The sequence below is a fragment of the Streptomyces sp. NRRL F-5630 genome (genome assembly GCF_000719475.1).
Taxonomy (GTDB): Bacteria; Actinomycetota; Actinomycetes; order Streptomycetales; family Streptomycetaceae; genus Streptomyces.
This window is the reverse complement of sequence record NZ_JOGO01000006.1, coordinates 56898-162223: the sequence shown is the minus strand read 5'-3', so window position 1 is coordinate 162223 and position 105326 is coordinate 56898. Positions and strand designations below refer to the sequence as shown.

The following is a 105326-nucleotide window of genomic DNA, read 5'->3' as shown; positions in this document are numbered from 1 at the left end:
CCCGGCGCCCCCGGCCCCGCCCGGCTACCCCGCGCCCCCGCCGCCCTCGGCCGACGGCTACCACGCACCCCCCTTCGGTGCCGCCCCGGGCGCCCCCGCGGGCCCCGGGTTCCCGGCCGGGCCCGGCGCCCCGCAGCCCATCCCCGAGGGCAACACCCCCAAGGGCGTCGCCGTCAACCTGGAGAAGTACCGCGAGGTCCCCACCGGGCGCCGCTGGACGCAGCAGAACCACAAGCTCGTCCGCGTCGACCTCGGCGAGGACGGCAGTCCGGTCCTCGCGCGCCAGGGCAGCATGGTGCTCTACCAGGGCAAGGTCGACTTCAGCTACAAGGGCGCCGGCTTCAAGGGCCGCATCGTCGGCAACGCGACGGGCCAGGAACTCCAGCTCATGCGCTGCACGGGCAAGGGCCAGGTCTTCCTCGCCGAGGACGAGGCGCACCTGCACCCGATCGAACTCCAGGGTGACGCGATCTGCGTCTCCGCCGAGTCCGTCCTCGCCTTCGACGAATCCCTCCAGCGCGAGGTGCGCCGCATCGACGGCCACGGGCTGCCCGGCGGCTCGCTCTTCACGATGCAGTTCCAGGGCACCGGCACCGTGATCGTCAAGACGCACGGCACCCCCGTCGTCCTCCCGGTCACCCCGACCACCTTCGCCGACGCCAACGCCGTCGTCGCCTGGTCGGCCGCCGCGCAGGTCGTCCTCTCCAGCCAGGTGCGCCTGCGCCGCAACGCCTACCCGGGGCACAGCGGCGAGTCGGTCAACCTCCAGTTCCGGGGCGCGCCCGGCAACTTCATCGTCGTCCAGCCGTACGAGATCTGAAGCCTTCGAGAGGCAAGGGAAGCGCATGATGCAGCAGCACCTCGCGGGCTTCGCCGCGACCCCCGTGCAGGCCAGGATGGACACGCACGGCCACCACATCGCCAAGATCGCGATGAGCAGCGGCCGCGACCTCTTCGCCCGCTCCGGCTCGATGATCGCCTACGAGGGCTTCATCCAGTACGAGGCCAATCCGCCCACCGTCCGCCAGCTCGCCGGCGGCTGGCTCACCGGCGAGGGCGCGCCGCTCATGAAGTGCAGCGGCGACGGACTGCTCTACCTTGCCGACTACGGGGCCGACGTCGTCGTCCTCGACCTCGGCGGCGAGAGCATCTCCGTCAACGGCACCAACATCCTCGCCTTCGACGCTCATCTTCAGTGGGGCGTCGAGCGCGTCAAGGGGCTCGCCAAGTTCGCCGGTCAGGGCATGTTCAACGTCACCGTCGGCGGCGACGGCTGGATCGCGCTGACCTCGCGCGGCACCCCGATCGTCGTCGACTGCGGGCGCGGCGACGACGAGACGTACGTCGACCCCGACGCGCTCGTCGCCTGGTCCCCGAACCTCAAGGTCAAGGGCAAGCGCAGCTTCAAGGCGGGCGCGATGATCGGTCGCGGCAGCGGCGAGGCGTACCAGATGGCCTTCTCGGGGCAGGGGATCGTCGTCGTCCAGCCCAGCGAGGACAGCACCGACCGGCTCCGTATCCGGGGCTGAGGGGGGACACCGACATGCAGAGCCCGCTCTTCGCACACACCGAGCAGCAGACCCAGGAGCAGTGGACGCTCCAGAACTCGCAACTGCTGCGCATCGCCCTCACCGGGCACGACGACGTTCTCGCCCGCAAGGGCGCGATGGTCGCCTACCAGGGACTCGTGGAGTTCGACGGCGAGTACCAGAGCGCGGGGCAGCGCCGCTCCCGCCGCATGACGGGCGAGGGCCTCGACCTCATGCGCTGCACGGGCCAGGGCACCGTGTTCCTCGCGAACCTCGGTCAGCACCTGCACATCCTCGACGTCGACCACGAGGGACTCACCGTCGACAGCGCCTACGTCCTCGCTCTCGACTCCGCGCTGCACGCCGAGGTGATCGCCGTCGACAGCCAGTACGGCATCTCGGGCTCGGGCAAGTACCAGCTCAACCTCACCGGCAACGGCAAGGTCGCCCTCATGACTTCCGGCACGCCGCTGCTCCTGCAGGTCACCGGGCAGAACTACGTCAACGTCGACTCCGACGCCGTCGTCGCCTGGAGTACGTCCCTGCGGGTCCAGATGCAGTCCCAGACCCAGTCCGGCGGCGTCTTCCGCCGCCGCGGCAACACGGGCGAGGGCTGGGAGCTGAGCTTCCTGGGCCAGGGTCACGTCCTCGTCCAGCCGAGCGAGATGCTCCCCCCGCAGAACGCCGGCCTCTCGGGCATCCACGGCCAGTACGGCGTCGGCCAGAACCAGGGCAACGCCTGGGAGTGACGCCCCCGGGACCGCCCTCGCAGGCAGGAGGGGGACGGAGCCCTCGCGCAGCAGGGGGACGGAGCGGACGCACGACGGTACGGGGGCAGGAACGAGCGCGGAGGTACGGGGCCGAGGGCCGGGGGGGACCGTCTGCACCGGGCCCCGGCCCCGTACCGCCGCGGCCCCGTACGGCACACGTCCCGTACCGCCCGAGCCCGTGGCACCCGAAAGCCCCGCACGCCCGAAAGCCCCGCGCGCCCGAACGCCCCCGCTCAGACCCCCAGCGCCTCGCGCGCCGCTTCCACGAGCCGTCCCACCGAGGAATCGCCGATCTCGGCCGCCTCCGCGTAGCCGAACCAGCGCAGGTCGAGGGACTCGTCGCTGATCCGCGCCGCGGCGGCGGCCGGGGCGAGGGCCACGTACTGCACGTCGAAGTGCTGCGTGCACGGGCCGGGGATGCGGTGCCGGTCGAGGCGCACCGGGCCGCCCGGGTGCAGCGCGAGCGCCCCGATGCCCGATTCCTCGCGGGCCTCGCGCAGCGCCGCCTCCGCGAGCGAGACATCGCCCGGCTCGCAGTGGCCGCCCATCTGGAGCCACATCCGCAGCTTCCGGTGGAGCGTCAGCAGCACCTCGCCGCGCTCCGGGCACACCACGAGCGCGCTCGCCGTCACGTGACCCGCCCCGCAGGGCTTGTACATGCCGTCCGGGTGCGCGTCGAGGTGCGCCAGGTACGCGTCGCGCAGCTCCGGCTGCCCCGCGTACCGCTTCAGGACGCCGTACGCGTCCCCGTGCAGCGTCACGCCCCCGGACCCCGCTCCTCGTCGTCCCCCCGGTCGCCGGGACCGTCCGTGTCCTCGGGGCCGTCCTTCTTCTCCCGCTCCGGTCCCTTGCCCGAGGCCGCCTCGCCGAGCATTTCGTCCAGCTCGGAGAAGTCCAGCTGCTCGCGGTGGACGAAACCGTCCGGGTCGTCCAGGTCCTGCGCCGTCGGGAGCATGTCCGGGTGCGCCCACAGGCCGTCCCTGCCGTCCACGCCGCGCGCGTCGGCGAGCGAGGCCCACAGCCGCGAGGCGTCCCGCAGTCTGCGCGGACGCAGCTCCAGACCGATCAGCGTCGCGAAGGTCTGCTCCGCGGGACCACCCGAGGCACGCCGCCTGCGCAGCGTCTCGCGCAGCGCGTCCGCCGAGCCCAGGCGCGGCTTCGCCGCCGCGTGCACGACGGCGTCGACCCAGCCCTCGACGAGCGCGAGCGCCGTCTCCAGCCGGGCCAGCGCCGCCTTCTGCTCGGGCGTGTCCTGCGGCTCGAACATGCCGGACTGGAGCGCCTCCTGAAGCTGCTCCGGGTTCGACGGGTCGAGATTGCCGACCGCGTCCTCCAGCTTCGACGTGTCCACCTTGATGCCGCGCGCGTAGCCCTCGACCGCGCCGAACAGGTGCGAACGCAGCCACGGTACGTGCGCGAAGAGCCGCTGATGGGCGGCCTCGCGCAGCGCCAGGTAGAGCCGCACCTCCTCCTTCGGCACCCCGAGGTCCTTGCCGAAGACCTCGATGTTGAGCGGCAGCAGCGCCGCCTTGCCCGCCGGGCCGAGCGGCAGCCCGACATCCGTCGAACCCACTACCTCGCCCGCGAGCTGCCCCACGGCCTGCCCGATCTGCGTGCCGAACATGGCCCCGCCCATCGAACGCATCACGCCGAGCAGCGGGCCCGCCATGGCCTGCATCTCCTCGGGCAGCACCTGGCCCATCGCCGTGCCGACCCGCTCGGCCACCGGGTCCACGAGGTCCTTCCACACCGGCAGCGTCGCCTCGACCCACTCGGCGCGGCTCCACGCCACCGCCGTGCTCGCGCCGCTCGGCAGCGAGGTCGCGTCGTCGAGCCACAGGTCGGCCAGCCGCACGGCCTCCTCGACCGCCGCGCGCTCGGCCGGGCCCACGCTCTGGTCCTTCGTGCCGTCGGACGTGCCCTGCGAGACCGTCTGGCGGGCGATCTGCTTGGCCATGTCCCAGTTCACCGGGCCGCCGTCGAAGCTCAGCATCTGCCCGAGCTGCTGGAAGGCGGCACCCAGGTCGTTCGGCCCCATGGAGCCGAAGAGCGCCGCGAACGGGTTGTCCCCGCCCCCGCCGCCCGGCAGCCCGAAGCCGAACGGGTTGCCCGGGGTCTGCCCGGAGCCGGAACCCGAGCCCTCGGACCCGCCGGTGCTGTCCTTCTTCTTGCCTTCGTCGCCGTCGTCCGGCTCCTCCGGCGGAAGGCCGAATCCGAATGGGTTGTCACTCACGGGTTTCCTCGGCTGTTAGGGCCGCCGGTACGAGTCCGGCGGCGGCTGCCCTGGGCGGTGCGCGCACGACGCCCACGTACCACCCAGCGTAGACACCGGGACCGGCTCGGGGCTCGGTGCTCCGCCGACGCGCTGCCTGCGGCAGGATGGACGCCACCTGGTACGTACGCGTCATGCCCGTACGTACGACAGACAACCGCTGGAGACGCCTGGTGAGTTCCCCAGATCCGCAGGTTCGCGCAGCGCGAAACCCGTCCGGGTCCGCCGCGCGCGGTCCCGTCGTCGCCGTGACCGGTGCCGCGACCGGCATCGGAGCCCTTCTCGTCGAGCGCCTCACCGCCTCCGACGACATCGGCCGGGTCCTCGCGATCGACGAGAAGCGCGGCGACAACGCCGAGGCCACCTGGCACATCCTCGACGTCCGCGACCCCGCACTCGCCGAGAAGCTGCGCGGCGCCGATGTCGTCGTGCACCTCGCCGTCGATCTCGACCTGGAGACCGAGCCCGCCGCGCGCACCGCCTACAACGTGCGCGGCACCCAGACCGTCCTGACCTCGGCGGCGGCGGCCGGGGTGCACCGCGTCGTGCTGTGCACCTCCGCGATGGTCTACGGGGCGCTCCCCGAGAACCCGCTGCCGCTCGCCGAGGACGCCGAGCTCAAGGCGACGGCCGAGGCCACCGGTGTCGGCGACCTCCTGGAGATCGAGCGCCTCGCCCGCCGCGCCCCGCGCGCCCACCCCGGCCTCAACGTCACGGTGCTGCGCCCCGCCGTCCTCGTCGGCGGCACCGACACGGCCCTGACCCGCTACTTCGAGTCGCCGCGCCTCCTCGTCGTCGCGGGGTCCCGCCCGGCCTGGCAGTTCTGCCACGTCGAGGACCTGGTCAGCGCCCTGGAGTACGCGGTCCTGGAGAAGGCCGAGGGAGAGCTGGCGGTCGGCTGCGACGGCTGGCTGGAGCAGGAGGAGGTCGAGGAGCTGAGCGGCATCCGCCGCATGGAGCTCCCCTCCGCCGTCGCCCTCGGCGCCGCCGCCCGCCTCCACCGCATCGGCCTCACCCCGTCCCCGGCCGGCGACCTCGCCTACACGATGAACCCCTGGGTCGTCAGCGGCAGTCGCCTCCACGACGCGGGCTGGCGTCCCGCGTGGAGCAACGAGGAGGTCCTCGCGGAGCTGCTGGAGGAGGTCGCCGGGCGCCGTACGGTCGCCGGGCGGCGCCTGGGCCGCAAGGACGCGACGGCCGCCGGGGCGGCGGGCGCGACGGTCGCGCTGCTCGGCACGGCGGCGCTCGTGCGCAGGGCGCGGAAGGCCCGCAGACGCCTGTGACCTCCCGGGCGCCGCCCTGCCTCCGGAATCCCGTCCCGGTGCGACACCATGAGGACATGACCGACACCGATCCGATCAGACTCCTCGCCATCCGCGACACCCCGCTGTCCGTCGATGAGGTCTTCGCCGCCGTCGGCGACGACGCCGCCGGTGGCACCGCTCTCTTCGTCGGGACGGTGCGCGACCACGACGGGGGCGAGGACGTCGCCTCGCTCAGCTACTCCAGCCACCCGAGCGCGGAGGCCGAGCTGCGGCGCGTCGCGGAGAAGGTCGCGGCCGGCTTCCCGGTACGGGCCCTCGCCGCGATCCACCGCGTCGGGGATCTCGCCATCGGCGACCTCGCGGTCGTCGTCGCCGTCTCCTGCCCGCATCGCGCCGAAGCCTTCGCCGCCTGCCGCCGCCTCATCGACGACCTCAAGCACGAGGTGCCCATCTGGAAGCACCAGCGCTTCACGGACGGCCGCGAGGAGTGGGTGGGGGCCTGCTGAGGCCGCCGGGCCCTCCGGTTGCGTAACCGCACCCCGCCAGCGAGCGTTGCACTGGCTGCTGGTTAATCTGCTCATCAGCCAGTAGATGACGCAATCGGGGAGTCGGAGGTCGGCATGGCTGCACTCGCGTGGTTGCTGATTCCGCTTGTGGCCGCCGTGGGCGCGGGGCTGTGGGCCATGTGGGCGGCGCGCACCCGCAGGACGGGGGACGGACCCGAACTGGCCGGGTACGAGAAGTTCCGCGCCGCCATGGAGAAGCAGGCCGCCGGGCGCGTGCCCAGGGAAGAGCCCGTCGAGAGCGCCTGAGCCCCGCCGCCTTCACCCGTTCGCCGGGTCCGCAGGGCCCGGGCGTGCGGACACAGGGCCGTCCCGTACTGTCGTGCCATGCCGCGCCGCACCGTGACCCTCCTCACCTCGACACTCGTCCTCGTCGCCCTCCTGTGCGCGGGCGTGCTGATCCCGGTCCCGTACGCGGAGATGTCGCCGGGCCCCACCGTGAACACGCTCGGCGACCACGACGGCGAACCGGTCCTCCAGGTCTCGGGGCGCAAGACGTACGAGGCGAGCGGTCACCTGAACATGACCACGGTGCGCGTCACGAGCCCCGACTACCGGATGAACCTCCCCGAGGCGGTCTGGGGCTGGCTCTCGGGCGACTCGCTCATCGTCCCGCACGACAACCTCTACCCCCGGGGCACGACCGAGGAGCAGTCGACGCAGGAGAACGCCGAGGAGTTCTCGCAGTCGCAGGAGAACGCCAAGGTCGCGGCGCTCAGGCAACTCGGCATCCCCGTCTCCTCGCGCATCGTCGTCGCCGCGGTCACCAAGGACAGCCCCGCCGAGGGCCGGCTGCACGCCGGGGACGTCATCGAGAGCGTCGACGGCACGAAGATCGAAGAGGCCGACGACGTCGCCGAGGCCGTCACGAAGCACGAGGTGGGCGAGAAGGTCCACTTCTCCGTGATCCCCGCGGCGAAGGCCGCGGCGGCCGAGAAGCGCCACGAGCGGCCCACCGGCGCACGCGACGTCACCGTCACGACCGTCCGCTCCGGCAAGGACCAGGGCCCGAGCCGCCCCATCGTCGGCATCCAGGCCGGGGTGGACCACACCTTCCCGTTCTCCATCGACATCAAGCTCGCCGACGTCGGAGGCCCCAGCGCCGGGCTCATGTTCGCCCTCGGCCTCGTCGACAAGCTCACCCCCGGCGACCTCACGGGCGGCAAGTTCGTCGCGGGCACGGGCACGATCGACGACGACGGGAAGGTCGGCGCGATCGGCGGCATCGGCATGAAGACGGTCGGCGCGCGCCGCGCGGGAGCCCAGTACTTCCTCACCCCCGCCGACAACTGCGCCGCCGCGAGCCAGGACACCCCCGACGGGCTCACTCTCGTCAAGGTCCGCACGATCGACGACGCCGTGAAGGCCCTCGACAAGATTCGCGACGGCAGGACGAAGGGGCTGCCCTCCTGCGCCAAGAGCTGACCAGCCCAAGAGCCGGCCCGCGCCGGGCGTACGCGTCCACGGAGAAGGGGCGGGCTCGTCGTGGGCCCGCCCCTCCGCCGTAGGCGGCCCGGGCGCCGTACGCACGTCGCCGCGCCCCGCACCCGTACCGCTCGCGTTCCGGGCTACGCCGCGAACGTGGCCTCCAGCGCCTGCGCGAGACCCGGCACCAGGTCCGCGCCCGTCAGGACGTCCAGCTCGGAGTCCTTCTCGCGCAGCCGCAGCGCCGACTCGCGGTCCCCGTCGCGCAGCACGGCGACGGTCATCCGCACCTCCTGCCGCTCCGGGTGCTTCGCGACCCACGCCGCGAGCGCGGCCTCGTCGAGGTCCTCGGGGACGCTCGCCTCGGCGGACGGCGGCAGCATGAGGCGCTCGATGGTGAGCGCGCAGCCGGCGACCGCGTCCGGCCAGCCGATCGTGGCGAGGAACTCGTCGAGCGGGACGTCCGCGGGGACCTCCTCCTGCTCGACCGGGGTCAGCGTGCCGGCCGCCGCCTCCTCGCCGAGACCGAGGCGCTCGGCGAGTTCGGGCTCCTCGGCGCGCAGCCGGCCCGTGTCGACGAGGGCGAAGAGCCGGGCCGGCTGGTCCCAGCCGAGACCGGCCGCATAGGTGTCGATCTCCAGTACGGCGCGGGTGAGGGGGGTCGCTGCGGGTGGGGGGCTGGCGGGGGAATCGTTGGACATGGGCAATATCCTGCCCTCTTCAGGGGCCAGGACGGGAACTGAGTAAAGCTTCGTTAAGTTGCATGGGTGTGGGACTTGCCGCGCGGGCCCCACAAGCGGGGCTAAATCGGGCTCAACCGGGCAAACTGCCGGGGCCATGGCGCCCCGGCGCGTCCGCGCGGCAGCAACACGCATACCGACCGACCACCACCACAGCGAACTTCGAGGTGCGCACCTTGGCTTTCCAGATGCCGGACCGCGGCGGAGGCCCGACGGGGCCACGGATCAGAGTGGGCCGCCCCTCCCGGCGGGTCCGCACCCTGCTCATGACGCTCGGCGTCCTGGCCGTCCTGGCCATGGCCTTCGTCATGTTCGCGGGCTTCTGGACGGACTGGCTCTGGTACCGGTCGCTCCACTTCTCCTCGGTCTTCACCACGACCCTCAAGACGAAGGTCGGCCTCTTCGTCGTCTTCGGGCTGCTCATGGCCGCCGCCGTCGGCGTCAACATCTGGCTGGCGCACCGGCTGCGGCCCCCGCTCAGCGCGATGTCGATGGAGCAGCAGAACCTCGACCGCTACCGCATGGGCATCGCCCCGTACAAGAAGTGGCTGCTCCTCGGCATCACCGCTCTCGTCGGCCTGATCTCCGGGGCCTCGGCGGCGGGTCAGTGGCGCACCTGGCTCATGTGGGTCAACGGGCAGTCGTTCGGCCAGAAGGACCCCCAGTTCCACCTGGACGTCTCCTTCTACGCCTTCGACCTGCCCTGGTACCGCTTCCTGCTCGGCTTCGGCTTCGCCGCCGTCGTCCTCTCGGTCATCGCGGCGCTCCTGACGCACTACCTCTACGGCGGGGTACGGGTCACGAGCCCCGGCCAGCGCGTCACCAAGGCGTTCACCGGGCACCTCTCCGTCCTCCTCGGCATCTTCGTCTCGCTCAAGGCGATCGCCTACTGGCTCGACCGCTACGGACTCGCCGTGAAGTCCAGCGACTTCAAGGCCACCGACAACTGGACGGGCCTGCGATACGTCGACGCCAACGCCTACCTCCCGGCGAAGACGATCCTCTTCTGCATCGCGATCATCTGCGCGCTGCTGTTCTTCGCGACGCTGTGGCGCCGCACCTGGCAGCTCCCGGTGATCGGCTTCGGCCTCATGGTGCTCTCCGCGATCCTCATCGGCGGGCTCTACCCGGCGGTCGTGCAGAAGTTCACGGTCCAGCCGAACGAGCAGGCCAAGGAGGCCCCGTACGTCCAGAAGAACCTGACCGCCACGAAGAAGGCGTACGGGATCGACGACGCCAAGGTCAGCGAGTACCCGGGCAAGAGCGAGACCGACGACAAGTCCAAGCTGCGCGCCGACGCCGACCAGGCGGCGAGCTACCGCCTCATGGACCCCAACATCGTCTCGCCCACCTTCCAGCAGCGCCAGCAGATGAGGAACTACTACGCGTTCCCCTCGAACCTGGACGTGGACCGGTACAAGGACAAGGACGGCAAGGACCAGGACACCGTCATCGGGCTCCGTGAGCTGAACCTCAACGGCGTCCCGAAGCGGAACTGGATCAACGACCACTTCCGCTACACCCACGGCTTCGGCGTCGTCGCCGCCGAGGGCGACAACGCCGACTCCGGCGGCGGCCCCGTCTTCACCGAGTCCGACCTTCCCTCGAAGGGCGACCTCGGCGACTACGAGCAGCGCGTCTACTACGGCGAGAAGACCACGCAGTACTCGATCGTCGGCGGTCCCCAGAAGGAGATCGACTACTCCGACGACAACGGCGAGAAGACCACCCGCTACCAGGGCAAGAGCGGCGTCAGCCTCTCCAACCCCCTCAACCGGGCCGCGTACGCGGTGGCCTTCGGCGAGCCGCAGATCCTCTACTCGGGCGCCATCGGGGACGGCTCGCGCGTCCTCTACAACCGCACCCCGAAGGACCGCGTCGAGGCCGTCGCGCCCTGGCTCACGATCGACGGCGACGCCTACCCGGCCGTCGTCAAGGGCCGTATCCAGTGGATCGTCGACGCCTACACGACGACGAACGGCTACCCGTACGCCTCGCGCACCACGCTCGGGGACACGACGGCCGACTCGCTCACCGCCGCGAACAACCAGCGCGCGGTGGTCGCCCAGCAGAACCAGGTCAACTACATCCGCAACTCGGTGAAGGCGACCGTCGACGCGTACAGCGGCGAGGTCAAGCTCTACCAGTGGGACACCGAGGACCCCGTCCTCAAGACCTGGATGAAGGCGTTCCCGCACACCGTCGAGCCCCGCTCGGAGATCTCCCCGCAGCTCATGGACCACCTGCGCTACCCGCAGGACCTCTTCAAGGTGCAGCGCGAACTGCTCACCCGCTACCACGTGGACAGCGCGCAGACCTTCCTGAGCGGCTCCGAGGTCTGGCAGGTCCCGGACGACCCGACCAACAAGACGGGCAACTCCATCCCGGCCTACTACCTCAGCATGAAGATGCCGGGGGAGAGGGAACAGGCCTTCTCGCTCACCACGACCTTCACCCCCAACGGGCGCGACAACCTCAGCGCCTTCATGGCGGTGAACGCCGAGGCCGGCACTAAGGACTACGGCAGACTCACGCTCCTGAAGATGCCCACGGCCGACACGACCGACGGTCCCAAGCAGGTGCAGAGCAAGTTCAACTCGAACGAGGCCATCGCCGAGAAGATCAGGCTTCTGCGGGGTGGTGACTCGGAAGTCGAGTACGGCAACCTGCTCACCGTGCCGCTCGACGGCGAGTTCCTCTACGTCGAACCGGTCTACGTACGCGGCAGCGGCCTGAAGTACCCGCTGCTCAAGCGCGTCCTCGTCACCTACGCCGGGAAGACGGCCTTCGAGGGGACCCTCGACAAGGCGCTCAACGTCGTCTTCGGCGCCGAGAGCGAGACGCCGCCCGGCGACCAGGACGAGGAGCAGCAGCAGGAACCGCCGTCCACCGGCGACAAGACCCTGCAGGGCGCCCTCGACGACGCCGAGAAGTCCTTCGAGGACGGGCAGAAGGCCCTCAAGGACGGCGACTGGAAGGCGTACGGAGAGGCGCAGGAGCGCCTCCAGGACGCCCTCGACCGCGCGGCGAAGGCGCAGGACGCGGCCACCAAGCCGTCCTCCGACTCCAAGTCGCCGCCGAAGAAGGAAGGTTCGGGCTCCAGCGCGTGACGCCCGCGCCCGCCCCCGGTCCTCGGGGGCGGGCGCGCCCCGTTTCGCGTGATAGCGTGGTGATCACAACGACGCGGGGTGGAGCAGCTCGGTAGCTCGCTGGGCTCATAACCCAGAGGTCGCAGGTTCAAATCCTGTCCCCGCTACGAAGGAGGAGGCCCGGGTCCCGAAAGGGGTCCGGGCCTTCTTTGCTGTGCGGGCACACCGCCACGACCGCCCCCGGGGGGCACGTCACGGAGCCTGTCGGTCCCCTCTGCTTGAGTACGACTACTCATCCGCACGCCGGTCCGTCGCGCGAGGCTGGGACCGCCTGGGCCCCGCCCCGTGTGTCGGCTGTACGGACGGACCGGGATCAGAGAGCCTCCGCATGTGAAGAGTGTGGGTTACGGGGGTAGTTGGGTGTTCCGAGTTTGACGTGGGCTCATGTGGGCATGTCGATAAAACGTTGTAGAGACCTCAATTAGCTGTAGAGACCTCAAGGGGACCCGGATATACCAGGTGTACGGGCTCGCGGGTGGTGCGACGATGGACGTTGTGGGGGACAGGGCGACGTGGTGGGACTCGGGACGGTTCACGCCCTCCGGTGCGCCATGGGCCGAAGAGGCCGAGAGCGGTACGGCGCTGATCCCGCCCCCCGGCATCGCGCAGCCGGGACCGGGCACGGCTCCGGCCGTGCCCCGGCCGGCGACGTCGGGCACCGACACGCTCTTCGCCGCGACCGCCCCCGCTGAGCCCGCCGCCGGCCTCACCGGCGCCGCCGACCTGGCGGGCGACCCCACCCCCGGCCCCGTGTCGCCGCCCGAGCCCCTCGCGCCCGACCTGACGGACGCCGAGGCCGAGGCGCGCCGCAGGGCCGCCGCCGCGGCGGGGGACACCGCGGCGATGAGCGAGCTGGGCGCCCAGCTCCTGCGCGCCGGCGCCCTCGACGAGGCCGAGCCCTACCTGCGCTCGGCCACCTCCGCGGGCGACCGCGCCGCCGCCAACAACCTCGGCGTCCTCCTCCACCAGCGCGGCTACAAGGAAGAGGCCGCGGGCTGGTGGCGCGTCGCCGCCGTCGCCGGCTCCGCCGCCGCGGCCCACTCCCTCGGCCGCCACCACCGCGAGCGCGGCGACGAACCCGCCGCCGAGTACTGGCTGCGCCAGTCCGCCGAACAGGGTCACGTCCACGGCGCCTTCGCCCTCGCCGACCTCCTGGAGCACCGCGGTGAGGCGGGCGCGGAGACCTGGCTGCGCCGCGCCGCCGAACACGGGCACCGCGAAGCCTCGTACCGCCTCGCCAGGACCCTGGAGCGCCGCGCCCGCGAGACCGCGCGCCGCGCGAGAGGCCCCGTCCTGCCCGGCCCCCGCCGCCCCCAGCCCAGCCGCCCCAAGGGCGCTGCCCCCGTCCCCGGACCCCGCACCCCGGCGGCAGGCGAGAACCAGGGCAAGGAGCAGGGCAAGACGCGCGCCGAGGAACTGACCCGCGAGGCCGAGCAGTGGTACCGCCAGGCCGCCGCGCGCGGCCACCGCGGCGCGGCGCTCCAGCTCGGTGCCCTCCTGGAGCGGCGCGGCAAGCTCAAGGAGGCGGGCCGCTGGTACCTCAGCTCCGCCAAGGAGGGCGAGACGCGCGCCGCCTGCGCCCTCGGCTTCCTGCTGCGCGACGCGGGCGACGAGGAGAACGCCGCCGTGTGGTGGCTCAAGGCCGCCCGGAACGGCGACGGCAACGCCGCGAACGCCCTCGGCGCCCTCCACGCCGAGCGCGGCGAGCAGCAGACCGCCGAGCGCTGGTACCGCGCCGCGATGGACGCGGGCGACCACAACGGCGCCTACAACCTCGCCCTGCTCTGCGCGGCGCAGGGCCGCACCGCGCAGGCCGAGCAGTGGTATCGCCGCGCCGCCTACGCGGGTCACCGCGAGGCGTCCAACGCGCTCGCCGTCCTGCTCCTCCAGGCCGGGGACGCCGCGGGCGCCGAGCCCTGGTTCTCCAAGGCCGCCGAGACCGGCAGCGTCGACGCCGCCTTCAACCTCGGCATCCTGCACGCCGGGCGCGGCGACGAGGAGGGCGCCCTGCGCTGGTACGAGCGTGCCGCCTCCGCCGGGCACGCCGAGGCGGCGCTGCAGGTCGGCATGGCCCTCCTGCGCGAGGGCGACGAGCGCTCCGCCGAGCGGCACCTGCGCTGCGCGGCGGGCGGCGGCAGCGCCGAGGGCGCCTACCGCCTCGCGGCGCTCCTCGACGCGCGCCGCCCGCCGCAGGGCCCGCCCCGGCTCGGCGAGAGCAGCGTCGCCGCGCGCGACGAGTCCGCGGCCTGGTACGAGCGCGCCGCCGAGCAGGGCCACCGGCGCGCCCAGGTACGCGCCGGGATGCTCGCCGCCGAGCGGGGCGAGGTCGAGACGGCGGCCCGCTGGTACCGCACGGCGGCCGAGGCGGGCAGCCGCAACGGGGCCTTCAACCTCGGCCTGCTGCTCGCCCGTGAGGGCGGGGAGCCGGAGGCCGCGCTGTGGTGGCGCCGGGCCGCCGAGGCCGGGCACGGGCGCGCGGCGCTGCGGCTCGGGCTGTTCTTCGCGCGGCGGGGTGAGCTGGAGGAGAGCCAGCACTGGTGCGATGCCGCGGTGGCGGCGGGGCCGGAGGAAGTGACCGAGCGGGCACGGCGGTTGCGTGAGGCGCTGCGGGAGGAGCTGAGCGCCTGACGGCTTTCGGGGGGTGCCGCCTTGGGGTCTCCCGGCGGGCGGGGGCGTCCTCTGGGGGTCTCCGGAGGGCGGAGGCGTCCCTTCGGGGCGTGTGCCCCTCCGGCGCCGGGCGGGCGTGGCCGGTGGTGCGGACGCGATGTCGGGGCGGCGCGCTGTCGTGGGGCCGGCGGGGAACTGGCGCGGTGCGGGCGGGGTTCTGTCAGTGGTGCGGGTGGTTCCTGGCGCGGTGCGTGGGGGCTTTGGGCGGGGGGTGGATCTTTCGGGTTCCCGTAACGGATTTGCCTCTTGGGGGGCTGGGTGCGTAGAGTCTGGTTCACCGACGCGGGGTGGAGCAGCTCGGTAGCTCGCTGGGCTCATAACCCAGAGGTCGCAGGTTCAAATCCTGTCCCCGCTACCACAGCCGAAGGGGCCGGAGATCATCGATCTCCGGCCCCTTCGGCGTTCTCGTCCGCGCGTGCGGGCATCGTTGGTCCACCGCTGTTCTCGGGCGCCCGCGCGGCCCGCTGCTGTTCTCGGCGCGTGTTCGACCCGGCGGCGTTCTCAGGCGCTCGCGCAGTCGGGGCACAGGCCGCGGTAGGTGATCTCCACGTCCGAGACCGTGTACCCGAAGCGCTCGTCGGCCGGGAGATCCTTGAGCGGGTCGCCCGCCGGGCGGACATCGCGGACGGCGCCGCAGTTCGCGCAGACCAGGTGCTGGTGCGGGTGGTGCGCGTTGGGGTCGTAGCGCTTGGCGCGGTGGTCGGTCGCGACCTCGATGACCTCGCCGAGCGAGACCATCTCACCCAGCGTGTTGTAGACCGTGGCACGCGAGATCTCGGGGAGGCGCTGCGCGGCGCGCGCGTGCACCTCGTCGGCGGTCAGGTGGACGTGGTCGCCGTCGAGTACCTCGGCGACCACGCGACGCTGCGCCGTCATGCGCCAACCGCGGCCACGAAGCCGTTCCAGAAGGTCACTCATAGGGCAAAGGGTAACAGGCGACGGGCCTGATTCCGAACGAGTGTCGCTTTGGAGGTTGGCTTGAGTTAGATGAAGTCCAATGTAGGATCGTTTTACGGTTCGTCCGAACCGGAACGATGCGGGAGGCAGCAGTGACGCAGGGGCAGGGACCACTCACGACCGAGGCCGGGGCTCCGGTCGCCGACAACCAGAACAGCGAGAGCGCGGGCGTCGGCGGGCCTGTCCTCGTCCAGGACCAGTCGCTCCTGGAGAAGCTCGCCCACTTCAACCGCGAGCGCATCCCCGAGCGCGTCGTGCACGCCCGGGGCGCGGGTGCCTACGGCACCTTCACCGTCACCGCCGACGTGAGCCGCTGGACCCGGGCCCGGTTCCTCTCCGAGGTCGGCAAGCGGACCGAGACCTTCCTGCGCTTCTCGACCGTCGCGGGCAACCTCGGCGCCCCGGACGCCGTGCGCGACCCACGCGGCTTCGCACTGAAGTTCTACACCGAGGACGGCAATTACGACCTCGTCGGGAACAACACGCCGGTCTTCTTCGTCAGGGACGCCATCAAGTTCCCCGACTTCATCCACACCCAGAAGCGCGACCCGTACACGGGCTCGCAGGAGCCCGACAACGTGTGGGACTTCTGGGGTCTGTCGCCCGAGTCCACCCACCAGGTGACGTGGCTCTTCGGCGATCGCGGCATCCCGGCCTCGTACCGCCACATGAACGGCTACGGCTCGCACACCTACCAGTGGAACAACGCGGCCGGGGAGGTCTTCTGGGTCAAGTACCACTTCAAGACGGACCAGGGCATCAGGACGCTGACCGTCGAGGAGGCGGCACGGCTCGCGGGCGCGGACCCCGACTCGCACCAGCGCGACCTGCGCGAGGCGATCGAGCGGGGCGAGTACCCGAGCTGGACGGTGCAGGTGCAGATCATGCCCGCCGCCGATGCCGACACCTACCGCTTCAATCCCTTCGACCTCACCAAGGTGTGGCCGCACGAGGACTACCCGCCGATCGAGATCGGGAAGCTGGAACTCCACCGCAACCCCGAGAACATCTTCGCCGAGGTCGAGCAGTCCATCTTCAGCCCGGCGCACTTCGTGCCCGGCATCGGCCCCTCCCCGGACAAGATGCTCCAGGGCCGGCTCTTCGCCTACGGGGACGCGCACCGCTACCGCGTCGGAATCAACGCCGACCACCTCCCGGTCAACCGCCCGCACGCCGCCGAGGCGCGCACGTACAGCCGCGACGGTCTCCTCTACGACGGCCGCCACGGCGGTACGAAGAACTACGAGCCGAACAGCTTCGGCGGCCCCGCCCAGACCGGGCAGCCGCTGTGGCAGCCCACCGGCGTCTCCGGCGCGACGGGTCACCACGAGGCACCCCTGCACGCCGAGGACGACGACTTCACACAGGCGGGGAACCTGTACCGGCTCATGCCCGAGGACGCCAAGGAGCGCCTGATCGCCAACCTCGCCGACTCGATCGCGGGCGTCTCGCGGGACGACATCGCCCAGCGGGCGATCGGGAACTTCCGGCAGGCGGACGGGGACTTCGGCAAGCGGCTGGAGGAGGCGGTGGCGACGAGGCGAGCGAAGCGGGGGGTCTGAGGGCCCGCGCCGGGAGGGGGCGGGCCCGTCCAGCGCCTGTGGGCAGCGAGGGCGGTTCGTCGGCGCCTGTGAGTAGCGGGGGCGGGCCGTCGGTGCCTGTGGACAACCGAGGGGAATCCGCGCAACGACTCACCGGTTCGAGTGAGTCGTTGCGCGGATTCGCTCCGGTTATCCACAGATGTGGCGGGAGGGCGGGGGCGAGGGGAGCGGGTTTGGGAGACTTGTATAGGGGACGCCCCCCAGGGCGGGAGGGGGCTGTTCGGGCTTTCGCCACCCGCGTGGCATTTGGGGGACGTTCGGGCTTCGGCCTTCGCCTGGGCACGAGGGGGCCCTGCGGCCGTCGTCCCTCGTGTGAGCGGGAGCGGCCGTTCGGGCCTCGCCCCGCGCGTGGGCGGGGGTATCCCTGCTTCGCCCCCCGCCTGGGCGTGAGAACCCTCTTCGGGCTTCGCCCTTCGCGTGGCGTGAGGTGGCTGTCCCCGCCTCGCCCTTCGCGTGGCCGCGAGGGGGCTGTTCTGGCTAGGCCCCTCGCACCCTCGCCCGCCAGCAGCCCCGCCGCCTCCCGGCCTCAGCCGGTCACCCCAGCCCCAGCCACCGCCGCCCCCCGCCGTCTACCACTGCCCCCGTCAGTACCGCTGGTTCAGGTAACTCAGCAACTCGTCGTGCAGCATCCCGTTCGACGCCGCCGCGTTGCCGCCGTGCGGGCCCGGCCGGCCGTCGAGGCCGGTGAAGGTGCCGCCCGCCTCCGTGACCACGATCGCGTTCGCCGCCATGTCCCACAGCGACAGCTCCGGTTCCGCGCAGATGTCCACCGAGCCCTCGGCGACCATCATGTACGGCCAGAAGTCCCCGTAGCCGCGTGTGCGCCACACCGCCCGGCTCAGGTCGAGCAGCCCGTTCAGGCGGCCCTGCTCCTCCCAGCCGGTGAGCGAGGAGTATGCGAACGAGGCGTCCGCCATGCGCCGTACACCCGAGACCCGCAGCCTGCTCGCCGAGGTGAGGCTGCGTCCGGTGAAGGCGCCGTGCCCGTACGCCGCCCACCAGCGGCGGTTCAGGGCCGGTGCCGAGACGACACCGACCACGGGGTGCCACGTGCCCTCCTCGCCCTCGCGCCCGGGGAACAGCTCCATGAGTGAGATGAGGGTCGCCCAGACCGGCACTCCACGCACGTAGTTCTTCGTGCCGTCGATCGGGTCGATCACCCAGCGGCGCGGGCCCGTGCCGCGCAGCCCGTACTCCTCGCCGAGGATCGCGTCGCGCGGCCTGGCCCGCTGGAGCTGGGAGCGGATCAGCTCCTCGGCCGCCTTGTCCGCCTCGGTCACCGGCGTCAGGTCGGGCTTCGTCTCGACCTTGAGATCCAGCGCCTTGAAGCGGTCCATCGTGGTGGCGTCGGCCGCGTCGGCCAGGACGTGAGCGAGGCGCAGATCATCGTGGTAGTCGGCCATGGCCGAACAGTATCCACGGGCGCACCACGTGATCCAGTCGCGCCCGCGCGGGTCTCAGTGCGCCGAGCCCGAGAGCTGGAGCCCGATGACGCCCGCGATGACGAGGGCGATCGAGACGATCTTGAGCACCGAGACGAGGTCGTCCATGAAGACCATGCCGTAGATCGCCGTCCCCGCCGCCCCGATGCCCGTCCACACGGCGTAGGCGGGGCCCACGTCGAGCTTCTTCAGCGAGAGCGTCAGCAGACCGAAGCTGCCGAGCGCGAAGCTGGCGAAGGCGATGGTCGGCCACAGCCGGGTGAAGCCGTGGGAGAGCTTCAGGCAGATCGCGAAGCCCGTCTCCAGCAGCCCGGCCACGACGACCAGCAGCCACGCCATGTGGTGTCTCCTTCATGCTCGTACGGGCCCGCCCGCGCACACCGCCGCCGACAGCGGCGCGACACTCCCGGGCCGGCCCCGGTCCGCCCGTGCGGACCCGCCCGAGCTTATGCCTTTGCCTTCCCTTGGGAGACGCAAACCCCCTTCCCCCGGGCAGGCCGCACCACACCTGCCGCCCGCTCAGTCCCCCTCGTGGCGCTCCCGGGTGGACAGCAGCCGCCGCAGCGAGGCGAGGCGCTCGGGGTCCGCGTGCCCCTCGGCGACCCAGGCGTCGAGCGCGCACTCCGGCTCGTCGTGCGAGCAGCCGCGTGGGCACTCCTCCGTCCCCGGCACGAGGTCCGGGAAGGCGAGCACGACGCGTGAGGGATCGACGTGCGCGAGCCCGAAGGAGCGCACGCCCGGCGTGTCGACGACCCAGCCGCCGACCCCGTCGAGCGGCAGCGCGAGCGCCGAGGTCGTCGTGTGCCGACCGCGCCCGGTGACCGCGTTGACGTGCCCTGTGGTGCGCCGCTGGTCCTCCGGGACCAGCGCGTTGACCAGCGTCGTCTTGCCCACGCCCGAGTGCCCGACGAACGCCGTGACCTTCCCGTCGAGCAGCTCCCGCACCCGCCCGGCCGCCTCGCCGTCGTACAGCTCCTCACGGCTCGTCACGACGTACGGGACGCCGAGCGGCGTGTACGTCTCCAGCAGCCGGTCGGGCGAGGCGAGATCGGACTTGGTGAGGACGAGCAGCGGGCTCAGGCCGCCGTCGTACGCCGCGACGAGGCAGCGGTCGATCATGCGGGGGCGCGGCTCGGGATCGGCGAGCGCGGTGACGATCGCGAGCTGGTCGGCGTTGGCGACGACGACGCGCTCGTACGGGTCGTCGTCGTCGGCCGTTCGGCGCAGCACCGAGCGGCGCTCCTCGATGCGGACGATGCGGGCGAGGGTGTCCTTCTCGCCGGACAGGTCGCCGACGAGCGCGACGCGGTCCCCGACCACGGCGGCCTTGCGGCCCAGCTCGCGGGCCTTCATCGCGACGACCCTGCGTCCCTCGACGAGGCAGGTCAGCCGCCCCCGGTCGACGGTGAGGACCATGCCGGACGCGGCGTCCTCGTGCTTGGGCCTGATGTGGGTGCGGGGGCGGCTGCCCCGGCGTCCGGGGCGGACGCGGACGTCGTCCTCGTCGGGGTTCTTTCCGTAGCGGCGCATCGCGAGTCCCCGGCCGTCAGTTCCCGAGCATTCCGGTCCACAGCTCCGGGAAGTCGGGCAGCGTCTTCGCCGTCGTCGCGACGTTCTCGATCTCCACCCCGGGCACCGCGAGCCCCAGGATGGCCCCGGCCGTGGCCATGCGGTGGTCCTCGTACGTGTGGAAGACGCCGCCGCGCAGGGGGCGCGGGCGGATGTGGAGGCCGTCGGCGGTCTCGGTGACGTCGCCGCCGAGTTCGTTGATCTCCTTGGTGAGCGCGGCGAGACGGTCCGTCTCATGGAGGCGCAGGTGCGCGACGCCGCGCAGCGTCGAGGGGGAGTCGGCGAGCGCCGCGACGGCCGCGATGCCCGGGGTCAGCTCGCCGACCTCGCCGAGGTCGACGTCGATGCCGCGCACGCGGCCCGTACCGGTGAGCGCGAGGCCCGCCTCGGTCAGCTCGCAGGTGCCGCCCATCTCGGTGAAGATCTCGCGGAGCCGGTCGCCGGGCTGCGTGGTGCGCGCCGGCCAGTCCGGGATCGTGACCGTGCCGCCCGTGACGAGCGCGGCGGCGAGGAAGGGCTGCGCGTTGGAGAGGTCGGGCTCGACCGTGAGGTCGCGGCCGAGGAGCGCGCCGGGCGTCACCCGCCACACGTTCGGCTCGCCGCCGGTCTCCGGCTCGTCGACCTGCGCGCCGACCGCGCGGAGCATGTCCACGGTCATCCGGATGTGGGGGAGCGAGGGCAGCGTCGCGCCCGTGTGCCGGACTTCGACGCCCTGGTTGAAGCGCGGCGCCGAGAGCAGCAGCGCGCTGATGAACTGCGAGGAACTGGACGCGTCCACCTCGACCTTGCCACCGTCGAGGGCGCCGCTGCCGAAGACCGTGAGCGGCAGCGCGCCCCGGTCGCCGTCGTCGATACGGGCGCCGAGCGCGCGCAGCGCGTCGATCACGCCGTGCAGCGGGCGCTCGTAGGAACGCGGGTCGCCGTCGAAGCGGATCGCGCCCTCGGCGAGCGTCGCGACGGGCGGCAGGAAGCGCATGACCGTACCCGCGTTGCCGACGTCCACGGTCGCGGGGCCGCGTACCCCGGAGGGGATGACGCGCCACGCCTCGCCCGCGCCGGTGATCCCGCAGGATTCCGACGAGACGGTCTCCTCGATGCCGACGCCCATCGTGCGCAGCGCACCGGCCATGAGAAGCGTGTCGCGCGAGCGCAGCGGGCGGCGCAGCCAGCCCGGCTCGGCGGCGAGCGCGGCCAGCACGAGCGCGCGGTTGGTGATCGATTTGGAACCCGGCACCCGCACGGTCGCGCGAACGGGCCCCTCCGCGTGCGGCGCGGGCCAGAGGTCGGTCAGTGCAGGCGTCTCGGTCATGACCCTCACTCTAGTCGCTCAGGGTGATCCACGATCCTGTCCAAATGCGCCGAAACCAGTCCGAAACAGGGGCGTGGTAGGGGGGACGGGCGGGACCCGAGGGGACGGTTTCACCCGCACGAGGGGACCGCGCACGCCGGTGGACACGCACCGGCGCGTACGACCCGGGCGCCTCCCGCGAGGGCCTCACAGCCCGAGCAGCCACCGTCCGCCCGCGACGAGCGAGCCGAGCGAGACCGCGAAGAAGAGGAGCAGCCACAGCCCGGCGGGCACGTGGGTCAGCCGCGCCAACTGGTCGGGGTCGGAGTCGTAGGCGCCCCCGCGGCGCCGTTTGCCCTGGAGCTCGAAGACCGGGCGCACCCCGCCGAGCAGCAGGAACCACACCGCGGTGTAGGCGAAGAAGGACTGCGCCTGCGGCCCGGTGAGCCAGGAGACGAGGACGAAGGCGGCCCCTGTGACGAGCACCGTGAAGATCCCGTAGGCGTTGCGGACCATGATCAGCAGGAGCAGGAGGAGCGCCGTCGCCGCCCACAGCAGGAGCGTGATGTGGTGCGCGGCGAGCAGCCAGGCGCCGCCGAGGCCGAGGAGCGAGGGGGCGACGTACCCGGCCGCCGCGGTGAGGATCATGCCGGGCCCGCTCGGCTTCCCGCGGCTCACGGTGAGCCCGGAGGTGTCCGAATGCAGCCGGATGCCCTCCAGGCGCCGCCCGGTCAGGAGCGCGACGAGCCCGTGCCCGCCCTCGTGCGCGATCGTCACGGCGTTCCGGGTCAGGTGCCACAGCGGGCGCGGACCGACGCACACGAGCGCGAGCAGCAGCGCGACGAGGACGACCCAGCGCTCGGGGGAGGGCTGGCTGCCGAAGACGCGGTGCCAGAGTCCGGGGAGATCGGTGGGGTGCATGAGGCGAAGGCTCCTCGGGTCGGGGGTGGACGTGGCAGGCTGAAGGTCATGTGTGGACGGTATGCGGCCTCTCGTGCCCCCGAGGATCTCGTCTCGCTCTTCGGCGTCGAGAAGTGGGAGCCGAGCGAGACCCTGGCTCCCGACTGGAACGTGGCCCCGACGAAGCTCGTCCCCGCGATCCTCGACCGGCCGCTCAAGGGACAGGACGCGGGGGACGGGCGGCCGGTTCGCCAGCTCCGCCCCCTCAAGTGGGGCCTCGTGCCCTCCTGGGCCAAGAGCCCCGAGGGCGCCGCCCGCATGATCAACGCGCGCGCCGAGACCGTCCACGAGAAGCCCTCCTACCGCCGCGCCTTCGCCGCCCGCCGCTGCCTGCTCCCCGCCGACGGCTACTACGAGTGGGTCACGGGCAAGGACGAGCGGCGCCTGGAGGAGGAGGGCCGCCGCAAACGGCCCCGCAAGCAGCCCTACTTCGTCACCCCGGCCGACGGCTCCGTCTTCGCGATGGCCGGGCTGTACGAGTTCTGGCGCGACCGCACGCTCCCCGACGACCACCCGCAGGCCTGGTGGGCCACCTGCACCGTCCTCACGACGGAGGCGGAGACGGCGCCGCTCGCGGTACCCCCGGCGGAGGGCCCCCGCTCCCTCGCCGACATCCATCCCCGGATGCCCCTCATGCTCACTCCCGACCGCTGGGACGCCTGGCTCGACCCGGCGAACACGGATCCCGAGTCCCTCCTCGCCCCGCCCCCGGAGGGCCTGATGCGCGCCTACCCGGTCAGCACCTCGGTGAGCAACGTCCGCAACAACGGGCCCGAACTGGAGAAGGAACTCCCGGCCCCGGAGGAGGAGACGCTGTTCTAGCGGGACGCACCTCTGCGGCACGCACCTCCGGGGACGGACCTCCCGGGGCCGACGCTCCAGGCCCGAGGAATCCAGCCCCTCCGCTGCCCGCCGCGGGAGGGGCTGGGGCGTGTGAGGAGCGGGGCGGCGCCGGAGCCCTACGAGAATGCGCACTGTGACAACTGACCTGGTGGCCACCCCGCAGGGGCCGGCCCGCATCCACTGGCACCCCGCGGCGAAGCCGCACACCGTGCTCGCCCTCGGCCACGGCGCGGGTGGCGGCATCGAGGCCCGCGACCTCGCCGCCCTGGCGGCCTCGCTCCCGCCCCACGGCGTGACGGTCGCCCTCGTCGAGCAGCCCTGGCGCGTGGCGGGCAAGAAGCTCGCCCCCGCCCCCCGCACCCTCGACGCCGCCTGGACGGCCCTGTGGCCCGCGCTCGCCGCGCCCCGCCTCCCCGTCGTCGCGGGGGGCCGCTCCGCGGGGGCGCGCGTCGCGTGCCGGACCGCCCGGGACCTCGGCGCCGCCGCCGTGCTCGCCCTCTCCTTCCCCCTGCACCCCCCGGGGAGGCCGGAGAAGAGCCGGGCCGGGGAACTCCTCGGCAGCGGGCTGCCCACGCTCGTCGTGCAGGGCGGCAACGACCCCTTCGGCAGGCCCGCCGAGTTCCCCCCTGGCCCGTACGGCCTCACCGAGGTCCCGTACGGGGACCACGCCTTCCACGTGCCGAAGAAGGCGCCCCTCGGGCAGGACGAGGTGGTGAGTCTGCTCACAGCGGCGGTAGCGGACTGGCTGCGCGCGCGGGGCTGAGCGGGGCGCGGGAATGCGCCGGGCGGGCCCGGTGTTGTGACAGCCGTACCGGAACCTCCGGCGTACGAAAGGAAGAGGCCCCGCATGGGAGCGACGATCTGCCCGAGCCGCAGCGGCAACGGACTGGACTGGTCCGTGCTGCACGCGGCCCGCACCACCGGGAACGGCGGCGTGGCCGGAGTCGACCGGAAGGCCCCGGAGGCGCCCGGTCGTCTATTCTCCGAGGCGGGCGCCCGCACCTTCGCGGACGCCGTCACGGTGTCGGAGGAGGTGGGTCGGGTCACTGGGACCGACGCGGGAGAGGACGAGGCGGGGACGCGTTCCGAGGAGAGCGCGGCCGAACGCAGCGCCCGCTTCGAGCGGGACGCCCTCACGTACCTCGACCAGATGTACTCGGCCGCGCTGCGCATGACGCGCAACCCGGCCGACGCCGAGGACCTGGTGCAGGAGACCTACGCGAAGGCGTACGGCTCCTTCCACCAGTTCCGTGAAGGCACCAACCTCAAGGCGTGGCTGTACCGGATCCTCACGAACACGTTCATCAACTCGTACCGCAAGAAGCAGCGCGAACCCCAGCGCAGCGCGGCCGAGGAGATCGAGGACTGGCAGCTCGCGCGTGCCGAGTCGCACATGTCCACCGGTCTGCGCTCCGCGGAGTCGCAGGCCCTGGACCACCTGCCGGACTCGGACGTCAAGTCCGCGCTCCAGGCGATCCCCGAGGAGTTCCGCATCGCGGTCTATCTCGCGGACGTCGAGGGCTTTGCCTACAAGGAGATCGCGGACATCATGGGGACACCCATCGGTACGGTGATGTCCCGGCTGCACCGCGGCCGCCGCCAGCTGCGCGGCATGCTGGAGGACTACGCCCGCGAGCGCGGGCTCGTCCCCGCGGGCGCGGGCGGGCCGGACGAGGCGAAAGGCTCGGGCTCATGAGCTGCGGAGAGCCGCACGAGACGGATTGCAGCGAGGTCCTCGACCACCTGTACGAGGTCCTGGACCATGAGCTGCCGGACGCCGAGTGCGTCAAGTACGAGGACCACTTCCAGGAGTGCAGTCCCTGCCTGGAGAAGTACGGCCTGGAACAGGCGGTCAAGAAGCTCGTCAAGCGCTGCTGCGGACAGGACGACGTTCCGTCCGACCTGCGCGCCAAGGTGCTCGGACGGATCGAGCTGATCCGCTCGGGCCAGGCGGTGCCCGACGACGACATCTCGCTGCCCGGCGCGGTCGAGAGCGGCGTCCGCGAGAGCTGAGCGCTCCCGGGGGCCGGAGGCCGTGGGGGAGGGCCCGCGCGCCCGCCCGGAGCTGTACGGAGGCCGTGTCCCGCGAGGGGCACGGCCTCCTGCGTGCCCGGCTCATCACCGTACGTACCTTCTCTCACCCGTACGAGGGACACGGGCCTCCGCGCCCCGGCCCCGGGGCCAGGTCTGGATGCGTCCGGACGGGGTAACCCATGGGTAATGAGCGGGCGCCCGGAGGTCCGTGGTTGGATGCGAGAGCGGAAGCCGGGAGCCGCGACGCGCCCGGCTCGCCCGGCGCCGGCGGGGCCCTCGGGTCCGCGCGGCGGGAGAGCGGGTCGCGGCCCCTCCATCGACGGCAGCGGGGATGCAGGCGGGAATCGTGAGGATCTTCGGCAAGGGACGGCACCGGCCCTCCGCCTCCTGGCGGCAGGCCACCGATCGCGCGTTCACCCTGATCGGCGACGGCAGGTACGAGGACGCGGGGGCGCTGCTGACGCGCGCCGCGGACCTGGAGCCGTGGCTCTCCGAGTCCTGGTTCAATCTCGCCCTCCTCCACAAGTTCCGGCACGACTGGGAGGCCGCGCGGAGCACGGGCCTGCGCGCCGTGGCCCTGCTCGACCGCTCGACGGGGGCTCCCGACTGGTGGAACGTGGGGATCGCGGCCACCGCCCTCCAGGACTGGCCGCTCGCCCGGCGCGCCTGGCAGGCGTACGGGCTGCGGCTCCCCGACGACACGGCGCCCGCCGAGCCGCCCGCCGGGATGGGCCTCGGCAGCGCCGCCCTGCGCCTCTCGCCCGAGGGCGAGGCCGAGGTCGTCTGGGGCAGGCGCATCGATCCCGCGCGGATCAAGGTCCTGTCGGTGCCGCTGCCGTCCTCGGGACGGCGCTGGGGCGAGGTCGTCCTCCACGACGGGGTGCCGCACGGGGAGCGGGTCACGCCCGAGGGGCAGACCTTCCCCGTCTTCGACGAGATCGAGCTGTGGGCGCCCTCGCCGGTGCCGACGTGGGTCGTGCTGCTCGACGCGGCCACCGAGGACGACCGCGACGCCCTGGAGAAGCTCGCCTCGGACGCCGGGTACGCGGCCGAGGACTGGACCTCCTCGGTACGGCTGCTCTGCCGCAGCTGCTCCGAGAGCCGCATGGAGAGCGACGCGGGCGACGGGGAACGGGCCGACCCGCACGACCACAGCGAGCCGGGGGCACCGGGACCGCTCGGGCACGCGACCGCCGGGGGGCAGTGGGTGACGGAGCGGGAGTGCGGCATCGCCGCTCCCGCGGATCTGGTGCGGGGGATTCTGGAGACGTGGGTGGCCGACCGGCCGGAGGCGAGGGGCTGGCGGGACCTGGAGGAGGTCTGCTGAGCCCCGTGGGCGGGACGTCCGGGCCCCGGCGCCGGACCCCGCTCCCCGAACTCCCCGCGTCCATCGGCGGGGAGGAGTCCCGGCGGGACTGATTCCGGGGCCGGGGCGGGTTTCGGGGCTGCGGCTTCCAGGTTTTCGGCCGCTGTAGGGTGGATCGGCAGATCCCGCTGGTCGGTTGGCCGGCTCCCTGAAAGGACACTCCGGAGAAGATGGCGCAGCAGACGACCGGCCTCCCCGTCGACGACGAGGGCTACGTGATCGACACGGCCGACACCGAGGAGCGGGAGAGCGCCTACCGGGAGCGCGGTGAGGTACTGCCGATCACCGTCGTCGGGAACCCCGTGCTGCACAAGGAGTGCGCGGACGTCACCGAGTTCGGGCCCGAGCTGGCGAAGCTCGTGGACGACATGTTCGCGAGCCAGCGCGCCGCCGAGGGCGTGGGGCTCGCCGCCAACCAGGTCGGCGTGGGTCTCAAGGTCTTCGTCTACGACTGCCAGGACGACCAGGGCGTACGGCACGTCGGCGTCGTGTGCAACCCGAAGCTGCGCGACCTGCCCGCCGAACTGCGGACCCTCGACGACTCCAACGAGGGCTGCCTCTCCGTCCCCGGCGCCTACGCCGCGACCCCCAGGACCGAGTACGCCGAGGTCACCGGGCAGGACGAGCACGGCAACGCGATCAAGGTGCGCGGCACCGGGTACTTCGCGCGCTGCCTCCAGCACGAGACCGACCACCTCTACGGCTACCTCTACCTGGACCGCCTCTCCAAGCGCGACCGCAAGGACGCGCTGAAGCAGATGGCCGAGGGCACCCCGCGCTACGCGACCGTCCCCAACGACTGAGCGCCGCACCTTTCCCCACGTCTGCGCTCCCCCCGCACTCGTGCGCCCGCGTGTGCGCCCGGCGGTTTCCCAAGGCGCGCGGCACGACCTCAGGCGTCTCCTGCCGCTCGTCCGCCCCAGGACGGGCGGCAGGGCATATTCATTCGCTATATGACCGCCTTAGATGATCGGATTCCGGACAAAAACAAGCCGGTTGTCGGCACACCTGAGCGATTCCTCGACGGTATCCATTCCCTTCCCGCCACTCCATAGGGCTGAATGGAATGCGCTGTCGATTTGTGACGCGGCCTTGCCGGGGGACGGGGACCCGGCACGTGCCCGTCCGGCTCCCGAAAGGGGTTCGCTCGTGCCTGCTTTCTCATCCCGGGCCACCGCCGTCAGGCCGGTGCTCGTGCCGCCCGCGCTGCAACTCCCGGTAGTCGAAAGGGATTTCACCCGCCGACTCCACAATTATTGGCCAAAGCTTCAGGTGAAGTCGAAGCTGTGGCTCCAGGAGAAACGGCTCATGTCCCCCGCCGCCGCCGAGGCCCTCGCCGACGAGCTGCGCTACACCGACCTCGTCGCCGGCTACTACCTCGGCGCCTCGGAGGCGATGCTCGGCGCCATCGCCGACTTCAGCAGCTGGTTCTTCGCCTGGGACGACCGCCACGACCGGGACGTCGCCCACGCGCGCACCGCCTCCTGGCGCGGCCTGTGCGCGGACCTGCACGCCACGCTGCGCGACCCCGGCGCCCATCTGCACCACGAGGAGCCACTGGTGGCGGCCTTCGCGGACTGCCTGCTGCGGATGGGCGAGCCGATGCCCACCACGTGGCGCGACCGCTTCGCCCGCCACATGAGCCCCGTCATCGACGCCTACGACCACGAGTTCGGCAACCGTCTGAGCCGCACCGTCCCGACCGTCGCCGCGTACCTGGAGCTGCGGCGCCTCACCTTCGGCCACGAACTCTGGCTCGACCTCCTCGAAGCCGTCGCCGGCACCGAACTCCCCGCCGCCGTGCGGGAAAGCCCCGCGTATCGCACGGCAGGGCTCGCCTGCCAGGATTTCTCCGCCTGGTACAACGACCTCTGCTCACTGCCGAAGGAAATAGCGGGGGACGAGCTGCACAATCTCGGGATAAGCCTCATCCGGCACGAGGGAATGGAACTCGCGGAAGCCGTTTCCGTCGTGCGCGAGAAAGTCGCGGGACGTGTCACCGCATTCCTCGCGGCGGAAAAGGAGTTGCGCGCACTCGCGGATTCCCTCGCCGAAGACGACGATGACGGCGAGGGCGCCGGGAAGGAAAGCACGCGGGCCGCCCTGATTTCCTGCACGGACAACATGCGGAACTGGTTCCCGTCCGTCTACTGGTTCCACCACGAATCCGGTCGCTATCGCGTCAAGCAATGGGACGACCCCGCCTGCCCCCCTTATCTCCAGGACGGCGCACCGGCGCGCACCACCCCCGCCGCGCGCCCCGCCGAGGCCCCCAGGGTCGGCCGCCAGCGTGGCCCGCACGAGGGCGAGGGCACCGTATGAGCCCGCGTACGCCCCCCACCGCGCCCCCCGAGAGCGGCACACGCCCGGCACCGCTCGCCGCCGGAGCCCTCCCGCTCCTCGGCCACGCCCCCGCCCTCGCCCGGGGCCCGCTGCCCTTCCTCGAAGGGCTCCGCGCGCACGGCGAGATCGTCCGGATCGCACTCGGGCCCAAGCAGGTCCTCGCGGTCTGCGCCCCCGACCTCGTCGGAACCCTCCTGACCCGCCCCGAGTTCACCGTCGGCGGGCCGCTGTGGGACACCCTGGAGATCCTCCTCGGCAAGGGGGTGGCGACGAGCAACGGCCCCCGCCACCGCCGCCAGCGCCGCACCATCCAGCCCGCCTTCCGCCCCGACCGGATCGCCTCCTACGCGCGCGTCATGACCGAGGAGGCGGTACGGACCGCCGGGTCCTGGCGGGACGGGGAGATCACCGACGTCGGCGCGGAGATGTTCCGCACCGGCGTCCGGATCGTCTCCCGCTCCCTCCTGGAGGTCGACGCGACGGGCTCCGCGCTCGCCGACCGGATCGCGCACGCCCTGCACACCGTCTTCGGCGGCCTCTACCAGCGGATGATCCTCTCCTTCGGGCCGCTGCACCGCCTGCCGACCCCCGCCAACCGCCGCTTCAACGCGGCGCTCGCGGAACTGCACACTCTTGTGCGGCAGTTGGTGAGGGAGGCGCGCGCGAAGAATATCGGCGAGGCAGCGCCCGACGCCGACCTGCTCTCCGTACTGCTTCACGCCACCGACGAGAACGGCGCTCCGCTGCCCGACGAGGAGATTCACGACAACGTCGTATCCCTTGTCGTCGCGGCGGCCGAGAATGTCGCGGCGACACTCGCCTGGACCTTTCACCTCCTCGCCCAGCATCCCGAGTGGGAACGCAGGTTGCGCGCGGAGGTGGAATCGGTCGCGCCGGACCGCCCCGTCGATTTCGAGGATCTTCCGAAACTCGCCCTCACCCGGAATCTCGTGAGCGAATCCATCCGGATACGCCCGGCGGCCTGGATATTCACCCGCAGGGCCGCGAACGACACCGAACTCGGCGGCTATCGCGTCCCGGCGGGCACCGACGTGCTCTACAGCCCCTGGGCCCTCCAGCACGACGCCAGGTCCTTCCCCGAGCCGCACCGCTTCGACCCCGACCGCTGGCTCCCCGAACGCGCCGCCGAGATCCCCCGGCACGCCTTCATCCCCTTCGGCATCGGCAACCGCAAATGCCCCGGCGACATCTACAGCCTCACCGAACTCGCCCTCGTCCTCGCCAACACGGTGAGGGAGTGGCGCGTCGAGGCCGTCCCCGGGCGCACCGACCCGCGCCCCCGCATCGGCATCACGCTCCAGCCGCGCGCGACTCTCCTCCGCGTCCGGCGCGCCTGACTCCGCGACCACGCGAGGGGGGCCGGGTCCCGTACGGGACCCGGCCCCCCTCCGGAGCGGGAACGGCCCGCGGCGGGCGCGAGCGGTGCGCTCGGCCGCGGCAGGCGCGAGCCGCTTAGAAGTCGTCGTCGAAGGAGACCGAACCCTCGACCGCGACCTGGTAGGCGGACGGCCGCCGCTCGAAGAAGTTCGTCAGCTCCTGCACCCCCTGGAGCTCCATGAAGGAGAAGGGGTTGCTGGAGCCGTACACCGGCGAGAAGCCGAGGCGCACGAGGCGCTGGTCGGCGACGCACTGGAGGTACTCGCGCATCGACTCGGTGTTCATGCCGGGCAGGCCGTCACCGCACAGGTCGCGCGCGAACTGCAGCTCCGCGTCGACCGCCCCGGCGAGCATCTCCTTGACCTCGGCCTCCAGCTTGTCGTCGAACAGCTCCGGCTCCTCCTTGCGGACCGTGTCGACGACGTCGAAGGCGAAGCTCATGTGCATCGTCTCGTCGCGGAAGACCCAGTTGGTGCCGGTCGCGAGTCCGTGCAGCAGGCCGCGCGAGCGGAACCAGTACACGTACGCGAAGGCGCCGTAGAAGAAGAGGCCCTCGATGCACGCCGCGAAGCAGATCAGGTTGAGCAGGAACCGCCGCCGGTCGGCCTGCGTCTCCAGCCGGTCGATCTTCTCGACCTCGTCGATCCACTTGAAGCAGAACTCCGCCTTCGCGCGGATGGACGGGATGTTCTCCACGGCGGCGAAGGCGGCCGCGCGGTCGTCCGGGTCGGGCAGGTACGTGTCGAGCAGCGTCAGGTAGAACTGCACGTGCACGGCCTCCTCGAAGAGCTGCCGGCTCAGGTAGAGCCGCGCCTCCGGGGAGTTGATGTGCTTGTACAGCGTCAGCACCAGGTTGTTCGCCACGATCGAGTCGCCCGTCGCGAAGAACGCCACGAGGCGGCCGATGAGGTGCTGCTCACCGGGCGTGAGCTTCGCGAGGTCGGCGACGTCCGAGTGGAGGTCGACCTCCTCGACGGTCCACGTGTTCTTGATCGCGTCCCGGTAGCGCTCGTAGAAGTCCGGGTAGCGCATGGGGCGCAGCGTCAGCTCGAAGCCGGGGTCCAGGAGGTTCTGGTTGCGCTTCTTCTGCTCGGGAAGGGTGGATTCGGACATTACTGGCAGGCCTCGCAGGACTCGGGGTTCTCCAGGGAGCAGGCGATGGCCTCGGCGTCGGGCACGCTCTGCTGGACCGGGATGGGTGCGGCTTCGGCGGCCGAGGAACCGGCCGCGCGGGCGATGCGCGTCGCGGGACGCGAACGCAGGTAGTACGTCGTCTTCAGGCCCTTGTTCCAGGCGTGCGCGTACATCGAGGAGAGCTTGCCGATCGTCGGCGTCTCCATGAAGAGGTTGAGCGACTGGCTCTGGTCGAGGAAGGCGGTCCGCTCGGCGGCCATGTCGATGAGGCCGCGCTGCGGAAGCTCCCACGCCGTGCGGTACAGCGCGCGGACCTCCTCGGGAATCCAGTTGAAGCCCTGGACCGAGCCGTTCGCCTCGCGCAGCGCCTCACGGGTGCGCGCGTCCCACACGCCGAGCTTCTTCAGGTCCTCGACGAGGTAGCCGTTGACCTGGAGGAACTCGCCGCTGAGCGTCTCGCGCTTGAACAGGTTGGAGACCTGCGGCTCGACGCACTCGTAGACGCCGGCGATCGAGGCGATCGTCGCGGTCGGCGCGATCGCGAGGAGCAGCGAGTTGCGCATCCCGGTCTTCGCGATGCGGGCGCGCAGCGCCTCCCAGCGCTCCGGCCAGGTCCGCTCCACGTCGTAGTGGTCGGGGTGCAGGACACCGCGCGCCGTCCGGGTCTTCTCCCAGGCGGGGACCGGGCCGTGCTTCTCGGCGAGGTCGGCGGACGCCTCGTAGGCGGCGAGCATGATGCGCTCGGCGATACGGGTGGACACGGCCTTCGCCTCGGCCGAGTCGAAGGGCAGCCGCAGCTTGAAGAAGACGTCCTGGAGACCCATCGCGCCCAGGCCCACGGGGCGCCAGCGGGCGTTGGAGGCGGCGGCCTGGCCGGTCGGGTAGAAGTTGATGTCCACGACGCGGTCGAGGAAGGTGACGGCCGTGCGGACGGTCTCGTCCAGGCGCTCCCAGTCGATCGCGCCGTTGTCGACGAAGGCGCCGAGGTTGACGGAGCCGAGGTTGCACACGGCGGTCTCGCCGTCGTCGGTGACCTCGATGATCTCGGTGCACAGGTTCGAGGAGTGCACGACGCTGCCGGGCTCGGCGGTCTGGTTCGCGGTCCGGTTGGAGTGGTCCTTGAAGGTCATCCAGCCCTGGCCGGTCTGCGCGAGGGTGCGCATCATGCGGCCGTACAGCTCGCGCGCCGGGATCGTCTTGCGGGCCAGGCCCTTCGCCTCGGCGGCGCGGTACGCGGCCTCGAACTCCTCGCCCCACAGGTCGGTCAGCTCGGGCACGTCGGCCGGCGAGAAGAGCGACCACTCGGCGTCGGCGGCGACGCGGCGCATGAACTCGTCGGGAATCCAGTGGGCGAGGTTGAGGTGGTGGGTGCGGCGCTGGTCCTCGCCCGTGTTGTCGCGCAGTTCCAGGAACTCCTCGATGTCCGAGTGCCACGTCTCCAGGTAGACGGCGGCGGCGCCCTTGCGGCGCCCGCCCTGGTTGACGGCGGCGACGGAGGAGTCGAGCGTCTTGAGGAACGGGACGATGCCGTTGGAGTGCCCGTTGGTGCCCCGGATCAGCGAACCGCGCGAGCGGATGCGGGAGTACGCGATGCCGATGCCGCCCGCGTGCTTGGAGAGCCGCGCGACCTGGAGGTAGCGCTCGTAGATCGAGTCCAGCTCGTCCTTCGGCGAGTCCAGGAGGTAGCAGGAGGACATCTGCGGGTGCCGCGTACCGGAGTTGAAGAGCGTCGGCGAGGACGGCAGGTAGTCCAGGCGGCTCATGAGCCGGTAGAGGCTCGCGACCTCGTCGACGGCCGGGAGGCTGTCGTCGGCGGCGAGCCCGGCGGCGACGCGCAGCAGGAAGTGCTGGGGGGTCTCGATGACCTTGCGGGTGATCGGGTGCCGCAGGAGGTAGCGGCTGTAGAGGGTGCGCAGGCCGAAGTAGCCGAAGCGGTCGTCGCCCGCGCTGTCGATGAGCGCGTCCAGGCGGGCGGCGTGCGTGGCGACGAACTCCGCGGTGCGGTCGCCGATCAGGCCCTCGCGGTGGCCCACGGCGACGGAGGCCGCGAAGCCGCTCGCGCCCTGCCCCGCGGCCTCCTCGACGATCGCGAGGGCCAGCAGACGGGCGGCGAGCCGGGAGTAGGCGGGGTCCTCGGAGATGAGGCCCGCGGCGGCCTCGGTGGCCAGCTCGCGCAGCTCCGCCTCGTCGGCGTGGGCGCTGCGGCCGCGCAGGGCGGCGGCGGCGACCCGGCCGGGGTCGGTGTCGGGGAGGTCGGCGGTGAGTTCCGTGAGGGTCCGCAACAGGGCGGTCCCGGGAAGGTCCTGCTCGGCCGCGACCGATGAGGCGGGATCTGCTGGCGCGATGGTCACTGGGGTGGCTCTCCCTCGCTCGGCGGGGGCCTCGGGGCGGGGCGGCGACGGGACGACGGCAGCGCTTTCGGGCACACCGCGTCACGTCCCCTGCCCTTTCCGCGGGGCCCGGACGTCTGGCGCCGCGCCCGGGCGGGGCGGCGGCGCGCTTTCGGCAGGTCATCGGACTCGCGACACGCCGCGGGGCGCGTCGCACACCGTTGCGGGACAGTCCCGGACTCGCACCGGATTCCCCTGCCGACAGCGAGGAAGAGCATACATCTGGGGGGCGGGCGGGAAAGGAGGCCCCAGATGTTGTGTCGGGGGCGGGGAGTGTTACGTGGAGGTCAACGGTTGTGGGGTGCCGACAAGGCGTCTTGTGCCCGGTGGGGTGACGGGGGGCCGTGGGGGCGGCGGCGTCGATCGTATGGCTTGAGGGGACCCCACAAGCGGGGTCCGGCGGAGTTTTTACCGGGCGGACCGAGTGGCGCGCGTGTTCGGATTTCGGTCGCTGTAAGTGAGGGTGCGTCACGGCATATGCGGACGCCGGAGAGGCCGCGCGACGCGGCCTCTCCGGCGTTCGGGGAGCGGGGCCCGGGGGAGTCCCGCGGGTCACGCTCCGGGGTCAGTGCCCCGCCGTTTCCGGTACGGCCGGCGGCAGGTCCTTCACCCCGGGATCGCCCGCGTCCGCGACGTAGTCGGACGGCTGCGTCTCGTCCACGCCGTCCGGCGCCTTGACGGCCCGCAGCACGAGCGTCAGCACGACGGTGACCACGGCGTTCAGGACGATCGCCGTCATCCCGATGTACCCGATCTCGCCGAGCCCCGGGATCTCCTTCGAGGAGCCCCCGAAGTGGTCCTGGGTGGGCGAGGACGTCGACCAGGCCGCCCAGGTGCCGTACGCCATCCCGGCCGCCCAGCCGGCGAGCAGCGCCCAGCGGTGGAACCAGCGCGTGAAGAGGCCGCCGACGAGCGCGGGGAGCGTCTGGAGGATCCAGATGCCGCCGAGAAGCTGGAAGTTGATCGCGACGGTCTTGTCCATGCCGAGCACGAAGATCAGCGCGCCGACCTTCACGAGCAGCGAGACCAGCTTGGAGATCCTCGCTTCCTGCGCGGGGGTCGCGTCCGGCTTCAGGAAGTCCTTGTAGATGTTGCGCGTGAAGAGGTTCGCCGCGGCGATCGACATGATCGCCGCCGGGACGAGCGCGCCGATGCCGATCGCGGCGAAGGCGACCCCGGCGAACCAGTCCGGGAACATGTCCTCGAAGAGCTGCGGGATCGCGAGCTGGCCGTTGCTCACCTTGATCCCGCTCGCGATCGCCATGAAGCCGAGGAGTGCGAGCAGCCCCAGCATGAGCGAGTAGAGCGGCAGGATCGTGGTGTTGCGCCGGATCACGTTCCGCTTGCTCGACGAGAGCGTCGCCGTCACCGAGTGCGGGTACATGAAGAGCGCGAGCGCCGAGCCGAGCGCGAGCGTCGCGTACCCCCACTGGCCTGCCTCGCCGGGCGCGAGCGCGCCCTTCGGCTGTCCTGTCGCGGGGTTCTTCTGCGAGAGCGCGTCACCGGCCTTCGCGAAGATGTCGTCGAAACCGCCGAGCTTGATCGGGATGTAGATGATCGCGACCGCGATGACGAGGTAGATGAGCCCGTCCTTGACGAAGGCGATCAGCGCCGGGGCCCGCAGTCCCGAGGAGTACGTGTACGCGGCGAGTACGGCGAAAGCGATCAGCAGTGGCAGGTCCTTGACAAACCAGTTCGTGTCCTCGCCGCCGCCCACGCCCATGACGTCCAGGACGGCCTGGATGCCGACGAGTTGCAGCGCGATGTACGGCATCGTGGCGAGGATGCCGGTGAGCGCGACGGCGAGCGAGAGCCCCTTGGAGCCGAAGCGGCCCCGCACGAAGTCCGAGGTCGTCACGTACCCGTGCCGGTGCGAGACCGACCACAGGCGGGGCAGGAAGGTGAAGATGAGCGGGTAGACGAGGATCGTGTACGGCACGGCGTAGAAGCCGGCCGCGCCGCCCGCGTAGATCGCCGCGGGGACCGCCACGAAGGTGTAGGCGGTGTAGAGGTCGCCGCCGAGCAGGAACCAGGTCACCCAGGTGCCGAACGAACGCCCGCCGAGGCCCCATTCGTCGAGGCTCTCCTCGCTGGAGCGCCGCCAGCGGGCCGCGAGGAAGCCCATGACGGTGACGACGAGGAAGAAGAAGATGAAGACCGCGAGCGCGATCCCGTTGACGCCGTCCTTCATGTGACCTCACCGCCCCGCGCGGCGCGCCGCACCCGCTGGTCGTGCTGCCACAACTTGTAGGCGAGGAAGGTCAGTCCGCTGGAGATGAAGACCCACAGCATCTGGTACCAGTAGAAGAACGGAATCCCGATGAACGTCGGGTCGATCTTCGCGTACGAACCCACCCACAGCATCGCCACGAAGGGTGCGACGAGACAGAGCCCGACCACGATCCGCAAAGGGGTCACGACCGGCAGCGTCCCGCCACCTCCCCCCGGCTCCGCCGTCGTTCCCGCGTCCCGTGCCATGTTCCGGCTCCCCTCGTTCCCCCGCGCACCTCGGTGTGCGCGGGCGCGCGTCGCCGCACGCGACGCGACGGCGGAAATGTAGGGCAGTTACCGGCCAGGCAACACCCCTGTACCGCATAGCGGACACGTTCGGGCGCCGGCCCGCGTCCGGGGTGTCCCGGGGTGTGCGCGGGCGGGGGATTTTGTCCTTCGGGAGGATACGGACTTACGGACGGCGCAGGTTGGCCACGAACTTGTAACGGTCGCCGCGGTAGACGGAGCGCACCCACTCCACCGGCTCCCCGCGCCCGTCCACCGAGTGCCGTGAGAGCAGCAGCATCGGCAGGCCCACGTCGGTGCCGAGCAGGGAGGCCTCGCGCGGGGTCGCGAGCGAGGTCTCGATCGTCTCCTCGGCCTCGGCGAGCCGCACGTCGTACACCTCGGCGAGCGCGGTGTACAGGGACGTGTACTTGACGAGCGAACGGCGCAGCGCGGGAAAGCGCTTGGCCGCCAGATGCGTCGTCTCGATCGCCATCGGCTCGCCGCTCGCCAGGCGCAGCCGCTCGATGCGCAGCACCCTGCCGCCCGTGTCGATGCCGAGCAGCCGGGCGAGGCGCTCCTCCGCCGTGACATAGCCGATGTCCAGGAGCTGGGACGTCGGTTCCAGCCCCTGGGCGCGCATGTCCTCGGTGTACGAGGTCAGTTGCAGCGCCTGCGAGACCTTCGGCTTCGCGACGAAGGTGCCCTTGCCCTGGATGCGTTCGAGCCGGCCCTCCACGACGAGTTCCTGGAGCGCCTGGCGCACCGTCGTGCGGGACGTGTCGAACTCGGCGGCGAGCGCGCGTTCGGGGGGCACCGGGCTGCCGGGGGGCAGCGTGCGCGTCATGTCCTGGAGGTGGCGTTTGAGGTGGTAGTACTTCGGCACCCGGGCGGTGCGCGCGGGCGCCGGAGGGCGCGCGCCGGTCTTGGTCGCGCCGGCCTTGGTGTCCGGGCCGGATCGCGTCCTGCCCCCGTCGGTGCCCATTGTTTCGCGCTCGCCTCTCCGGCTCGGCGGCCCTCGTCGGGACCGGCCGCTCCTGGGTGCTTGTGGTGCCGTACCGCTTGTGGTGCGGTGGTGCCTGTGCTGTCGTCCTGCCGTCGTGCGGTGGTGCGCACGGCGCCGCCCATCGTGGCACGGCGGCCCGGACACAGGGGGCCGGGTGCGTCTGCCCCCGGCCGTACGCGTTTCACACCTGGTTCAGGTACCGGTCCGGTAACGGAGCGGACAGCCCCTCTTATACACCCTTGACACCCCTAAAGGTCTAGGCCAAGCTCCCGGTACTGGTCTACACCATTAACGACCAGGTCCCAGTCCCGCGAGTGCTGCCGTTCGTGTGCCGTCGCTGTGGGTGGGGGGTTGCTGGAATCCCTGAGGAGGGTGGCGTGAAGCGCAAGCTCATAGCGGCGATCGGTGCGGTCGTGATGGTCGGTTCGGTCGCGGCGTGCGGCTCGGACGACGACTCGTCGAAGGGCGCGTCGGGCAAGGACGGCTACGAGGGCCAGACCCTGACGGTCTGGGTCATGGACGGCTCGGCGCCCGACACGTGGCAGAAGGACCTCACCGCGGCCTTCGAGAAGAAGACCAAGGCCAAGGTCAAGTTCGAGATCCAGCAGTGGAACGGCATCCAGCAGAAGCTGACCACCTCGCTCTCGGAGTCCAACCCGCCGGACGTCTTCGAGGTCGGCAACACCCAGACCGCCTCGTACGCCCAGAGCGGCGGCCTGGCGGAGCTCGGTGACCTGAAGTCCTCGGTCGGCTCCGACTGGACCGAGTCGATCAACAAGGCGGCGATCGTGGACGGCAAGCAGTACGCCGCCCCGTGGTACGTCGCCAACCGCGTCGTCCTCTACAACAAGAAGATCTGGAAGGACGCGGGGATCACCGACACCCCGAAGACGCGGGACGAGTTCTACAAGGACCTCCAGCAGATCGGCGAGAAGACCAAGGCCGAGCCGATCTACCTGCCGGGCCAGAACTGGTACCACTTCGTCGGCCTCACCATCGGCGAGGGCGCCGAACTGGTCAAGAAGGACGGCGACAAGTACGTCTCCAACCTGGCCGACCCGAAGGTCACCGCCGCCATGGAGACCTACAAGAAGTTCCAGGCGCTCTCCAAGGCCCCCAAGGACAAGGACGAGGCCACCCCGCAGCAGGGCGAGGTCTTCGCCAAGGGCAAGACCGGCGCGTTCATCGGCATGGGCTGGGAGGCCGGCATCGCCATCAAGGCGAACCCGGCGATCGAGAAGGAGATCGGCTACTTCACGATCCCCGGCGCCACGGCCGGCAAGCCCGAGGGCGTCTTCCTCGGCGGCTCGAACCTCGCCGTCGCCGAGGGCAGCAAGAAGCAGGACCTCGCCAAGGAGTTCCTGAAGCTCGCGCTCTCCGACAAGTTCGAGGGCCAGCTCGCCAAGGAAGGCGGGGTCATCCCGAACAAGACCTCCCTGGAGAGCGAGCTCAAGGGCAACCCGGCCGCGCAGGCCGCCGCGCCCGCCGCCGCCGGCGGTGGCACCACGCCGCTCATCCCGGAGTGGGCCCCGGTCGAGAACGCCCCGAACCCGATCAAGACCTACATGACGGCCGTCCTCAAGGGGAAGTCCCCGGCGGACGCGGCCAAGCAGGTCGAGGGCGAGTTCAACAAGCGCCTCGCGCAGCAGCAGTAAGCAGCACCCCGGCCGGGGGCCGGGCGAGGCGCACCGCGCGGACGGTGCTCCCCGCCCCGGCCCCCGGCCCCGCCGCGTACGGGTCCAGGCCGTGCCCGGCGCCGCGTACGTACGAGCCCGGGCCCCCGGACCCCGAGCGGTCCGCGCCGGTCCGCCCCCCCCACCGCCGTACCCGAAGAGCGGAACACGCCCGTACGAGCAGGACGGCCCCCCGGAGCGGGCGCGCGGGCGGCAGGCCCAGAAAGCGAAGGCGAGCATGACAGTGGAGACCCCACTCCCGGGCACGGACCCGGGGCTGGTCAAGGTGAAGCCCGGGGGCGGACCCGGAACCCCCTCGGCCAGAGCGGCGAAGGCCGCGCGGCGCAAGGCCCTGACCCCGTACCTCCTGCTGCTGCCCGCCGTGGTGGCGACGCTGGTGCTGCTCGGCTGGCCCCTGGTCAAGAACCTGGTGCTGTCCTTCCAGAACCTCAACATGCGCCAGTTCATCCAGCGCGTGACCGAGTGGACGGGCTTCCACAACTACCAGGACGTGCTCGGCGGCTCGGAGTTCTGGCGCGTCACCCTGCGCTCGGTGCTCTTCACCGGCGTCAACGTCGTCCTGATCATGGCGCTCGGCTCGCTCATCGGGCTGCTCCTCGCCCGCCTCGGCCGCCGGATGCGCGTCTTCCTCCTCATCGGCCTCGTCCTCGCCTGGGCGATGCCGGTCATCGCGGCGACCACCGTCTACCAGTGGCTCTTCGCCGAGCGCTTCGGCGTCGTCAACTACGTGCTCGACAAGCTCGGCTGGCACTCGATGGCCGACTTCTCCTGGACGAGCAGCCAGTTCTCGACGTTCTTCGTGATCACCTGGCTCATCGTCTGGCAGTCGATCCCCTTCGTGGCGATCAACCTGTACGCCGCGACGACGACGATCCCGAAGGAGCTCTACGAGGCCGCCTCGCTCGACGGCGCCGGGGTCTGGAAATCCTTCAGGAACGTGACCTTCCCGTTCCTGCGGCCCTTCCTCTTCGCCACGACCTTCCTCGAAGTCATCTGGGTCTTCAAGGCGTTCGCCCAGGTCTTCGCCTTCAACGAGGGCGGCCCCGACCGGCTCACCGAGATCCTGCCCGTCTACGCCTACATCGAGGGCATGGGCAACCAGCACTTCGGCATGGGCGCCGCGATCTCCTTCCTGACGCTGCTCATCCTGCTCGGCCTCACCTCGTACTACCTCCGGATCGTTCTGAAGCAAGGGGAGGACGAACTGTGAAGCGCTCACTCTTCGGCCGCGTATGGCCCAACATCGTCGCCGTCCTGCTGTTCCTCGGCTTCGTCTTCCCCGTCTACTGGATGTTCTCGACGGCCTTCAAGCCGACCGGTGACATCATCAGCGAGACCCCCGTCTGGTTCCCCACCGACTTCACCTTCGAGCACTTCAGGACGGCGGTGAACGCGGAGAACTTCTGGCGCCTCGTCGGCAACTCGCTCACCGTCACGATCCTCGCCGTCCTCGGCTCCCTGATCCTCGCGCTCGCCGGGGCCTTCGCCCTGAGCCGGATGCGCTTCAAGGGCCGCAGGGGCTTCGTCGTCGGCTTCATGATCGCCCAGATGGCCCCCTGGGAGGTCATGGTCATCGCGATCTACATGATCGTGCGCGACGCGGACATGCTCAACAGCCTCGTCCCGCTCACGCTCTTCTACCTCGTAATGATCCTGCCGTTCACCCTCCTGACCCTGCGCGGCTTCGTCGGAGCGATCCCGAAGGAGCTGGAGGAGTCCGCGATGGTCGACGGCTGCACCCGGCCGCAGGCGTTCCGCCGCGTGATCCTGCCGCTCCTCGCGCCCGGGCTCATGTCCACCTCCCTGTTCGGCTTCATCACCGCGTGGAACGAGTTCCCGCTCGTCCTGGTCCTCAACAAGGAGAAGGAGGCCCAGACCCTGCCGCTGTGGCTCTCCTCCTTCCAGACCAACTTCGGTGACGACTGGGGCGCCACGATGGCCGCCTCCTCGCTCTTCGCGGTGCCGATCCTCATCCTCTTCGTCTTCCTCCAGCGCAAGGCCGTGTCCGGGCTCACCGACGGCGCCGTGAAGGGATAGCCCGCCATGACCACGCTCACCAGCGCCTCCGACACCCTCACCCGCGACGCCCTCGCCGTCCTCCAGCCCGGCTTCGCCGGCACCACGGCCCCCGACTGGCTGCTGCGCCGCGTCGGCGAAGGACTCGGCTCCGTCGGCCTCTTCGGCCGCAACGTCGTCGGCGACGAACAGCTCGCCGCGCTCACCGCCCAGCTCCGCGCCGAACGCGAGGACATCCTCGTCGCGATCGACGAGGAGGGCGGCGACGTCACCCGCCTCGACGTCGGCACGGGCTCCTTCATCCCCGGCAACCTCGCGCTCGGCACCGTCGACGACCCCGAGCTGACGCGCTCCGTCGCCGCCGAACTCGGCCGCCGCCTCGCCGCCTGTGGGGTCCACTTCAACTGGGCGCCCTCCGCCGACGTCAACTCCGACCCGGACAACCCCGTCATCGGCGTCCGCTCCTTCGGCGCCGACCCCGCCCTCGTCGCCCGGCACACCGCCGCCTACGTCGAGGGACTCCAGTCCGCCGGGGTCATCGCCTGCGTCAAGCACTTCCCGGGCCACGGCGACACCAACGTCGACTCGCACCTCGCGCTGCCCCGCATCGGCGCGGACACCGCCACCCTCCGCGCCCGCGAACTCGCCCCCTTCCACGCCGCGATCGCGGGCGGGGCACAGGCCGTCATGAGCGCCCACATCGTCGTGCCCGCACTCGACGCCGAACTCCCCGCGACGCTCAGCCGCCGCATCCTCACCGGGCTCCTGCGCGAGGAGCTGGGCTACGAGGGGCTCATCGTCACCGACGGCATGGAGATGCGCGCGATCGCCGGGACGTACGGCATCGAGCGCGGCACGGTCCTCGCGATCGCCGCCGGGGCCGACGCGATCTGCGTCGGCGGCGGGCTCCACGACGAGGGCACCGTCCTCGCCCTGCGCGACGCGCTCGTCGCGGCCGTACAGGACGGCTCGCTGCCCGAGGAACGCCTCGCCGACGCCGCCGAGCGCGTCCGCGCGCTGGCCCGCTGGACCCGCGCCACTCCCGCCGCGCCCCTCGCGCCCCGCCCCGGCGTCGGCCTGGAGGCCGCCCGCCGCGCGGTGCGCGTCCACGGCGACTTCGCGCCGCTGACCGCCGCGCCGTACGTCGCGCTCCTGAGCGACGAGGCGAACATCGCCGTCGGCAACGAGACCCCCTGGGGCCCCGCGGAGGCGCTGGCCCACCGGCTGCCCGGCACGACGGGGGACGCCTACGGGCCGCAGGCGGACGGGACGCTCGTCGCCGACGTGCTCGCCGCCGCGGGGGAGCGCCGCCTCGTCCTCGCCGTGCGCGACGCGCATCGCCACCCGTGGATGGCCGCGGCGCGCGACGCCCTGCTCGCCGCGCGTCCGGACACGGCCGTGGTCGAGATGGGCGTCCCGCGGGAGGCCCCCGCGGGCAGCCCCTGCGTCCTCACGTACGGTGCCGCGCGCGTGTGCGGCGAGGCGGCGGCCGAGGTGCTCGTGGGCGCGTAGCTACCCCGCGGCACGTACACACGCCGAAGGGCCCGGATTCCACCCCCGTGAGGAATCCGGGCCCTTCTGTCCGCTCCGCGCCGGTGCGGGCTCAGATGCCCTGCCAGTCCGGCTTCGCCGCCCACGTCGCGCGGAAGTACCCCGCGAGCTTGAGCTTCGAGGCCGCCGCCTCGTCCACGACGACCGTCGCGTGCGGGTGGAGCTGGAGCGCGGAGGCGGGCACGAGCGAGGCGACCGGGCCCTCGACGGACTGCGCGACCGCCTCGGCCTTGTTCTCGCCCGTCGCGAGGAGCACGAGGTGCCGCGCCTCCAGGATCGTGCCGATGCCCTGCGTGATGACGTGGTGCGGGACCTGCGCGATGTCGTCCCCGAAGAACCGCGCGTTGTCGACCCGGGTCTGCTCGGTGAGCGTCTTGATGCGGGTACGGGAGGCGAGCGAGGAGCACGGCTCGTTGAAGCCGATGTGCCCGTCCGTGCCGATGCCGAGGAGCTGGAGGTCCACGCCGCCCGCCTCCTTCAGCGCCCGGTCGTACTCCTCGCAGGCGGCCTGCACGTCGGCGGCCGAGCCGTCGGGGCCGAGGAAGGCGGAGGGGTCGAGCCCGAGCGGCTCGACGACCTCGCGCAGGACGACCGCGCGGTACGACTCGGGGTGCCCGGCGGGCAGCCCCACGTACTCGTCGAGCTGCGCGATCCGCGCCCGCGAGACATCCGCCTCGCCGGAGCGCACCAGCCCGGTGAGCGCCTGGTAGACGGGCAGCGGCGTCGACCCGGTGGCCACCCCGAGCAGGGCATCGGGCTTGCGCCGCAGCAGCCGCGCGATCGCGTCGGCGACGAGCCTGCCGCCGGCTTGCGCGTCCGGGACGATGACAACTTCCACGCTGGGGCCTGCCGATCTGAAAGAGACACGTGTGGTATAGACCAATTTATCAGACGGGTCCCCGCGCAGAAAGGGGTGTCCGGATGCCGAACGAGACCCCCTCCGTCTCGTCGCGGTACGGGCTCGTCGTGGCGGGGGCGGTGCGGTCCGCCGCCAAGTAATTCCCCCCAAGGCATGGACAGCGGGCGGCAACGGCCGTGAAAATGGTCTAGTCCGCGCCTCGCGCGGAAACGGCTTCCGCTCTCCCCGCACAGGAGGGCGGACCGGGGGTTCCGCGCTCTCTGCCCTGACCGCGCGGACTCCCGCAGGGCCACCGGGCACCGCACACCCGGGGGCTCGCGGTCCGGCGTCCTCCGGGGCGTGCGGGCACGCCTTCGGGCTGCGGTGCCGGAGGGGTCGAGGGTCCCCTCGCGGCGCCGCGGCCCCTGGGGGCCGACGGGGGCACGCGGGCGCGCGGCGCCCGGGTACGCTCGCCGGGTGCCCTCCATGAACGACCTCGTACGCCGGCACACGGCGCTCAGCGACTCCGATCTCGAATGGCTCCACCTGCTGGTCTCGGAGTGGCAGCTGTTGTCCGACCTCTCCTTCGCCGACCTCGTCCTGTGGGTCCCGACCCGGGACGGCACGCGATACGTCTCGGTCGCGCAGATGCGCCCGAACACCGGCCCGACCTCCTACCAGGACGACATGGTCGGCCACCTCGTGCCGCGTGGCCGCCGCCCCATGCTGGACGCCGCGCTCGACGAGGGCCGCATCGTGCGCGAGGGCGACCCGGAGTGGCGCGAGGAGGTGCCCGTCCGCGTCGAGTCGATCCCCGTACGCCGTGAGGGCCGCGTCCTCGGCGTCATCGGCCGCAACACCAACCTGCTCACCGTGCGCACCCCGAGCCGCCTGGAGCTGAGCTATCTCCAGAGCGCCTCCGACCTCGCCCAGATGATCGCGGCCGGCGCCTTCCCCTTCCCCGACCAGCAGGTCGACATGGACGCCTCGCCGCGCGTCGGCGACGGACTCATCAGGCTCGACGCCGAGGGCATGGTCCAGTACGCCTCGCCCAACGCCCTCTCCGCCTACCACCGGCTCGGCCTCGCCACCGACTTCGTCGGCGTGCACCTCGGCCAGGCGACCGCCGAACTCGCCCCCTCCAAGGGGCCCGTGGACGAGGCCCTCGTGAAACTCGCGAGCGGCTGGGCGCCGCGCGAGACCGAGGTGGAGGGAAACGACGCGGTGATTCAGATGCGTGCCATTCCGCTCAAACCGAAAGGCACGCACATCGGTTCCCTCGTCCTGCTCCGTGATGTGACGGAATTGCGCCGTCGCGAACAGGAGTTGATGACGAAGAACGCCACCATCCGGGAAATCCACCACCGGGTGAAGAACAATCTCCAGACGGTGGCCGCGCTGTTGCGCCTCCAGGCCCGCCGCATCGACTCCGAGAGCGGCCGGGCCGCGCTCGAAGAGGCCGTGCGCCGCGTCGGCTCCATCGCGATCGTGCACGAGACCCTGTCCCAGAACCTGGACGAGCAGGTGGAGTTCGACGAGATCGCCGACCGCGTCCTCACGATGGTCGCGGAGATCTCCCCCGGCACGGTCACGGGGCGCCGGACCGGCCGCTTCGGGATACTGGCCGCCGAGGTCGCGACGCCGCTCTCGATGGTCCTCACGGAGGTCATCCAGAACGCCCTGGAGCACGGCTTCGGGCCCGGCGACACCGGCACGGTCGAGGTCGGCGCCGTGCGCGGCGGCGGTGCGGGCAGGGACGGCCACCGGTTGCTCATCACCGTGCAGGACGACGGCGTGGGCCTCCCGGAGGGCTTCGACCCGCACCGCTCGGGCAACCTCGGCCTCCAGATCGTCCGCACCCTCGTGGAGGGCGAACTCGGCGGCACGTTCGACATGGTCCCGGCCCCGGAGCGCGGGACGCGGGTCGTCCTGGACATCCCCGTGGAGGACGAGAAGGCGTGAACGCCGCCACCTCACCGCCGGGTTCACCCGTGTGTGGGGACCCGGCGGGGGAGTGGTGTTGACGTGGCGCACGGGGAGCGGGGTTGACGCACGGACTTGCGTACGGGCGTACGCGGCACGGGGGTTGACGTACGGGCTTGCGTACGGGCCTGCGCGGCATGGAGGTTGACGCGCGGCCTCCGCCGGGCGACGGGGGTACGGCGCGTAGGTGGCACGGGGTTCGACGTGCGAGGTCGCGCAGGGGCGACGTGCGGGGCCGCGCAGGGGCCGGGAGCCGGGCCTTGCCGGGCAAGACGAAGGGCCCGGCCGGTCGTCGCTGACCGGGCCGGGCCCTTCGTCGTTCACACTATGGGGGGCTTGCTGTGGGGTACCGCTTGCGGTGATCGCCTCAGGGACGTCGACCGCGTACTGCGCGCTGCGGCTCGGGGGCGGGTGATGCGTACACGCTGTACGCGCCGCCAAGCACCAGGCACGTGGGGGGCTTTGCTCAGGCGGTCGCGTTGCGCGCCCGGTTGCGAGCGGCGCGGCGCTTCATCGCGCGGCGCTCGTCCTCGCTGAGGCCACCCCAGACGCCGGAGTCCTGGCCGGACTCAAGCGCCCACTGCAGACACTGCTCGATAACCGGGCAGCGACGGCAGACGGCCTTGGCTTCCTCGATCTGCAGCAGCGCAGGACCGGTGTTGCCGATGGGGAAGAAGAGCTCGGGGTCTTCCTCGCGGCAAACGGCGTTGTGACGCCAGTCCATGGCTGCTACCTCTCCTTGGTATTACATGCACGTTGCTTGTGAATGTGAACGCTTTCACGAATCCCACCCAAGGGAAGACCGACCAGCCAGCTCTAACCCTGGCGGGGTCCTGGGGAGGGAGGGATTCTGGCTCTCTGCGGGCCGCTTGTGGGGCCCGTCCCGATCGCCACGTAGAGATTCCCAAACCTCCGGGCGGGATACAACCCCTTCTGGAAAGTTTTTTTTGATTCTTTGGTGTCGACTAGGTCACAGCCGTACTTCTATGGGGTGGATCGTGCTCTAAACGTTCGAGTGCAAGGTCTTTGCCTGCTTCTACTCACACAATCACACGCAGTGCACGGCGAACGCCTGTGAACGTCACGCTCGTGCGGAGCCCCAGGTGGTCACCGTCCATCTGAAAGGGCAAAGGGACCTTGGAATGCAAGGTGAACTCACTGAGGTCGTGGAGCGACACCGCGTGCCTGCCCTGCGGGCCGCGTTCGGGCGAGGATCTGAGCAACTGCGTGCCGTATTTGGTGACGGCGGCGGTGGAGAGCCGGCTCAGGCCGAGCACATCGAGCCCGGTGTCGAAGGAGGCTCCGGGTGAGGCGTAGAGCGGCTTGTTGCCCAGGTAGGTCCACGGGTTGGTGTTGCTGACTATCGACAGGACCAGGTCCTCGATCGGCTCCTCGCCCACCCGCTCCAGCGCGATCCGGCCCAGCCGGCGCGAGGGCTCGTCGACGAACTGGCGGAGCAACTGCCGTACGTACAGGGCGTGCGTGGAGCGTTTGCCGCGTTCCCGCTTCTGTTCGACCCGGCCCACGACGCCCGCGTCGAAACCGAGGCCCGCGTTGAAGGTGAACCAGCGCGAGGGGACCGACTCGTCCTCGCTCCCGCTCGTCCCCGAGGCGAGGCCGAGGCCGACCGTGCGTTCGGAGCGCTCGTGCAGCGCGTGCAGGATCGCGCCCGTCGCCTCCACGGGGTGGTTCGGCAGCCCGAGCGCGCGCGCGAAGACGTTCGTCGAACCGCCGGGCACGACCGCGAGCCCCGGCAGCGACTCCGGGGCGGGGCCCCGGTGCAGCAGCCCGTTGACCACTTCGTTGACGGTGCCGTCGCCACCGAGCGCCACGACGAGGTCGATGTCCTCCGCCTCGGCCGCCTCGCGGGCCAGATCCCGCGCGTGCCCCCGGTACTCGGTGGTCACGGCCTCCAGCTTCATCTCACTGGCCAGCGCGTGGATCAGCACGTCGCGCGTGCGCGCACTGGTGGTGGTAGCCGCCGGATTGACCACGAGAAGAGCACGCATGAAAGGCAGAGTACCCATCGGTAGCGCCCCCCGCCCCCACGCACCCACCTGCGCACGGGGTGGGGGCGGTGCTGAGGTGGCTGGGGGCGAGCGGAGCGGGGGGCATCGGTTGCGGGGCGCGGGGTACCGGGTGCGGGGCGCGGGGTGTCGGGTGCGGGGCGCGGGGTGTCGGGTGCGGGGCGCGGGGCCGGGCTCGTCGGCGGGAACTCCGGCCCGGCTCCCCGGCGGGAACTCAAGCCGCCACCTCGCGCGTTGTGGGCCCCAGGGGGAGAAACCAGCATGTAAGGGACACCCCTAGGGGTCATCCCCCACCCCCGCCCCGCTACCCTGGCTCCGTGAGCAGCGAGCAGACTTCCACCGCACCCCCGCACCGCCCCCGGCGTCTCTTCCTCGCCACCCTCGTCTGCGCCCTGGAATCCCTCGCCCTCGTCGTCGGTGGTCTCTACGTCCTCATCCGTGGCCTGGCGGGCTCCGGCGACCAGGGGGACACGGCCACGGTCGGCCTCATGCTCATCGTCCTCGGCGCCATCCCCGGGATCGCCGCGCGCGGCCTGTGGCGCCTGCGCCGCTGGAGTCGGGGCCCGGCCGTCATCACCCAGCTCATGGGCCTCCCGGTCGCGTGGACGCTGCTCAAGACGGACAGCATGTTCATCCCCGGCGGCATCGCACTCGCCGCCGCCTCCGTCGCGGGCCTCGTGTGCCTCCTCAACAAGGAGACCACCGAGACCCTCGGCATCCGCGCCCCGAGCGACGCCGCGTCCTGAGCGAACGCCGCGTCCTGAGCGACGCCCCGTCCTCAACGACGTCCTACCGGAGCGCCGCCTGCACGGTGCCTGTGGGCTTTCCTGCGAGGCCCTGGCAACAGCCGTACGGGACGACCTGAGCGTCGCCCCCACCCGTCGGCTCCGCACGGCACCCTGCGGGGCACCCCGGCCGCCACCGTGCGGACCTGACCGGCCTCCCGCCCACCCCGTGGCGCACGACGACCGGCTCAGGACTTGTCCACGGAGAACGTGCTGGGCACGGGCACGCGCGAGCGCCGGGCCGTCCCAGCCAAGCGCTCCCCGCGGCGACGGCACCCCACAGTTGCCCTTCCCTCGCTCGCGCCCCCGCGCGCCGGGCGCGGAGCCTTCGGCGGTACCGTCGCGCGGCGCTCCTCTCACTCCTCCACGAGGAGCCTGTCGCGGAGCTGGGCCAGTGTGCGGGCGAGGAGGCGCGAGACGTGCATCTGGGAGATGCCGACCTCCTGCGCGATCTGCGACTGCGTCATGTTCCCGAAGAACCGCAGCAGCAGAATCCGCTTCTCGCGCGGCGGCAGGTCCTCCAGGAGCGGCTTGAGCGACTCCCGGTACTCGACCCCCTCCAGCGCCTCGTCCTCCGCGCCGAGCGTGTCGGCGACCGCGGGCGACTCGTCGTCGGTGTCGGGGACGTCGAGCGAGAGCGTGCTGTAGGCGTTCGCGGACTCCAGTCCCTCCAGCACCTCCTCCTCGGAGATGGAGAGCCGCTGCGCCAGCTCGTGCACCGTCGGTGAACGCCCGTGCTGCTGCGACAGCTCCGCCGTCGCCGAGGTGAGCGAGAGCCGCAGCTCCTGGAGCCGGCGCGGTACCCGTACCGCCCAGCCCTTGTCCCTGAAGTGCCGTTTGATCTCGCCGACGACGGTCGGGGTCGCGTACGTGGAGAACTCGACGCCGCGCTCCGGGTCGAAGCGGTCCACCGACTTGATCAGACCGATCGTCGCGACCTGCGTCAGGTCGTCGAGCGGTTCGCCGCGATTGCGGAAACGCCGCGCGAGGTGCTCCACGAGCGGCAGGTGCATCCGTACGAGCCGGTTGCGCAGCTCCGCGTACGCGGCCGACTCCGGCTCCAGCGTCCGCAGCTGTACGAAGAGTGCCCGCGCCTCGTTGCGGTCCTCGTTCTCCCGCGCGCTGCGGACACGAGCGTGCCCCGCCCGCCCGGGAACGGCCTCCTCGGCAACGTCGCTCTCGTCGTGCGGCGCGGCCTCCTCGTGTGGTGCGGCCTCGTCGTCCGGCGGGGTGTGCTCGTGCAGCCCGGTGTCCTCGGGGGCGGCTTCGTTCCGTACGGGCCCTACGGGAGCCTCGCCCCGTACCGCCGACGGCTCCCCCTCGTGCACCGGCTGCCCTGCCGACGACAGGGCCTGCCCCGTGCCGGCCGGCTCGCGCTCCCCCTGCGGGTGCTCCTGCTCGCTCATTCGTCCCGCCCGCTCCACCGCGTCCCTGGGGTCAGGAAGACCCCCTCGCTCGTTCCCCCGTCCGCCGTCGCCCGCCCCGGGCGCTTCTGCGCCGGAGCCGCCCGCCGGGCCCGGCGCCCGGCCGGTCCGCGGGGGACCGGCCGGTGTGGGTGCCCCGGTCCCGCCCGCGTCGGCCTCACGCGGACGGTCCCGGGCGGGGTCCCGCTTCTTCTCACGCACCGGCCCGCCCCCGTCCCTCTCAGACCGGACCGGGTCCGGCACCGCGCTGCTTGTAGAGGGAGATGGACACCGTCTTGTCCTCGGACACCGACGACTCCACCTTCCCCGCGAGCGCGGACAGCACCGTCCACGCGAAGGTGTCCCGCTCCGGAGCCCGTCCGTCCGTGGTCGGCGCTGAGACGATCACCTCCAGCGCGTCACCGATCAGCCGGAACACGCAGCGGAGCACGGAGCCCCGTACCGCCTGCTGCAGCAGGATCGCGCACGCCTCGTCGACCGCGATCCGCAGATCCTCGATCTCGTCGAGGGTGAAGTCCAAACGCGCCGCGAGACCGGCCGTCGCCGTCCGCAGCACCGACAGGTAGGCACCCGCAGCCGGCAGCCGGACTTCCACGAAGTCCTCGGTCCCGGGCTCGCCTGCGATAGGGGACACCCTCACCTCCAAGGTGGTACAAGCTCTTTCGGGGCTCCAGGGGTGTGCACCCCCGGATCGCATGCCTCGTCGTTCAGCCGTGACGCTACCGCGCACCCGGGCCCCCTGTCCCGGGGACCCCCGGCCCTCGCGTCACTCGTCGTAAAACCGTGGGCACGATCGGTGGGGCGTTGCGGCGCCCTCCATCCGCGCGACGCGATGCCGGGGTGACGTACCCAACCCCCGCCCCATCGAACCTTCCCCGGTCCGTCGCGCTCAGACCTCTTCGGCCTGGGGCGGCCCCGGGCGGGGGCGGCGGGGGTTCAGACGAGCGAGTTGTCCACGTAGCACCAGCGCCAGTCCTCGCCCGGCTCGAACGAGCGCATCACCGCGTGACCCGTCTCGTCGAAGTGCGCGGTGGCGTGCCGGTACGGGGAGGAATCGCAGCAACTCACCCGGCCGCACACGAGGCACTTGCGCAGCTGCACCGGGTGGCTGCCCACCGCCAGGCATTCGAGGCAGGTCTCGCTCAACGCCTCGGGCTCCGGCTCCGGCAGCCCGGGCAGGTGGGGGCAGTCCTTCAACACCACGTGCTCCTCGTCCGGCGCCCGGCCCCTGCCGGGACGCCACCGACACCCCCGCGCCCACCCGGTGACACCCGCCATTTCGCGCGGACACCTACGTGGAGTGAGGCAGGGAGGTCAAGATTGTCAGACTACGACAGACCCGTCCGCCCCGCCCGCCACGGCTCCACCACCGGCCCCGTCCCCGGAAGCCACCCACCCTGTTCCCGCCCGCCCGGGTGTCTGTCCGCGCCTCCTGGCCGCTCCCCGTCCGCCCCGACCTCGCCCCTCCGCTCGGTCTCCGCCCCGACCCCGCACGCCCGTTCGGTCCCCTTCCCCTCCTCGTCGGCCCCGCACGCCCGCGCCTGTCCCGACGCCGGGCACGTCGGTCACGCCCGTCCGTGCGGAACACGCGCGCCTCGCCTCCTGCGCCCGGCGTCCCGCCCGCGGCCCGTACCGTTCCCGCCCGTAACCTTCCCGTCTGTCCACCACTCCGTACCTCTGTCGTGCTCCACCTCGCGCCGCCCGCCCGCCCGTACGTCCGCCGCCCACGTCCCTCCCAAGGAGAAACCCGCGCCCATGGACGCCCTGCCCGTGCTGCTCCTCGTCGCCGGAAGCGCCGCCGTGGCGGGAGCCGCGCGCCGCACCCCGATCCCGGCCCCGCTGCTGATCGTCACGGTGGGGCTCGCCGTCTCCTACCTGCCGGGCGTCCCGGACTACAGCCTCGATCCCGAGATCGTCCTGCCTCTCCTCCTGCCCCCGCTGCTCTACACCGCCGCCGCGGACAGCTCCTACCTCGGCCTGCGCGCGCACGCCCGCGCCATCGGCCTCCTCTCCGTGGGGTACGTGCTCTTCGCGACCCTCGCCGTCGGCTACGTCATCTACCGCCTCGTTCCCGAACTCCCGCTCACCGCCTCCCTCGTCCTCGGCGCCGTGATCGCTCCGCCGGACGCCGTCGCCGCGACCGCCGTCGCCCGCAGGGTGGGGCTGCCGGCCCGGATCACGACGATCCTCCAGGGCGAGTCCCTCGTGAACGACGCCACCGCGATCACCGCCTACAAGGTCGCCGTCGCCGCAGCGGTCGGGGAGGGAGCGAGCTGGGGCGAGGGGATCGGCGAGTTCCTGCTCGCCTCCTTCGGCGGCATCGCCGTCGGCCTGGTCCTGATGGTCCCCCTGCACTGGCTGCGCACCCACCTCACGGAGGCGCTGCTCCAGAACAGCCTGTCCCTGCTCACCCCCTTCTTCGCCTACGCCGTGGCCGAGAAGTTCGGCGGCTCGGGCGTGCTGGCAGTGGTCGTCGTCGCCCTGTACCTCGCCCACCGTTCCTGGCAGGTCGACTTCGCCACGCGGCTCCAGGAGGACGCTGTGTGGCGGATGGTCGCCTTCATCCTGGAGTCCGCCGTCTTCGCCCTCATCGGTCTCCAACTCCCCGTCGTTCTCGAAGACCTCGGTCAGTACGACAGCCCGATCGTCATCTGGTACGCGCTCGCCCTCTTCCTCGCCGTCGTGGCGACCCGCTTCGTCTGGGTCTACCCGGCCACCTACCTGCCCCGTTTCCTCTCCGCGCGCGTGCGCCGCCGCGAACCCGAACCCACCTGGAAGGGGCCCTTCGTCATCGGCTGGGCGGGGATGCGGGGTGTCGTCTCGCTCGCCATCGCCTTCTCCATCCCGGTGACCGTCCACGACGGCTCGGACTTCCCCGCCCGCAGCCTGATCCTCTTCCTCACCTTCACGACCGTCATCGGCACGCTCGTCGTGCAGGGCGTCTCGCTGCCGCCGATCATCCGGCTGCTCCGGCTCCCGTCACGCGACACCCGCCGTGACACGCTCATCGAGGCGCAGGCCCAGAGCGAGGCGTCCACCGCCGCCGAGAAACGCCTCGAAGCGCTCCTCGCCGAGGAGGGCAACACCCTCCCCGGCCCCCTCCTGGACCGCCTGCGCACCGTCCTGGAACGCCGCAGGAACGCCCCTTGGGAGCGCTTGGGCGCCGTCAACGACGAGGGCGAGTCCGCCGACGACACCTACCGTCGGCTCTCCCGCGAGATGATCGGCGCCGAACGAGCCGTCTTCGTCGAACTCCGCGACCACCGCCGCATCGACGACGAGATGCTCCGCACCCTCCTGCGCCGGCTGGACTTGGAGGAGGCGGCGGCATACCGCGAGGAGGCCGGGGACTGACGGGGCGTGGGGGGCGCGGTAGCCGGGCCGGGCGAGTTGCGGACAGCGCTGCTGTGCTGGGGTGGGGCTTGCATCCGGCGGCAGGTTCAGCGGTCGCCGGGGAGCGGGCCCCCGGGAGGCAGTGCGGAGCGGCGCGCCTGTGCGGCAGCGGGGGAGCGAGGCCGCCGCCGCGCGGTTCGCGGTGCGGCAGCGCTGCCCGAGCCTCAAGCGCACGCCTTCGACCCCTGGCGGAGCACTGCCCACCGGGCCCCAGTAGGGACACGCCCTGCCCGGCCGTCCGGTCACGGCTCGGCGCGAGGTCCACGCGTCCCCGGCTCCCGCACGGCTGCACGCCGCCGCTGCCTCGCGCACGACTGCGCCCCCGCCTGTGGTCGGCGCACACGGCTGCCCCAGACCCCGGCGGTTCGCGGACGGCCGCGCGCCTCACGGATGGCCGCGCGCCTCGCGTCCGCTCGCGGCCCTCAGCCGGTGCGCAGGCCGGAGCTGAGTCCCGGCCCCGGCGCGCCCGTGATCACGGCTGCCACGCGGGTGCCCGGGGGAAACGCGTCCTCCTCGGCGAGGCGCGTGAGGGCGTGGAGGAGCTTGGCGACGTAGAGGCGCTCCACCGGGAGTCCGTGGCGGTCCTCGAAGTCCAGGGCGAAGCGGTCGAGTGCGGCTGGCAGGCGGCCGTAGCCCCCCGCGTGAAAGCGCTCGTCCAGGGACCAGGAGCCCACGGCGGAGCCGAAGGCCGCGGAGTGCAGCGAGCGCACCTCGTCCGCGAGGAAGCCGCCCTTCACCACCGGGATGCCCAGCGCCCGGCTTCCCGGCTCCAGCCCGGCCGCGAGGCCCGCCAGCGTTCCCCCGGTGCCGCAGGCGAGCGCGACCACGTCGGCCCGCCCCCGCAGCTCCCTCCCCAGCTCGGCGCACCCGCGTACGGCCGCCGGGCTGCTCCCGCCCTCCGGTATGAGGTAGGGGCGAACGGCACCGGCTTCGCGCAGCAGGGAGCGCAACGTCTCCGGGTCCCGTTTGCTCCGGTACCGGGAGCGGTCCACGAAGTGGAGGCGCATGCCGTCCGCGTGACAGCGCTCCAGCGCCGGGTTGAGCGGCCGCGTGGCCAGCTCGTCGCCCCGCACCAGACCCACCGTGGGCACTCCGAGCAGCCGCCCCGCGGCGGCCGTGGCTCGCAGGTGGCTGGACCAGGCTCCGCCGAAGGTCACGAGCGTCTGCCCAGGGGCCAGCCCCGCGAGAGACGGGACCAGTTTGCGCCATTTGTTCCCGGCGATCTCCGGGTGCACGAGATCGTCCCGCTTCAGGAAGAGACGCACTCCCCGGCGGGCGAAGGGCGCGTCCACGACCTCCTGCAAGGGGGAGGGCAGGGCGGGTGAGCCCAGCCGCTCGACGAGCGGGGCGGGAGACTCCGGCTGCGAGGCGCCGGGGAAGACTGCGGACGGCATCGCCCCATTGTCGTCCCCGAATCGCTCGCGTGTGCGGACGGGTCGTGCGGGGCCCGCCCCGGCTCAGCGGGGCAGGAAACCGTCGCCGTGCGTGGCTATGTGGGACTCCACGGCCTCCAGGGCGCGCTGCGTGGCCGCCGGGTCACCGCTGCCCCGGCGTTCCGCGTAGTACGCGGCGCCGAGCTTCTTCAGCAACTCGCTCCCCGCGCGCTGGGTCTGCACGTCGTCGTACTTCTGCTTGCCCTGCGCGAGGCCGCGCTGCGCCTGTTCCTTCGCCCGGTCGAGAAAACCCGCCATGAGAAGACCCCCTTCTGCTTCCGCGCACCCCGTCGGTGGCCTGTCGGCCAGTGGGATCCGGCCTGTTCACGCCACTTGTCCGCGAGTGCGCCATGTGTGTCTGTGTGTGTTCGTGTGTCCGGTCCAACGGCCGCCGGACGGGGCGAGTTCCCGGCCCGTGAAAAAGATCCGTGCGAGATGCGGAGGGATGCGTTCCGTATCTCGGGCGAGTTTTTTCGCGCGTCAGGGTTCGAAGGGCTGTTCGGCGGGAAGTACCTCGTCAGTTGTTCGCATAGATTGCGAACAAGTCGTACGACGGGGAGGCGCGCAAGGCGCCTGCGGTACGGCACGAAAGGAGTGACGGTGTACGGGGCATACGAGGCCAAGGGGCCGGACAGGGATGGGACAGGCGGGCCGCCGGGTACGGGCAGCGGGACGAGGACCGGTCGCGGAGGCGCCCGGTGGCCGGGCGTGCTGCTCGAAGCGGCACCGTTCGTCCTCGGGCTCGCCCTCACCCTCACGTTGTTCTCGGGGACGCGGGACCGGCTCGGCGACCGCATCGCCACTCACTTCTCCGGCGGTGGCACGGCCGACGACTGGGGCGCCACGAGCAGCTATCCATGGGTGTGCCTCGCCCTGTTCGGCGGCCTCGCGCTCCTCTTCGGTCTCGGCACCGCCCTCCCCGGCGCGAGCCTTGCCCTCCGGAGCGCGTGGACGGCGACGGGTTGGGGAACCGCGGGGCTGCTCGGCTACCTGCTGAGCGCGGTGCTCGTCGTGAACGCGCACGCGGTCGCTGACGGGAAGGAAGTCCGGCTGTCCTGGGTGCACTTGGTGGCGGGGCTGGGCGCCGCCCTCCTGGCCGCCGCGGTGGGGACGCTGGTGCGGCGTCTGATGCCCCCGGCCTGGCGCGGGCCGGAGCCCGGTTCGTTGCCCGGCGCCGCTGAGCGGCTGACGCTGCGCCCCGGGGAGCGGGCCGGCTGGTCGGCGCACAACACCTCGGCGGTGCTCACCGGGATCGGCGCTGGCGCATTCCTGCTCGGTACTGGGCTGCTCGCCGCCGGACTTGTCGGCGCGGGGCTGCCGCTCCTGCTCGCGGGGCTGCTGACCTTCGCCCTGAGCACGGTGCGCGTCACCGTCGACCGGCACGGTCTCACCGTCGCCGCCGGCTACCTCCCCTGGCCCCGTACCCGTATCGCCCTCGATCAGGTCGCCACGGCCCGCGCACAGCATGTGAGGGCCCTGGAGTGGGGCGGCTGGGGATACCGGGTGAGCCCACGGGGGACGGGAGTCATCCTGCGCTCTGGCGAGGCGCTCGTGGTGCGCAGGGACGACGGCCGGGACTTCGCCGTGACGACACGGGACGCCCGTACGGCGGCGGCACTCCTCAACACTCTCGCTGCGGACGGGGACGGCTCCCCACGACCAGGCGGCGGCTGATGCTCTTCCGAACCGACCCCTCCTCACCGGTCCCGCTCGGCGAGCAGATCGCGGCCTCGGTCCGCGCGGCCCTCGCGGAGGGCTCTCTCACCGCGGGCGAGCGGCTCCCGGCGGCGCGAGCGCTGGCCGACTCCCTCGACGTCAACGTGCACACCGTGCTCCGGGGCTACCAACGGCTGCGGGACGAGGGGCTGATCGAACTGCGCAGAGGCCGCGGGGCCGTCGTCGTGGAAATGGAAGGCGCCCGCTTCCGCGCCGGTCTCCTCGCCCGCGTCACCGAACTCGCCGCCGAGGCCCGCCGCCTCGGCGTCTCGGAAGAGGAACTCCTCGCCCTGGTCCGCCAGTCCTTCGCCCTCGGCCCCGCGCCGACGAGCGGGGGGTGACGCGCAGCGGCGACGAGAGGCACGGGGCCGGACGAGAGAGCCGGGGGCCGAGGGGGAGCGAACCGACGACCGGGCGGATGCCTTCAGGAAAGGCCCCGCGCTCCCTTCCGGCTCCGGCTCCTGGCGCGTCCGCGGGGCCGCCGGAGCTTGGCGCGGACGTGGCGCCCCGTCGGCCGCTTGTTCACCGCGGAGCGAGACACCCCGGCCGACCGGCGGTGCGCCGCCGCGCGTGGAGTGCTGCGCCGAGCGCGCCGTCCGGGGCCCGGGGACCGGCGCTCGACTCGCCGGGGGCGGGGCGCGGCACTCGACCCGCCGGGGCCCGGGGCGCGGCGCTCGGCCCGCCGGGGCCGGGAGCGACGAGCGACGCTGCCGGAGCCGGAGCCCGGCTCTGGCGGACGCCACGCGCCGGGCGCCGGTGGGTGGTCAGCGTCGGATCGTGCGCAGGGCCACGGCGTCCTGTTGTTCCACGCTGCTGTCCGCCGCGACGTGGAGGGGGACGAAGACGATCATCCAGTAGAAGCCGAAGAGCCAGCGGCCGATGAGGCGGAGGAAGCCGGGGCGGCGCCCGTCGCTCGCGCGGACCACGCGCAGGCCGGTCACGAGCTTCCCGAGGCTGGCGCGGACCGCGAAGGTGAGCAGGACGTGGTTCAGGAAGGAGAGTGCCAAGGCCGTAGCGAGTGCGGTCCCCCATACGGCAGGGGAGCCGGGGCGCAGCTCCGCGACCCCGTCGACCACCTCCACGCCTGCCGCCACCCCGGCCGCGAGGCCGCAGACCAGGGCCACGAGGGCGTCGACGACCGCGGCGGAGACGCGGCGCGCCTGCATGGGGGCCGGGGACAACCGACGGCCGCTTGTGTGTTGTTGGTCAACCACCGTGCTGCTTCCCTACTTCCCCGCTCCGGACTTCTTCTTCTCCGCCTCTTCCTGCTCCACGCGCTTGAGCGCGCGGTCCATCGCCGCGCGCGCGGCGGCGAGGGCGTCTTTTATCTGCTTCTTGTGGCCGGCGAATTCGCCCCGGAAGCGCTCGCTCTTGGGGCCCTTCCAGGTGTCCGTGCCACAGAGCTTCGCGACGTTGTCGACGGAGTTCTCCAACTGGTCCGCGTATTTCTTGAGCCGACGCAGATCCTCACGGCATTCGCTCTCACGTGACATGGTGCCGACCCTCTCAGCTCGGGCTGATCAGCTTGGTGACCAGCGTGCGCAAGGTGTTCTTGCCGACCGGGCGCGCTTCGATCCCTGACGGGGCGTGGGGCTTCTCGACGTACACCGTCCACAGGGCCTCTCCGGTCGCGTACGTCGTCAGGAGCGGGCCGGGGGTGTCGGCGAGGAGGACGGTCTGTCCGACGACGAGGGCGTTGTCGATGGCCTCGCCGAGTGCCCTGCCCACGTTCTGATCGCTGATCTGTTCCGGGGTCAGGTGCTGGACGGGGCCGTCCTTGGCGGCGACCTCGAAGGGGTCGACGAAGAGGAGGGCCATGTCCGCGGCGTCCTTCGCCGAGGCGGCGAGGGTGAACATGTGCAGGCCACCCGAGGTGACACGCTCCACGAGATAGAGGTCGTCGGCGTGCACGTAGACGAGCAGGTGGGTCCGGCCGCTCGACGTGTGCTGCTCGACGGCGAGGGCGCGGGCGGCGGTGCGGCGGAGCGTCAGGGCCAAGCTCACCTCGGGGGTGAGGCGCAGGTCGAGGTCGACGCCGGAGGGCACGGCACCCGCCTGGGTCTCCCCGGCCTCCTGCCGCACCTCGGCGGCGCGGAGCACCGCGTCGAGTTCCTCGATGTTGGCGACCTCGACGGCTTCGCGCGAGACGAGGGAGCGCAGCGCGGTGGCGTAGACCCACTCCCGTTCCTGGCCGGAGAGTTCGGCGATGCGCGGGGTGGGGGCGACGCACTCGGTGAGCGATTCGGGGTCGAGGATTGCTATTTCCTCGTCGGTGAGTCGCAGCAGGGGCTGTGTGCCGCCTTCGGCGAGAGCCTCGGCAAGGATTCCGCGAAACTCTTCGAGGTCTATGTCGATTTCAGGGTTCGGCATGCTTGGGTGTCCGCTTCTCGGTTACCAGAATTTGTATTTCTTGATGGTATTGGGGACCAGATTGGTGACCGCTTTTTTCGCCCCGTCGACAATCTCCTTGCCCTTGTCCACGACATCGCCACCCCATTCCTTCGTGGCGTTCCAGGCCTTCTTGGTGCCGGCCTTGATGTCGTCCCCCCACTTGTCCCACGCCCAGCTGCCGAGGAAGTACGTGCCCGCCACGCCGAGTGCGACCCAGCCGACGACGGGGACGGCCGCGGCGACGGCTGCCGACGCGCCGAGCGCGCTGGCCATCCCCGCCCCGCCGAGCACGGCCACGGCACCGCCCGCTTGCAGGAACCCCATGGTCCGGTCGGCCGCGCCGTACGCGCCCGAGTGCGTCGGGAGGAACATCTGCTTGACGCCGTCCACGACGCTCAGCGGCAGCAGGACCTTGCGGGCGAGGAACCCGGCGCCGGGCGCGTTGCCGAAGAGCTTCGCCGCGTAGGGGATCTTCAGGCGCATCGCGACCTTGCGGACGCTCTGCTGCCACTTCCAGGGCTCCTTGTACCAGTTGCGGATCCTCTGGTCCTTGAGGAGTTCCCCCAGCAGTTCGCCCCGCTTCGCCGCGATGCGGGCGTCCGAGGAGCCGAAGTACTTGTTCAGTTCCCACACCGCGCGAGCGCCCGCGACGTTCTGGCCCTGCTTCCAGCGCTCGTACAGGTGGATCGACGCCTCGATGGCCGTGGGGATCTTGAGGAGCTTGAGGGGCGTCTTGATGTCCTTGAGGGTGCCCTCCTTGAACTCCTGCCACGTCTCCAGGGCGCCGGACAGGCTCGCGAAGGTCAGGACCGCTTCGGGGTCGTCCTTGGACATGCCGAGGCGGCGCCGGATGTCCTTGGCCTCGTCCGTCGCCCAGGAAGCCCTCCTGGGGAATGCGGAAGTCCCCTCGGCCCGTGCGTCCCATTTGGCAAGAATTCCGTTGATCAATCCGCCTTGAATGGTGAGCGTCCCGCCCATGACGTCGACGGCGGCGGCCAGCTTCGACGTCTGGACGTCGTCCATTCCCTTGAAGCCCACGGTCCTGCTCCTTGAAATTCTTGAGCGCGGCGAGGAGAGGGGCATCCCCCGTTCAACTGACGATATCTGCGGAGCGATCGATTCCACCACGGGGAAAGTGAGGGCAATCGGCGCGCAGGGCGGGGAGGGCTTGCGCGAGTCAGATGATCCGGGCGCTCGGAACGGAGCCGAGCCGGGGCCTGCCCGCCCCAGCGCTTGGCGTGATGCCCGAGGCCTGCCCGCGCCAGCGCTTGGCGTGCTCCCCGGCAGCCGCGCCCGCGCCGCCGTGGTGCTCGCGCCCGCGCTTGCCGCGCTGCCCAGTTCCTGTCCCGCTGCCTACGCCTGCCACGCGCCCGCGATTCCCGCATCGCCCGGCACCTGCCCGCGTCCCCCCGTGCCGCGCCGCTCGGGGCCTGCCTGCGTCCGCGCTGCCGTGCGGCCCGGGGCCTGCCGCACCGCCCCGCGTCCGCGCTTGCCAGGCCGCCCGGCACCTGCCCGCGCCCGCCCTTGCCACGCTCACCCCGCGCCAGCCACGCCCGCCCCCCTCCAGCCGCGGCCCCGGAGGCCGTAGGCCCGAGCTCGTCGCCCCCGCGCAAGAAAAACCGCACCCGGCCCCCACGGCGTCGAGGCCGTGCGGAACCGGGTGCGGTGGGTTCTCTTCCCTTCGTCCGCCGCCGGGCGGGCCAGGGGATGAGGGGTGGCTGAGCGGGGGCTCAGGCCTTCTTGGTCTCCTAGTAATGGGCCGGGTCGGTGACCCGCGGGGATCTTCCCTGCGGGCTGCTGACCTGGCCTTTTGCTGATGGCTGGCGATGGGGTGCGACGGTCCTGATCGGGTGTCCTGCGGACTGTGTGCGGACTGCCCAGTTGTAAGCAGGGTGGGGCAAGCCGGCTCTGGTGGGGCGGATGCCCCGGACTGGGGCGAGGCCACTACTGCCGCAGGATGCTCATGATTTCGCTTGTCTTGGCGACTGCAGCTCGGGGCCCGTACGCCACCACTGAGGCCAGCACGGCAGCAGTACCAGCCAGCACGACATCGACACCCGCTGGAAGCCCCAACAGCACCCCAAGACACAGTGCGCCGGCGGCGGTGACGACTACAGCCACCAGCCGAAGCCCGTCCCGATTGGTCACTGGGGTGGTGCCGCGCAGGCTCTGCTCGGGAAGGAGCGTGGTGACCCTTCCTGCAGCGAAGGTGCTCCCGATCTTCGCCAGAAGTGCAGCCAAGGTGCGGAGCGCTCCAGCGCCCTTGGCGTCGACCTGCGCTTCGGCCAGCTGAAGCTTGGCCACGACGAGCGTGGCGTGGTTCTTTGCGTTCCGCTGCCTTGGAGACCCGCGGCCGACGCTGTTCGTGATCCGGTGTACGCGCAGAAGTGAGCGCCGAACTGTGGAGCACGTGTCGTCAAGATGCCGGAGGGCCTGGGGCCTGTCGCCCGTTTCTGAGCGTGCCACGGCATCACAAGCCTCGATGGCAGCCATGATCGAGAGCATCAATCTGTAGCCCGCTATGGCTTTGTTGCGCCGAGCTGCCCACATCAGAAGAGGCAGGGTGACAGCAGCGAGAACAAGCGCGGATGGTTGAAGGCTCGGCTGAACCTTCCGTGTCTCGATAGTTTTGATCACTGCCATCAGGAGGTCCCCTGCACCGAGACCAATCGTGAAGGTCAGCAGCCAGTAGCGCAGCTTGACGCTTCCGGCTATCTTCTGACCTGCCTCCCGGAATGATTGAATTGGCAGGTCCGCGAGGCCAAGATGCTGGAGCGCCGCGACTGTTGGCGCCAGGTCCCTTTCCGCAACTCTGGCGTTCCAGGCAGCCCAGCGCACCTGCAGCGGCTGGATTCGGCGGGCGACCCACGCGAGGGCGCGGTAGATCGACACCACGATCGCGGCCAGGAGTGCACCGCCAACCACCAGCCGCTGAATCTCGGCTGCGCGCTCCCAGTCAATGTTCATGGGGAGATACTGGCGCAGGGCACTGACATCCGTGCCGGATCTCATTGGCCAGCAGGGAAATTGGGCCGTGCTTGTAAGCACTCGATACCTGGCCGAGGTGGCGCGCGCCCCTACCCCCAGCCATCAAGTGAGACTTCTGGCCCGCTACCGAGATACCGCAGGAGGGCGCTCGAAGTGGTGTCCACGAAGTTCTCGGGGATGGCCTCAGCGTCGACCCAGCGGACCTGGGCGTGCTTGCGGGGTTCACGGTTCTCCGGTTCGCCTGTCCACTCATGGGAGACGAACACGACCGTCAGGAAGCCGTTCGGGGCCTCTACGCCCCAGGCCCCGTGGATGATGTGGGCGACCTTGAGGAACTCTGGCTTCACGGTCAGGCCCGTCTCCTCGTAGAGCTCGCGGACGGCCGTCTCGGTGATGGGCTCGCCGGGTTCGCTCTTGCCGACGGGGAGGTCCCACTGGCCCTGGGCGAACTTGGCGTTCTCGCTGCGCTGGAGGAGGACGACGCGGTTGGTGGCCTTGTCGTGAACGATGACGGCCGCAACCAGCAGAGTCATGGATTCGAGCGCCGGCTTGAGGGCCTTCGGCTGTTCATCGGTCTTCGGCTGAGGCACGGTATTCCCTTCGTCGGGCGGGTTGTTGGGCATGTTAGGCGAGGGCCTCGCGGGCTCGGCGGGCGAGATCGGCGGCGCCGGGGACACGGCGGCGCTGGTAGACCGCGAGGGTGGAGCGGATCGAGGTGATCGCCTTACGGGTGCGGTCGGAGGTCATGCCTTCCATGAGGACCAGGGCCTGCGTCCAGGCGGCGACGGCTTCGTCCGCGCGGGCCTGGGCGGCGAGGCTGTCGCCGAGGTCTGCGTGGGTGAGGGCGTGGACGCGCTTGTACTTCACGGGGTCCCAGCGGGTGAGGGCGTCGCGGTGCTGCTGCTCGGTGCCGATGTGGTCGGCGAGGTCGGTCAGGGTGCGGGCGGTGTGGCTGGCCACGGTGCCGGCGGCGGGGCCGCTGACGCGGGAGTAGCTGGGCTGGGGGCCGTCGTCCCGTAGGAGGGCGTCCTCGGCGGCGAGCAGGGCGCCTGCGGCCTGGGGGTTCTCGTTGACTGCGGCGTAGGCGCGAGCGTGGGTGATGTGGAGGAGTGCCTCGGTCCGACCGTCGACGCGGCCGAGACCTGCGCGTAGGGCGCCCTCGACGAGGTCAACGCAATGGTGGGGCTGCTTGAGGCTCAGAGCTTGGTGAGCGAGGGCGCGCATCATCCAGGCTGCGTGGCCGTAAGGGTCGGCCTCACAGGCGAGCTTGTAGCCGACCTGGTAGTAGCGCTGGGCGGCGCCTTCCTGGCCGAGGTCGTGGTGCTTCCACCCTGCGAGATAGGCGAGTTCGGCGACGGCGCCGAACGCGGCCCGGCGTAAGACTTCGTTGGGGAAGCGCCCGCGCAGCATCGGGGCGGCTGTGTCGGCGAGATAGGCCGTGACGGTGGTCAGGCCGTGTCCGCCGCCGAGGCGCTCGTCGGCGGCGCTGAAGGCCGCCGTGATCTGCCGTACGACATCCACGACCTCCGCCCCCACCAGGGAGGTGCCGGTGCGGGCCCGGAGCATGCGGGTGGTGGCTTCGTGGTCGTATCCGAGCGGCATGGCGACGCCGGCGGTGGTGAAGGCCGCGATAGCGAGGAAGTGGCGGCGCTCGACGTCGGCACGACCCAGGTCGGTGGCGGCGAGGACAGGGTCGGGTTCTGCCAGCGCTTCGTCATCGCTGGCCTGGAGGCCGATGTCGGTCCGGGTGATGGTGCGTCCCGACCGGCGGGACAGCGCCTCGGCCAGGTACTGACCTACCCGGCCCGACGGGGCGCGGGTGCCGTTCACCCAGTGCGAGATGGCCGACTTGTTGGTCTGGAGGATCTCGCCGTTCTCGGCGGCGATGCGCCGTACGTCCCTGGCGAGGGCCTCGTAGGTGCAGTCGACCGCCGCGACGACCTCGCGCAGACGGTAGTTAGGGTCTCTCTGCGCCGTCACGATCGCCTCCGTCCTGGAGCTGTAAACCGCGTATACCGCTTCAACTGCCTTCCACCGTACCCACTGAGCGTGACCGCCGGTTCACTTATCAGCAGCCGCCCGGAACGGCGCGACCGTGATCCAGGCTCCCCCTTGGTCCGGGCGGCACCCCGAAGTTCCGTACGTCCACACCGGGTTCGGGCATTTCTGTGCCCGAACCCGGCCCATCAGAGACGGAGAACACGGTGACCACCATCGACACCACGGCCATCACGGTCGAGCTGCCTGCGGCGTTCGACCCGCGATGGAACCGCCTGCCCGGCATCCAGGTTGACGCCCGGCGCATCACGATCGACCCGGCCGACTACTTCTTCCGCTTCGAGTCGAGCACCTGGCTCGTCGCCGACTGGGAGCTGGTCAAGTCCCAGCTCCTGGACGTGGACGAGACGACCGAGAGCGCGGTCGAGCAGCTCGCGCTCGACTTCATCAAGCAGCACAGCGAGTCCACCTCCGATGCGGCCCGCGTCCTGGCCACCGCGTACGAGGTGTACGCGTACCTCTTCCGCGAGGAGCACCTGGCCGGCCTCGGCCTGCCGCAGATCACCGCCGAGCACCTGCGGATGCTGCGCGAGGCGGCCACGTTCATGGCGCTCAACAAGGTCGAGGTGGACGGGCACATCTCCAACGTCGGGCCGTGCTGGTTCTTCCCCGCCGCGACGTCCGTGGTCTTCGACCTGGACGACGACATGGGCGGGATGCTCGACGAGGTCTACCACGGCGGCTGGTTCAACGAGCACCGCCGGATCGAGTCCATCAAGGCCCACGCCGCGCTCGGCGGCCGACTCGTGCACGGCTGCCAGTCCGTGCCGGACCAGTCCGGCGGCGTGGTCGCGCCCTACGGTGCCTCGATGGCGAACTTCCGTGACGACCTCGCCGCGTTCAAGGCGGGCTGGATCGAGCAGGTCTACGCCCACCGCGTGAACCCCGCCGCGTAACCCGCCACCCGATCAGGCTCCGGGGCGGCCCGACCGCCCTCGCCCGCCCCGGACGCCGCCACCTCCCCGGAGCCTCCCTGTGACTACGAATCCCAGCGCCGAACTCCTCGACAACCTGCTCACCGCGACCGGCCAGACCACCGCCGTACGGGAGGAGGTGCGCGTGTGGTCCATGTCCGGCGTCGAGCGCGTGACCTTCTCCGACGGCTCCACGGCCATCTTCAAGTACGCGAAGAAACCCTTCGACAGCGAGGACCAGGCCCTCCGCCTGGCCCACACTCTCGGCGTTCCCGTCCCCCAGGTCCACGCCTCTGCCGTTCTGAACGGATGGCTCGGCATGTTCATGGAGGACCTGGGACCGTCCGTCCGCGAGGCCGACGACTTCGACGGCGTCGCCGCGGCCGTGATCCTGCACGGCACCCGTACGGCTTCGCGCTTGCCTGTGCTCGACCAGGAGCGGCTGCGCGTGCTGCCCGCCCAAGCGCTGGACCACCTCGGCCGTCTGCGCAAGGCCGACCGGTGGCAGGACACCGACGATGTCGAGGACGCGCTCGACCGGATCGCCCAAGCGGCTGGGGCCCGTTCGGCCGGAGCAAGGCTGGAACCATTCGGGTGGGTGCACTCCGAGTTCCACCCCACCAGCCTCCACATCGGCGACCACGGTTGGCGGTTGCTCGACTTTGCCCGCGCCTTCACCGGCCCCGGCCTGCTCGACTTCGCCAGCTGGCACGGAACCATCGATGCCCCGCACCCCGTGCGCCTGCGCGTTCTGCTGGAGCAGTACGTCACCGCCGGCGGCACCCCCGATGCCCTCGCCCCGCGAGGCGGCCTCACCGCCGAGAACTGGGCCCTGGGCTGGCACCGCATGTGGGCCGTCGAGTGGTTCATGGAGCAGGCGATCCGCTGGATCAACGACCCGGCCACCGACCCCGCCTACATCAAGGCCGTCCGCCGCCACCTCACCGACGTCCTCCACCTCCTGGAGATCTGACGTGCTCGCCCAGGCATCGCCCTGGCACGCCCACGCCCTCCAGCGCACCGCCGCCGGGCCTGCCCAACCCCTTGCCGTACCCGCCCGGATGGAATGGACCACGAGACCCGGCCAAGGGCCTGGAGCCGAGATCCTCGGCCCCGACCTTCGGGGCAAGCGGCTCCTGGAACTCGGCTGCGGCCCCGGCCACAACGCCGCCCACCTCGCCACCTTTCCCCAAGCTCTCGGCTTCGCTCGAGCAGGGGACACCCCAATCGGCGCCCACGTCACCGGCGTCGACCTGGTCGGCCTCCAGGTCCGCCGCGCCCGCTCCCACTACGGACGGCTGGACAACCTCACCTTCGTCGCCGGGCACGCACTGCACCACCTGCGCGCTTCCGACGAGCAGTTCGACGCGATCTACTCCGTCTTCGGCGCCATCGGGCTTGTCGCCCCCGAGCTCCTGCTCCCGACCATCGCCCAGCGCCTCACGCCCGGTCGGGTGCTCGCCTTCTCGGTTCCGCACCCGCAGCGTGGTGGCCGAAGCCCCTCCGGAGACGACCGTCCTCGCCGCGACCACGTCACCCTCCCCGACCGCACTCGCTTACCCCTCGCCCGCTGGGAGTTCTCCGCGGACCGGTGGGAGAAGCACCTACGTCAGGCGGGCTTTTGGCTCACCTCGGCCCAGGAGTTCCACGACCCCCGCATGGGCTACTGGCCCACCACCCTGTTGATCCGCGCCCGCAAGCTCTGACAAGCCATTCGCCCCGGCTTCCCTGGAGGAACCGATGCGCATGCCCTACCTGCTCCTCGACATCGACGGTGTCCTCATACCCTTCCCCAACGAGGACGGCTCGACCCCGGCCACCCACGTCCGCCACGACGTCGTGCCCGTCGGCCGCAGCGTCGACAATCCGGTCACCGTCTGGCTCAACCCCGACCATGGCCGCCTGCTCATGGACGTCATCCGCACAGGTTTGGTCACCCCGGTCTGGTGCACAAGCTGGCGGCAGGACGCCACCACCCTCATCGGGCCCCTTCTCGACCTCCCGGCCTTTCCACACGTTGATTTGCCGCGTCCCCAGATCACCACCAGCCATCCTGATGGCTACCTCTGGAAGCGCGACCACGTCGACGGCTGGCTCGGCGACGCCCCCGCCGTCTGGATAGATGACGACTTCACGGGTCTCGACCACGCCTGGGCGGCGGAGCGCACCGCCCGCGGAACAGCGACTCTCCTCGTGCAGCCCAACCCATATTTCGGTCTGCTGTCCGAGCACCTGACCGAGGCGACGAGGTGGGTCTCGCAGTTACCCGCAGCCCGAGCCGCTTGACGACGGGTGCCCTCGCTGCCGGTGGCAGCGAGGGCACCAGGAGCGCCGTTCGGGAACTGAACGTTCCTCCGGGAACACGTCGCACGAGGGCGCCCCCGTTTTCCGCTATCGGCTCCTTCGTGGGGAGACCGTGCGGGGCGGATAGCCAACCGGCGAGGCCGACCCGTTTGGAACGGCGGACATGGACGACCTTCCGTCGGTGGTGCTTCGGCTGCGAGCCGCTTGTGTCCGCCGGTTCGGTTGAGCGGTGATGCGCCAGTTGAGGACCTCGGCGGGGTGCTCGGCGCTGTCGAGTTCCCGCTGGGCGCCCACTTCGGCCAGAAGACGTCGGGGGTTGTGGCCGGTGGTTTCGGCGTGGGCGAGGGTGGTCGTCAGGGCGGTCCAGGTGGGGTCGGCGAGGATTCGGGCGGCGTGGTGGGGGAGGGTCGCGCGAACGTCTTGCTCGAAGCGGCGGGCGGTCGTGGCTCGCGGTGCGCGGCGGGCCAGGTCCGCCAAGACGGGTGTGGCGGCCTGCTGATAGCCCGCTTGGAGGTGGCGGAAGGCTTCCTCAGCCGCAGCGGCCTGCTGTTCGTGGCCGCGCTGTTCGTGCCACTTGGCTGCGGCGCGGGCCAGGTGCATGGTGGCGAAGAGCAGGGCGATGGCGAGTGCGCCCGGCTCGTTGGAGGCGTAAGCGAGTTCCTTGGCGGCCTTGCGCAGGGCGGTTGCGGTCCGGTGATCGGCGCGGGTGGCGGAGCGGCGGGCGCGGTTGAACGCCGTCGCCGCCGCCCGTAGTTCTGCCCGGTGTGGGCCGGTCGTGGCGCTGGCGATGTTGTAGAGAGCGTCGCCGAAAGCGGCCAGGTGGCCCTGGGCGGCGGCATCGTCATCGGCGTCGAGGACGGTGCGTGCGGTATGGATGGCGGTGGTGGTGTGCCGCCACGGGTCGGTGGGGTCCGCCACAAAACGCGGGCGGTCGGCCAACTGCTGGTCAGGGAGGCGTTCGCGTAGGCGGTTGATGGAGAGGTCGGGGGCGAGTTTCGAGCCTCCGTACCAGACGGGTTCGCCGGCCGCGTTGGTGTCTCCGGGGGCGGCGAGGCTGTAGCCGATCACGTCGCCGGTTTCGGGGCCGATGCGGGTTTTGACCTTGATGCCGAGGGACTCCAGCACGGTGAAGTAGTCCGCCTCGTTGTGCACGGCGGCGGCGACCGCGTACGCCTGCTCGCGGAGCCAGTGCCGTGCGGTGACTGTCTGGCCCTGACGCTCGGCTTTGGCGCGTTCGGCGCCGGTGGGGGTGCGGGGCGCGGTGAGGTCGCCGGACTTCAGGCGGCGCAGGCCGAACTCGGCTTCGATCTTCCGGCACTCGGCTTGGGCCCGTTGGCCGTCGCGGTGGGTGCGTGGGCGGCGTCCGTCGGCGCGGACGGTGGTGGCCATGATGTGGATGTGATCGGCGGCGTGGCGCACGGCGATCCATCGGCATCCCTTCTCGTCGCACTCGGGGGCGATGCCGGCAGCGTGGACGATACGGCGGGCGACCTCGGCCCACTCGGCGTCGGTGAGGTAGCGGTCGCCGGGCGCGGTGCGGACCGGGCAGTGCCAGACGTGCTGGGATGGTTTCTTGCCGCCCAGCTCGCGGGTGCGCAGGTTGACGTGGGCGTCGAGGCGCTTGGCGAGCTGGGTGTAGGTGGCTTCGGGGTCGCGGCCGGGGTCGGGGGCGCCGGCCATGTCCCAGGCGGCGACGATGTGTGGGTCGGTGTGTTCGTCGCGGCGGCCGGGGCCGAAGAGGTAGACGATCAGTCCGCGGGTGTCGGAGCCGGTGGAGACGTCAGGAACCATGCGCGGTCCCCTCCGCCAGGAGATGGTCGATCAGTCGGTAGCTGTTCTCGGCTGCGCGCTCGACACGGTCCAGCACAGCCTCGGCGCGTCCCGGCACGGCGCCGCGATGGATGGCTGCGGTGATCTGGTTGAGGTTGCCGCCGATGCGGTTCAGCGCGATTGTGTGTGCCTCGACGGCCTCGATCAGCGGGCGGATGGGGTCGTCCTCCGGACTCCCGGCCAGTCCTGCCTTGCCCTGGGCGACGGCGAGGGCTGCGTCCCCGACGAATCCGGCGAACTTCTGACCGCGCTGGTGAGCGGCGGCGCTGATCACAGCGACCGCTGTCCGCGTGAAACGGATGGTCTTCTCCTGGTCGCGCTTTTCCACGGTGCGCTTGCGGTTCATCAGTGCGGGCAGGGCAGGGGCGTTGAGATCTCGCCAGGAGGGTGGCTCGACCGACGGGTGAGCGGCGGAGTCGGGTGTCGGCGGGCAGCTGATCTCGGCGGCAGCCTCCTCCGGCTCGGGCGCCCCCTGGCGCCCGGCCTCCTCCGCCACCCCGGGGGCGGGGGCAAGCGCGGACGAAGCCTCGTTAGAGGCTCGTTCGCTCCAGCTTGCTGCTGAACGGCGGGTCAGGCCGAGGAACCCCTTGCGGCGGCGGGTGGGGGTTTCGGTGCTTCGTTCGGGCATGGTGGTGCTCCGGTCGTCGTGTGGGCGGGGCTTCGTCACGTCCGTCGCATGCGTCCCGTTGCTGTTCAGGGCAGGTACGGAGAACGGTGCAGGTACGGAGTGATCCGTATCGGCAAGGAACCCCGTCCCCGCGCTGACCTGCGCGGGGACGGATGCGACGGATTGGTACGGGGCTGGGATCAGCGAGTGCGCCGGGGGCCGGAAGGCCCGCCGGGTGGGCCAACGGGCGGTGTCCCGGTCGGTGGGATCGGCGGCTTGCCCTGGATTCGACGCGCGAGGACGCTTTCGCCGGCTGCGGGGACCGGTGCGTCGGGGGCGGGGCAGTATCGGGCCCAGGCATCGACGAACTGGTTGCGGGCGTACGCCTTGGCCTGCCTGCCATTCTCGAAGCGGTGGTTGGCCGGGCTGACGCCGAAGTCCCTCAGCAGGTTGGCCAGGTGATAAGCGTTCAGGCCCTTGGTGCCGTACTCGGCCCACGGTGCCTCGGGGTCCTGGACGAGAGCGGCGAGCAGGTCGTGGCTGCGCATCGCCCCGGTGTCGCCCTGCTGCTCGAAAACGCGGCGGATGTCCCGGAGCAATCGGGTCTTCAGCGTCGTCTGCTCGTCCTGCACGACCTCGTTGCGCGTCATCGCCAGGCAGGCGGCACGGGCCCACGAGGGCCACTGCCTGCCGGCCAGCTCGGCGATGATCACCAGTGGTTCCCACGTATCGGCAGCGCGGTCCTCGACCGGCATCCGCGGAACCAGGCCCCCAGCGGTGCTTCGCAGCGGGGCCAGCCAGGCGGTCAGCCGGTCCCGGAGCGCGTTCAGCTCCGGAACGGAGTACCGCGAGCGGAACGGGGCGATGCGCTCGCCCGGCTTGCGCTTCTGCATGCGGAGCACGACGGCACGGTCCATGATCGTGTCCGGCAGGTCGCCGATCCCGGCGAGGGCTGCCATGGCGAAGGTGGGGAACGCGGTCGGCTTGTGCTCCGGGCCGGAGATTCGCCAGGCGGGGCGGTTGCGCTGATGTCCGGCGTTCAGCAGGCCGCGCAGGTCCTCCTTGTCGCCGGCCTTGGGGCCGAAGATGGTGTCGGCCTCGTCCACCAGCAGCGTCGGCGGGTTCTGGCCGATGACGCGGAAGACCACCGCCGGCGAGGTGTTCACGGTCATCATCGGCTGGTGCACGGTCTCGTGGAGCACGTCCAGGACGCGGGACTTGCCGCAGCCCTTGGTCGGCCCCACCACCGCCAGCCTTGGCGCGTGCTGGAGGGCGGGCTGGATGTGGGAGGCCGCCACCCACAGCGTGACCGCCGTCAGAGCTTCGTCGCTCGGCAGCACCACGTACCGGCCGATAGCTGCACGGAGGTCGTGCAGCAGGGCGGCGCCTTCGTCCGCCGTCTCGTCGCTCGCACCGGCGGGGTTCCCGGTCCCCGCACCGCCGTCGGCGACCACGGTCCCCGATGACACGTGGGGACCGTGGTCCTCACCACCGGCTCGGGGTGCTTCGCGCTCGTTGGGGACGCCGGGACCGGATTCGGGGACCGGCGGGCCGGAAGTCTCTGCCCGGTCCCCGATGTCCGGTTCGGCGGGACCTGACTCCAAGGCGCTGACCTGAGCATTCTCCGAGCTGGGAGAATTCCGGTTCCCGACCGGAACACCCGTCGATGCGGGGGACCGTGACTCGGTTCGGTCCCTGTCCCGGTCCCCGTTGCGCCGGGGGATGCCCTGGCCGGGGACTGCGGGGGTGGGCCAGACAACCTCGGATGCGTTCGTGGGGACAGGGGACGTAGGGTCCTCCATAGACGTTCCTCTCAGGTGCGGGACGGGACGGGCAAGGTCCCGCCCCGCACCGGTTCGTTCGTTCGTTCAGGGGTGGGCGACGTGCGGGGGAATCTCCGGCCCTCGGCGTTGGCGCGCTGGGGGCCGTTGCTGTGTCCGGGGCTGCCCGTGGCTTACGAGGCCAGGCCCCACTCCTCTCCGCCGTCGATCAGCGCGCGCTCGTAGCGCAGCAGTTCGGCCTCGGGGTAGAGCACCCGCTTGCCGACCTTGATGCCGCGCGGCCCCTTCTTGAGCTGGCGCCAGTAGCGGACGGTGCTCTCGGCGGTGCGGTAGCGCTCCGCGACTTCGGCGGTGGTCAGGTACTGCATGCTCTCCCATTCGACTAGGTGGCGATTCGGTGCGCATAAGACTTACCTCGCGATCGGCCGTTAGCCAAATCGGGAAGTCCATGTTTCAATTTGACTAACGCCGGGCATGATGGAGGTTCGATGGCAAGCGAGCAGTTTGAGGGCGGCGAGGTGCCGCTGCTCTACAGCGAAGGCAACGTGGCGAGCCGCGTGGCCCTGGAGCGTGAGGTCAGGGGGTGGAGCACGACCGAGCTGGCCGAGCGCGTGACCAGAGCCGGCGTGAAGATGAATCAGACGGCCGTGTGGCGCATCGAGAGTGGTTCACCCCGCCGCCGGATCAACCTCGATGAGGCCCTCGCCTTCTCCCGCGTCTTCGAGCTCCCCCTCGAAGAGCTGATGTCCCCGCCTCTCGAAGGGCTCGACATCGACAGCAGGCGGCTCGTCCAGGAAGCCGTCGAGGCGTTCTACGAAACCCGCGACGCCCGCGACCGCCTGCACCGCGCCGTGGTCGCCGTCGCCGACCACATCAAGTCCCACCCCGACAGCTCGCGGGCGATCCACGAGCAGTGCCTCCGCCTCATGGGCGACGAGCGGGACGCCCGCGTCCTCAGCGGCGACATCGAGAACGGGGGTCACTACTGACAACCAGCACAGAGGAGAAGCCACTTGGCGAACATCCAGAAGCGTCCCAACGGCAAATGGCGAGCCCGCTACCGCGACCTCGACGGCAAGGAGCACGCTCGTCACTTCGACCGGAAGCTCGACGCCCAGCGCTGGCTCGACGAGGTCACGACCAGCGTGGTCACCGGTCAGTACGTCGACCCGCGAGCCGGTCGCGTCACCTTCGAAAAATACGCCGAGAGGTGGCAGGGTTCGCTCATCGCGAGCGAGGCGGGTGAGCGCATCACGGACAACGCGCTCCGGCTCCACCTCGTACCCGCCCTCGGCGCCCGCTCACTGGCGGCGATGCGCCGCAACGATATACAGGTGCTCTTCAGGCACCTGTCCGATCAGCTTGGCCCCGGGAGCGTGCGGAACGTCTACGACGTCCTCGTGCGCGTCATGACGGCCGCCGTGGACGACAAGGTCATCGCCTCCAGCCCGTGCCGCCGGATCACCCTTCCGGTCATGCCGGACGAGGAGGTCACTCCGCCCACCGTCGCCCAGGTCGAGGCCATGGCGCGGGTGATGCCGCCGTACATCCGCGCTGCCGTCGTCACGCTCGCCGGATCGGGCCTGCGGATAGGGGAGCTGCTCGGCCTCAGGGTGGCGGATGTCGACTTCAAGGCGGGCAGTATCCGCGTGGAGCGACAGCGGCTCCAGTCGGGGAAGGTCGGTCCGCCGAAGACCGCCAAATCCCGGCGTACGGTCCCTGTCGGGGAGGTCGTCACCGATGCGCTCCTCGCGCATCTCGCCGCACGTCCGTCCCCGGAGTGGCTGTTCACGATGGAGGAGGGGGAGCCGCTCAACTACCGCCGCTGGAAGACCGAGTGGAACTGCGCCCGTAGGACGCTCCAGGCGGAGGAGGACGAGGCGGCCGAGCGCGAGGCGCGGAAGCCCGTCGGGCTGCCGCGCATGGTGACGCACGACCTGCGGCACTTCTACGCCTCCGCGCTCATCGCGGGCGGGGCGAGCGTCAAGCAGGTGCAGATGGTCCTCGGCCACGCGTCCGCCGTCATCACACTGCGGATCTACGCGCACCTGTGGCCGGGCGAAGAAGACCGCACCCGGTCCGTGATGGACGCCGTTCTCGGCGGCCTGCGGACCGGGTGCGGACCGGTAGGCGATATGACCAGCGAAAGCGCAGGTCAGACGGCCTAGCCGTGAATCAGGCCTTCTTGGTCTCCCAGAAGATCTTGTCGATCTGGGCGATCAGGTCGAGCGCCTTCTGGCCCGTGGCCGGGTCGTTCGAGCCCTTCGCGGCCGAGAGGGCCTTGAGGGTGTCGTTGACGAGCTGGTGCAGCTCCGGGTACTTCTCGAAGTGCGGGGCCTTGAAGTAGTCGCTCCAGAGGACCGAGACGTGGTGCTTGGCCAGTTCGGCGCGCTGCTCCTTGATGATGATGCAGCGCGTGCGGTAGTCGGCGTCCTCGTTGGCCTGGTACTTCTCCTGGACGGCCTTGACCGATTCGGCCTCGATCCTGGCCTGCGCCGGGTCGTAGACGCCGCAGGGCAGGTCGCAGTGGGCGCTGACCGTGACCTTGGGGGCAAACAGGCGGGAGAGCATGAAGCTGTCCTTCCTCGTGATCGTCTTCTCAGGTGGGACATTACTCCGTGAGGACCTGGTTTTCTCGGGCGCCCCCGGGGGCCTAGGCCAAAAGTCCGGGGTGAGACTAGGGGCCGGTCGGTCCCGAGGGCGGTGCCGGACGGGCACGGGAGTGGGAGGTTGGGCGATGTCGGAGGCGGAAGGGCGCGTGCGCATAGGGGAATCGAGGATTCCGCTCGGTGTCGCCGTGGTGCGGGGACCCTCGATGCTGCCCACGCTGCGTCACGGGGACCGCCTGCTCGTCCGTTACGGGGCGCGGGTCAGACCGGGTGATGTGGTGGTGCTGCGTCACCCGTTCCAGCAGGACCTGCTCATCGTGAAGCGGGCGGCGGAGCGCCGGGGCACGGGCTGGTGGGTGCTCGCCGACAACCCCTGGGCCGGGGGCGACAGCAACGACTACGGCGTCGTGCCGCGGGAACTCGTGCTCGGGCGGGTGCTCGGGCGGTACCGGCCGCGCAGGCCGGAGGGCGAGGACCGGCCTGTCGCGGCGACGGCGCGCGGCGTGGGAGTGAGCGGTCCGGAAGCGCGGGGCGCGGGAGCGGCCGGCGCGGAGGACCCCGGCCAGGGCGGCGCGGACCAGGAGGCCATGGGCCAGAACGCCGCGGGCCGGGACTCCGCCGTTCAGGGCTCCCCGGCTCAGGCTTCCTCGGCCGGGGGCTCCTCGGGGCGGCTCGCGACCGCCGTCTCCTTCGTGCGCTGGGGGCTCGGCTCGGTGCGTTCCGTTTCCGGATCGGCGGCGGCGCGGCGTTTGCGGGCGCGGTAGGCGGCGACGTTGGCGCGGGTCGCGCAGCGGTCGGAGCAGTAGCGGCGGGAGCGGTTGGTGGAGGTGTCCAGGTAGGCGTTGCGGCAGGGCTCGGCCTCGCAGATGCCGAGGCGGTCGACGCCGTACTCGGTGAGGTGGAAGGCGAGGCCCATCGCGGCGACGGCCGCGTACCCGGCGGTCGCGTTCGAGGGGTGCTCGGCGAGGTGCATGTGCCAGCGCGGGCGGCCCGAGGCGTCGAGGTACTCGTGGCCCGAGATCTGCGGCGAGACCGGGTATTCGAGGAGCAGCGAGTTGAGCAGGTGGACCGCCTCGTGCTCCTCGCCGCCGTCGGCAGCCTCGAAGATGGCGCGCAGCCGGGCGCGCACCCCCCGGAAGCGGGTCACGTCCGCCTCGCCCGCGCGCCGGGCCGCCTGCGTGTCCGCGCCGATGAGGCCGCGTACCGCGTCGACCGAGGTCAGCGTGTCCTTGCGGCGTCCCGGCTCTTCGGTGTTGACGAGACGTACGGCGTAGTCCGAGTAATAGGCCAGTTCCACTTGTTGTCCTTACAGGGGCGGACTAGGGTGCGCATGTCGACCGGCCGTAATGGTCGGACATGTGTAGAGGGTATTACTTCTCGTGCGGGTCCCGCACGGACGAGCTGGAGGCGGAGATGGGAACGGGCGGCGGTGGCACCGACTTCGGGGCCTGGCAGGAGAGCTGGGACCGTCAGCAGGAGTGGTACATGCCGGACCGTGAGGAGCGGTTCCGCGTCATGCTCGACATGACCGAGGCGCTCGTCGGCACCGCGCCGCGGGTCCTCGACCTCGCCTGCGGTACGGGAAGTATTACGGACCGCGTGCTGCGAAGGTTCCCCGAGGCCCGCTCGACGGCCGTCGACCGCGACCCGGCCCTGCTCGCGCTCGCGCGCGGCACCTTCGCCGGTGACGCGCGTGTCGACATCGTGGACGCGGACCTGACGGCGCCGGACTGGTACGCGGCGCTGCCGCACGCCACGTACGACGTCGTGCTCACCGCGACGGCGCTGCACTGGATGCCCACCGAGGCGCTGCGGACGCTGTACGGGCAGCTCGCGCCGCTCGTGCGGGAGGGTGGCGCCTTCATGAACGCCGACCACATGCCCGACCCCGCCACGCCCCGCATCAACGCCGCGGAGCGGGCGCTGCGGCACGCCGTGATGGACCGGGCGCGCGCCGCGGGGGCGCAGGACTGGGACGCGTGGTGGGCGGCGCTCGCCGAGGAACCGGCGCTCGCCGGGCCCGTCGCCGCGCGCATGAAGCTCTTCGGCGCGCACTCGGAGGGCGACACGCAGCCGCCCGCGTGGCACGCGGCGACCCTGCGCGAGGCGGGCTTCGCGGAGGCCCGCACGGTGTGGGCCTCGCCCTCCGACGCGCTGGTGCTCGGGCTGCGCTGAGCGCACGGCGGCGGGACCGTCGCCGGGGTGAGGGAGCGGGACCGGGCGGTACGGGGAACGGCGCCGTGGCGCATGGTCCGCCCGTACCCGCACCGCCGCCCCGAGCGCGCCCTGCCCCGCTCCGGACCGCGCCCCTGCCCGCGACACGCCCCGTCCGCGTGCCCGCGTCCGCCGTAGGCGACCCGGACCCGCGCCCCGTCCCGTCCCGCCGGACGGCCACCTCGCCGAACGCCACCTCGTCCCCCGTACCGCCTCCCGGCGCCCCCACCGCCTCCCGGCGCCCGTCGCCCCCTCACGACCCCGTCGGCCGCCTCACAGCACCTTCGAGAGGAAGGCGCGGGTGCGCTCGTGCTGGGGGTCGGTGAGGACCTGGCGGGGGTGGCCGGACTCGACGACGACGCCGCCGTCCATGAAGACGAGCGAGTCGCCGACCTCGCGGGCGAAGCCCATCTCGTGCGTCACGACGATCATCGTCATGCCGCTCTCGGCGAGGTCGCGCATGACGTCGAGGACGTCGCCGACCAGCTCGGGGTCGAGCGCCGAGGTCGGCTCGTCGAAGAGCATCAGCTTCGGCTCCATCGCGAGCGCGCGGGCGATCGCGACGCGCTGCTGCTGGCCGCCGGAGAGCTGCGCCGGGTAGCTGTCGGCCTTGTCCGCGAGGCCCACGCGCTCCAGGAGGGCGCGGGCCTGCTCGCGTGCCGCCGCCTTCGTGACGCCCTTGACCTGCGTGGGCGCCTCGATGATGTTCTCCAGCGCCGTCTTGTGCGGGAAGAGGTTGAAGCGCTGGAAGACCATGCCGATGTCGCGGCGGCGCAGCGCGACCTCGCTGTCCTTCAGCTCGTACAGCTTCTCGCCGCGCTGCCGGTAGCCGACGAGTTCGCCGTCGACGTACAGGCGTCCCGCGTTGATCTTCTCCAGGTGGTTGATGCAGCGCAGGAACGTGGACTTGCCGGAGCCCGAGGGGCCGATGAGGCAGAAGACCTCGCCCTGCCGGACGTCGAGGTCGATGCCCTTGAGGACCTCGACGGGGCCGAAGGACTTGTGGACGGCTTCGGCGCGGACCATGGGCACCTGCCCGCTGGTCGTCATCGCCGGGACGCGGTCGCTCATGCCATGCCTCCGTTCGGGCGGCCCACGGCCAGGACGGTCGCCCTGACCTTCTGCCAGGGGGTCGCGGGCAGGGCGCGGCTGGAGCCGCGCGCGTAGTACCTCTCGATGTAGAACTGCCCGACGCTCAGGACCGAGGTGAGGATCAGGTACCAGGCGGCGGCGAGGAAGAGCATCTCGACGGGCGCGCCGGAGACCTGGCCGATGTCCTGGGCCGCGCGCAGGAGTTCCGGGTACTGCACGGCGGCGACGAGCGAGGTCGTCTTGAGCATGTTGATGACCTCGTTGCCCGTGGGCGGCACGATGACGCGCATGGCCTGCGGGATCACGACGCGGCGCAGGGTCTTCGCGTGGCTCATGCCGAGCGCGTGCGCCGCCTCGGTCTGGCCCTCGTCGACCGCGAGCAGCCCGGCGCGGCAGATCTCCGCCATGTACGCGGCCTCGTTGAGGCCGAGGCCGAGCAGCGCGGTGAGCAGCGGGGTCATGAAGCTGGCCCAGTAGTCCTTGTAGACCGGGCCGAGGTTGATGTACTCGAAGACGAGGCCCAGGTTGAACCAGACCATGAGCTGCACCAGCACCGGGGTGCCGCGGAAGAACCAGATGTAGAACCAGGCGATCGACGAGGTCACCGGGTTCTTCGACAGCCGCATGACGGCGAGGATCACGCCGCCGACGATGCCGATGACCATCGCGACGACGGTCAGGAGCATGGTCTTGCCGAGGCCGCTCAGGATGCGGTCGTCGAAGAAGTAGTCGGGGACGGCGCCCCAGTTGATCTTGCCCTGCGAGAAGGCGTAGACCAGCGCGGCGAGGACGGCGAGGGAGAGGACCGCCGCGACCCAGCGGCCGTAGTGGCGCACGGGGACGGCGCGGATGGCCTCGGCGGTGTGCGGGGCGGTCTTCGTCACGGGGGCCGGTGCGGCGGCGTCGGCCGCCGGTTCGTCCGTGCTGGTGGGGGCGGCGTCTCGGGACCCGGACGCGCGGTCCGGTTCCGGGGGAGTGGTGGGGTCGTCGGGGGACACGCGTACTGCCTTCGCTCCGGGGGGTGGGGACGGGCGCGGGCGGCGGCCCGCGCGGGGGCCGGGGCGGCGGGGTCGCCCGTACGGGAACGGCACTCCGTTCCCGTACGGGGAATCCCGCGCCCCGTCAGGTCACTTGCCGGCGTTGACGGTGGCCTTGGTGACCTTGCCGTCCTCGACGCCCCACTTGGAGACGACCTTGTCGTACGCGCCGTTGGCGATGATCGCGTCCATCGCGGCCTTGATCGCGTCGCGCAGCTGGGTGTTCGACTTGGCGATCGCGATGCCGTACGGGGCGGCCTCGACCTGCTCGCCGACGAGCTCGAAGTCCTTGCCGCCGCCGGAGGTCTTGACGGCCCAGGCCGCGACGGGGAAGTCGGAGGAGCCCGCGTCGCCGCCACCGGCGCGCAGGCGGGTCTGGGCCTGCTGGTCGTTGTCGTACGCCTCGATGGCGATCTTCTTTCCGCCCGCGCACTTCTTCGACTCCGCCTTGGCGAGGTCGTGCGAGACGGTGCCGCGCTGGAGGACGACCTTCTTGCCGCACAGGTCGGACCAGGTCTTGATGCCCTGGGTCTTGTCCTTCGGGGTGTAGATCGAGACGCCGGCCGTGAAGTAGTCCACGAAGTCGACGCCCTCGCCGACCTTCTTGCCCGTGTCGCCGTCCACGCCGTTCTGGCGGTCCGCCGTGTCGGTCATCGCGGACATCGCCAGGTCGTAGCGCTTGGAGCGCAGACCGGTCAGGAGCGTGTCGAACGTGGCGTTCTGGAACTCGAACTTGACGCCCAGCTCCTTGCCGAGCGCGTCGGCGAGGTCGACGTCGATGCCGACGACCTTGCCGGACTTGTCCTTGTACTCGACGGGCGGGTACGCGATGTCCGAGCCGACCTTGATGACGCCCTTGTCGCGGATCTCCGCGGGGAGCTTGTCCTTGAGCGAGGACCCGGCGTCCTTCGAGGAACCGGCCGAAGCGGCCGGCTTGTCGTCGTCCTTCGTCTGGTCGCCGCAGGCGCCGAGGAGCAGGGCACCCGCGACCACGACAGCGGCGGCCGTCGCTGCGCGGGGCTTCACGGCGAACAGGCGACGCGGGGAATTGGCGGTCATGAGGGTCCCTCCGGCGGAAGTCTGGAAATGCCGACGGGGGTCACGGTGAACGCGTCTTCGAGTGTCGTGACCCAGTGCGATGCACGGCATCTTGCCATTCGGACAAGACCGCTCAGGGGGTCATCGATGTCAAAATCGGATAACGGGATCGGTCCGGGGGCTTGTGGACAGGTAACAAGTCGGGTGCGCGGAAGAGTTGAGGGCGCGTGGCGGCGGCACGGATTTTCGGCGCGGGCGGCGGCGCGGGGGCCGGTCCCGGGCGGGTATCCCGGGATGCGAGACGCTATGCCGGTTCTCGGCGGGCCCGCGACGCTTGACGCGCTGTGCGTGCCTTGCGCAATTCCTCACGTCTTGACCGCTCTTGGGTGGGCGCGGGGTGATGCGCGCGGGCCGGGAGAGGGCGCGCGGGGGAGGAGAGCGGGCGCGTGTGACCGGGCCCTCGTGCGAAAGGACTCGTGGGAGGCGGGCGCGATCCGGTAGAAAAGACGGCTACACCCCTCATCAGGGGCCCAGGACGCGTGTGCGGCGCGTCCGCGCGCACGTGCCCGTACCCGTGGCCTATTCCTTCGCGGAAGCGTTTCCCCTCCCGGAAGTGTTCCGCGGAAGCGTGGAAGTCGTGGTTCCCGACCGGGGACCCGGGCCGCCGGCGGGCAGCGCGGTGCCCGCCCGCCCTCCTCACCAGGGGGCGGACACCCTCAACTGACGATGTACGAACAAAGGGGTTCCTCCCATGTCAGCTCAAGCGGACCTTGCCGAAGCCACACCCGATACCGGCGCTTGTGCGGGCGTCGCCGGCACGGGCGACGGCTCCGCGCACCGCCCGGCCGGGGCGGACGCCGCGCAGGCGGACGCGGCCCAGCCGGACGCCGGTCTCCACCCCGCCTTCGCCCTCCACCGGGGCGGCAAGATGGAGATCGCGGCGACCGTCCCCGTGCGCGACCGCGACGACCTCTCCCTCGCCTACACGCCCGGCGTCGCCGAGGTGTGCACGGCCATCGCGGAACGCCCCGCGCTCGCCCACGAGTACACGTGGACCTCGAAGGTCGTCGCCGTCGTCACGGACGGCACGGCGGTCCTCGGGCTCGGCGACATCGGCCCGGCCGCCTCGATGCCGGTCATGGAGGGCAAGGCGATCCTCTTCAAGCAGTTCGGGGGCGTCGACGCGGTGCCGCTCGCGCTGGACACGACCGACACGGATGAACTGGTCGAGACCGTGGTGCGGCTCGCGCCCTCCTTCGGCGGCATCAACCTGGAGGACATCTCCGCGCCGCGCTGCTTCGAGATCGAGCGGCGGCTCAAGGAGCGCCTCGACATCCCCGTCTTCCACGACGACCAGCACGGCACCGCCGTCGTGACCCTGGCCGCGCTGCGCAACGCCGCGAAGCTGACGGGGCGGGAGATCGGTGAGCTGCGCGCCGTCATCTCGGGCGCGGGCGCGGCGGGCGCGGCCATCGCGAAGTTCCTGCTCGCGGCGGGCATCGGCGACGTCGCCGTGTGCGACCGCAAGGGCGTGCTGAGCACCGGCCGCGCCGACCTCACGCCGGTCAAGCGGGAGATCGCCGAGCTGACCAACCTGGCGGGCCTGAGCGGTTCGCTGGAGGACGCGCTGAACGGCGCCGACGTCTTCATCGGGGTCTCGGGCGGCACCGTGCCCGAGGCGGCGGTCGCGACGATGGCGAAGGACTCCTTCGTCTTCGCGATGGCCAACCCGAACCCGGAGATCCACCCGGACGTCGCGCACAAGTACGCCGCCGTCGTCGCGACCGGGCGCAGCGACTACCCGAACCAGATCAACAACGTGCTCGCCTTCCCGGGCATCTTCGCCGGCGCGCTCCGCGTGCGGGCCTCGGACATCACCGAGCGCATGAAGATCGCCGCGGCCGAGGCGCTCGCCGACGTGGTCGGCGCGGAACTCGCCGCCGACTACGTCATCCCCTCGCCCTTCGACGAGCGCGTCGCCCCCGCGGTGACCGAAGCGGTCGCCCGCGCGGCCCGGGAGGACGGGGTCGCACGGCGGTGACGTGAGCCGCGCGACGCGTGCGCGCGAGCGGCGAGGGGCCCTTACGGGTGCGGGTGTGGCCGCGCCGGTACGGGCCCCTCGCCGCTCGCGCACGGGCCGTGGGCGGAGCGCGCCGTCCCTCGCCCCGCCTCAGGCCGGTGACCGCCCTGCGCCCGGTTCCCGCGAGGGCGGGTTTCCCGCGACGCGGGCCGGGCGGTGGGCGGTGCCGGCGGTACGGGGGCAGGGTGGCCGGGCGGCGCGGACGGGGCCGATCTCGGGGGCCCGGGGGGCCGTGGCGGAGCGGGATTCGTGCGCCGTACGTGCGGTGTCCGCCGGTTCCGTACGTGCGGTGCCCGTCGGTTCCTCGCGGGCGTGCTGCGCGGCGCGGGGCGGCTGGCGGGCCTCCAGTGCCGCCAGGTGCAGTACCGCCTGCCAGAGAGGGGACCGGCCCAGCGGGCCCCAGGCGATGGTGGTCATTCAGCGGACGGCTCCCCGAGGACGGCCGCGATGCGGGCCGCCGCCCGCGCGAGGTGCTCGCGGGCCGCGTGGAGCTGGGAGGCCGTCACCCCGCCGTCGCGCGCCGCGTCCCTGATGTCGTCGCGGAAGCGGTCGAGCAGCCGCTCCAGTTCGCGGACCGGATCGCCGTCGGCGAGCGGCTCCGTGGCCCAGCGCGGCGGTACGGGCGCGGGGCCCTCGCCCGTCAGGCCGGTCTCCGCGTCGGCCGGGTCGTCCGCGAGGTGCTTCTCCAGGTCCGGGGACTCCTCGCGGGCCTTCTCCCCCCGCGCCTCCCACGGCGCGCGGCCACCGCCCCAGGCCCCCCAGGGTTCACCGCCCTGCCCCTGGCCGAAGCCGCCCTCGCGCCCGAAGCGGCCGAACTCGCGCGTCAGCTCGCTCAGGCCCTCGCGCAGCCCGGTGGGCCAGTCGCCCCGGCTGAAGTGCTCCTGCATCTGCTGCTGGACCTGGCGGGCCATGTGCTGGAAGTGCTCCTGCGCCTCCTTGGCCTGCGCCTTCGCCTTCGCCTGCGCGTCGCGCGCCTGGCGGCGTGCCCGCTGCGCGTCCTCGCGGGCGCGGCGGCTCTCGTCGCGCGCCTGGCGCGCCTGTTCGCGCCACTCCTGCTTCGCGCGGCGCAGCTCCTCCTTCGCCGCGCGCCACGCCTCGCGCTCGCCCTCGCCGCGCCCCGCGCCCGTACCGCCCGCCGCGTCGGAGCGGCCCGTCTCGGCGCGCACCTCGCGGCGCAGCTCGCCGGCCGCGTCCCGTACGTCGTCGCGGATCTCGGCGGCCAGCTCGGCGAGCGACTCGCGGATCTCCAGCTCCAGTTCGGCCAGCTCACCGCCGCGTGCGGCCAGTTCCGCGCGCCCTGCCCCGGTGATGGCGTACACCTTCCTGCCGCCCTCGGTCGTGTGCGTGACGAGGCCCTCGGACTCCAGCTTGGCGAGGCGCGGGTAGACCGTGCCGGCCGAGGGCGCGTACAGCCCCTCGAAGCGTTCCTGGAGAAGGCGGATGACCTCGTAGCCGTGGCGCGGGGCCTCGGCGAGGAGTTTGAGCAGGTACAGCCGCAGGCGGCCGTGGGCGAAGACGGGGGCCATCTCAGAGCACCTTCCTGTCGGGCCGCTCGGGCTGGTCGGGCCGCTCGGGCTGATCGGTGGGAGCCGGGGGGCCGGGCTCCTCGGGGGGTTCGGTCTCCTCCGCGCGGGGCGGCCTGCGCAGGAGCGCGAGGGAGCCGGAGACCGTCGTGGCCCTGAGCCTGCCATGCCCGGACCCGAGCCTTCCGGTCACCTTCTTGCTGCCCCACGCGCCGCTGACGCGCAGGTCCTCGAAGGCGTTGGAGACCGAACCGCTCGCCGTGTCCGCCTCGACCGTCGCGTCCCCCGGGTGCGGGAGGCGGATCGCGACCTGTCCGGAGACGCTCGTGAGCCGGATGTCGGCGGGCGTCTCGCCGGGGGCCAGGTCGAGGATGATGTCGCCGCTCACCGAATCGGCCCGTACGGAGGGGCCCGTGCCGTCGACGAGGGTGAGGGTGCCCGTGACGGACGCGAAGCGGAGTGGGCCGCTCGTCGCCTGGGCCTCGAAGGCGCCCGAGACCGTCTCGGCCTCGACCGCGCCGCTCAGGCGCGTCAGCGTGGCGCCGCCCGAGACGCTGTGCACGAGGAGCGGCGCGTCGAGCCCGGAGACCGTGACCCCCGCGCCCGCCACGTGCACTTCCACGGGCGTGTCGGCGGGCACGACGAGCGAGACCACCGCGTGCCGCTCGCGCACCCGCGAGGAGAGCCACTTGAGCGGGCCGCGCCACGGCACGTCCGGGTACTCGACCGTCAGCACCCCGTCCGCGCTGCTCACGTCGAGCGCAGGCCCGTCCACCTCCCCGACCTGGAGGTCGATCCCGGCGCCCGGGCCCGGGCGCCCGACCACGTTGACCTCGCCGCCCATGAGCCCGACGCGCACGGTCCGCACCGGGTCCTCGATCCTCAGTTTCCGCGCTTCCGCCACGGACCACTCGGCCATGCCGAACCTCCCCGTTCTCCCTCGTACGTGTGTCACTCGTACGTGTCTCGCGCGGTGCGCGTGGTGCGTGCGGGCGCGGCGTACCGGCAGCACGCGAGGGGCGCCTCGCGTCATATCGCGTTCTCTTGCCGACACGATATATCGCGGATCGTCGGCGTCAAGTGCGGGGGCCGGGGAAGCCGAAGCGGGGACCCGGAGACGAGGGGCCGGGGCGGGAGCCACGGAAGGACGCCGAAGGCGGGCCGCGCGGGGAGGAGCGTCCTAGCGTGGATGCATGGCCAATCCCCCGGGCGGCCCCCGCCCCACGCCGCACGCCGCCGTCCCCTCCGCCGCGACGGACGCCGAGCGGGCGGCCGGAGCGCTCCTGCTGTGCCGGGCGGAGCCGGACGAGGCGGCGCGTGCCGCGCGGCTGCTGCGCAGGCCGCTCGTGCTCTGCCCGGCCGGTGAGGCGGGGCCGGACGGTGAGGCGCGGTGGAGTGCCCTCGTGCCGGAGGACAAGCCGTGGCTGCACGGCGGCGAGCCGGTCGACCGGGTCCTCACCGGCTGGGCGACGGCCCTCGCGGTCGGTGCCTCCTGGCCCGTCCTCGCGCTGTGGTGGGACCACGAGCGGGCCGGTCTCGTGCTCTGCTCCGGCTTCCGGCGCCCGGTCGGCTACGAGTGGGCGGGGGACGGGACGCCGCTCGGCGAGGACGAGGCGATGCGCACCTTCGTGCTCCGCCTCGGTCTCGACCCCGTGCTCGACCTCCAGGAACTCGGGCCGCTGAGCCGGGAGGACCCGGAGAGCGACGCGCGCGCCCGGCTGCGCGGCGTGCTCGCGGTGCTCGCGCGCGCCGGACTGCGCCTGCCCGCGGGGCTGGTGCCGGGCGAGCCCGCCGACCGCCTGCGCTCGGTCGCCGCCGTCGTACCGGGCAACCGCCTCCTGTCCTGGTCGGGCTGGCGCGACGCGGTACGGGACGAGATCGACGCGGTCGAGCACGGTGCTCTGGGCCCGTGGCTGCGCGGCCCGGGGGCGCGGCTCCTGGCGGGCGCGCAGTGCGCGGTGGGGCTGCCGCTGCTCGCGTACGGGCTGCGGCGCCGCGACCACGGCTGGTGCTGCGCGGGCACGCTGCTGGTCGCCCACGGCCTCTCCGCGCTCGCCTACGACCGGATGCGGGCGGCACGGGGGTGGGGGAGGGGGTGAGGCGCCCCCCCCACGCTGGGGACGGGCCCGGGGCGGGGACGGGGCTTCCACGCGGGGACGCGTCCGGGACGAGCCCGGGCTTTCACGCTGAGGCGGGCCGCGCCTCTGGGTTCCCGGGGGCGTGGGCGCCGCGCCTGACGCGGGGTTCGCGGCCAGGAGCGGCCCGCGTCGTCAGACCCAGCTCACGCGCACGGGCACGACTCGCACGGTCAGCCGCAGCCCACGCCCTCAGTCGCAACCGCAGCCCACGCCGTCAGCCGCAGCCCTTCCTCGTCGGACCTGGCCCTCGCCGTCAGTCCTCGTCCTCGTCGTCGAGGCGGGCGAGCCAGGTCGCCAGGCGCTCGACGGGGACCTCGAAGTCCGGGTTGAGGTCGACGAAGACGCGGAACTGCTCGGCCAGCCATTCGAAGCTCACCTCTTCCTCGCCGCGCCGCCGTTCCAGTTCCTCGATACCGCGGTCGGTGAAGTACATGTCGCGTGCTCCGTCTGATGGGGCCGGTGGCTGAAGGGGCAGGGGTGGCGGGCGGGGGCCCGGGGGGTCCGAGGCACAGGATAGGCGGGCCGGGTGTCCCGTTTCCTCCTCGCCCCCGCCCCGCGCACGGGCTAATCTGCTCTGCCCGCGCGCCACGACCGAACGGCGGCCCATCGGCCCCCGCCAGGCACGCGGGAGGAGAACGGGGGACACACCATGGGGGACGCGGTGAACGGCGGCGGGGAAGGGCAGCCGGCGTGGAAGATCCTGGAGGATCTGACGAAGGCGGCCACGGTCCGCATCCACGTTCCCCGAGCCGGGTATAGCCCCCTCGACACCGTCCAGGAGGCAGGGCTGTTTCTCGGCAGCGGCTTTCTCGCCGCGCCGCAGTGGGTCCTGACCTGCGCGCATGTCCTCTTCGACGGGGCGGCGCTGCGTCCGGTCGGGAAGGGGGAGCGGGTGATCGTCTGCCAGGTGGGCCCCAGCGGTCTCCCCTTCGCACTCGAAGGCGAGGTCGCCGCCGTGCTCCCCGAGCACGGCCCCGCGACCGGCCCCTGGCCCGCCCCCGACCTCGCTCTCGTCCGGCTGCGCCGACCCGCCCCGTACACGTGCGCCTATCTCTCCGACCGCCCCGCGGGCACCCAGCTCGACGGCAACGGGCTCTACCAGGTCGGCTGGATCGACAACGGCGGGCGGCTGACCCTGCGCGGCGGCGCCGTCACCGTCGCGGGAACCCTCGGCGGGCCCGGGGAGCCCGAGCAGCTCCTCCTGAAGGGGGAGGGGTTCATCGCGGGCTCCTCCGGCGGACCGGTCGTCGACCTGCGGCGCGGCGAGGTCGTCGCCGTCGTCAAGTCCCGGCTGCGCGACGGCGGCAGCGGCTCCGCCGTCGACATCGCCTGCCTGCGCTCCCTCGCGGTGCCGGGGCTGACGGCCGAGCGGGCCACCCCGCCCTTCGGCACGATGCTCCCCGACGGGCCGTGGTGGGAAGGCGCGGCCACGGGACGCGCCGGGACGGACCTCGCGGCGCCCGTCCCCGCGACGGTCCTGCCCGAGCCCCGCGCCGAGGACGACGCCGCGCCCGGCCCCGTGCCGCGGCCGCCGGAGCCCGAGGAGGATCTCTACCAGGTCCTGTACCGCGACCACGACCGCTACCACGCCTCCCAGCTCGCGGGCGGCGCGCCCACCTGGACCGACGCCCAGCGCGCGCTGTGGGGCCCCGGGACCCGTCCGGGCCCCCTCGACCGCACCCGCCTCTACGGCCTTTTCGCCGAACTCCCGCACCCCGTCGCGCCCGCCGCACTCGCGACGCTCCTGCGCGGCCTGCCCCTCGACCTCTACGGGGCCGACCGCCCGCACCCGCCGCGCGCCTGGCGCGACGGCTTCGGTGTGCTGCGCGACCGGGCGGGCGGCGTGCGGGACCCGTACACGCTCGCGCTGCGCTACGTCCTCGCGGTGCTGCACGCGGCGACCCCGGCCGGGGCGGCGGCCCCGCTCCACGCCGCCGCCCACTCCACCGCCGCGCTCCCGCCCGCCGAGGAGCCGTCCGCCACCGGGGCCCGGGAGGCCGAGCACGCCCTGCGGAAGCTGCGCGACTGGGCCGCCGACGCCGCCGACGAACTGCCCCCCGGGGTCCGCGCCGTCTACCACACCGAACTCGCCGACTGGTGGCGCGCCCACGAACGCCCCGCCGCCGTGCTGCCGCGCCCGCGCCGTCGCGCCGCGCGCCGCGCCGTCGTGCTCCGCGTCGACGCCCTCGGCTGGCAGCCCGGTCACGTCACGTGGGGCCTCGCCGTCGAGGAGGGCGAGCCGGGCGGCCCCGAACCGCTCACCGAGTCCGTCCACGAGAGCGCCGACGCCGTCCCGTTGCGCGCCCTGCCCACCGCGCTCGCCGGACCCCTCGCCGACGCCTTCCGGCGCTGCGACGAGCCGGCAGCCCCCGCCGTGCTCCACGTCGCGCTGCCCCACGACCTGCTCGGCCTGGAGGTCGACACGTGGCCCGACCCCTCCGGCGGCGGCCCGCTCGGCGCCGTACGGCCCGTCGTCGTGCGGTGCGCGAGCCGCGAGCAGTTCGGCCCGGAGGCCGAGGTCGACCCCGTGCGCTGGGCGGCGCTGCACCCGCGCGGCCCCGACGCGGAGGGCGTGCACGGCAGCGTCCTCGACTGCGCGGGCGGCGCGCCGCGCCCCCTCGCCGACGACCTCGTCACGCACCCCGCCGAGATCCCGGTCCTGTGCCAGTACCGGGGTGCCGCGCACCCCGTCACGGGCGACGCGCTGCCCCGCCTGGTGCGGGCCGGGTACGGGGTCGCGCTCTGGCGGCGCCGGGGGGAGTTCTCGCGCACGTACGGGATGGTCCCGGGGTACGCGTACGACGGGAACTGCTCCGGCTTCCACACCCGGGTAGGACAGGAGGTGCGCGCGGCGCACAGCGCGGCGTACCTGCCCTACGCGCTGCACGACTGGCGACGCGCGGCCGAGCACGGGCAGGGCTGGTCCGAGGGCGTGGTGCTGATGTACGACCCACCGCGCGCCGCCCCCGCGCTGCTTGCTCCCCCGTGAAAGACCTGACGCGGCGTCGGGCCGCTCGCTACCGTGTGGCCCGTGCCCCGTACGGCCCGAGCGCCCGTAGCCAGGGCCCCCGGTGGGCCCGACGACGAGACGAGACGACCGAGCGACGCCGCAGACCAGTGACGAGGGAGCCGATCATGAGTGAGGCCGCAGTGTCCGAGGAACCCGGTCCCGTCGCCGGGGAGTGGCTGGTCTACCGGGGCGCCGGGGAACCCCACGACGGCATAGACCGGCTCCCCGCCCCGCCGCCGTGGCGCGACTTCCGGCACCGCGCGAGCCAGACACCGGGCGGCGCCGAGACCCGCAGGCTCGGCGCGCACCGCGCCCAGGCGGTCTCGCTGCGGCCGGGCGCCGAGGAACTGGAAGTGATCAACGCCGCGCTCTACCTGCGCCGCCCCCTCCTCGTCACGGGCGGCCCCGGCGTCGGCAAGAGTTCCCTCGCGCACTCCGTGGCCGACGAACTGCGCCTCGGCGACGTCCTGCGCTGGCCCATCGTCAGCCGCACCTCGCTCCAGGACGGGCTCTACCACTACGACGCGATAGCGCGTCTCCAGGACGTGCAGATCGCCGCGCACGACCCGGGGGCCGGGGCCGGGGGGCCCGGCGCCCCCGAGCGCATCGGCGACTACATCAGGCTCGGCCCGCTCGGCACCGCGCTGCTCCCCTCCGCGCGCCCCCGCGTCCTCCTCGTCGACGAGCTGGACAAGAGCGACATAGACCTCCCCAACGACCTGCTCAACATCCTGGAGGAGGGCGAGTTCGTCATCCCCGAACTCCAGCGGCTCGCCGACCGGCTCCCCGGCAACGAGGCCGAGGTCCTCACCTCGGACGGCCGCAAGGTGCGGGTCAAGGACGGCAGGATCGCCTGCACGCACTTCCCCTTCGTCGTGCTCACGAGCAACGAGGAACGCGACTTCCCCGCACCGCTCCTGCGCCGCTGCATCCACCTGGAGCTGGGCCGTCCCGACCACGAACGCCTCGCCAACTTCGTCCGCGCCCACCTCGGCCGCGAGCGCGAGCGCGACGCGGAGGACCTCATCACGCGCTTCCTGGAGCGTTCGCACACCGAACTCCTCGCCGCCGACCAGCTCCTCAACGCCATCCACCTCACCGGCGCGGCCCCCGGACTCGACCGCGACCGCCTCGCCGAGCTCCTCATCCAGCGACTCGACCGCCCGAGGTGACCCCGATGCGCGACTTCGCCATGCCGCACCACGGGGACGACCACGCCGAGGGCCCGGACGGCCCCGGCCCCCTGCCGCACCCGTTCCCCCTCTCCGGGCGGGGCACGGCACGGGGGCCAGGGACGGGCCACGGGCCGAGGGGCGAGCACGGGGCGGGGGCCGAGCCACTGGAGGGCCCCGGAGGGCGGGCCCGGCCCCCGGGGCGCCACTCGACGACGGGGGACGCGCCGGAGGCCGGAGAGACCCGGTGGGGCACCGGCTCCGCAGCCGGTGATCCACGGGCTACCGGTGAGGCGAGGGCCACCGGTGAGACGGGGGCGGGTGACGAACCGGGAGCCGCCGGTGAGGCGGGTGCGGCATCCGGACCGGGGACGCCCCACGAACCGCCGACGCTCGCCGACCCCTCGCGGCCGGACAGCACGCCGCGGGCGGACGGCCTCTCCCGGGCGGACCACACGCCCCCGGCGGACGGTACGCCCCGGGCACCGCGCTCCAGCCCCGCCCCGTCCCCCCTCTCCTCCCTCGTCCTCACCCTGCGCACCGCCGGACTCGACCCCGACGCCGAACAACTCGGCGACGCGCTGTGGCTCGCGGGCCGCATCGGCGGGGCCCCGGCCGAGGGCGGGACGGGGGAGCGGGGCGCCCCCGTGAGCGACGTGCCGCCCGTACCGCCCCCGCCCGGGGGGCCCGTTCCCCCCGCGCCCCCCGAGCCGCCCCGGAAGAGGCCCGCGCAGGGAGTGACGCGGACCGGCGGGACCGTCGGGCTCTACACCGGGCGCGCCGGGAGCGCGGACGGCCCCGGGCTGCGCGTCGGCGTGCCCGCCGCGCCCGCCTTCGGCTCCACGCTCGACCTCCAGCGCGCCCTGCGCCCCCTCCAGCGCTTCCGCACGGCGGGCACCCGGCGGCGCAAGGTGCTCGACGAGACCGCGACCGCCGAACTCTCCGCGCGCGCGGGCGGCCTCGTCCTCCCCGTCTACCGCAGCGTCGAGCGCCACGAGGCGACCCTCCACCTCGTTCTCGACGCCTCGCCCTCGATGCGTGTGTGGGAGCGGATGTTCGAGGAGCTGCGGCAGGTCTTCTCGCAGCTCGGGGCCTTCGCCGGCATCCGCTGCCACTACCTCCACGAGGGCGCCGACGCCGCCGCGCCGCTCGCCCTCGCCGCGGCGCCCGGCGAGGGCCCCCGCTACGCCCCCGAACGCCTCGCCGACCCCACCGGGCGCAGCCTCACGCTCGTCGTGAGCGACTGCGCGGGCGAGCTGTGGCGCACCGGCCAGGGCCACCGGATGCTGCACCGCCTCGCCCGCTCCGGACCGGTGTCCGTCCTCCAGCCGCTCCCGCAGCGCCTGTGGAACCGCACCAGGCTCCCCGTCGTCTTCGGCCGCCTCACCCGCACGGGCACCGGACGCCTCCAGGTCGCCGAACGCACCACGCGCCCCTCGTCCGACGCGCTGCCCGTCCCCGTCGTCCCGCCCGTCCCCGCAGCCCTCGCCTCCTGGGCGCGGCTCATGACGGGGCGCGGGGGCGCCGCCGTCACCGGGGCGATCGGCTGGGTCCGCGCCGACCAGCCCGCCGGGGCGGCGCCGGGGCACAGCGCCGAGGTGCCCGCGCTCCAGCGCGTGAGCCGCTTCCGCGCCGCCGCCTCGCCGCTCGCCGGCCGCCTCGCGACCCACCTCGCCGCGGCCCCGCTCTCGCTGCCCGTCATGCAACTCGTGCAGCGCACCATGCTCCCCGGCTCCGGGCCCGCCGAACTCGCCGAAGTCCTCCTCGGCGGACTCCTCAAGCAGAGCGAGGAGGACCCCGCGACCGGGCCCTGGTACACCTTCGCGCCCGGCGTGCGCGAGGCGCTCCTCGGCCCGCTCGGCAGGGACGAGGCCGCGCTCATCCTCAAGCACTGCTCCGAGTACGTCACCCAGCACTTCGGCAAGGGCGGCCCGAACTTCCCCGCGCTCGCCCTCGCCCAGCTCGACGGCGGCCCCGCGCTGCCGCCCCTCGCCGGGCGGGACCGGCAGCCGGGCCCACGCGGCGAGGGGTACGAGGGCGCGCGGGACGCGGCGTACGAGGGGCCGGGCGGCGCGGGGGACGAGGAGGAGTCCGCCGCGCGGGGCTCCGGGGGCGTACCGCAGCCCTTCGCCGAGGTCGCCGCCGAGGTGCTGCGGCGCTTCCTGCCCGTGTCACCGCTCCCCGCGGGCGACGGCGGACTGCCGCCCCCCGCGCTCGGCGCCGCGGACGGACTCGTCGCCGAGTACGAGCGCCACGGCATGGTCCAGTCCCTCATGGACGCGGCCCAGCTCCTGCGCAGCGCCGTGCGCCAGCAGCAGCAGCCCGCGCCCGAACTCCTCGCCACGTGCGCCGCGACGCTGCTGCGGCTGTGGCGCGTCGAACGCGGTGAGGCGATGCTCCAGGAGGCGCGCGGCCACGCCGAGGCCGCCGTCGCCGCCTCGCGCGCGCCCGCCCACCGCGCCGTCCTCGCCCAGGTCCTCGCCGCGCTCGCCGAGGACGCGCGCCGCCAGGGCTCCCGGGCCGACGCGCTCGACCTGCTGCGCGCCGCCGAACGCGAGTACGCCGCCGCCTGCGCCGCGCCCGGGCTCGACCCCGCGCACGCGCTGCGGCTCACCCTGGAGCGCGTCGGCGTCCTGGAGAGCCAGTTCCGCCTCAGCGGGGACAGCTCGCTGCTCCAGAGCGGCGTCGGGATGCTCGAAGCGCTCGCCGACGCGCGCACCGGTGAGCAGGACGGGGTCCCCGCCCTGCTCGCCCTCGCCCACGGGCGGCTCCTCCTGCGCCTCGCCGGGCTCGCGGGTGCCGGGGCCGACGGCCGCGTCCGGGCCCGCCGCGCCGCGCACTCGCTGCGCACCGCGCTCGACGTCACGCCCCCGGCGGACGACGAGTCGGCCCTGCGTCCCGAGGACAGGCCCGCCGTCGTCCTCGACCTCGTCGACGCCCTCCTCGCCTCGGGCCCCGAAGGGCTCGCCGAGGCCGCCCGCAGGCTCGCCACCGCGCTCCCCGGGGCCCGCGCCCGCCACCGCAGCGAACTGCTCGCCCGCACCGCCCGCCTCCACCGCGCCCGCTACGCCGAGCACGCCGACCCGGCCGAACTCGACGCCGCCGCGGAGCACTTCGGGCAGGCGCTCCCCGGCATCCCGCGCGACAGCGCGGCGCACGCGCGCCTCCTCGCGGAGTGGGGCCAGACCCTCCTGGACCGCGCCCGGCTCGGCGACGGCGACCCGGCGGCCCGGCTCGCCCGCGCCAACCGCGCCGTCCAGGTGCTGCGGAGCTGCCTCACGGAGACGGGCAGCCAGCACAGCGCCGCGCCGCACCGCGAACTCCTCCTCGGCCGCGCCCTCGTCCACCGCCACCACCTCACGGGCGACCGCGTCGACCTGCGCGAGGCCGAGTTCCACCTCGGGCTCGCCGCCCGCCGCCTGCGCGAGCCGCTGACGGCGGCGACCGCGCATCTGGAGTGGGGGCAGTGCCTCCTGCTCGCCGCGACGGGCGCGAGCCGCCTCGCCCGGTACGGCGAGGCCGCCGACGTCTTCCGCGCCGCCGCCCGCGCCGGGCGCCGCGCCCAGGAGGAGGCCACGAGCGACCTCGACCGCGCCACGGCCGTCTCGCGCACCGCCCAGGCCCACCACTGGCTGGGCCGCGACTACGCGGGCGCCGCCCAGCCGCGCGCGGCCCGTACCGCCTACCTCGCCGCCCTGGAGGAATGGAAACGCTTGCCAACGGGCATGGAGGCCATGGGCGAACCCACCCCCCGGCAGACCGCCCAGGAGCTGGAGGACCTGGCGCACCGGCCCGCGAACTGACCGGTGCGGACGCGATGCCGCCGGTCCCGCGCGGACCGCTTCGCAGGCCGCCGCCGTCGTCCGGACGGGCCGGGGCGACCGGGGCGGGGCAGGGCGCCCGGGTCCGGGACAGCGCCGTCCCGCTCCGCACCGAGCCGCATCGACGAGGGGGAACCCCATGACGCACGACAGCAGCGGAGCACCCGGCGAGGACGAGGCGCTCCCGGACCTCACCGCACTCGACCTGCGCGCCCTGCGCGCCCTCGACCACCCGGTCCTGAGCGACGTGCTCGACGGGCTCCGGGAGCGGGCGGGGAGTTCGAGCGAGATGCTGTGGGGGTTCAACAACGCGATGTGAGAGGCGAGTTCGCCTCCACGGTGAGCCGGGAGCCCGCTCCCGGACCAGGCCCCTGGCGGACCGGCTCCCGGCCCCCGATCCCGGAAGGGACCGGCCCCTGCTCGCCGCCGCGCCCGCGCTCCCGGAACGAGCCGGCCCCCGCTCCCCGCCTGGCCCCCTCCCGGAACGGCGCTTGATCCCGGTTTCGGACGGGCGGCGCGGTGAACAGGACATCGGGCCCGCACGAGGTTTCGCCCCGCACGGCGAGCGGGAGACCCACCACACGGGGCGCGGGACCGCCCCTCGACCGGACCTGGGGGAGCGAGCAGTGTCAGCGACGACTCCCCCCGCGCCGGACCACGGGCACCGGCACGGCGGCGGGGAAGCGGGCGAAGCCCCGTACCCCTTCCGGCAGTTCATTTTCAAGACGCACAGCAGGTGCAACCTCGCCTGCCGCTACTGCTACCTCTACGAGGGCCCGGACACGAGCTGGCGGGCTCGCCCGGCCACCGCCTCGCCCGAGGTGCGCGCCCGGACCGCGCGGCGCATCGGCGAGCACGCGGCGGCGCACGCGCTGCCCGCCGTCTCGCTCGTGCTGCACGGCGGGGAGCCCCTGCTGGGCGGCGCCGCGCCGCTCGTCGCCCTCGCGGAGCAGGTCCGGGCCGCCGTCCCCGCCGGGTGCGCCGTGCACGTCACCGTGCAGACCAACGGCACCCTCCTCACCGAGGCCGCCGTACGGGCCCTCGGCGGGGCCGGTATCCGCGTCGGTCTGAGCCTCGACGGCGGCGCGCCCGCCCACAACCGGCGGCGTGTCGACCACGCCGGACGCCCCTCCTTCCGCGCCGCCCGCCGCGCCGCCGGGCTCCTCGCCGCGCACCCCGACGCCTACGCGGGCGTCCTCACCGTCGTCGACCCGCTCACGGACCCCGTCGAGCTGTACACCTCGCTCGTCGCGCTGGGGCCGCCCGCGCTCGACCTGCTCCTCCCGCACGGCAACTGGTCGGCCCCGCCGCCCGGCATCGACGGCGCGCGCGGTACGGCGGGCGGTCCGACGCCGTACGCCGACTGGCTCTGCGCCGTCTTCGACGCCTGGTGGCAGGCCCCGCGCCGCACCACCCGGATACGCCTCTTCGAGGAGTGCCTCGCCCTCCTCCTCGGCCACCCCGCCGCCACCGAGTCCCTCGGCCTCGATCCCTTCACCGCCGTCGTCGTCGAGACGGACGGCGCCATCGAGCAGGTCGACTCCCTCAAATCCGCCTACGAGGGCGCCGCGGCCACCGGACTCGACGTCTTCGCCCACTCCTTCGACGCCGCTCTCCGCCACCCCGGCGTCCGCGCCCGCCAGTCCGGCGCCGCCGCCCTCGCCGCCGAGTGCCGCGCCTGCCCGCTGCTCACCGTCTGCGGCGGCGGCCACTACGCGCACCGCTACCGCGAGGGCGGCGGCTTCGCCCACCCCTCGGTGTACTGCGCCGACCTGAAGAAGTTCATCCGCCACGTGGCGGTCGCCCTGGACCGGGCGGCGCGGGGAGCGCCCGGCGAGCCGCGGCCGGCACCCGTCCCAGGAGCCAGCCGATGACGCGCGCCGTCCCGCCGTCCGTACCGCCCTCGGGCCCCTCCGTCCTCCGGTCCGCCGTCCCGCCCGCCGTGCTGGGCGAACTCGCCAGGACCGAGGGCGGCGAGGCGACACTCGACCACCTTCTCCACGACCAGGCCAACCGCAGGCTCCTCCTGCTGCGGGCGCTGCTCGACACCGTCACCGACGCCTCGTCGGCCCGCGTCGCGCCCGCCGAACGCCGCCGTGCCGCCGCCGACTGGGCCCTCCTGGAGGCCGCCGAGGCCGAGAGCCCCGAGGCCGCCGCCCACGTCCGCGCCCTGCTCCTCCACCCCCTCACCGGCCCCTGGGCCCGCCAGACCCTCGCCGCCGTCACCGCCCGCGAACCGGCCCCGGGCGACCGCGACCTCGGCCTCGCGCACTTCGGCGCGCTCGCCTTCGCCGCCGCCGTCGCCGCGGGACTCCCCGTCACCACGGAGCTGACCGCCCGCGACGGCTCCCTCGCCCTCCCCGGGATCGGCACCCTGCGCCTCCCCGGCCCGCGGCCCGTGCGCGTCACGGCGGCGCACACCGAGGGTGCGATACGGCTCACGCCCCGCGGCGAACGGCCCGTCACCGTCTTCACCCGCCGAGGGCACGGCTCCTGGTCGGCCGACGCCGCCTGGCTCCCGCCGCACGCCCTGCCCCCGCTCGCGCCCGGCGCCCGCCCCGTGCCGCTCGACGACACCGGGCCCTACCGCGCCGCGCCGGGAGTGCGCCACCCTTCGCTGACCGAGCCCGTGACCCTCGACGACACGAGCCGCAAGCCCTGGTACGAGAGCTGGGCGGGCACCGCCCCGCTCCTCGCGCTCGGCGGACCGCACCGGCTCGCCGAGGCCACGAAACTGCTCCACTCCCTCGTCCCGCTGCGGACCCCGGTGAGCCGCGCGGGCGACCCCGCCGGGGGCAGTTGCAGCGCGACCCGCAAGGACGCCTTCGGAGTGGTCCTCGCGAGCGCCCCGCCGAGCCCCGTCGCCTTCGCCGCGCTCCTCGTCCACGAACTCGGGCACGCCAAGCTCTCCGCGCTCGGCGAGCTGACCCACCTGCACGAAGCGGGCCCCGCCGCGCTCTACTTCGCCCCCTGGCGCCCCGACCCGCGCCCCTTCGACGGCCTCCTCCAGGGCGTCTACAGCCACCTCGCCCTCGCCCACTGGTGGCAGGCGTACGCCCTCCGCGGCCCCGAGGGCCCCGAGCGGGAGCACGCCTGGGCGGAACACGCCCGCTGCCACGAGATGGTGGCCGCAGCGCTGCCCCAGGTCGTGGGCTCCGAGGCGCTCACCCCCGAGGGCCGCTCCTTCGCCGACGGGATGGTCGCCGTGCACCTCGAACTGTCCCGCACCGCACCGCCCGCCGGGCACCTCGCGCGGGCCCGCGCCTACGTCGCCACCAAGCGCGAGGCGTGGCACCGGGAGCGGGAGCGCGGTGCCGTTCACGCGTACGGGCGAACAGCGGGGAAAGGTCCCCGCGAAGGCTCCTGACGGCTCGTGAAAAGGCTTCACCGCACGGTACGTTGAGTGGAATCGAACCACCCGCGGCGTGAGCGCCGCGGGGAGGGCGAAGGGCCCGGCGCCGCGGGGCCGGGACGCAGCCGGGAGGGTGTCGCATGACAACGGGGACAGGCACGAGCGGTGGCGCGGCCCGGCCGTCGGCCACCGAACCGATCACGATCAGCTTCGCCGGTTTCAACCGCGCCTGGGCGGCCTGGATCGGTCACCGCCTCAACCTGCGCGGATACCAGGTGTCCTTCCAGCGCTGGGACCCTCCTGTCACCGAGAGCCTGGAGACGAGCTTCGCCGACCTGGCGCTCGCCCCCGGCAAGGTCCTCCTGATCCTCAGCGACTGGTACTTCCAGCTCGGCCCCCGCACTCCGGCCGAGTGGAACACCGCGCTGCGCCACGTCGTCCCGCCGCACCGCGGGCGCTTCGCCGCGGTGAGCGTCGCGAGCGGCACCCTCCCCACCGCGACCACGGCGCTCGCCCCCTCCGAGCTGACCGGGATCGGCGAGCGCGAGGCCGAGCGCCGCGTGCTGCTCAGCCTCGGCCTCCCGGCCGACCGCCTCCCCGCCCGCGTCCACGCGACCCCGGGCCCCCGCTTCCCCCTCGACACCCCGGAGGTCTGGGGCGCGGTCCCGCGCCGCAACACCCGCTTCACGGGCCGCGAGCCGCTCCTGAACGAGGCGTACCACTACCTCTCCGAGGCAGGTGAGGGCGCGGGCGTCCTCACCCTCAACGGCATGTCGGGCGTCGGCAAGACCCAGCTCGCCGCCGAGTACGTCTACCGCTTCGGCTCCGAGTACGACGTGGTGTGGTGGATCAGCGCGGAGAACCGCGGCGCCTACCGGCGCGGCCTCGCCGAGCTGTCCACCGCGCTCGGCCTGCGCACGGGCGACGAGTACGGCGAGCGGCTGCGCGCCGCGCTCGACGCGCTGCGGCGCGGCGACCCGTACGCCAAGTGGCTCATCGTCGTCGACGGCGCCGACGAGCCCGAGGAGGTCTGGGACCTGCTCCCGACCGGGCCCGGGCACGTCCTGATCAGCTCCCGCAACACCGACTGGAGCCAGCACAACAGCCGGCTGCTCGACGTACCGGTCTACGCGCGCGACGAGTCCGTCGCCTTCATCCGCCGCCGGGCCCCCCGCCTCGACGAGGCGGAGGCCGACCGGCTCGCCGAGGCCCTCGGCGACATGCCCCTCGTCCTCGACCAGGCGGCCGGCTGGCTCAACGACTCGGACATCTCCATCGAGCAGTACATCGAACTGCTGGAGGAGGGCGGCGACACGAGCGTCGTCAAGGTCTCCGCCGACTTCCCCGCCGCGTTCCAGACCGCGTGGAGCATACTGCTCAACCGGCTGCGGGACACCGTGCCCGAGTCCATCGACCTGCTGCGCCTGTGCACGTACTTCGCGCCCGGCCTCGTCCCCGTCTGGTTCCTGCGGGACCTGCCCGCCAAGGGCGTGCCGGAACAGCTCGTCGGCCTGCTCAACGACCCGCTCCGCTGGAACCGGGCCGTCAACCAGTTGCGCCAGTACTCAGTCGTCCGCCTGGAGTCCCACGAAGGGGCCACCGAGGACGCCCAGTCCGGAGAATCCCTCTACCTGCACCGAATGGTCCATCACATCGTGCACAGCGACATCTCGGCGGAGGAGGGCGTCGGCCTGGCCGACACGGTGCGGCGCGCCCTCGCGCTCGCCGACCCCGGCCGCCCCACCGACACCCGCAACTGGCCCCGCTACGCCGAGATCGTCCCGCACCTCAAGTACGCCGACGTCCTGCACAGCACGGACGCCGACGTCCAGCGCCTCGTCCTCAACTGCCTGCGGTACATGTACCTCTCGGGCGAGTACGACGCCGGGCGGACCTTCGGGCAGCGCGCCCTGGAGACCTGGCGCGAGGTCCTCGGCGCCGAGCACCCCCGGGTCTGGGACGTCACCCACCACTACGCCAACGTGCTGCGCACCCTGGGCGAGTACGGCCCCACCGAGCGCATCGAGCGCCCCGCCGTCGAGTTCCTGCGCCGCACCAAGGGCGAGAAGGACCTCGACCACCTGCGCGCGGCCGGCGGGCTCGCCGCCGACCTGCGCGGGCTCGGGCGCTTCGAGGAGGCCAGGGAACTGTCGGTCTGGCTCGCCGGCACCTACCGCGAACTCGTCGGCCCCGAGGACTCCCGCTACCTCAGCGCGCAGAACAACGTCGCGGCCTCGCTCCGCCTCCTCGGCGACTACGAGGGCGCCCTCGCGATCGACCGGCGCATCCTGGAGGACCGCCGCAGGCTGCTCGCCAGGCGGCACCCCTGGACGCTGTTCTCCGAGATCTCCTACGCGACCGACCTGCGCCTGCTCGGGCGCAACGAGGAAGCCTGCTCCAACCTGGAGATGAGCGTCCGCGAGAACCAGCTCGTCATGGGAGCCGACCACCCGCAGACCCTGCGGGCCGAGTTCGGGCTCGCCATGGGCCGCTACCGCCAGGGCCAGCGGCAGGAGGCCGGGGTCGCGCTCGCCTCCGTCGTCGAACGCTGCGAACGCGTCATCGGCGGCCGCCATCCCACGACGCTCCTCTTCCTCGCGAGCCTCAGCTCCTACCTGCGCGAGCACGGGGACATCGACGAGGCGCGCAGGACCGGTGAGCGCGTGGACCTCGCCTACCGCGCGACCCTCGGCGAGGCGCACCCCTACACGGCGGGCGTGCGCGGCAACCTCGCCCTCATCCTGCGCAACCTCGGCGAGCGCGAACAGGCCCTGGAGATGAGCGAGGAGGCGCTGGCCGCGATGGAACGCGCCGTCGGCACCTGGCACCCGTGGTCCCTCGGCTGCGCCGTCAACACCGCCGCGATCCGCAACGTCCTGGGCGACGTCGAGAGCGCGGAACGCCTCACGGCGAAGACCGCGGTGCAGGCCGCCGAGTCCCTCGGCCGCACGCACCCGCTCACCCTCAGCGCGCGCATCGCGCACGCCGCCGACCTGCGCGCCCTGCGCAAGCGCGAGGCCGCCGACAAGGAGGAGGCGGCCGCGCTCGACGACCTCGCCCAGACGCTCGGTCCGCAGCACGTCCACACCGTCGCGGCCCGCTCCCGGCAGCGCCCCTTCTGGGACTTCGAACCGCAGACGACCTGACGCGGCGCGGCGGCGGACCCGGGGGCGCGGGCGGCGGCCCCGGGGTGCCGCCCGTCGCCGTCAGGAGCATTCCGCGGGCGGGCGCGATGTCAACTCCCCTGCGGGACAATCGAGTCGAGGCACGCGCGGCGTGCGAGACGAGGGGGAGAGCATGGCGGAAGCGACCGGACGAGGAAGCACGCCGGACGAGGACATCCCGATCTTCGTCGACACCGGGGTGCCCGCGCCCCGCGAGAGCGACTCCCTGTGGGACGACGTACGGGCGCGGGGCAACGGCGCCGAGCGGGTCGGTACCGTCGTCCGCGACGCCTACGGCGAGGCACTCGACCTCGCCGAGCGCTGTGCCCGGCAGGCCGCGGCGCGCTTCCAGTCGCTCGGCCGCGCGGTGCGCCCCGAGGAGGTCGAGCTCCAACTCGCCATCCGCGTCGAGGCCGGGGGCACGGTCGGCCTCGCCAAGTCGTCCGCGGAGGCGCAGCTCCAGCTCACCTTCCGCTGGGCCCCCGGCCGCACCGCCCCCGCGCTCACCGAGGCGGAGGCCCGCGAGGAGAGGACCGCCCCGCCCCCGGCGGAAGCGTCCTGACGCCCGCCCCGCGCGAGCCCGGCGCGGGAGTACCCTGTGCCGCCGCGTCCTCGGCCAGGAGACCACGCACGCGCCCCGGAACTCCCGTCCGGGCAGCCCGGGCACCCTGAACCCGGGGCCGGGCCGCACCCCCGGCTCCTGAGCGTCTGGCACGCGAAAAGGCCCCGTTCCCACCATGTCCGGTGGGAACGGGGCCTTCCCGCTCACGCCTCAGCCCTCAGCGCCCCGCGGTGCCTTCGCGCTGGCGGGCCGCCGCGTCTCAGGCGTCGAAGACCTCCGCCACGAGCTGTGCCTGCTCCTGCTGGTGCCGCTTCGCCGAGCCCACCGCCGGGGAGGAGGAGTGCGGGCGGGAGATGCGGCGCAGACGCTGGCCGTGGGGGATCGCCGCGCCGACCGAGAGGTCGATGTGGTCGATCAGGTTGAGCGCGATGAACGGCCAGGCACCCTGGTTCGCCGGCTCTTCCTGGGCCCACAGGAACTTCTCCGCCTGCGGGTACTTGGCGATCTCGGCCTGGATCTCGGCGCCGGGCAGCGGGTAGAGCCGCTCCAGGCGGATGATCGCGGTGTCGTCCGCGCCCCGCTTGGTCCGCTCGGCCTCCAGGTCGTAGTAGACCTTCCCGGAGCACAGCACGATCTTGCGGACCTTCGCCGGGTCCACCGTGTCGTCCCCGATGACCGGGCGGAACTGGCCGGACGTGAACTCCTCGGCCTTCGAGGTCGCCGCCTTCAAGCGCAGCATCGACTTCGGCGTGAAGACGACGAGCGGCTTGTGGTGCGGGTTGTGCACCTGCCAGCGCAGCAGGTGGAAGTAGTTCGACGGGAGCGTCGGCATCGCGACCGTCATGCTCTTCTGGGCGCACAGCTGGAGGAAGCGCTCGATGCGGGCCGAGGAGTGGTCCGGGCCCTGGCCCTCGTAGCCGTGCGGCAGGAGCAGCGTGACGCCGGAGGTCTGGCCCCACTTCTGCTCGGCGGCGGAGATGTACTCGTCGATGATCGTCTGCGCGCCGTTGATGAAGTCGCCGAATTGCGCCTCCCACAGCACCAGCGCCTCGGGACGGGCGAGCGAGTAGCCGTACTCGAAGCCCATCGCCGCGTACTCGCTCAGGAGCGAGTCGTAGACGTTGAAGCGCGCCTGGTCCTCGGAGAGGTACTGGAGCGGCGTGTAGTCCTCGCCCGTGACCCGGTCGACGAGGACCGCGTGCCGCTGGCCGAAGGTGCCGCGGCGCGAGTCCTGGCCCGCGAGCCGGACCGGGGTGCCCTCCATGAGCAGGGAGCCGAAGGCGAGCATCTCGCCGGTGCCCCAGTCGATGGCGCCTTCCTCGATCTGGGCCGCGCGCCGCTGGAGCTGCGGGAGCAGCCGGGGGTGCACGGTGACCCGCTCGGGGATGTTCACCTGGGACTCGGCGATCCGCTTGACGACCTCGGAGGAGATCGCGGTGTCCACGTTGACAGGGAACTCGGCCTGCGGCTGCGCGACCTCGGTCTCGCCGGGCGTCGTGGTGGCCTCGCGGACCTCCGTGAAGACCTTCTCCAGCTGGCCCTGGAAGTCCTGGAGCGCCTGCTCCGCCTCTTCCAGGGTGATGTCGCCCCGGCCGATGAGGGACTCGGTGTAGAGCTTGCGCACCGAGCGCTTCTTGTCGATGAGGTCGTACATGAGCGGCTGCGTGAAGCCGGGGTTGTCCGACTCGTTGTGACCGCGGCGGCGGTAGCAGATGAGGTCGATCACGACGTCCTTGTTGAACGCCTGACGGAACTCGAAGGCGAGCCGCGCGACGCGGACGACGGCCTCGGGGTCGTCGCCGTTCACGTGGAAGACCGGCGCCTCGATCATGCGGGCCACGTCCGTGGCGTACATCGAGGAGCGCGCGGACTCCGGGGGAGCGGTGAAGCCCACCTGGTTGTTGATGACGACGTGCACGGTGCCGCCGGTGCGGTAGCCGCGCAGCTGCGACATGTTGAGCGTCTCGGCGACGACGCCCTGGCCCGCGAAGGCCGCGTCGCCGTGGAGCGCGACGGGCAGCACGGTGAAGTCGGTGCCGCCCTTGTTGATGATGTCCTGCTTGGCACGCGCGATGCCCTCGATGACCGGGTCGACGGTCTCCAGGTGCGAGGGGTTCGCGGCGAGGTTGACCTTGATCTGCTCGCCGTCCAGGCCCGTGAAGGTGCCCTGGGCGCCCAGGTGGTACTTGACGTCGCCCGAGCCGTGCATGGACTTCGGGTCGAGGTTGCCCTCGAACTCGCGGAAGATCTGCGCGTACGACTTGCCGACGATGTTGGCGAGGACGTTGAGGCGGCCGCGGTGGGCCATGCCGATGACGACCTCGTCGAGGCGCGACTCGGCGGCGGCGTCGAGGACGGCGTCGAGCAGCGGGATGACGGACTCGCCGCCTTCGAGCGAGAAGCGCTTCTGGCCGACGTACTTCGTCTGGAGGAAGGTCTCGAACGCCTCCGCCGCGTTGAGGCGGCGCAGGATGCGGAGCTGCTCCTCGCGCTCGGGCTTGGCGGTGGTGGCGCCCCGCTCGACCCGGTCCTGGATCCAGTTGCGCTGCTTGGGGTCCTGGATGTGCATGAACTCGATGCCGATGGTGCGGCAGTACGAGTCGCGCAGCACGCCGAGGACGTCGCGCAGCTTCATCATCGTCTTGCCGGCGAAGCCGCCGACCGCGAACTCGCGCTCCAGGTCCCACAGCGTGAGCCCGTGCTCGGTGATGTCGAGGTCGGGGTGCTTGCGCTGGTGGTACTCCAGCGGGTCGGTGTCGGCCATGACGTGGCCGCGGACCCGGTAGGAGTGGATCAGCTCGAAGACGCGGGCGGCCTTGGTGACGTCGTCGTCGTGCGAGGCGTCGATGTCGCGGTTCCAGCGGATCGGCTCGTACGGGATGCGCAGCGCCTTGAAGACCTCGTCGTAGAAGTCGTTCTCGCCGAGCAGCAGGTTCGCGACGATGCGCAGGAACTCGCCCGAGGCCGCGCCCTGGATGACGCGGTGGTCGTACGTCGAGGTGAGGGTCATCACCTTGGAGATGCCCAGCTTGTTCAGGGTGTCCTGCGAGGTGCCCTGGAACTCGGCCGGGTACTCCATGGCGCCGACGCCCATGATCACCGCTTGACCGGGCATGAGGCGCGGCACCGAGTGGACGGTGCCGATGCCGCCGGGGTTGGTGAGCGAGACGGTGACGCCGGAGAAGTCGTCCATCGTCAGCTTGTTGTCCCGGGCGCGGCGGACGATGTCCTCGTACGCCTGCCAGAACTCGAAGAAGTTGAGCTGCTCGGCCTTCTTGATCGCCGCGACCACGAGCTGCCGGTCGCCGTTCGGCTTGACCAGGTCGATGGCGAGACCGAGGTTGATGTGCTCGGGCTTGACGAGGGTGGGCTTGCCGTCCTTCGTCATGAACGAGTTGTTCATCGACGGCATCGCCTTGATCGCCTGCACCATCGCGTAGCCGATGAGGTGCGTGAAGGAGATCTTCCCGCCCCGGGCCCGCTTGAGGTGGTTGTTGATCACGATGCGGTTGTCGAAGAGCAGCTTCACGGGCACCGCGCGCACCGAGGTGGCGGTCGGCAGCTCCAGCGAGGCGTTCATGTTCTTCGCCACGGCGGCGGAGGGGCCGCGCAGCGTCACGAACTCGGGGCCCGCCGGGGCGGACTCGGCCGGCTTCGCGGAGGGCTGCGGCTGCGCCGGGGTCTTCGCGGCGGGCGCGGGCTTCGCCGCGGCGGCCGGCTTCGGCTCCGCCGGGGCGGGCTTCGCCGCCGGGGCGGGCGCGGGCTGCGCCGGTGCGGCCTGCTGCGGCGCGGGGGCGGCCTGGGGGGCGGGTGCCGGGGTCGCGGGCGCGGCGGCGCCGTCCGTGCTCGTACGCGCCGGGGCGCTGCCCGGCTTGTAGTCGGCGAAGAAGTCCCACCAGGCACGATCGACCGAATTCGGGTTCTGGAGGTACTGCTGGTAGATCTCGTCCACGAGCCATTCGTTCGCGCCGAAGGCAGCGGCAGGGTCGGAGCCCTGCTTGCCTTGGCCGACCGGCTCGGTCGAGATGCTCGTCGAGTTACTGGGGGACTGTGGCGACACGGCGGTAACCGCCCTCTTCCGCTTCTCACAAGGTGATGGACAGCGGGAATAAAGGCTACGCCTCCGGGGCCCGCGGATGCAGGCCGGGCCGGTGATCCGTCGCGTAAGTCACATCGAAGGAGGTGTTTCGCCGCCATGATTGGCGGGAAACAACCGTGAATTTGACCTGCGCCTCCGGCCCCCGCGACGTCGTTGGCGCGCCGGCGGCGGGCCTTCCCGCCGGGGGCTGGGCAACCCGGCGCCACCGCTGCGTGCCCCGGCACGGGCCCCGCGCCGGATGATCGACCCGGCGGAGGCCCCTGACCAGTTCACCTGCGGAAGAACGGGTCCCCTTGGCAGCCTACGTCAACTGCTCGTTCAACGGCTTCCCCGGAAGAGTGACGTGCATGCGGCAGCCCCGCGCCGATTCGGCCACGCGGATACGGCCGCCGTGCAGATCCACCGCCCAGCGCGCGATCGCGAGGCCGAGCCCCGTGCCGCCGTCACCGCCCTGCGAGCCCGCCTTCTGCACGTGCGGCAGCGCGCCCCGGTTGAAGCGCTCGAAGACGCGGTGCCACTCCGAGCGCGGGATGCCCGGGCCCTCGTCCATGACCTCCAGCTCCAGCGCGCCCGGCTCCGCCCCCGCGCGTGCCCGCACGGTGACCTTCCCGGCCGCCGGGCTGTGCTTGACCGCGTTGTCGATGAGATTGGCCACGACCTGGTGGAGCCGCTCGGGGTCCGCGTAGGCGGTCAGCTCGGGCGGCGAGACGTCGAGCGCGAGGGCGACGTCGCTGCGGGTGTGGCTCCCCGAGTCGGAGGCGAGCTTGCGGCGGGCCACGGCGGCCCCCGTGAGCTGCGCCTCCTTGAGGACGCCCGAGAGGTACGGCCACACCTCGAAGTGCCGCGCGCGCAGCGGCACCGCGCCGTGGTCGAGCCGCGAGAGGTCGAGCAGCGTCTCGACGAGCCGCCCGAGCCGCTCCGTCTGCTTGAGCGCCGTGCGCATCGTCTCCGGGTCGGCGGCCGAGACCCCGTCCACGACGTTCTCCAGGACCGCGCGCAGCGCCGCGATCGGCGTGCGCAGCTCGTGCGAGACGTTCGCGACGAGCTCCTTGCGGTGGTGGTCCTGCGCCTCCAGGTCGTCCGCCATGCGGTTGATCGTCTCGGCCAGCGAGCCCAGCTCGTCGCCCCGGTCCGCGCCCGAGACCCGGCGCGTGTAGTCGCCGTGCGAGATGGCCCGCGCGACGGTCGTCATCTCGGCGAGCGGGGACGCGAGGCCCTGTGCGACGAACTGCGTGATCAGGAGCGTCGCGATGACCGAGAAGACCGTGATGAACCGCAGCTCGGTGTCGGTGCGCAGCGCCACGAGCAGCAGCCCGGTGGTGATGAAGACCGAGAGCACGACGAGCGTGCCGAGCTTCGCCTTGATCGGAAAGGGCCGCAACCGGGTCCCCGGCCCGTCCTGGTACTCCGCCATCTCGTTCCTCCCCCTCGCGCGTCCAGGGAACCCGCGCCCCCGCTCCGCCTCACGGCGCCGG

General features: G+C 72.4%; 89 protein-coding genes, 2 tRNA genes, 1 pseudogene and 1 riboswitch (1 of these 93 only partly in view). Of the genes and pseudogenes, 47 read left to right on the top strand and 45 right to left on the bottom strand.

Features of this window, described 5'->3' with window-relative positions:
* The 3 genes from IF99_RS34685 to IF99_RS0104965 form a co-directional block, all read left to right on the top strand.
* Window positions 1–820 (top strand): AIM24 family protein (locus IF99_RS34685; protein WP_030995095.1); only part of this gene is annotated, 820 nt, incomplete at its 5' end.
* 28 nt (window positions 821–848) lie between these two features.
* Window positions 849–1529, top strand: a complete 681-nt coding sequence (locus IF99_RS0104970) for an AIM24 family protein (protein WP_030995094.1) — start codon at window positions 849–851, stop codon at window positions 1527–1529.
* A gap of 14 nt (window positions 1530–1543) precedes the next feature.
* Window positions 1544–2278, top strand: coding sequence for an AIM24 family protein (locus tag IF99_RS0104965; protein ID WP_030995093.1), 735 nt, complete (start codon window positions 1544–1546; stop codon window positions 2276–2278).
* A gap of 254 nt (window positions 2279–2532) precedes the next feature.
* Here the strand turns inward: IF99_RS0104965 and IF99_RS0104960 are convergent, their stop codons facing one another.
* Window positions 2533–3060, bottom strand: a complete 528-nt coding sequence (locus IF99_RS0104960) for an NUDIX hydrolase (RefSeq protein WP_030995092.1) — start codon at window positions 3058–3060, stop codon at window positions 2533–2535.
* Window positions 3057–4532 carry a zinc-dependent metalloprotease gene (locus IF99_RS0104955; RefSeq protein WP_030995091.1) on the bottom strand — a complete coding sequence of 492 codons (1476 nt, stop codon included), beginning with the start codon at window positions 4530–4532 and terminating at the stop codon, window positions 3057–3059. Before IF99_RS0104955 ends, IF99_RS0104960 begins: the two co-directional genes overlap by 4 nt.
* A gap of 212 nt (window positions 4533–4744) precedes the next feature.
* Here IF99_RS0104955 and IF99_RS0104950 point away from each other — a divergent pair, with 212 nt between their 5' ends.
* From IF99_RS0104950 to IF99_RS0104935, 4 genes are all read left to right on the top strand, one after another.
* Window positions 4745–5854 (top strand): SDR family oxidoreductase, encoded by a 1110-nt coding sequence (locus IF99_RS0104950; RefSeq protein ID WP_030995090.1) that lies wholly within the window; start codon window positions 4745–4747, stop codon window positions 5852–5854.
* 56 nt (window positions 5855–5910) lie between these two features.
* Complete coding sequence (locus tag IF99_RS0104945) at window positions 5911–6342, top strand: molybdenum cofactor biosynthesis protein MoaE (protein ID WP_030995089.1); 432 nt, start codon at window positions 5911–5913, stop codon at window positions 6340–6342.
* Window positions 6343–6456: 114 nt separating this feature from the next.
* Window positions 6457–6648, top strand: coding sequence for a hypothetical protein (locus IF99_RS0104940; RefSeq protein WP_030995088.1), 192 nt, complete (start codon window positions 6457–6459; stop codon window positions 6646–6648).
* 78 nt (window positions 6649–6726) lie between these two features.
* Window positions 6727–7824, top strand: coding sequence for a PDZ domain-containing protein (locus IF99_RS0104935; protein WP_030995087.1), 1098 nt, complete (start codon window positions 6727–6729; stop codon window positions 7822–7824).
* Between the two features lie 143 nt (window positions 7825–7967).
* Here the strand turns inward: IF99_RS0104935 and IF99_RS0104930 are convergent, their stop codons facing one another.
* Entirely contained in the window at window positions 7968–8525 is a 558-nt protein-coding gene (locus IF99_RS0104930; RefSeq protein WP_030995086.1) for a PPA1309 family protein, read from the bottom strand.
* A 227-nt stretch (window positions 8526–8752) separates the two neighbouring features.
* Here IF99_RS0104930 and IF99_RS0104925 point away from each other — a divergent pair, with 227 nt between their 5' ends.
* From IF99_RS0104925 to IF99_RS0104910, 4 genes are all read left to right on the top strand, one after another.
* Window positions 8753–11674 (top strand): UPF0182 family protein, encoded by a 2922-nt coding sequence (locus tag IF99_RS0104925; protein WP_199806456.1) that lies wholly within the window; start codon window positions 8753–8755, stop codon window positions 11672–11674.
* 72 nt (window positions 11675–11746) lie between these two features.
* Window positions 11747–11820, top strand: a tRNA-Met gene (locus IF99_RS0104920).
* A gap of 379 nt (window positions 11821–12199) precedes the next feature.
* Complete coding sequence (locus tag IF99_RS0104915; RefSeq protein ID WP_030995084.1) at window positions 12200–14341, top strand: tetratricopeptide repeat protein; 2142 nt, start codon at window positions 12200–12202, stop codon at window positions 14339–14341.
* Window positions 14342–14661: 320 nt separating this feature from the next.
* Window positions 14662–14738: transfer RNA gene (locus IF99_RS0104910), tRNA-Met, on the top strand.
* Between the two features lie 143 nt (window positions 14739–14881).
* Here IF99_RS0104910 and IF99_RS0104905 read toward each other — a convergent pair.
* Entirely contained in the window at window positions 14882–15298 is a 417-nt protein-coding gene (locus IF99_RS0104905; RefSeq protein WP_009068611.1) for a Fur family transcriptional regulator, read from the bottom strand.
* Between the two features lie 116 nt (window positions 15299–15414).
* Between IF99_RS0104905 and IF99_RS0104900 the strand changes: the two genes are divergently transcribed.
* Window positions 15415–16899, top strand: coding sequence for a catalase (locus IF99_RS0104900; protein WP_030995083.1), 1485 nt, complete (start codon window positions 15415–15417; stop codon window positions 16897–16899).
* A gap of 623 nt (window positions 16900–17522) precedes the next feature.
* Here IF99_RS0104900 and hisN read toward each other — a convergent pair.
* The 5 genes from hisN to IF99_RS0104875 form a co-directional block, all read right to left on the bottom strand.
* Window positions 17523–18341 carry a histidinol-phosphatase gene (gene hisN / locus IF99_RS0104895; protein ID WP_030995082.1) on the bottom strand — a complete coding sequence of 273 codons (819 nt, stop codon included), beginning with the start codon at window positions 18339–18341 and terminating at the stop codon, window positions 17523–17525.
* Window positions 18342–18395: 54 nt separating this feature from the next.
* Entirely contained in the window at window positions 18396–18719 is a 324-nt protein-coding gene (locus tag IF99_RS0104890; RefSeq protein WP_030995081.1) for a DMT family transporter, read from the bottom strand.
* A gap of 180 nt (window positions 18720–18899) precedes the next feature.
* Complete coding sequence (gene rsgA / locus IF99_RS0104885; RefSeq protein ID WP_030995080.1) at window positions 18900–19910, bottom strand: ribosome small subunit-dependent GTPase A; 1011 nt, start codon at window positions 19908–19910, stop codon at window positions 18900–18902.
* A gap of 16 nt (window positions 19911–19926) precedes the next feature.
* Window positions 19927–21258, bottom strand: coding sequence for a 3-phosphoshikimate 1-carboxyvinyltransferase (aroA, locus tag IF99_RS0104880; RefSeq protein ID WP_030995079.1), 1332 nt, complete (start codon window positions 21256–21258; stop codon window positions 19927–19929).
* Window positions 21259–21444: 186 nt separating this feature from the next.
* On the bottom strand, window positions 21445–22158 hold the full coding sequence (locus tag IF99_RS0104875) for a M50 family metallopeptidase (RefSeq protein WP_030995078.1): 714 nt from the start codon (window positions 22156–22158) through the stop codon (window positions 21445–21447).
* 48 nt (window positions 22159–22206) lie between these two features.
* Here IF99_RS0104875 and IF99_RS0104870 point away from each other — a divergent pair, with 48 nt between their 5' ends.
* The 8 genes from IF99_RS0104870 (at window position 22207) to IF99_RS0104835 (ending at window position 30141) form a co-directional block, all read left to right on the top strand.
* Window positions 22207–23019 carry an SOS response-associated peptidase gene (locus IF99_RS0104870; RefSeq protein ID WP_030995077.1) on the top strand — a complete coding sequence of 271 codons (813 nt, stop codon included), beginning with the start codon at window positions 22207–22209 and terminating at the stop codon, window positions 23017–23019.
* 145 nt (window positions 23020–23164) lie between these two features.
* Entirely contained in the window at window positions 23165–23803 is a 639-nt protein-coding gene (locus IF99_RS0104865) for an alpha/beta family hydrolase (protein WP_030995076.1), read from the top strand.
* A gap of 270 nt (window positions 23804–24073) precedes the next feature.
* Entirely contained in the window at window positions 24074–24736 is a 663-nt protein-coding gene (locus tag IF99_RS0104860; RefSeq protein WP_030995075.1) for a sigma-70 family RNA polymerase sigma factor, read from the top strand.
* Window positions 24733–25053: a mycothiol system anti-sigma-R factor gene (rsrA, locus tag IF99_RS0104855; RefSeq protein WP_030995074.1), complete on the top strand. Its 321-nt coding sequence runs from the start codon at window positions 24733–24735 to the stop codon at window positions 25051–25053. Before IF99_RS0104860 ends, rsrA begins: the two co-directional genes overlap by 4 nt.
* 367 nt (window positions 25054–25420) lie before the next feature.
* Window positions 25421–26401, top strand: a complete 981-nt coding sequence (locus IF99_RS0104850) for a tetratricopeptide repeat protein (protein WP_030995073.1) — start codon at window positions 25421–25423, stop codon at window positions 26399–26401.
* A 209-nt stretch (window positions 26402–26610) separates the two neighbouring features.
* A complete protein-coding gene (def, locus tag IF99_RS0104845; RefSeq protein ID WP_030995072.1) occupies window positions 26611–27243 on the top strand; it encodes a peptide deformylase in 633 nt (210 codons plus the stop codon).
* Between the two features lie 346 nt (window positions 27244–27589).
* The gene (locus tag IF99_RS0104840) at window positions 27590–28762 is read left to right on the top strand and encodes a terpene synthase family protein (RefSeq protein WP_420705642.1); all 1173 of its coding nucleotides are present in this window, start codon (window positions 27590–27592) and stop codon (window positions 28760–28762) included.
* Window positions 28759–30141 (top strand): cytochrome P450, encoded by a 1383-nt coding sequence (locus IF99_RS0104835; protein ID WP_030995070.1) that lies wholly within the window; start codon window positions 28759–28761, stop codon window positions 30139–30141. The genes IF99_RS0104840 and IF99_RS0104835 overlap by 4 nt, the downstream gene beginning before the upstream one ends.
* A 115-nt stretch (window positions 30142–30256) precedes the next feature.
* On the opposite strand, the gene IF99_RS0104830 is transcribed toward IF99_RS0104835, so the two are convergent.
* From IF99_RS0104830 to IF99_RS0104810, 5 genes are all read right to left on the bottom strand, one after another.
* Complete coding sequence (locus IF99_RS0104830; protein ID WP_030995069.1) at window positions 30257–31294, bottom strand: ribonucleotide-diphosphate reductase subunit beta; 1038 nt, start codon at window positions 31292–31294, stop codon at window positions 30257–30259.
* Window positions 31294–33666: a ribonucleoside-diphosphate reductase subunit alpha gene (locus tag IF99_RS0104825; RefSeq protein ID WP_030995068.1), complete on the bottom strand. Its 2373-nt coding sequence runs from the start codon at window positions 33664–33666 to the stop codon at window positions 31294–31296. Before IF99_RS0104825 ends, IF99_RS0104830 begins: the two co-directional genes overlap by 1 nt.
* 135 nt (window positions 33667–33801) lie before the next feature.
* Window positions 33802–33923: riboswitch (cobalamin riboswitch) on the bottom strand.
* Window positions 33924–34270: 347 nt separating this feature from the next.
* Window positions 34271–35896 (bottom strand): monocarboxylate uptake permease MctP, encoded by a 1626-nt coding sequence (gene mctP, locus IF99_RS0104820; protein ID WP_030995067.1) that lies wholly within the window; start codon window positions 35894–35896, stop codon window positions 34271–34273.
* Window positions 35893–36183 carry a DUF3311 domain-containing protein gene (locus tag IF99_RS0104815; protein ID WP_030995066.1) on the bottom strand — a complete coding sequence of 97 codons (291 nt, stop codon included), beginning with the start codon at window positions 36181–36183 and terminating at the stop codon, window positions 35893–35895. The genes mctP and IF99_RS0104815 overlap by 4 nt, the downstream gene beginning before the upstream one ends.
* Before the next feature lie 205 nt (window positions 36184–36388).
* Window positions 36389–37186 carry a GntR family transcriptional regulator gene (locus IF99_RS0104810; protein WP_030995065.1) on the bottom strand — a complete coding sequence of 266 codons (798 nt, stop codon included), beginning with the start codon at window positions 37184–37186 and terminating at the stop codon, window positions 36389–36391.
* Window positions 37187–37584: 398 nt separating this feature from the next.
* On the opposite strand from IF99_RS0104810, the gene IF99_RS0104805 reads away from it, so the two are divergent.
* The 4 genes from IF99_RS0104805 to IF99_RS0104790 all read left to right on the top strand — a co-directional run bounded on the left by IF99_RS0104805 (window position 37585) and on the right by IF99_RS0104790 (window position 42429).
* Window positions 37585–38862: an extracellular solute-binding protein gene (locus IF99_RS0104805; protein WP_030995064.1), complete on the top strand. Its 1278-nt coding sequence runs from the start codon at window positions 37585–37587 to the stop codon at window positions 38860–38862.
* A gap of 256 nt (window positions 38863–39118) precedes the next feature.
* A complete protein-coding gene (locus IF99_RS0104800; protein ID WP_030995063.1) occupies window positions 39119–40111 on the top strand; it encodes a carbohydrate ABC transporter permease in 993 nt (330 codons plus the stop codon).
* Window positions 40108–40938 carry a carbohydrate ABC transporter permease gene (locus IF99_RS0104795; protein WP_030995062.1) on the top strand — a complete coding sequence of 277 codons (831 nt, stop codon included), beginning with the start codon at window positions 40108–40110 and terminating at the stop codon, window positions 40936–40938. Before IF99_RS0104800 ends, IF99_RS0104795 begins: the two co-directional genes overlap by 4 nt.
* A gap of 6 nt (window positions 40939–40944) precedes the next feature.
* Complete coding sequence (locus tag IF99_RS0104790) at window positions 40945–42429, top strand: glycoside hydrolase family 3 protein (RefSeq protein WP_030995061.1); 1485 nt, start codon at window positions 40945–40947, stop codon at window positions 42427–42429.
* A 91-nt stretch (window positions 42430–42520) separates the two neighbouring features.
* Here IF99_RS0104790 and nagB read toward each other — a convergent pair whose 3' ends face one another.
* Complete coding sequence (gene nagB, locus IF99_RS0104785; protein ID WP_030995060.1) at window positions 42521–43306, bottom strand: glucosamine-6-phosphate deaminase; 786 nt, start codon at window positions 43304–43306, stop codon at window positions 42521–42523.
* 486 nt (window positions 43307–43792) lie between these two features.
* Between nagB and IF99_RS0104780 the strand changes: the two genes are divergently transcribed.
* Window positions 43793–45268 (top strand): PAS domain-containing sensor histidine kinase, encoded by a 1476-nt coding sequence (locus tag IF99_RS0104780; RefSeq protein WP_030995059.1) that lies wholly within the window; start codon window positions 43793–43795, stop codon window positions 45266–45268.
* A gap of 487 nt (window positions 45269–45755) precedes the next feature.
* Here IF99_RS0104780 and IF99_RS0104775 read toward each other — a convergent pair whose 3' ends face one another.
* Window positions 45756–46013, bottom strand: a complete 258-nt coding sequence (locus tag IF99_RS0104775; protein ID WP_008745686.1) for a WhiB family transcriptional regulator — start codon at window positions 46011–46013, stop codon at window positions 45756–45758.
* A gap of 316 nt (window positions 46014–46329) precedes the next feature.
* Window positions 46330–47298, bottom strand: a complete 969-nt coding sequence (locus IF99_RS0104770; RefSeq protein ID WP_030995058.1) for a diacylglycerol/lipid kinase family protein — start codon at window positions 47296–47298, stop codon at window positions 46330–46332.
* Between the two features lie 335 nt (window positions 47299–47633).
* Here IF99_RS0104770 and IF99_RS0104765 point away from each other — a divergent pair, with 335 nt between their 5' ends.
* Window positions 47634–48062, top strand: coding sequence for a hypothetical protein (locus IF99_RS0104765; RefSeq protein WP_030995057.1), 429 nt, complete (start codon window positions 47634–47636; stop codon window positions 48060–48062).
* A gap of 395 nt (window positions 48063–48457) precedes the next feature.
* On the opposite strand, the gene IF99_RS0104760 is transcribed toward IF99_RS0104765, so the two are convergent.
* From IF99_RS0104760 to IF99_RS0104750, 3 genes are all read right to left on the bottom strand, one after another.
* The gene (locus IF99_RS0104760; RefSeq protein ID WP_030995056.1) at window positions 48458–49507 is read right to left on the bottom strand and encodes an RNA polymerase sigma factor SigF; all 1050 of its coding nucleotides are present in this window, start codon (window positions 49505–49507) and stop codon (window positions 48458–48460) included.
* Between the two features lie 238 nt (window positions 49508–49745).
* Window positions 49746–50159, bottom strand: coding sequence for an anti-sigma regulatory factor (locus IF99_RS0104755; protein ID WP_008745682.1), 414 nt, complete (start codon window positions 50157–50159; stop codon window positions 49746–49748).
* A 302-nt stretch (window positions 50160–50461) separates the two neighbouring features.
* Window positions 50462–50722 carry a UBP-type zinc finger domain-containing protein gene (locus IF99_RS0104750; protein WP_030995055.1) on the bottom strand — a complete coding sequence of 87 codons (261 nt, stop codon included), beginning with the start codon at window positions 50720–50722 and terminating at the stop codon, window positions 50462–50464.
* Window positions 50723–51280: 558 nt separating this feature from the next.
* On the opposite strand from IF99_RS0104750, the gene IF99_RS0104745 reads away from it, so the two are divergent.
* Window positions 51281–52879 (top strand): Na+/H+ antiporter, encoded by a 1599-nt coding sequence (locus IF99_RS0104745; protein WP_030995054.1) that lies wholly within the window; start codon window positions 51281–51283, stop codon window positions 52877–52879.
* A 461-nt stretch (window positions 52880–53340) separates the two neighbouring features.
* Here the strand turns inward: IF99_RS0104745 and IF99_RS0104740 are convergent, their stop codons facing one another.
* Window positions 53341–54312, bottom strand: coding sequence for a 1-aminocyclopropane-1-carboxylate deaminase/D-cysteine desulfhydrase (locus IF99_RS0104740; RefSeq protein WP_030995053.1), 972 nt, complete (start codon window positions 54310–54312; stop codon window positions 53341–53343).
* Between the two features lie 63 nt (window positions 54313–54375).
* Window positions 54376–54609: a hypothetical protein gene (locus IF99_RS0104735; protein ID WP_030995052.1), complete on the bottom strand. Its 234-nt coding sequence runs from the start codon at window positions 54607–54609 to the stop codon at window positions 54376–54378.
* Window positions 54610–55059: 450 nt separating this feature from the next.
* Between IF99_RS0104735 and IF99_RS0104730 the strand changes: the two genes are divergently transcribed.
* Both IF99_RS0104730 and IF99_RS0104725 read left to right on the top strand, forming a co-directional pair.
* Entirely contained in the window at window positions 55060–56025 is a 966-nt protein-coding gene (locus IF99_RS0104730) for a DUF1648 domain-containing protein (protein WP_234340588.1), read from the top strand.
* A complete protein-coding gene (locus IF99_RS0104725) occupies window positions 56025–56408 on the top strand; it encodes a GntR family transcriptional regulator (RefSeq protein ID WP_030995050.1) in 384 nt (127 codons plus the stop codon). The genes IF99_RS0104730 and IF99_RS0104725 overlap by 1 nt, the downstream gene beginning before the upstream one ends.
* A 423-nt stretch (window positions 56409–56831) precedes the next feature.
* Here IF99_RS0104725 and IF99_RS0104720 read toward each other — a convergent pair whose 3' ends face one another.
* From IF99_RS0104720 to IF99_RS0104690, 7 genes are all read right to left on the bottom strand, one after another.
* Complete coding sequence (locus IF99_RS0104720; RefSeq protein WP_420705641.1) at window positions 56832–57233, bottom strand: RDD family protein; 402 nt, start codon at window positions 57231–57233, stop codon at window positions 56832–56834.
* 60 nt (window positions 57234–57293) lie between these two features.
* Window positions 57294–57560 (bottom strand): hypothetical protein, encoded by a 267-nt coding sequence (locus tag IF99_RS0104715; protein WP_030995048.1) that lies wholly within the window; start codon window positions 57558–57560, stop codon window positions 57294–57296.
* A 13-nt stretch (window positions 57561–57573) separates the two neighbouring features.
* Window positions 57574–58437 (bottom strand): hypothetical protein, encoded by an 864-nt coding sequence (locus IF99_RS0104710; RefSeq protein ID WP_030995047.1) that lies wholly within the window; start codon window positions 58435–58437, stop codon window positions 57574–57576.
* A 21-nt stretch (window positions 58438–58458) separates the two neighbouring features.
* On the bottom strand, window positions 58459–59496 hold the full coding sequence (locus IF99_RS0104705; protein ID WP_030995046.1) for a hypothetical protein: 1038 nt from the start codon (window positions 59494–59496) through the stop codon (window positions 58459–58461).
* A gap of 906 nt (window positions 59497–60402) precedes the next feature.
* Entirely contained in the window at window positions 60403–61425 is a 1023-nt protein-coding gene (locus IF99_RS0104700) for a hypothetical protein (RefSeq protein ID WP_030995045.1), read from the bottom strand.
* A gap of 110 nt (window positions 61426–61535) precedes the next feature.
* Window positions 61536–62069: an NUDIX domain-containing protein gene (locus IF99_RS0104695; RefSeq protein WP_030995044.1), complete on the bottom strand. Its 534-nt coding sequence runs from the start codon at window positions 62067–62069 to the stop codon at window positions 61536–61538.
* A gap of 1 nt (window position 62070) precedes the next feature.
* Window positions 62071–63426, bottom strand: a complete 1356-nt coding sequence (locus IF99_RS0104690) for a hypothetical protein (protein ID WP_030995043.1) — start codon at window positions 63424–63426, stop codon at window positions 62071–62073.
* A 224-nt stretch (window positions 63427–63650) separates the two neighbouring features.
* On the opposite strand from IF99_RS0104690, the gene IF99_RS0104685 reads away from it, so the two are divergent.
* The 4 genes from IF99_RS0104685 to IF99_RS0104670 all read left to right on the top strand — a co-directional run bounded on the left by IF99_RS0104685 (window position 63651) and on the right by IF99_RS0104670 (window position 66704).
* The gene (locus IF99_RS0104685; protein WP_030995042.1) at window positions 63651–64400 is read left to right on the top strand and encodes a hypothetical protein; all 750 of its coding nucleotides are present in this window, start codon (window positions 63651–63653) and stop codon (window positions 64398–64400) included.
* Window positions 64401–64479: 79 nt separating this feature from the next.
* Window positions 64480–65391, top strand: a complete 912-nt coding sequence (locus IF99_RS0104680; RefSeq protein ID WP_030995041.1) for a phosphotransferase — start codon at window positions 64480–64482, stop codon at window positions 65389–65391.
* A gap of 1 nt (window position 65392) precedes the next feature.
* Window positions 65393–66124, top strand: coding sequence for a class I SAM-dependent methyltransferase (locus IF99_RS0104675; RefSeq protein ID WP_030995040.1), 732 nt, complete (start codon window positions 65393–65395; stop codon window positions 66122–66124).
* 34 nt (window positions 66125–66158) lie between these two features.
* Window positions 66159–66704 (top strand): HAD domain-containing protein, encoded by a 546-nt coding sequence (locus IF99_RS0104670; protein ID WP_030995039.1) that lies wholly within the window; start codon window positions 66159–66161, stop codon window positions 66702–66704.
* 105 nt (window positions 66705–66809) lie between these two features.
* Here the strand turns inward: IF99_RS0104670 and IF99_RS0104665 are convergent, their stop codons facing one another.
* From IF99_RS0104665 to IF99_RS0104650, 4 genes are all read right to left on the bottom strand, one after another.
* Window positions 66810–68513 carry a relaxase/mobilization nuclease domain-containing protein gene (locus IF99_RS0104665; RefSeq protein WP_030995038.1) on the bottom strand — a complete coding sequence of 568 codons (1704 nt, stop codon included), beginning with the start codon at window positions 68511–68513 and terminating at the stop codon, window positions 66810–66812.
* Window positions 68503–69048, bottom strand: a complete 546-nt coding sequence (locus IF99_RS0104660; RefSeq protein ID WP_030995037.1) for a hypothetical protein — start codon at window positions 69046–69048, stop codon at window positions 68503–68505. Before IF99_RS0104660 ends, IF99_RS0104665 begins: the two co-directional genes overlap by 11 nt.
* Window positions 69049–69359: 311 nt before the next feature.
* Window positions 69360–70613 carry a DUF3631 domain-containing protein gene (locus tag IF99_RS0104655; protein ID WP_030995036.1) on the bottom strand — a complete coding sequence of 418 codons (1254 nt, stop codon included), beginning with the start codon at window positions 70611–70613 and terminating at the stop codon, window positions 69360–69362.
* 500 nt (window positions 70614–71113) lie between these two features.
* A complete protein-coding gene (locus tag IF99_RS0104650) occupies window positions 71114–71308 on the bottom strand; it encodes a helix-turn-helix transcriptional regulator (RefSeq protein ID WP_030995035.1) in 195 nt (64 codons plus the stop codon).
* Window positions 71309–71428: 120 nt separating this feature from the next.
* Between IF99_RS0104650 and IF99_RS0104645 the strand changes: the two genes are divergently transcribed.
* Both IF99_RS0104645 and IF99_RS0104640 read left to right on the top strand, forming a co-directional pair.
* Window positions 71429–71929, top strand: coding sequence for a helix-turn-helix transcriptional regulator (locus tag IF99_RS0104645; protein ID WP_030995034.1), 501 nt, complete (start codon window positions 71429–71431; stop codon window positions 71927–71929).
* Between the two features lie 24 nt (window positions 71930–71953).
* Window positions 71954–73108, top strand: coding sequence for a tyrosine-type recombinase/integrase (locus tag IF99_RS0104640; RefSeq protein ID WP_030995033.1), 1155 nt, complete (start codon window positions 71954–71956; stop codon window positions 73106–73108).
* A 7-nt stretch (window positions 73109–73115) separates the two neighbouring features.
* On the opposite strand, the gene sodN is transcribed toward IF99_RS0104640, so the two are convergent.
* Window positions 73116–73511 carry a superoxide dismutase, Ni gene (sodN, locus tag IF99_RS0104635; RefSeq protein ID WP_008745663.1) on the bottom strand — a complete coding sequence of 132 codons (396 nt, stop codon included), beginning with the start codon at window positions 73509–73511 and terminating at the stop codon, window positions 73116–73118.
* A 151-nt stretch (window positions 73512–73662) separates the two neighbouring features.
* Here sodN and sodX point away from each other — a divergent pair.
* Window positions 73663–74037, top strand: a pseudogene (sodX, locus tag IF99_RS34675) (nickel-type superoxide dismutase maturation protease); the annotation flags it as partial.
* A 149-nt stretch (window positions 74038–74186) separates the two neighbouring features.
* Here sodX and IF99_RS0104630 read toward each other — a convergent pair.
* A complete protein-coding gene (locus IF99_RS0104630; RefSeq protein WP_030995032.1) occupies window positions 74187–74846 on the bottom strand; it encodes a CGNR zinc finger domain-containing protein in 660 nt (219 codons plus the stop codon).
* A 116-nt stretch (window positions 74847–74962) separates the two neighbouring features.
* Between IF99_RS0104630 and IF99_RS0104625 the strand changes: the two genes are divergently transcribed.
* Window positions 74963–75724, top strand: coding sequence for a class I SAM-dependent methyltransferase (locus IF99_RS0104625; RefSeq protein WP_030995031.1), 762 nt, complete (start codon window positions 74963–74965; stop codon window positions 75722–75724).
* Between the two features lie 312 nt (window positions 75725–76036).
* On the opposite strand, the gene IF99_RS0104620 is transcribed toward IF99_RS0104625, so the two are convergent.
* The 3 genes from IF99_RS0104620 to IF99_RS0104610 form a co-directional block, all read right to left on the bottom strand.
* Window positions 76037–76834 (bottom strand): amino acid ABC transporter ATP-binding protein, encoded by a 798-nt coding sequence (locus IF99_RS0104620; RefSeq protein ID WP_324604360.1) that lies wholly within the window; start codon window positions 76832–76834, stop codon window positions 76037–76039.
* Window positions 76831–77739, bottom strand: coding sequence for an amino acid ABC transporter permease (locus IF99_RS0104615; protein ID WP_030995029.1), 909 nt, complete (start codon window positions 77737–77739; stop codon window positions 76831–76833). Before IF99_RS0104615 ends, IF99_RS0104620 begins: the two co-directional genes overlap by 4 nt.
* A gap of 243 nt (window positions 77740–77982) precedes the next feature.
* Complete coding sequence (locus IF99_RS0104610) at window positions 77983–78951, bottom strand: ABC transporter substrate-binding protein (RefSeq protein ID WP_030995028.1); 969 nt, start codon at window positions 78949–78951, stop codon at window positions 77983–77985.
* A 730-nt stretch (window positions 78952–79681) separates the two neighbouring features.
* On the opposite strand from IF99_RS0104610, the gene IF99_RS0104605 reads away from it, so the two are divergent.
* A complete protein-coding gene (locus IF99_RS0104605; protein WP_030995027.1) occupies window positions 79682–80971 on the top strand; it encodes an NAD(P)-dependent malic enzyme in 1290 nt (429 codons plus the stop codon).
* A 129-nt stretch (window positions 80972–81100) separates the two neighbouring features.
* On the opposite strand, the gene IF99_RS0104600 is transcribed toward IF99_RS0104605, so the two are convergent.
* The 3 genes from IF99_RS0104600 to IF99_RS0104590 are packed head-to-tail and all read right to left on the bottom strand — an operon-like array spanning window position 81101 to window position 83452.
* Window positions 81101–81427, bottom strand: coding sequence for a hypothetical protein (locus tag IF99_RS0104600; RefSeq protein WP_030995026.1), 327 nt, complete (start codon window positions 81425–81427; stop codon window positions 81101–81103).
* Window positions 81424–82536: a PadR family transcriptional regulator gene (locus tag IF99_RS0104595; RefSeq protein WP_030995025.1), complete on the bottom strand. Its 1113-nt coding sequence runs from the start codon at window positions 82534–82536 to the stop codon at window positions 81424–81426. Before IF99_RS0104595 ends, IF99_RS0104600 begins: the two co-directional genes overlap by 4 nt.
* 1 nt (window position 82537) lies before the next feature.
* Entirely contained in the window at window positions 82538–83452 is a 915-nt protein-coding gene (locus IF99_RS0104590) for a DUF4097 family beta strand repeat-containing protein (protein WP_030995024.1), read from the bottom strand.
* 274 nt (window positions 83453–83726) lie between these two features.
* Between IF99_RS0104590 and IF99_RS0104585 the strand changes: the two genes are divergently transcribed.
* Window positions 83727–84632 (top strand): hypothetical protein, encoded by a 906-nt coding sequence (locus IF99_RS0104585; RefSeq protein ID WP_030995023.1) that lies wholly within the window; start codon window positions 83727–83729, stop codon window positions 84630–84632.
* A gap of 292 nt (window positions 84633–84924) precedes the next feature.
* On the opposite strand, the gene IF99_RS0104580 is transcribed toward IF99_RS0104585, so the two are convergent.
* On the bottom strand, window positions 84925–85104 hold the full coding sequence (locus IF99_RS0104580; RefSeq protein ID WP_007822171.1) for a DUF6104 family protein: 180 nt from the start codon (window positions 85102–85104) through the stop codon (window positions 84925–84927).
* A gap of 216 nt (window positions 85105–85320) precedes the next feature.
* Between IF99_RS0104580 and IF99_RS35400 the strand changes: the two genes are divergently transcribed.
* The 8 genes from IF99_RS35400 (at window position 85321) to IF99_RS0104540 (ending at window position 99752) form a co-directional block, all read left to right on the top strand.
* Window positions 85321–87660, top strand: a complete 2340-nt coding sequence (locus tag IF99_RS35400) for a trypsin-like peptidase domain-containing protein (RefSeq protein WP_051703369.1) — start codon at window positions 85321–85323, stop codon at window positions 87658–87660.
* A gap of 146 nt (window positions 87661–87806) precedes the next feature.
* Window positions 87807–88853 (top strand): AAA family ATPase, encoded by a 1047-nt coding sequence (locus IF99_RS0104570; protein ID WP_051703368.1) that lies wholly within the window; start codon window positions 87807–87809, stop codon window positions 88851–88853.
* Between the two features lie 5 nt (window positions 88854–88858).
* Window positions 88859–92656 (top strand): SAV_2336 N-terminal domain-related protein, encoded by a 3798-nt coding sequence (locus IF99_RS0104565; RefSeq protein ID WP_030995021.1) that lies wholly within the window; start codon window positions 88859–88861, stop codon window positions 92654–92656.
* Window positions 92657–92813: 157 nt separating this feature from the next.
* Window positions 92814–92993 carry an FxSxx-COOH cyclophane-containing RiPP peptide gene (fxsA, locus tag IF99_RS0104560; RefSeq protein WP_030995020.1) on the top strand — a complete coding sequence of 60 codons (180 nt, stop codon included), beginning with the start codon at window positions 92814–92816 and terminating at the stop codon, window positions 92991–92993.
* Between the two features lie 307 nt (window positions 92994–93300).
* Window positions 93301–94548, top strand: coding sequence for an FxsB family cyclophane-forming radical SAM/SPASM peptide maturase (locus IF99_RS0104555; RefSeq protein WP_030995019.1), 1248 nt, complete (start codon window positions 93301–93303; stop codon window positions 94546–94548).
* On the top strand, window positions 94545–96041 hold the full coding sequence (locus IF99_RS0104550; protein WP_030995018.1) for an aKG-HExxH-type peptide beta-hydroxylase: 1497 nt from the start codon (window positions 94545–94547) through the stop codon (window positions 96039–96041). Before IF99_RS0104555 ends, IF99_RS0104550 begins: the two co-directional genes overlap by 4 nt.
* A 125-nt stretch (window positions 96042–96166) precedes the next feature.
* The gene (fxsT, locus tag IF99_RS0104545; protein ID WP_030995017.1) at window positions 96167–99172 is read left to right on the top strand and encodes an FxSxx-COOH system tetratricopeptide repeat protein; all 3006 of its coding nucleotides are present in this window, start codon (window positions 96167–96169) and stop codon (window positions 99170–99172) included.
* A gap of 151 nt (window positions 99173–99323) precedes the next feature.
* Complete coding sequence (locus tag IF99_RS0104540; RefSeq protein ID WP_030995016.1) at window positions 99324–99752, top strand: CU044_2847 family protein; 429 nt, start codon at window positions 99324–99326, stop codon at window positions 99750–99752.
* A 259-nt stretch (window positions 99753–100011) separates the two neighbouring features.
* On the opposite strand, the gene IF99_RS0104535 is transcribed toward IF99_RS0104540, so the two are convergent.
* The 3 genes from IF99_RS0104535 to IF99_RS0104525 all read right to left on the bottom strand — a co-directional run.
* On the bottom strand, window positions 100012–103812 hold the full coding sequence (locus IF99_RS0104535) for a multifunctional oxoglutarate decarboxylase/oxoglutarate dehydrogenase thiamine pyrophosphate-binding subunit/dihydrolipoyllysine-residue succinyltransferase subunit (RefSeq protein WP_030995015.1): 3801 nt from the start codon (window positions 103810–103812) through the stop codon (window positions 100012–100014).
* Window positions 103813–104152: 340 nt separating this feature from the next.
* Complete coding sequence (locus tag IF99_RS0104530; protein WP_030995014.1) at window positions 104153–105265, bottom strand: HAMP domain-containing sensor histidine kinase; 1113 nt, start codon at window positions 105263–105265, stop codon at window positions 104153–104155.
* A 49-nt stretch (window positions 105266–105314) separates the two neighbouring features.
* Window positions 105315–105326 carry the 3' end of a response regulator transcription factor gene (locus IF99_RS0104525; RefSeq protein WP_030995013.1) on the bottom strand. Its footprint extends 726 nt past the window's final position, so the window shows 12 of its 738 coding nt (coding positions 727–738); the start codon falls outside the window, past its right edge — the gene reads right to left on this strand; its stop codon occupies window positions 105315–105317.

What these genes read in the sequence shown, in the direction of transcription:
- IF99_RS0104780 (WP_030995059.1), top strand. Translation starts at nt 43,793, where the DNA reads ATGAACGACCTCGTACGCCGGCACACGGCGCTCAGCGACTCCGATCTC.
- IF99_RS0104565 (WP_030995021.1), top strand. Translation starts at nt 88,859, where the DNA reads ATGCGCGACTTCGCCATGCCGCACCACGGGGACGACCACGCCGAGGGC.
- IF99_RS0104550 (WP_030995018.1), top strand. Translation starts at nt 94,545, where the DNA reads ATGACGCGCGCCGTCCCGCCGTCCGTACCGCCCTCGGGCCCCTCCGTC.
- IF99_RS0104745 (WP_030995054.1), top strand. Translation starts at nt 51,281, where the DNA reads ATGGACGCCCTGCCCGTGCTGCTCCTCGTCGCCGGAAGCGCCGCCGTG.
- IF99_RS0104800 (WP_030995063.1), top strand. Translation starts at nt 39,119, where the DNA reads ATGACAGTGGAGACCCCACTCCCGGGCACGGACCCGGGGCTGGTCAAG.
- IF99_RS0104590 (WP_030995024.1), bottom strand. Translation starts at nt 83,452, where the DNA reads ATGGCCGAGTGGTCCGTGGCGGAAGCGCGGAAACTGAGGATCGAGGAC.
- IF99_RS0104810 (WP_030995065.1), bottom strand. Translation starts at nt 37,186, where the DNA reads ATGGGCACCGACGGGGGCAGGACGCGATCCGGCCCGGACACCAAGGCC.
- IF99_RS0104830 (WP_030995069.1), bottom strand. Translation starts at nt 31,294, where the DNA reads ATGTCCGAATCCACCCTTCCCGAGCAGAAGAAGCGCAACCAGAACCTC.
- IF99_RS0104770 (WP_030995058.1), bottom strand. Translation starts at nt 47,298, where the DNA reads ATGCGTGCTCTTCTCGTGGTCAATCCGGCGGCTACCACCACCAGTGCG.
- fxsA (WP_030995020.1), top strand. Translation starts at nt 92,814, where the DNA reads ATGACGCACGACAGCAGCGGAGCACCCGGCGAGGACGAGGCGCTCCCG.
- IF99_RS0104610 (WP_030995028.1), bottom strand. Translation starts at nt 78,951, where the DNA reads ATGACCGCCAATTCCCCGCGTCGCCTGTTCGCCGTGAAGCCCCGCGCA.
- IF99_RS0104650 (WP_030995035.1), bottom strand. Translation starts at nt 71,308, where the DNA reads ATGCAGTACCTGACCACCGCCGAAGTCGCGGAGCGCTACCGCACCGCC.
- rsgA (WP_030995080.1), bottom strand. Translation starts at nt 19,910, where the DNA reads ATGCGCCGCTACGGAAAGAACCCCGACGAGGACGACGTCCGCGTCCGC.
- IF99_RS0104665 (WP_030995038.1), bottom strand. Translation starts at nt 68,513, where the DNA reads ATGGTTCCTGACGTCTCCACCGGCTCCGACACCCGCGGACTGATCGTC.
- hisN (WP_030995082.1), bottom strand. Translation starts at nt 18,341, where the DNA reads ATGGCCGACTACCACGATGATCTGCGCCTCGCTCACGTCCTGGCCGAC.
- IF99_RS0104570 (WP_051703368.1), top strand. Translation starts at nt 87,807, where the DNA reads ATGAGTGAGGCCGCAGTGTCCGAGGAACCCGGTCCCGTCGCCGGGGAG.
- IF99_RS0104925 (WP_199806456.1), top strand. Translation starts at nt 8,753, where the DNA reads ATGCCGGACCGCGGCGGAGGCCCGACGGGGCCACGGATCAGAGTGGGC.
- IF99_RS0104715 (WP_030995048.1), bottom strand. Translation starts at nt 57,560, where the DNA reads ATGTCACGTGAGAGCGAATGCCGTGAGGATCTGCGTCGGCTCAAGAAA.
- IF99_RS0104970 (WP_030995094.1), top strand. Translation starts at nt 849, where the DNA reads ATGCAGCAGCACCTCGCGGGCTTCGCCGCGACCCCCGTGCAGGCCAGG.
- IF99_RS0104670 (WP_030995039.1), top strand. Translation starts at nt 66,159, where the DNA reads ATGCGCATGCCCTACCTGCTCCTCGACATCGACGGTGTCCTCATACCC.
- IF99_RS0104695 (WP_030995044.1), bottom strand. Translation starts at nt 62,069, where the DNA reads ATGCCCAACAACCCGCCCGACGAAGGGAATACCGTGCCTCAGCCGAAG.
- IF99_RS0104945 (WP_030995089.1), top strand. Translation starts at nt 5,911, where the DNA reads ATGACCGACACCGATCCGATCAGACTCCTCGCCATCCGCGACACCCCG.
- IF99_RS0104815 (WP_030995066.1), bottom strand. Translation starts at nt 36,183, where the DNA reads ATGGCACGGGACGCGGGAACGACGGCGGAGCCGGGGGGAGGTGGCGGG.
- IF99_RS0104905 (WP_009068611.1), bottom strand. Translation starts at nt 15,298, where the DNA reads ATGAGTGACCTTCTGGAACGGCTTCGTGGCCGCGGTTGGCGCATGACG.
- IF99_RS0104625 (WP_030995031.1), top strand. Translation starts at nt 74,963, where the DNA reads ATGGGAACGGGCGGCGGTGGCACCGACTTCGGGGCCTGGCAGGAGAGC.
- rsrA (WP_030995074.1), top strand. Translation starts at nt 24,733, where the DNA reads ATGAGCTGCGGAGAGCCGCACGAGACGGATTGCAGCGAGGTCCTCGAC.
- IF99_RS0104720 (WP_420705641.1), bottom strand. Translation starts at nt 57,233, where the DNA reads ATGCAGGCGCGCCGCGTCTCCGCCGCGGTCGTCGACGCCCTCGTGGCC.
- IF99_RS0104935 (WP_030995087.1), top strand. Translation starts at nt 6,727, where the DNA reads ATGCCGCGCCGCACCGTGACCCTCCTCACCTCGACACTCGTCCTCGTC.
- IF99_RS0104540 (WP_030995016.1), top strand. Translation starts at nt 99,324, where the DNA reads ATGGCGGAAGCGACCGGACGAGGAAGCACGCCGGACGAGGACATCCCG.
- IF99_RS0104865 (WP_030995076.1), top strand. Translation starts at nt 23,165, where the DNA reads ATGCGCACTGTGACAACTGACCTGGTGGCCACCCCGCAGGGGCCGGCC.
- IF99_RS0104605 (WP_030995027.1), top strand. Translation starts at nt 79,682, where the DNA reads ATGTCAGCTCAAGCGGACCTTGCCGAAGCCACACCCGATACCGGCGCT.
- IF99_RS0104700 (WP_030995045.1), bottom strand. Translation starts at nt 61,425, where the DNA reads ATGAACATTGACTGGGAGCGCGCAGCCGAGATTCAGCGGCTGGTGGTT.
- IF99_RS0104790 (WP_030995061.1), top strand. Translation starts at nt 40,945, where the DNA reads ATGACCACGCTCACCAGCGCCTCCGACACCCTCACCCGCGACGCCCTC.
- def (WP_030995072.1), top strand. Translation starts at nt 26,611, where the DNA reads ATGGCGCAGCAGACGACCGGCCTCCCCGTCGACGACGAGGGCTACGTG.
- IF99_RS0104900 (WP_030995083.1), top strand. Translation starts at nt 15,415, where the DNA reads ATGCGGGAGGCAGCAGTGACGCAGGGGCAGGGACCACTCACGACCGAG.
- IF99_RS0104725 (WP_030995050.1), top strand. Translation starts at nt 56,025, where the DNA reads ATGCTCTTCCGAACCGACCCCTCCTCACCGGTCCCGCTCGGCGAGCAG.
- IF99_RS0104740 (WP_030995053.1), bottom strand. Translation starts at nt 54,312, where the DNA reads ATGCCGTCCGCAGTCTTCCCCGGCGCCTCGCAGCCGGAGTCTCCCGCC.
- IF99_RS0104645 (WP_030995034.1), top strand. Translation starts at nt 71,429, where the DNA reads ATGGCAAGCGAGCAGTTTGAGGGCGGCGAGGTGCCGCTGCTCTACAGC.
- sodN (WP_008745663.1), bottom strand. Translation starts at nt 73,511, where the DNA reads ATGCTCTCCCGCCTGTTTGCCCCCAAGGTCACGGTCAGCGCCCACTGC.
- IF99_RS0104580 (WP_007822171.1), bottom strand. Translation starts at nt 85,104, where the DNA reads ATGTACTTCACCGACCGCGGTATCGAGGAACTGGAACGGCGGCGCGGC.
- IF99_RS0104710 (WP_030995047.1), bottom strand. Translation starts at nt 58,437, where the DNA reads ATGCCGAACCCTGAAATCGACATAGACCTCGAAGAGTTTCGCGGAATC.
- aroA (WP_030995079.1), bottom strand. Translation starts at nt 21,258, where the DNA reads ATGACCGAGACGCCTGCACTGACCGACCTCTGGCCCGCGCCGCACGCG.
- fxsT (WP_030995017.1), top strand. Translation starts at nt 96,167, where the DNA reads ATGACAACGGGGACAGGCACGAGCGGTGGCGCGGCCCGGCCGTCGGCC.
- IF99_RS0104530 (WP_030995014.1), bottom strand. Translation starts at nt 105,265, where the DNA reads ATGGCGGAGTACCAGGACGGGCCGGGGACCCGGTTGCGGCCCTTTCCG.
- IF99_RS0104585 (WP_030995023.1), top strand. Translation starts at nt 83,727, where the DNA reads ATGGCCAATCCCCCGGGCGGCCCCCGCCCCACGCCGCACGCCGCCGTC.
- IF99_RS0104735 (WP_030995052.1), bottom strand. Translation starts at nt 54,609, where the DNA reads ATGGCGGGTTTTCTCGACCGGGCGAAGGAACAGGCGCAGCGCGGCCTC.
- IF99_RS0104775 (WP_008745686.1), bottom strand. Translation starts at nt 46,013, where the DNA reads ATGGACTGGCGTCACAACGCCGTTTGCCGCGAGGAAGACCCCGAGCTC.
- IF99_RS0104930 (WP_030995086.1), bottom strand. Translation starts at nt 8,525, where the DNA reads ATGTCCAACGATTCCCCCGCCAGCCCCCCACCCGCAGCGACCCCCCTC.
- IF99_RS0104600 (WP_030995026.1), bottom strand. Translation starts at nt 81,427, where the DNA reads ATGACCACCATCGCCTGGGGCCCGCTGGGCCGGTCCCCTCTCTGGCAG.
- IF99_RS0104595 (WP_030995025.1), bottom strand. Translation starts at nt 82,536, where the DNA reads ATGGCCCCCGTCTTCGCCCACGGCCGCCTGCGGCTGTACCTGCTCAAA.
- IF99_RS0104835 (WP_030995070.1), top strand. Translation starts at nt 28,759, where the DNA reads ATGAGCCCGCGTACGCCCCCCACCGCGCCCCCCGAGAGCGGCACACGC.
- IF99_RS0104965 (WP_030995093.1), top strand. Translation starts at nt 1,544, where the DNA reads ATGCAGAGCCCGCTCTTCGCACACACCGAGCAGCAGACCCAGGAGCAG.
- IF99_RS0104870 (WP_030995077.1), top strand. Translation starts at nt 22,207, where the DNA reads ATGTGTGGACGGTATGCGGCCTCTCGTGCCCCCGAGGATCTCGTCTCG.
- mctP (WP_030995067.1), bottom strand. Translation starts at nt 35,896, where the DNA reads ATGAAGGACGGCGTCAACGGGATCGCGCTCGCGGTCTTCATCTTCTTC.
- IF99_RS0104915 (WP_030995084.1), top strand. Translation starts at nt 12,200, where the DNA reads ATGGACGTTGTGGGGGACAGGGCGACGTGGTGGGACTCGGGACGGTTC.
- IF99_RS35400 (WP_051703369.1), top strand. Translation starts at nt 85,321, where the DNA reads ATGGGGGACGCGGTGAACGGCGGCGGGGAAGGGCAGCCGGCGTGGAAG.
- IF99_RS0104620 (WP_324604360.1), bottom strand. Translation starts at nt 76,834, where the DNA reads ATGAGCGACCGCGTCCCGGCGATGACGACCAGCGGGCAGGTGCCCATG.
- IF99_RS0104940 (WP_030995088.1), top strand. Translation starts at nt 6,457, where the DNA reads ATGGCTGCACTCGCGTGGTTGCTGATTCCGCTTGTGGCCGCCGTGGGC.
- IF99_RS0104875 (WP_030995078.1), bottom strand. Translation starts at nt 22,158, where the DNA reads ATGCACCCCACCGATCTCCCCGGACTCTGGCACCGCGTCTTCGGCAGC.
- IF99_RS0104890 (WP_030995081.1), bottom strand. Translation starts at nt 18,719, where the DNA reads ATGGCGTGGCTGCTGGTCGTCGTGGCCGGGCTGCTGGAGACGGGCTTC.
- IF99_RS0104760 (WP_030995056.1), bottom strand. Translation starts at nt 49,507, where the DNA reads ATGAGCGAGCAGGAGCACCCGCAGGGGGAGCGCGAGCCGGCCGGCACG.